The following is a 112,749-nucleotide window of genomic DNA, read 5'->3' on the forward strand; positions in this document are numbered from 1 at the left end:
GACGCTGCTCTTCGGCTGAGCCGGCCCGCCGCTCCCGTCGCGAAAGATCCCGCCATCCGCGGCTGATAGCGGGATCTTCTGCGACCGGAACGCGACCGCGACCGTCGGACCCCCGGCCTAGAGTGTCGGGATGAGCACTGGACCTCGCGTGCGCCTCGAAGAGCTCCACGCCGCGGCCGTGGCCCGCGTCGCGGCGACGGCGGCGACCCTCGGCGAGCTCATGCACGACCGCGAGGGCTCGAACGACGACGACGAGCACGACCCCGAGGGCGTGACGCTGTCATCGGAGTGGTCGCGACTGACAGGGCTGGCGGATGCCGCGGCATCCGAACTCCGCCAGGTCGACGAGGCACTCGCCCGGCTCGACACGGGAGAGTATGGAGTCTGCGCCGGGTGCAGTAAGCGAATCCCTGCGGCACGCCTCGAGGTGCGCCCGTTCGCGACGCACTGCGTGGCCTGCGCAGAGAAGCTCGGACGCTGACGCGCACGCGCTGAGCGCGCCGAGGGGTCGGAGAACGCGGCATCCGACCGTCGCGATCCCGCACATTTCGACCCCTCACGGGGCGGGAAGTCGCTCACATGCGAGTGCGTGCGCACATGGGAGGGCGTGCGCTCAGTTCGCGTCGACGTTGCGGCCGCCCGCTTCCAGCACGTCGCCGGCGGGGCGTTCCTGGTGCCCGCCGAACTGCAGGCGCATCGCCGACAGCACCTGGTTGGCGAAGCGGTCCTCGTCACGGGAGGCGAAGCGCTCGAAGAGGGATGCCGCGAGCACCGGCACCGGCACGCCGACGTCGACCGCGGCCTTCACGGTCCATCGGCCCTCGCCGGAGTCCGACACGCGTCCGGCGAGACCGTCGAGTCGAGGGTTCTCATGCAGGGCGGCGGCGGTGAGGTCGAGCAGCCACGACGACACCACGGATCCGCGTCGCCAGAGTTCGGCGACCTTCGCGGTGTCGATGGGGAACTGGTAGTACTCGGGCTCCTCGAGCGGAGCGACCTCGGCGGAGTGCTCGGCTTCGCGGATGCCGGCATCCGCGTTCTCCAGCAGGTTGAGCCCCTCGGCGATCGCGGCCATGATGCCGTACTCGATGCCGTTGTGCACCATCTTCACGAAGTGACCAGCGCCGGACGGACCGCAGTGCAGGAAGCCCTGCTCCTCGGGGGCGAGGTCTCCGCTGCGCCCCGGGGTGCGCTCGATCTCGCCCACTCCAGGGGCGATCGTGCGCAGGATCGGCTCGATGTGCTGCACGGCGGCATCCGACCCGCCGACCATCAGGCAGTATCCGCGGTCGAGGCCGAAGACGCCGCCGCTGGTGCCGATGTCGACGAACTCGATCCCGCGCTCGCGGAGAGCCGCGGCCCGACGCACGTCGTCGCGGTAGTTGGAGTTGCCGCCGTCGATGATGATGTCGCCGCGGTCGAGCACGGCGGCCACCTCGTCGACGACCTGGCCGGTGAGGGATGCCGGCACCATGAGCCAGACGACGCGCGGCGTGTGCAGCTTCGCGGCGAGGTCCGCATAGCTGTCGGCGCCCGTCGCCCCCTCGGCCACGAGCGTGGCGACCGCCTGCGGGTTCACGTCGTAGACCACGCACTCGTGCCCCGCCCGCATGAGGCGCCGCACGATGTTCGCGCCCATCCGTCCGAGTCCCACCATCGCCAGCTGCATGTTCGCTCCTCACACCACGGACGGCTCTCTGCGGAACCGGATGCGCTCATCCTGACACGCTCGCCTGAATCCCTCAAACGCGAGGGGCGCCGACTCGCGGATGCTCACCTCGAGCTCCGGAGGGCTCGGCGAACGGGCGTCAGGCGACGGGGTCGAGGCGGGACTGTGCGGCGAAGCCGTTCCACACGGCGCGGAGCCGCGCGACCATGTCGATGGATCGGTCGAGCAGCCACTGCTGCTGCAGTCCGTCGGCGGCCGCGACGATGATGTCGGCGATCAGCTCGGGGTCGGCGTTCGGCCCGAACTCCCCGCTCTCCTGCGCCGCGCGCACCGACTGCGCCGACAACTCGCGCACCCACGCGTAGCGCTCGACGAAGTACTCGTGGGCCGGGTGCTTGCCGATGCTCGCCTCCGCCGAGAACTCGACGTAGAGCTGCACGAGACCGGGCACCCGCGTGTTGTGGTCGATCACGTCGAGGAAGCCCTGGAAGTTGCGCTTGTCGACCCAGTGCGCCGCGGTGTCGCGCTCGTCACGGGCCCGGAGCACGGCCAGGTACAGCTCTTCACGCGAGCCGAAGTAGTGCATGAGTCCGGGTTGGGTGAGCCCGACGCGGCTGGCGATCTCGCGGTTCGAGGCGTTGCGGCATCCGAATTCGGCCACCACGTCGAGCGCCACCGCGAGGATCTCCTCCCGCTTGGCAGCGCCCTTCGCGTACTGACCCCGACGATTCATCGCCATAAGTCTAGGAGACGGACGAATCCGGCAGGCGAAGAGCCCTCCTCCGTGCACCGCGCGGTGGTGGGGCGGCCGGAATCCCCCGAGGATCCGGCCGCCCGGTCTGTGTCACGCGGTCATCTCACCGACTTGATCGGGAAGATGACCAGCGCGCCGATGAGGGCCGCGATGGCGCAGATGGTGAACCAGACGGAGTAGTCCGACCCTGCCGCTCCTCCGAACGCCGCCATGACGAGACCGCCGACGAGCGGGGCGGCCGTCTGCGGCAGCGCGTTGGCGAGGTTCAGGACGCCGAGGTCCTTGCCCGCGTCATCCGGGTTCGGCAGCACGTCGACGACGAGCGCGAGGTCGACGCCCACGTAGATGCCGTACGCGGCGCCGAGGAACAGTTCGAGCACGTAGTACGAGGGGACGTCCTGGATGAAGATCAGGGCGAGCGTGCCGACCGCGAACAGCGCCGTCGACGTCCAGACGAAGACCTTGCGCCTGCCGATCCTGTCGGAGACCTTGCCCGCGATCCACGCCGTGACGACGAGCGCTCCGGTGTAGACGAGGGTCGTGTTGGCGATGAGGAGGCCGACCTCCTCGACGGGCACCGACAGGTGGTACTGCATGTAGAAGAAGCGGAAGGTGGTGAATCCGAACGCGGCGAACGTGATCAGGAAGCGCGACCACCAGGCCAGCGCGAAGTCGGGGTGCTTCGCCGGGCTGACCCAGATCGTCCCGAGGATCTCGCGGAACGTGATGCGCGTCGGCTTCACGGGGAGCTGCTTGTCGGGGAGCACGATGACGAAGATCAGCAGCGCGATGATCGACAGGATCGCCGGGATGACGAAGACGATGAACAGGCTGAAGGAGAACCAGCCCGCGACGTACACGCCGCCCACGATGCCGAGGTTCTGGGCGATGCCGAGACCGGCGGTGATCGATCCGCGCTGGAACTTGGGCACCTGGTCGGCGATCGTCGCGACGAAGGGCGCGAGCGTCATGTTCGCACCGAGCTGGGCGATGGCCCACCCGACCGTCGCGATGGCGAGGCTGTCGCCGAGCGCCATGAACACGAAGCCGATCGTCATGATGACGGCGCCGAGCACGATCCAGATCCGGCGACGCCCCCACTTGCTCGTGGTGCGGTCGGAGATGCGCCCGAACGTCACGTTGGCGATGGCGGCGAAGAAGGCGCCGACGCCACCGAGGATGGCCGAGGCCGAGTTCGCCGCGGCGGCCCCCTCGGCGATCGCACCAGCGGCCTGCAGGGAGGTGATCTTCAGGCCGACGCCGACGATCGCGGGGCCGAGCAGCGCGATGAAGAAGACGAACTGCGCGATGATCAGCCACGTCACGTAGCTCTTCTTTGCCGGCTCAGTCGGCTCCGCGAACCAGTGATGTCCGCCCGAGCCGAGCGTGCGACTCGCAGACGTCATCCCGGACGGATTGCCCGCGGCCGCACCGCTGACTGAACTCATAGCTGCCTCCTTTGGCTGGAGGGCGCCCCGTCGCTCATCACCGAGCGCGAGTCGGGTGACGCCCTTGTCGATGAAAACCTAGACGGCTAAGGTTTCTAGCGCAAGTGGCGTCGCGAAGTGTGTCGAACCGGTCGATGCGCTCCCTCTGCCGACCGCCGGGATAGGCGCGACGACCCGCAGAGCGCGCGGGTTCAGCGCCGCGACGGCCGCCCTGTGCGTGCGGGCTGCGCAGCATCGAACAGTTCCGGATGCTGCGTCCGCACCGCATCGAGATCGGCGAAGACGAAGCGGAGGTGCTCGCGCAGCGCATCGGCCGCGGCGTCCGCATCGCCCGCGGCGAGCGCCTCGACGACCCGTTCATGATCGTCGACGTAGTCCTGCACGGTGCGGGTGGCACTCATGCCGACGTACCGCGCGCGGTCGAGGTGCCCCTTGGCGGCGCTGACCGCGGCCCAGGCGTTGGCGTGACCGGCGAGTCCGAGCAGCGCCCGATGGAACTCCTCGTCGAGCGGGTAGAACGCGTCGCGGTCGGATGCCGCCCGCTGCCGCGCGATGATGTCGCGCAGCATCCGCTCCTCGTCGTCCGACGGCGTCGCGCACGCCGCGAGAGAGGCGAGCTCGATGGCCTCGCGGATGAACTGCGCCTCGCGCACGCGGTCGGGGTCGATGCGCGTGACGTAGGTGCCGCTCTGCGGGCGCACCTCGACGAGGCCCTCCTGCGCGATGAGCAGCAGGGCCTCGCGCACGGGCTGGCGGCTGATGCCGAGCGCGGCGGCGAGCTCGTTCTCGGAGAGCAGGGCGCCGGGGGCGCTGCGTCCGGCGATGATGTCGTCGCGGATCCGGCCGTAGGCGAGGGCGCGGGCGGAGGGACGCGCACTCGGCTCGGACTCGGGCATACCGTCACGATAGCTTGACGAAACTTGTATGGCAGTGATTTCATGAGAGTGCCATACAAGATGTGCGCGCGATGCCGCCGCACCGAGCCCGAGGAGCAACGATGTCCATCGACAAGGCCGAGGTGATCGTCACCAGCCCCGACCGCAACTTCGTCACCCTCAAGATCACGACGGCCGACGGGGTCTCCGGACTCGGCGACGCGACGCTGAACGGCCGCGAGCTCGCCGTGGTCGCCTACCTCGCCGAGCACGTCGTGCCGCTGCTGATCGGCGCCGACGAGGACCGCATCGAAGACACCTGGCAGTTCCTCTACCGCAGCGCCTACTGGCGTCGCGGCCCCGTCACGATGGCCGCGATCGCCGCGGTCGACATGGCCTTGTGGGACATCAAGGGCAAGAAGGCGGGGATGCCCGTCTACCAGCTCCTCGGCGGAGCCAGCCGCACCGGACTCCTCGCCTACGGCCACGCCTCCGGCAAGGAGCTCCCCGAGCTGTTCGACTCCGTGCGCTCTCACCTCGAGCAGGGGTACCGCGCCATCCGCATCCAGACCGGCGTCCCCGGGCTCAAGGCGATCTACGGCATCGCCTCCCAGGCGGCGGATGCCGGAGGCGGCGAGGCCCGCTACGACCACGAGCCCGCCCGCCGCGGCGCGAAGCCGGTCGAAGAGGACTGGGACACCCGCGCGTACCTGCACCACCTGCCCGGAGTGTTCGAGGCCGTGCGCAACGAGTTCGGCCCCGACATCCCCCTGCTGCACGACGGCCACCACCGGATGACGCCGATCCAGGCCGCGAAGCTGGGCAAGTCGCTCGAACCCTACGACCTGTTCTGGCTCGAGGACTGCACACCCGCTGAGAACCAGGAGGCGCTGCGGCTCGTGCGCCAGCACACCACCACGCCGCTCGCGATCGGCGAGATCTTCAACACGGTCTGGGACTTCAAGGACATCATCCGCGACCAGCTCATCGACTACGTCCGCGGAGCGGTCACCCACATGGGCGGCATCAGCCCGCTGAAGAAGACGCTCGACTACGCGGCGATGTACCAGATCAAGTCGGGCATGCACGGGCCGACCGACATCTCCCCGGTCGGCATGGCCGCGGCGATGCACCTGGGGCTGTCGATCCACAACTTCGGCATCCAGGAGTACATGCAGCACGGCAGCCGCACCAACGAGGTGTTCCAGCAGTCGTTCACGTGGCGTGACGGCCTGCTGCACCCCGGCGACCGGCCAGGGCTCGGCATCGAGCTCGACGTCGACGAGGCGGGCAAGTACCCGTACGAGCGCGCGTACCTGCCCTACAACCGCCTGGCCGACGGGACCGTCCACGACTGGTGAGAGGCGCCTCCGTAGAATTACCGATTTCCGCGACGATCCGTTGTCCGGCCGGAACGGATCTCCTAGGCTCCTTCCCGAAGCCGCACGGAGCGGCGCCGAAAGGGAGAGCGATGAAGAGGTGGGCGCGGACAACAGCGATCGCCGCGGCGATCACGATGGGGATCACGCTCGGCGGCCCCGTCGCAGCGCAGGCGGTGGAAGACGAGAGCGGGATCAGATACGACACGGTGTTCGCCTGGTCCTATCTGGGCATCAGCGGCAGCGGCGCCTTCATGTACACGAATCAGCTGGGCGGCGTCGTGCATGCATCCGACTACATCGGGGATTCGTTCTACGGAACGGAGCAGGAGCTCGCCGAAGAGATCGGGCGCGCAGGCGGCGGCGGCTGAATCTCGTTCACGCCGCGGCAGGGGCCTCTCGCCGCGACCGGCGCGACGGGCGCCGCACCGCGCGATAGCCCAGGCCTCACAATCCGTGCTCCTCCTCCGTCCGCACGGGAAGTAGGCTGGGCACACTATGGAGTGGTGGGGTTACTGGTGGCTCATCTTCCCGCTGATGGGTGTCGCGGGGGCGGTTGCCAAGCGCTGGGAGTGGGCGGCACGCCGCCGTCATGAGCGCCGCCTCGAGACCATGAAGATGAAGGCCCAGCTCAAGACCGCCGAGATCGAAGCCCGCTCACTCACCCAGCAGGCGAAGCGCAAGGGCCCGACGATCGTCGACACCACGGCATCCGTCGCTCCGAATCACCTTCTCGAGCGGCTGTTCTCCGAGCACGACGAGATCACCGCCCGCTGGCTCGACTACGAGCTCGACGTCGCGAAGCTCATCGCCTTCCCCGCCATGAGCGACGGGCGTCAGCCGCTCGTCGCCGCGTTCCTCCGCGCGAAGAGGACGGCCGACGCCCTGCGCCCCGACTCGGCCGACGCGAACGTGTCGGAGAAGCAGGTGTCGGAGTACCTCGACGCGGTGGGTGCCTACGCCGTCGCCTTCGAGGTGGCGGAGAAGGATGCCAGGCGCCTGCGCGACTCCACCTTCACCGAACCGGAGCGCAAGCGTCTGGAACGCGCGCAGCAGCTGCTCAAGGTCGCCGTCGACGAGTCGGCCACGCAGGCCGAGCGCAACGTCGCCTACAAGCGGGTGCGCGACGAGCTCGACGGCCTCATCCTGCTCTCCGACGACGCGGTCGAAGTGCTGGAGAAGAAGGTGGCTCGGGAGATCTCGGCGCCGGCCCCACCGGCCGCGGTACCGCAGTCGCAGGAACCGCAGTCGCAGGAGCCCGAGCGGATCCCGGTGGCCGACCCGCTGCGTGTCGCCGACCCGCGGCGTTCTTCGCCGCCGCCGCAGCACCGAGAGGACGCATGACCTCCTCTGATCCCACCGCCCCGGATGCCCGCCGCCGCACGATCGTCATCACCGGAGCATCCGACGGGATCGGCGCCGCCGCAGCCCGACAGCTCGCGTCGACGGGAAACCGCATGCTGCTCGTCGGCCGCTCGGTCGAGAAGACCACCGCGGTCGCGCGCGAGACCGGGGCCGAGCACTTCACCGCCGACTTCGCCCGACTCGATGACGTCCGCGCCCTCGCAGCGCAGATCGCGGAGGCGGTCGGCGATGACGGCATCGACGTGCTGGCGAACAACGCCGGCGGGATCTTCGGCGACCGGACGCCGACCGTCGACGGACACGAGAAGACCATCCAGGTGAACCACCTGGCGCCCTTCCTGCTGACGAACTTGCTGCTGCCGCAGTTGCGGAAGGCGGATGCCGCGATCGTCAACACCTCGAGCGTCGGGCACCGCATCTTCGGGAACATCGACGTCGACGACCTCGACAATCGCAAGAAGTACCGTGCGAACAAAGCCTATGGCGACGCGAAGCTCGCGAACGTGCTGTTCACGAAGAGCCTGCACACGAAGTTCCACGCCGAGGGGCTGAGCGCGGTGGCGTTCCACCCGGGGATCGTGCGCACGAACTTCTCGGCCGGATCGTCGAGCGTCATGCGGCTCCTCTATCGCACGCCCGTGAAGCACCTCCTGACCATCAGCACCGACACGGGCGGCGAAACCCTGCGGTGGTTCATCGAGGGCACCCCCGGCGAGACCTGGCAGTCGGGCGCGTACTACGACGAACGCGTGCTGACCCTGCGCGTGAACCCCCAGGTGGAGGACGAGGCCCTCGCCGAGGCGCTGTGGCAGAAGAGCGCGGAGCTCACCGGTCTCGCGACCTGATCGCAGCGCCCGGCGATGCGGGGGCGGACCGAGTGACCCGCCCCCGCATCCGTCGCCTCAGGCCTACAGGCTCGGCGCGCGGCGCGCGCCCGTCGCCTGCTCGTACGCGTAGGCGTAGGAGATGAGCGAGGCATCGCTCAGCCGGGTCCCGATGAAGGAGATCCCGAGCGGCAGAACCGACTTCGTGAACCCGGTCGGGACCGTGATATGCGGATAGCCGGCGACCGATGTGTTGCGCGTGCTGCTCTGGAACGGCGGGTGCTCGCCACCCTCCAGCGGGAGCGCCGGCAGGTCGGAGAGAGTGATGATCGCGTCGAGGTCGTGTTCCCGCAACACGTCGTCCACGCTCTCCTGAGCCCACTCCGTGAGGCGCGCACGGTGTGCGCGGTATTCAGGATCATCGAGGTCTCCATCGGTCTCGTCCGCCATGAGGAGATAGTCCTGCTCGAGCGGGCGAGGAAGCTCGATGTCGGCGTTCTCCTGGTTGTAGGCGATCAGCTCCGTGAGATCGCGGGGATGATCGCCGGGTGTGGAGGCGAGGTACCCGTTGAGATCGTGCTTGAACTCGGTGAGGACGGCCGGAAGCAGGTCGGTCTGCAAAAGCGAGCCGATGTCGGCCAGATCGGCACCTTCGACCACTTCCGCGCCCATACCGCGAATCACCTCGACGGACATGTCGAACGCGTCGTCCGCCTCGTCGTCCATGCCCTCGTGACCCTCCCTCCACACGCCGATGCGGGCACCACGGAGCGCGTTCAGCTCGAGCATCTCGTCGAGATCCTCGGGGAGTCCGCCATCGACCGAATCCCCGTCGGCGTCGTCGACGCCCGCGATCACCTGCAGCGTGATGGCCGCGTCGGTGACGGTGCGAGCAATCGGACCGGGCGAGTCATGCTTGCTCGTGATGGGGATGACGCCCGAGCGGCTCACCGTCCCGAGCGTGGGCTTGATTCCGACCGTCGACGCGGATGCTGCGGGGCAGGTGATCGAGCCGTCGGTGTCGGTGCCGATCGTGACCGTGGCGAGCGCTGTGGCCGCAGCCACGGCCGCGCCGCTCGAGGAGCCGCAGGGGTTGCGCTCGAGGTCGTACGGATTCCGGGTCTGCCCGCCGATGGCGCTCCAGCCGGGAATCTGCCGCGAGGAGTAGAAGTTGGACCACTCGGACAGATTGGTCTTGCCGAGGATGATCGCCCCCGCGTCGCGCAGCTTCTGCACGAGGAACGCATCCTGCGCCGGCGTGGATCCGGAGAGTGCGGTCGACCCCGCCGTGGTCGTCTGCTCGTCGGCCGTGTCCATGTTCTCCTTCAGCAGCACGGGGATGCCGTCCAGCGGCCCGCGCGACTCGTCGGAGCGTCGGCGCTCATCGCTCTCGCGAGCGAGGTCGAGCGCATCAGGGTTGGTCTGCACGATCGCATGGAGGCGCGGGTTCAGCTCCTCGATCCTGTCGAGGTAGGCCTGGGTCAGTCCTACGGCGTCGAGCTTGTCCTCGTCCATGGCGCGCTGGAGCTCGGGGATGGTCATCTCATCCAGGAACTTCGACATGTCCGTGCCGGGCTTCGGCACTTCCACGCTGACCGTGCAAGCCGCCAGCGGCGCGGCCAGACAGGTGACCGCGATCAGGGCCACGGCCCCGCGCAGTCGATTTCGGTTCGACTTGTGCATTGTGCATCTCCTGTCACCGCGTCGGAATGACGACAGCGGGTACGAATCGTGTGGTGTGCTGTCCCGCTTCTCGGTGCGGGATGAGCGCCTGATCGGCGTCTTCTTCGACGGTAGATTCGCGGCGCGGCGGCGACGAGAGAGCCTGACACCACATGAGGGTGTAGCAGGCTGCACTGTTCAGACGGCGGTCGGCACGACCTCGCCGGCGAATCGGTCACGATCGCCGACATCGGTCAGAGACGCACGCACGCATGCGAATGCGAGGCATTCCAGGGAGTCGATCACCTTCGCGAGCCGAGTCGCCGACCCGAGCGCGATCGGCAATTCCGTGCACGCGGCCACCAGCACGTCGGCGCCTGCGGAGCGCAGGCGCGATGCCGCGGATGCCACCAGGTCCTCCGCCAGAGAGAGTCGTCGACCGCTCTTCACGAACCCGATGGCCTCGTCGATCAGTCGGAATTGGTCGCGGTCCGAGGGGTACACGACCTGGAGGCCCCGGCGGGCCGCCGCCGCGTCGTAGAGCCCGGCCGCCCTGGTGCCTCGCGTGCCCAGGATGCCCACCCGTTCGGCATCCGTGCGGGCGATCCGATCCAGAGTCTCGCCGATCATGTCGATGCAGGCCAGCCCCGTGGCAGCGCGCACCTGGGGCAGGAAGGCATGGGCGGTGTTGCACGGGATCGCGAGGATCTCCGCGCCCGACTTCTCGAGTTTCCTGGCGACTGCCACCATCGCCGGGACCGGCGAGGCCCCGCCACCCACGATCGCCGCCGTACGGTCGGGAATCCGTGGATCGCTCCAGATCACCGTGGGGATGTGATTCTGATCATGATCCGCCGGAGTAGCTCGGACCACGGCCTCATAGAAGCGGGCTGTGGCGAGCGGCCCCATCCCGCCGAGCACGCCGAGGACTCGAGGCTCTCGAAAGCGCGCAAGGGCGAGTGGCGTGGACACGCAACGATCGTCGCCCCCGGCGACGGCAGAGTGTCGGTGCAGCGGAACGAAATCCCGTGACCGTTTCGTCCGAGCGCGGCCGGCGCGACGAGGCCTGACGGCCCGCGCTACGGAACGCAGTGTCGGAGACCGTCACCGGGATCCCCGGCATCCGGAGCCTGAATCCAGGTTGGGGGAGTATGCTGTCCCGTTGGGTCACAAGACCCCCGAGTGCTCGAAAGGCGGTGATGGCGATGTCCGGTGATAGTCACGACGCCGCCTTCGCTGCGTCGCACTCGCCCGCGCGTTGAGCATCCGCTCCGCGTCTCGCAGGCCTGATCTTCCGCAGCCGTCGGCGGCGTCATCCGCACCCGATGGATTCTGCGCACCCGCTCCCTGAGCCGGCGTGCGCCTGCAAGAACGGAGCCGCACCATGGCGCTCATCGACAACGGCGTGTACGTCCACGGACGTCGCGTCGAGACCCCGAAGAACCTGGACGAGACCTACCGCATCCTCGACGCCCACGGGGGCATCGCGTGGATCGGCCTGTACCGGCCGAGCGCGCAGGAGGTGCACTCGGTCGCCCGCGAGTTCGACCTGCATCCGCTGGCCGTCGAGGACGCGCTGTCCGGCCACCAGCGCTCCAAGGTCGAGCGCTACGGCGACACGCTGTTCGCGGTGCTGCGGCCCGCCCGCTACCGCGACGAGCAGGAGTCGATCGAGTTCGGCGAGCTGCACCTGTTCATCGGCCCCGACTTCGTCGTGACGATCCGCCACGCCGAGTCGCCGAACCTCGCCGCCGTCCGCCGCCGCATGGAGGCGCACCCCGACCTGCTCTCGATGGGACCGGAGGCGGTGCTCTACGCGATCCTCGACGAGGTCGTCGACGAGTACGAGCCGATCGTCGCCGGGCTGGAGAACGACATCGACGAGATCGAGGACGAGCTGTTCGGCGACAGCGACGACGACGCCCTCTCCCGCCGCATCTACCAGCTCTCCCGCGAGGTCATCGGCTTCCAGCGGGCGGTGCATCCGCTGGCCGGGATGCTGGAGTGGCTGCGCCGCGGGTCCGACAAGTACCGCATCGACGAGGAGCTGCAGCGCTCGCTGCGCGACGTGCTCGACCACGTCATCCGCGTGAACGAGCGGGTGGACTCGTTCCGCGCGATCCTCGACAACGCGCTGACCGTGCACTCGGCGCTGGTGTCGCGGCGGCAGTCCGACGCGAGCCTCGCGCAGAACGACGAGATCAAGAAGATCTCCTCGTGGGCGGCGATCATCTTCGCCCCGACCCTCGTCGGCACCGTGTACGGCATGAACTTCGACGCCATGCCCGAGCTGCACTGGCAGTTCGGCTACCCCCTCGCCATCGGCGCCATGGCCGCGTTCGCGATCGGCCTCTACGGCGTCTTCAAGTACAAGCGCTGGCTCTGACCCGCGCGCGGGCCGGGCCTGCTCTGAGGCTGCGTCTGAGGCTGCGTCCGAGGCTGCGTCTGCGTCGAGATCCCGTGCACTCGCCGAGTGCACGGGATCTCTGCGTGAAAAGCCCGTGCACTCGGCAGGATGCCGTGCACTCGCGTGCTCACGAGGCGCAGGCAGGCGGGGGCGCGTCAGCGGGAGGGCCGCAGGAGAGGGGTGAGGGCGGCGGCCACGGCGGTCAGCACGGCGGCGGCGATCAGGATGCCGTGCACCCCGGCTGCCGTGTACGCCGCCGCGGCGAGCGCAGGACCCGCGACCGCGCCGAGGTTGAGCGCCACCGTCGCATACGCCCCGCCGAGGACGGGAGCCCCCGACGCCTCGCGCACGATCCGTGAGATCAGGGCCGCGCCGACGGCGAACGACGCAAACCCTCCCGCGAAGGCGCCAAGGTGCACCAGTATCGCCGACCCTGAGCCCGGAGCGAACAGCATCCACACCGCGGTCGCCGCGACGGTCCCCGCAACGATCCATGCGCGCTCCCTGCGAGCGGCCGCCCGCGCGGTCGCACTGACCCCGAGGAACGCGCCGACGCCGAACACCGCGAGCAGCAGAGGGATCCACGGCTCGGCGACCCCCGCCTCCGCGCCGACGACGCCCAGGAAGGTGAACACCCCGAAGGTCGCCGCATTGACGAGCACCGCGAGCACGATCGGCGCCACCACGCGTCGACGGCGCAGCTCTCCGAGCTCGGAGCGCACGCCGGGATGCGCGGCCGGCGCGACCGACTCCAGGGTGCGATCCCTGAGAAGGGCGATGACCGCGGGAACGCACAGCAGCACCACGCCCCAGAACGTCGAACGCCAGCCGAATGCGGCGGCCAGCATCGCTCCGGCCGGCACGCCGACGATCGTCGCGAGCGTGGTGCCCGCGAGCAGCGTCGAGACGGCACGGGTGGTCAGCGCGGGCGGCACGATCGCCCGCACGGTCGCCAGGGCGATCGCGAGGAACCCGGCGTTGGCCAGAGCCGCGACCATCCGGGTGAGCAGGAGCAGCCAGAACGTCGAAGCCACCGCGCCGACGACGTGCGCGGCGATGAACACCGCCAGCAGCAGCACGAGAGTGAGACGCGGCCGCCAGCGGGATCCGAACACGGCGACCAGTGGAGCGCCGACGACCATGCCGACCGCGAAGGCCGACGTCAGCAGCCCGGCGGTGGCAGGTTCGACGCCGAGGTCGGCGGAGAGCGGGAGGAGGAGTCCGGCGAGCATGAACTCGCTGGTGCCCTGGGCGAAGATCGCCAGGGCGAGGACAGGGATGAGGAACGGCATGAGGCATCCAGACAGGACGAAGCCATCCGCGCCGCACAGGACGGCGGACGGCGAGCGAGAAAGGGTCGACAGAGGATGCGGGGAGCGCACGACGTGCGCTCTCACCCGCAGGCTACGGTCTGTCTGACTCGGGACTCACGGCTCCACCCTAACGCGCAGACGGTGCTGGCCGCCCGTGCGGCGCTAGGCTCGGAGCCGTGCCGAACGCAGAATCCCCCGCCTCCGCAGCATCCGATCTCCGCCGACTCACCGAGGCTCTCGCCGCAGAGACGCCGCTGAACTGGGTCATCACCGGAGACTCCATCACGCACGGACTCGTGCACACCCAGGGCGAGCGCAATTACGCCGAGCACCTGCACGAGCTGATCCGCGGCGAGCTCTCGCGCACCCGCGACATCGTGATCAACTCGGCCATCAGCGGTCACCGCATCACCGACATCCTCGGCGACTGGGAGCGACGCATCTCCTCGTGGAAGCCCGACGTGCTCACCCTCATGATCGGCACGAACGACCTGGCGATCGGCGACGACGGGGTCGGCGTCGATCCTGCCGCGTTCGCCGCGTCGCTGCACGAGTTCGTCTCCCGCGCGAGGGAGCTGGGCGCGATCGTCGTGCTGCAGACCCCGCCGTCGATCGACGTGCCCAACGCCCCCGGACGGGAGAGGCTCGACGAGTTCGCCGACGCGGTCCGTGCGGTCGCCGCCGCCGACGACGTGATCCTCGTCGACCAGCTCGCCCGCTTCACCGCCCTCGGCAACGGCGGGGTGCCGTGGGGGCTCATGGGCGACCCGTTCCACCCCAACTCGGCCGGGCACGCGGCGCTCGCCCTCGAGCTCGCGAACGCTCTCGGCTTCAGCCCCGAGCCGCTGCGCAACCGCACCCTGCCGCTGCTCGCCGCCCGAGTCGCGATGGCGCGCCTCAACCCGTAGCCCCGGCACCGCTGCCCGGGCCCGCCACTGCTGCATGCCGCCCGGCTCGTCTCGTCGCCGTCCAGAACTCCGGAGAACCGGGGCCGGATCCCCACGGATCAGCCTCGTACCCGGCGTATCCCCACCACTTCTCCGGAGTTCTGGCACCGGCATCCCGGCCGACAGCGTCGCCCGCCCGAACTCCGCCCGACATCCCGCCCGACATCCCGCCCGGCCCCCCGCCCGACATCGCCGCCCGGGCCCGCCGCCGCCGGGCTTGCCGCCGCCCGGCGGTTCACAACTCCTCAAGGATGGGCCGGATCCCCGCGGATCCGGCCCATCCTGCGCTCGCACTCCGGATTCTTGAGGAGTTGTGAACCTCAGAGCGTCGAGAGGAGCTCCTTCATCTCGGCGATCTCGGCGCCCTGGGCGTCGACGATGCTCTGCGCGAGAGCCACCGCGTCGGGGTTCTGCCCGTCGGCGAGCTGCGACTCCGCCATGTCGATCGCGCCCTCGTGGTGCACGATCATCTGCTCCAGGAACAGCCGCGACGCCTCGACGCCGGTCGCGTCCTCCAGCGCGGCGAGGTCGTCGGCGGTCATCATGCCGTCACCGTGATCCATCTGCCCGCCGGACTCTGCGGACACACCCCAGTCGTCGAGCCACCCCCGCAGCTGCTCGATCTCGGGGGACTGCGCCGCCTTGATGCGCTCGGCGAGGTCGATGACGCGCGGGTCGACGCCCTCGTCGCCGAGCACGAGGTCGGACATCTCGACCGCCTGCTCGTGATGGACGATCATCATGGTCGCGAACATCGCATCGGCGGCGTTCGCGTCGGATGCCGACGACTCGGATGCCGGAGCATCGGATGCCGAGTGGTCCATGCCGGGCATGGAACCTCCCGATCCCGTGGGTGCGCAGCCGGCGAGCGCGATGCCGCCGGCGAGGAGGAGGGCGGCCGCAGCCGCAGTGCTGATCTTCATGTCTGTTCTCTCTGTCTGTGGGTTCAGTCGATGCGCGCGACCGCGGCGCGGTGCACGTGATGCGGGAGCGCCCGCGGTTCAGGTTCGACTGATGCAGAGGACGATCAGGGATGGCGGTCGAGGGAACGCCGCATCGGCGAAGAGCTCTCGTGGCAGGAGACGGGACAGCGCGGGATGCAGCCGTCGATGCGCGCGCGGCACGAGAAGCAGGAGCAGGCCGGCGAGGAGCGCGAGCACGCACGCGGCCCACATCCCGCCGCCCGCATCGCAGTCGGCGCATCCCGACGAGCTGAGGAGAGCGCCCCCGGAGGAAGGGGCGGCGGCGAGCGCAGCCGCAGAGACCGAGCCGTGCTCGGCGTGCGCCCCCACCGCCGGGCCGTGCGCCCCCACCGCCGCATGGACCGTGCCGTGCACGTCGAGCGCGTGCATGCCGAGAAGCCCGACGATGACGCCGGTGGCGAGCACGACGGCGAGCAGTGCGCTGCGCACCACTCGCCGTCGTCTCATCCCTCGATGATACCCCTCTGGGGTATGTGGACTACTGCCTCGACCCGATCTCGTCGATCGGCCGGACGCGCATCGTCGTGATGGTCGCGACCCAGAGCGCGAGAAGCGCGAGCACCGACATCGATCCGATGATGATCCCGCTCATCCCCAGCGGCAGTGCGGGGATCGGACTCCCGCTCACCCCGATGCTCATGCCCATCAGCGGCGGGATCGCGACGGCGACGCCGAACACCGCGGCGATCACGGCGATCAGCACGGCCTCCGTGCGCATCATCGCCCGCACCTGCCGCCGCGACGAGCCGATCAGCTGCAGCAGCGCCAGCTCCCTCGACCTCTCGGCCGTGGCCATGACCAGGGTGTTGATGACCGCGATCGCGATGTACCCGAGGATCACGATCAGCGCCACGAGGTTCACCCAGCCCTGCTGCGACTGCGCATCGGCCCCAGCCGCCTTCTGCCCGCCGACCCCCTGGACCAGGAGTCCCGCGCTCTCGAGCGACGCCCGGACATCGGATGCCGCGACGTCGGCCACCGCGACGAGCGCGAAGTCCGTGAGAGCGTCCGTCGTGTGCAGGCGCACGGCATCCGCCTCCATCGTGAGGTCGCCGAACCCGAGCCCCCGCTCGTAGGTCGCGACGACCACCGCCTCCAACGGCGTTCCGTCGCCGAACCGCCCCTTGACGGTGTCACCGAGGTCGACCCCCAGCGTCTGCACCATGTCGGTGCTCACCGCGACGGCGTGCTCTCCGTCCAGCGCCTCCAGGCCCCCCGACTGCACGCGCAGATCGAGGGTGTCGGACACCGCGTCGGGGGCGATCCCCTGCAGCGTGTGCTCGCCGATCATCGGAGAGCCGTCGAGATCGCGGTAGTCGAGCGCCGCCATGCTCACCGTCACCGGGTTCACCTGGGTCACCCCCGGCACCTCAGAGACGACGCCGAGCGCACCCGTCGAGATCCCCGCCTGCGCGCTCACGCGCAGATCCGCGGTGACACCGGCCTCCGCCTGCGCCGCGGCCTCCGCCGCGACGATCGCCGGAGCGCCGACCTGCACGAGGCCGAGGCCGATCCCCAGCGCCAGGGGGAGGATGGCGCTCGCCATCCGCCGGCTGTTCGCGATGCTGTTCTCGGCCGCGAGGAACCCCGCGGCCGTCGTGCGCCGCAGCATCGCACCGAGCAGCCGCATCACGAGACCGACGAGCCACGGCCCGAGAACGGCGAGCGCGATGATGAGCACCATCGCCGCTCCCGCTGCGGCGCCCCTGGCGTACTCGCCGCGTGCGACGAGCGGCACGGTCGACAGCGAGACCCCCGCCGCCGCGAGCACGATGCCCACGATGATCCGCGGCAGGCCGATGCTCCGGGCCCCGGTGGCCGACTCGCGCAGAGCCTCGACCGGGTCGAGCCGCGCCGGTCTCCGCGCGGCGATGGCCGCCGCACCCCAGGCGGAGCCGAGCACGAGCAGGAGCGCGCCGGCGGCGGGGATGGGACTGATCGCCAGCGCGAAGTCGCCGGGGATCACCCCGCCCTGCACGAACGCCGTCTGCAGCGCCGTCGAGAGCAGGTAGCCGGGCAGGATGCCGAGCACCGCCGCGACCCCCGCGACCGAGAGCACCTCTCGTGCGATCAGGGAGTGCACCTGACGCGGGCTCGCTCCGACAGCGCGGAGCAGGGCGAAGTCGCGACGCCGCGCCTGCACCGACAGGGACAGCGTCCCGGCGACGATGAACAGCGCGACGAGGATGCAGGTGCCGACGAACGCGCTGCCGATCGCGATGAGCGTCATGCGCGCGGCGCCGGAGTCGAGGAACTCGATGTCGCCGCGTCCTGCGCCGGTCTGCGCGCTGAGCCCGCGGACGGCGGCCCTGATCGCCTCGGCGACCTCGTCGGGCGCCGCACCCTCGGCCACGAGGACGCCGAGCACCTGCGCGGCGCCGCCGTGGGGATCGAGATCGGCGATGCGATCGTCGGAGAGATACACGTGCTGTGCTCGGGTGGCGGCATCCGTCTCCGCGAGCACGCCGACGACGCGGTACTCCGCGCGCTCTCCGCCGTGGGCGAGGAAGACGGTCACGCCGACCTCGACGCCCGGACCGGCGACCATGACGACCTCGTCCTCGGCCTCAGGCGCCCGCCCGTCGCGCAGCGCGACGGCGGACAGCGCGGTCGCCGACCACGGGTGCGCCTCGACGACGAGGCCCGCAGCGTCGACGAGCGGCACCGTGACGTCGGCCACCACGCTCGCCACGCCGGGCACCGCGGCGACGGCATCCGCCGCCCCGTCGGGGAGCACGGCCCGCTCTGTGAGGGAGATCGGGAGGTCGCCCGACGGCGGCACCGGAACGCCGTCCGGCACCCCGGGCGCCGGTTCGGCGGGGGCGGTCGACTCCGCCTGCTGGGAGGCGCCGACGACCACGTCGACCTGGGTGTAGCGCTCGGGGGCGAGCCCACCGCGGATGCCGGACTCGACGAGCACGCCGAGGCCCGTGACGAGCATCGTCGCGACGAAGATGGCCACCGCCACTCCGACGAAGCCGCCGCGATGGAAGCGGACGTCTGCGCGCACGAGTCGCCCCATGCGCAGGGGTGCGGCGCCCATCACCACTCCCCGAGCGAGCTCATGCGCTCGGTGATCCGGGCGGGCGTGGCTCCGTCGAGGTGGCCGGCGAAGGCCCCATCGGCGAGGAAGATCACGCGGTCGGCGTGCGAGGCGACGACGGGGTCATGGGTGACCATCACCACGGTCTGCCCCAGGGACTTCGTCATGTGCGCGAGGAGGTCGAGCACCTGCGCACCCGCGCGCGAGTCGAGCGCTCCGGTCGGCTCGTCGCCGAAGAGCACGTGCGGACGCGTGATGAGCGCCCTGGCGATCGCCACACGCTGCTGCTGACCGCCGGAGAGCTCGGAGGGCCTCCGCCGCCGCTGCTCGACGAGTCCGACCGACTCCACCAGGAAGTCGAGCCATGCCCGATCGAGCGGGCGGCCGGCGAGGCGCAGCGGAAGCGTGATGTTGTCGTCGACGTCGAGCGCGGGCAGCAGGTTGTACGCCTGGAAGACGAAGCCGATGTGGTCGCGGCGGAACGCCGTCAGCGCGGCGGCGCGCATCCCGGAGATCTCGGTGCCGCCGAGCCGCACCGATCCGCTGGTCGGACGGTCGAGACCGGCGGCGCTGTGCAGCAGCGTGCTCTTGCCGGAGCCCGACGGCCCCATGATCGCGGTGAAAGTGCCCTGCCCGAGGACGAGGTCGATACCCCGCAGCGCGGTGACCTTGCCTGGTCCCGATCCGTAGGACTTGACGACGCCGTCGAGGCGGAGCGCCTCGGTCACGGCTGCGGGGGCGGAGGCGGATGCCTGAAGTGGAGAAGTCATGCTTCGACGTTAGGAAGACCGCGCGCGGCATCCCATCCTGCGGGGCACCGGATGGATGGTGGAGCCAGCTGTACCGCGCCGGTTCGGGTTGTCCGTCAGACTGGCACGGTGAAAGACGGACGGATGCGGCGCTGGCTGCGCGACTGGGCGTTCGTCGCGGTCGACACCGCGGCATCCCTCGGCTCCCTCCTGCTCTTCTGCATCGGACTCGTGCTGCTCCCCCTGATGCTCATCACGGGCGGAGTCCTGCTGCTGCCGCAGTTCGTGCGGATCCTGCACAGGTGGAGCGATGTGAACCGCCGCCGCGTGGGGCGCTACCGGGGTGAGGACATCCCGTCGCCGGGCGGGACCCTGCACCGCGGCGCGACCATCGACGAGCGCCTGCGCTTCTCGTTCTCCCCCGCCGCGGGCCGCGAAGCCCTCTGGCTCACGGTGCACGCGCTGCCGATGATGTTCGTGTCGATCGTGACGATCGCGCTCCCCATCGGCGTGGTCCAGTCGCTCGCCATCCCGTTCTACTGGCAGCTCGCTCCGGCCGACGAGCCGATCGTGTTCGCCTTCCCCGTCACGTCCTGGCAGTCCGCGGCTCTCATGCCGCTGGTCGGCGTCATCTACGGCCTCATCTCGTGGGCGCTGATCCCCGCCATCGCCCGTCTCTTCTCCCTGATCTCGGCGCGGATGCTCACAGCCCCCCGCCGGTCTCTGCTCGCCGAGCGGGTCGACGCGCTGACCCTGAGCCGCGCCGCCGCACTCGACGCGCACGGCGCCGAGCTGCGGAGGATCGAGCGCGACCTGCACGACGGCGCGCAGAACCGGCTGGTGAACGTCGTCATGATGCTCGGCATCGCGGAGCGCGCCCTCGAGACCGGCGCGACGGATGCCGTCGAGCAGGTGCGCCGCGCGCAGGATGCCGCGACCGACGCCCTCGCGGGACTCCGCCGCACGGTGCACGACATCTATCCGCCGATCCTCGACGAGCTCGGACTCGAAGGGGCGCTCGCGTCCCTCGCCGGACGCAGCGCCGTGCCGTGCACGCTGGAGTCGTCAGACGTGGGCCGGGTGCCGGCGGCCGTGGAGTCGGCGAGCTACTTCGTCGTCGCCGAGGCCCTCACCAACGTGAACAAGTACAGCGACGCGGCGAGCGCGTCCGTGCGGGTGCGACGCGACGGCGACCTGTTGGAGATCACCGTCACGGATGACGGCGGCGGTGGGGCGATCGAACGCCCCGGCGGAGGTCTCGCCGGCATCCGACGACGCATCGAGGCGTTCGAGGGCACGATGGACCTGACGAGCCCCGCGGGCGGGCCGACGACGCTGAGAGCGGAGATGCTGTGCGGATCGTGATCGCGGAGGACGACACCCTGCTCCGGGAGGGGCTGGCGCTGCTGCTGCGCAGCGAGGGCTTCGACGTGGTCGCGGCCGTCGACAACGGCGACGACTTCCTGGCGCTGCTCGAGGATGCCGACGCCGCCGTCCTCGACGTGCGGATGCCGCCGACCTTCACCAGCGAGGGCCTGAAGGCGGCGGCGGAGGCACGCCGCCGTCGCCCCGGATTCCCCGTGCTCGTCCTCTCCGCCTACGTGGAGGACCGCTACGCCGGAGAGCTGCTCGCGGCGGGCGCCGACGGGCTGGGCTACCTGCTCAAGGAGCGGGTGGGCAAGGTCGCCTCGTTCGTCGACGCCCTGCGCCGCGTGGCGGCGGGCGGGACGGTCATGGACCCCGAGGTCATCTCCCAGCTCATGAGCCGACGCCGTGCCGATGATCCGGTGCAGACGCTCACTCCGCGCGAGCGGGAGGTGCTCGGGCTCATGGCCGAGGGTCTCGACAACCTCACGATCGCGAGCCGGCTGTTCGTCACCGAGACCGCGGTGAGCAAGCACATCGGCAACATCTTCGCGAAGCTCGGTCTCGCCGCCAGCGACAGCGGACACCGTCGCGTGCTCGCCGTCCTGGCGTACCTGCGCAGCTGACGGCATCCGCCCTCCCCTCCGCCGCCTGCGGAGGTCTCTTCCGCGACCCTTCGAGATCGTCGAAAAAGTTTGGTATTCGGTGTTGCTAAGTACCGGTACTCAGTGTTACTTTGTACTGGTACCCAGCAACACTGAGTACCGAAGACCGAGACAGAAGAGAGAAAGGAGGACCTGATGGGCAAGCAGATGACCGAGATGCTCAAGGGCACTCTGGAGGGCATCGTTCTGGCCCTCCTCGCCGAGCAGCCGGCATACGGGTACGAGATCACCACGCGAATCCGCGACCACGGGTTCACCGACATCGCCGAGGGCACGATCTACGCACTCCTCGTGCGCATCGAGCAGAAGAACCTCGTCGACGTCGAGAAGGTTCCGAGCGAGAAGGGCCCGCCCCGCAAGGTGTACACCCTGAACGCGCAGGGCCGGCAGGAGCTCGAGGAGTTCTGGAAGACCTGGGACTTCCTCAAGACGCACATCGAACAGCTGAACAGCACGAACACACACGACAAGGAGAACTGACATGGCCGCGAAGTGGATCGAGATGATCACCGGATCGCTCGAAGAGAAGAAGCAGTACAAGCAGGCGCAGGCCCGCATCAACGCCCTCCCCGAGCCGTATCGCGAGATGGCCAAGGCCCAGCAGCGCTACAACATGTACTACGGGGGCATCACCGACGGCGACACCATCGTGAAGATGTTCCTCGACATCGCCGACATGTGGGAGCGGGCCGCACTCGACGGCACTCCCGTCAGCGCGATCGTCGGCGACGACCCGGTCGAGTTCGCCGAGAACTACGCCGCGGCCTACGGCGGACGGCAGTGGATCGACAAGGAGCGCGGGCGCCTCATCAAGGCGTTCGACGACGCGAAGAAGAAGGAGAACCGATCATGACCACCCCCGCCATCTCGGTGCGCGGCATCGAGAAGTCCTACAAGGACCTGCACGTGCTCCGCGGCGTCGACTTCGAGGTCGCCTCCGGGTCGATCTTCGCGCTGCTCGGCTCCAACGGCGCCGGCAAGACCACCATGGTCCGCATCCTCTCCACCCTGCTGAAGTCGGATGCCGGCACCGCCACGGTGCAGGGCGTCGACGTCGCCGCAGACCCCCTCAAGGTGCGCGAGTCGATCAGCCTCACCGGCCAGTTCGCCGCGGTCGACGAGATCCTCACCGGACACGAGAACCTCGTGCTCGTCGCGAAGCTGCGGCACCTGAAGAACCCGGGCGCCGTCGCCGACGACCTGCTCGCGAAGTTCCGACTGACGGGTGCCGGATCCCGCAAGGTCGGCACCTACTCCGGCGGCATGCGCCGCCGGCTGGACATCGCGATGAGCCTGGTCGGACACCCCGAGGTCATCTACCTCGACGAGCCCACCACCGGCCTCGACCCCGAGGCGCGCATCGAGGTGTGGGACGTCGTCCGCTCACTCGCCGACAGCGGCACCACGGTGCTGCTCACCACGCAGTACCTCGACGAGGCCGAGCAGCTCGCCGACCGCATCGCGATCCTCCACGAGGGCCGCATCATCGCCAACGGCACCCTCGCCGACCTCAAGAAGCTGCTCCCCGCGGCCACCGTCGAGTACGTCGAGAAGCAGCCGACCCTGGAAGAGATCTTCCTCACCCTGGTCGGCACCACCGGAAAGGAGAACGCAGCATGAGCACGCACTTCGTCGCCGACACCGCGACGCTCACCGGCCGCTCCATGCGGCACATCTTCCGCAGCGCCGACACCATCATCACCACGGCGGTCACCCCGATCGCGCTGATGCTGCTGTTCGTGTACGTCTTCGGCGGAGCCCTCAAGCAGAGCACCGGCACCGAGAACTACGTCAACTACCTGCTCCCCGGCATCCTGCTGATCGCGATCGCGTCGGGCATCGCCTACACGGCGTTCCGGCTGTTCACCGACATGCAGTCGGGCATCTTCGAGCGGTTCCACTCCATGCCGATCGCCCGATCGAGCGTGCTGTGGGCGCATGTGCTCACCTCGCTCGTCGCGAACGGCATCACCCTGGCGATCATCTTCGCGGTCGGCTTCCTCATGGGCTTCCGTACAGGGGCGAGCGTGTTCGCGTGGCTCGGGGTCATCGGCATCCTGCTGCTGTTCACCCTCGCGCTCACCTGGCTCGCGATCATCGCGGGGCTCAGCGCGAAGACGACCGACGGAGCGAGCGCCTTCTCGTACCCGCTCATCTTCCTGCCGTTCATCAGCTCGGCCTTCGTGCCCACCGACACGATGCCGGGGCCGGTGCGCTGGTTCGCCGAGAACCAGCCGGTGACCTCGATCGTCAACACGATCCAGGCGCTGTTCGCCGAGAAGCCCGTCGGGAACGACATCTGGGTGGCACTCGCCTGGTGCGTCGGCATCCTCGTCGTCGGCTACGTGTTCGCGATCATCGCCTACCGCAAGAAGATCAGTTGACCTCGCCCAGCGAGACGGAACGCTCCGCCCGGGGATACTCCCCGGACGGGGCGTTTCGCCGCGCTCGGCGGCGTGCGGTCACGTCCCGCCCGGTCGGGTCGGGTCCCGACACGTCGGGTCACGTCTCCTCGGGTCGGGTCCCGTCGCGTCGTGTCCCGACATGTCGCGTCCCGACGCGTCGGGAGGAGAACTCGCGTTCGGGCTGAGACCTGAGCCGGATTCCTCAGCCCGAAGAAGAGATCTCCTCCCGAACATGCGCTCACCCCGCGGCGGAGAGCGGATGCCGCGGCCTCACACCGTCCGCAGGGCGGTGGTCGGCGACAGCCGCGCCGCGCTCACCGCGGGGTAGAGGCCAGCGACGACGCCGACCGCGAGCGCCACGAGCGGCCCGCCGACCAGCACGACGATCGGTATCGACGCCGCCTGCCCCTGGATCGCGGCGTAGACGAACACCCCGACCCCGCCGAGCAGCATGCCGACCAGTCCGCCGAGCCCGCCCAGCACCAGAGCCTCGCCGACGAACTGCCCCGCGATCTGCCCCGAGCGCGCGCCGAGGGCCCGTCGCAGCCCGATCTCGCCTCGACGCTCCAGCACGGCGACCACCATGGTGTTCGCGATGCCGATCCCCCCGACCAGCAGCGCGATCGCCGCGAGGCCGACCGCGAGGCCCGATAGCGAGTCGTCCGCGGTCTCCCGGGCTCCGGCGAGATCGCCGAGTCCCATGACCTGCACGTAGTCGGATGCCGGGTTGGCTGCGCGCGCGACGGCGTCGCGCACATCCGCTCCCGTCCTGCCGTCCGCCATCCGGACGTAGATCGACGCGATGGTGTTCTTCTCGCCATCCGCCGACACGTGCTCAGCGGCCCAGCGGTCGCCGAGGAACGCCGAGGCGTCGATCGACTCGGCGAGACCCGCAGAGTCCAGGATGCCGATCACCGTGTACCACTGCTCTCCGATCCACACCCGCACACCGGGCTCCGTGATGCCCATGCGCGCCGCGGCCGCGGCCCCGAGCACCGTGACCGGAAGGGAGCGCGTCGACTCGTCGAACCACTCCCCCTCGGCCACCGACCCCTCCACCGACGACAGGAAGTCCGGGCTCGCCGCGTACGCCGTCAGCCCGTTGCCCTGGCTCTTCGCGATCAGGTCGTTGCGATACACGCCGATCCCGTCGGGCACGCTCTGCAGCACGCCGACCTCCTCGACGCCGTCGACCCGGTCGATCATGCCCGCGGCCGACTGGGGCAGGGGCACCGGCTTGTCGTCGGGACCGTATCCCGGCTGGACGACGAGCATGTCGGCGCCGAGCGCGTCGAGCTTGGCGAGCAGCGCCGCCTGATTCGACGCCGCGATACCCGTGATCGCGGTGAGAGCCGCGATCCCGACCGCCACGCCGAGCGCCGAGAGCGCCGTGCGCATCTTGCGGCTGCGCGGACCGATGAGCGCGGTGCGGATGCTGTCGAGCGCGCTGAGCCGCGGCATCCTCTCCCCTGAACGCCGCTTCATCGTGCTGCTCCTTCCAGGACCAGGGCTCCGGTGTCGCTGAGGATGCGCCCGTCGTGGATGCTCACCTGACGCTGCGTGCGGGCGGCGATGTGCGCATCGTGGGTGATGATCACCACTGCGGTTCCGGCCTCGGAGATGGAGGTGAGCAGTTCGAGGATGCGCCCGCCCGTGGTCGAGTCCAGGGCGCCGGTCGGCTCGTCGGCGAACAGCACCGACGGATCGCCGACGACCGCCCTGGCGATCGCGACGCGCTGCTGCTCGCCGCCCGACAGCTGACCGGGCCGGTGCCGCATGCGCGCACCCAACCCCACCCGTTCGAGCGCGACCGCGGCCCTCGACGCCCGCTCCGCCGCAGGCACCCCGGAGTAGAGCAGCCCGAGCGCGACGTTGTCGAGCGCGCTCAGCGCCGGCAGCAGGAAGAACTGCTGGAAGACGAACCCGATCCGCCGTGCGCGCAGGGCGGCGCGCTCGCGCTCCCCCAGCCTCGCGACATCCGTGCCGTCGATCAGCACGGTGCCGCTCGTCGGATCGTCGAGCGTGCCCATGATCGCGAGCATCGTGCTCTTGCCCGACCCCGAAGCCCCCACCACAGACACGAGCTCACCGCTCCCGATGGCCAGGTCGACCCCGTGCAGCACGCGCAGCGGCGGGCTGCCCGGATACTCCTTCACGACGTCGACCAGCTCGACGACCGTTCCGGGCATCACTGGGCCACCACCACGGCGTCGCCCTCGGCGAGGTCTCCCCCGACGATCTGCACCCGGGCGTCGGCGATCAGCCCGACCTCGACCGCCACCCGCTCGACCTTCCCGTTCTTGCGGAGCACGTCCACCGCATAGCCGCCGTCGGCGGTGGCGACCAGCGCGGTCACCGGGACCACGAGCGCGTCCTTGACCTCGTCGGCCGCGAGCACGACCTTCACGGCGCGAAGGCCGATGCCCTGCGCGGCCGCGGGGTCGGCCAGATCGACCAGCGCGGTGGGCGGCGTCGTCTCGCCCTCCTTCTCCGTCGGCTGCCCGCCGGGGTCGATCGACGTGATCGTCGCCGGAACCTCGGTGCCGTCGGGGAGCACGACCTTCACCGCCGTCCCCGGCAGGATCTCCCTCGCCTGCGCATCCGTGAGCTTCGCCACCACGCGCAGGGTCGTGCCCGTGTAGCTGAGCGGGCTGGAGCCGGCGGGGTCGCCCAGGTGGGCCTTCACCGCATCGACCCGCACCGAGGCATCGGCGATCGCGACGACGTCCCCCAGCTTCACGACGCCGTCCTTCGCCATCCCCAGCGACTTCTGCCAGGCCTTGACCGCAGCCTCCGTGACCTGGGTGAACTCGTCGTCGACCGTCAGATTCTTGCCGAAGCCGAGGTCGGCGAGCGCCTGCTCCAGCTGACGCACGTCGGGACCCTTCTCCACACCCATGCCGAGATCCCGCCAGAACGGCCGGTCACCGCGCACCGCGATCACCGGCTTGCCGTCGACCTCGTAGAGCGCTTGACCGACGCCCACCACATCGCCGGCCTTCGGCAGACGGGTGACGGTGCCTCCGCGCCCGGGGAGGTCGATGGATGCGCCGTAACTGAGGCTGCCGTTCAGACGCAGGTCGGAGGTGAGCGTGGTGAGCTCGGCGACGGCCGTGACCGGCTTCTTGCCCTCGTCAGGACTCTCGGCGGCGGACCGCCAGGGCTGCAGCACGGCGAGCGCCACCCCCGCAGCGGCGACGAGCGCGAGGGGCGTCAGCACCCAGGCCACCCGGCGGCTCATTCGCCGCCCTCCGCGGGAACGACGGTCGTCGCCATGAACCCGCCCTCGAAGAACTCGCTCACCACGGCGAACCAGTCGAAGTCGAGCGCCTCGATGCTCTTCTGGGAGATCGCCGGCGGCATCTCGCCCATCGCGTCCTTGCACGACGTGAGCAGCTCCCTGGCCTCGTCTTCGGTGATGCCGGCCGGCAGCTCCAGCATGCCGTCGGCATCCGGATCGGCGAAGTCCGCGTACCCGTTCTCCCTGGCGCACTCGGCGAACTTCAGGCTCGCCTCGATCATGTCCTTCGCGGAGAACGCCTTGGCGCCCTCGGCCATCGACATGTCCGGTTCGGGCTGCGAGAACTCCGGGACCTTCTTCTCGCAGGTCTCCCACGCCTCCCGCTGGCCGCCGTCCTCCGGGTAGCCGTCTGCGGTGGTCGACGCCAGCCACATGCCGTCCTCGTCGGTCGTGACCATGGTCATGCCGAGGTTCTCGCCCTCTCCCGTGCTGAGCGTCGCCGACCCGCTTTCCATGCTCTCCATCGGGGAGTCGCCGGGAGCATCGGGCATGAGCATGCCCACCTGCCCGCCCTCGAGGATCTTCGCCGTCTGCCCCTCCCCGGTGAGGCATGTCACGAAACGCGCCGCTGCGGCGTCGTTCGCGGCATCCCCCTTGCCCTGTCCCTCCGGAGCCGCGCAGGCGGCGAGCACGATGACCGCCGCGATGGCGGGGATCACCGCCAAGGTGCGGCGCTTCTTCACATCGACCATGACATTCCCTTTCTCCCGGCCGCGGCTCGTCCACGACTCCGCAGTCAGTTCTATGGAGGCGGTGGTTTGCTGTCGGTATGACGGCTCCTAACCGGAAACTAACCGCGGCCCCCGCACCCTCGGATGAGGGAGGTGCCATGCGGCTGCTGCTGGTGGAGGACGAGGTCGATCTGGCCGACACGCTGGCCGACGGCCTGCGCCGAGAGGGGTACCTCGTGGACGTCGCGCGTGACGGCGCGAGCGCGCTGACAGCGGCCGCGGCATCCGACGTCGACGTGATCGTGCTCGATCGCGACCTGCCTGTGCTGCACGGGGATGCCGTCTGCCGCACCCTCGTGGCGCAGGGGTATCCGGCGCGCATCCTCATGCTCACCGCCGCGGGCGCCCTCACCGACCGCGTCGAGGGCCTCGACCTCGGCGCGGACGACTACCTCGCCAAGCCCTTCGCCTACGTGGAGCTGCTCGCGCGCATCCGCTCCCTCGCCCGCCGCACGCAGACGACGCGGCAGAGCGCGGTGCGCGAGTTCGCCGGGATCCGGCTCGACGTGGCCCGGCGCATCGCGGAGCGGGAGGGGATGCCGATCCGGCTCACGCTCAAGGAGTTCGGGGTGCTGGAGACGCTGCTCACCGCCGAGGGCGGATACGTGAGCGCGGAGGAGCTGCTCGACGAGGTGTGGGACGAGCCGCTCGAACGGACCCGCGGCGTCGTCAAGATCGTGGTGCACACGCTGCGCCGCAAGCTCGGAGAGCCGGCCGTCATCCACTCGGCGGCCGGCCACGGATACCGGATGGGGACGTCATGAGACGCATGAGCTTCCGCACCAGGCTGGTGCTGATCATCACCGCGGTGTTCATCGCGGCGGGCGCCGCCCTGCTCGCCGTGCAGTACCTGGTCGTGCAGCAGCTGTTCGCATCTGCCATCTCGCTGACGACGCAGAGCTGCGTGCCCGCGAGCATCCTGACCGACAGCACCGACGTCACCGGGACGACCGCGCCCGAGGGCGCCGTCCCCTTCTCCACCTTCGGGTCGACGGACAGCGCGACCATCACCGGCTGCGCCTATTTCGAGGAGGTCGCGCAGGCGATACCCGCATCGACTCCCGCCCAGACCGTGGCGGTCGACTCGGTCGGCGGCGCGGTGCTGCAGCAGTCGACCTTCCTCGCCGACGAGGTGGGCGGCGGCCTGCTGCTGTGGTCGGCGGTGACCCTCCTGGCGTTCACCGGGGTGGCCGCCGCGATCGCGTTCTGGCTCGCCCGGCGCTCGCTCGACCGCATCGGCGAGGTCACCGCCACCGCACGCGACATCTCCGAGCGCGACCTCGGACGACGCCTCGACCTCCCCGGCCCCGACGACGAGATCAAGGAGCTCGGCGACACGATCGACGGCATGCTCGACCGCCTGGAGTCGGCGTTCGCCGCGCAGGACCGCTTCGTCGCGAACGCCTCCCACGAACTGCGGACCCCGCTCACGACCACCCGGACCGCACTGGAGATCCCGCTGACCCAGGGCGACGTCCCGGAGGAGCTGGAGCCGAACATGCGCAGGGCCCTTCGTGCCACCGAGCAGAGCGAACGGCTCATCACCGCGCTCCTCACGCTCGCCCGCTCCCGCACCGACCTCGAGCACGTCGAGCACGTCGAGGTCGACAGCGTCGTCTCGGCGGAGATCGAGGAGCTCGCGGTGAACGACGTGACGCTGCACGCGGACCTCTCGGCGGCGTCGATCGACGGAGACGGGATGCTGATCGCCAGGGCCGTGCGCAACCTGCTGGAGAACGGCATCCGCCACAACGTGACGGACGGCGAGCTGTGGGTGCGCGTGCGCCGCGGCAAGGATCGCGTCGTCGTCGAGGTCGAGAACACCGGCGCCCCCATCGCGCCGGCGACGCTCGCGCTGCTCACCGAGCCCTTCTACCGAGGAGACGCGACGCGCACCTCGACCGGTCCGGACGGCACAGGGCTCGGCCTCGCGATCGTGCAGAGCGTCGTGGAGAAGCACGGCGGAACCCTGCATCTCACCGCGCGCCCCGGCGGCGGCCTGATCGCCGCCCTCTCCCTCCCCGCCTAGCGCCTCAGCGCAGCTGAGGGGTCAAGAAGTGCCGCCTCCCACTCCCCGGAGACGGCACTTCATGACCCCTCACCCGCGTGACAGAGCGTGCGTGCGAGAGAACGAGAGCGCGCGAGGGAGGGGCGTCAGTCGACGACCCAGCCCAGGCGGTCGCCGTTCTGCTCGAGCCAGGCGTCGACGGCATCCGCTTCCTTGCCCTCGCCGTACTGGTTGACGACAAGGTCTTCCAACGAGCCGTACTGCTCGTCGTCCAGACGGATCTTCTCGATGAGCGCTGCGGCCTCGGGGAACTCCTTCGCGAAGCCCTTCGTGCTGAGGAAGTGCAGCCCCTCGGCCTCGCCCATCGCGCCCTTCGGATCCTCGAGATCCTTCACGGGGAACGCGTCGTTGGCCCAGAAGGGGCGCCACAGCGTGACCACGATGTCCTCCTGCTTCTCGGTCGCGGCCTTCAGCTCGGTGAGCATGGCCGCGGTCGAGGAGGTGAGCAGCGAGTACTCGCCGTCCAGCCCGTAGGCCGACAGCATCTTGACCGTCTGCTTCGTGAGGCCCGCACCGGGCTCGATGCCGACGATCTTGCCGCTGAAGTCCGCACCCTTGCCCGCGAGGTCCTCGATCGAGTCGATGTCGGAGTACTCCGGCACGGCGATCGTGAGCTTCGCGTTGTCGTAGTACGCGCCGAGGTCTTCGATCGAGTCGGCGTACTTGGTCATGTACTCGGCGTGCGTCAGCTCGGGCCAGGCCGACGGGTAGAGGTCGACGTCGCCCTGAGCGAGCCCCGCGTAGAGCGGCCCCGCCTCGGTGAGCGTCTTCATCTTCACGTCGTAGCCGAGCTTGCCGAGCTGGTCCTGCAGCAGGTACGCGGTGCTGAGGCCGTCGGTCCAGCTGGGCAGGTACCCGAGCGTGATGGTGCCCTTGTCTCCCGTGCTCTCCCCACCGGTCGACCCGCCGCCGGTGAGGCCGCTGGTGCCTCCGGCGCCGTCGGTCGCGCAGCCGACGAGGGCGAGGGATGCCGCGGCGACGAGGGCCGCGGAGATGAGGATCCTGTTCTTAGGCATTCTGCAGCTCCTTCTCTTCGGCGGGCGTCTCGGGCTCAGCGGCGGTTCCGGCTGCGGATGCCGCGTCTGCGCTCTCGGCGGAGCGGCGGTGGGCCAGCATCCAGAGCAGCGACGAGGGGTTCTGTCCCAGCGAGCCGAGGGAGGCGGTGACGCGGTCGAGGAAGACGGCGATGAGCACGACCCCCAGACCGGCCTCGACGCCCTTGGCGATGTTGACGGTGGAGATCGCCTCGACGACCATCTTCCCGAGGCCGTCGGCCCCGGCCATACCGGCGATCACGGCCATCGAGAGGGCCAGCATGATCACCTGGTTCACTCCGGCGAGGATCGTCGGCATCGCGAGCGGAAGCTGGATGCCGCGCAGGATCTGCGCGGGGGTCGCGCCGAAGGCCTGACCGGCCTCGACGGTCTCGGAGTCGACCCCGCGGATGCCGAGCTCGGTGAGTCGCACGCCAGGGGGCAGGGCGAAGATGACGGTCGCGACGAGACCCGGCACCACGCCGATGCTGAAGAACACGATCGCGGGGATCAGGTACACGAACGCGGGCATGGTCTGCATGAAGTCGAGCACCGGCTTCAGCACCGCACGCACGGTCGGGTTGCGGGCCGACCAGATGCCGAGCGGGATCGCGATCAGCACCGCGACGATCGCGGCGACGAGCACCAGGGCCAGCGTCTGCATGGCGGGCACCCACAGGCCCATCGCGACGATGAGGCCGAAGGAGATCACGGTCCCGATCGCGAGCTGCCAGGAGCGCACGAGCCACGCGATGAGGGCCGCCACGGCGATCACGACGAAGAAGTACGGCAGCAGCAGGAGGTACGTGAGGCCCTCGACGAGCGACGTCACGACGAACGAGACGACTCCGAGGAGACCGTCGAGGTTGTCCTTGATCCAGTCGACGGCGGATTCGACCCACGTGCCGACGGGGAGATGGAAGTTCATCGGGTGGCCTCCTCGGCGCTGTCATCCGTGCGTTCGAGTCCGCGCTCCACGACGGGGAACGTCGCGGGCTCCGCGGTCCAGCCGTCGTCGAGCACGGCGTCGATCTCGGCCTGCGGCATCGGCATGAGCGGCAGGGTGAGCTCTCCCGTCGCGCCGGGGCCGGGGCCCAGGGCGGCGAGGAGGGTGACGCGGGGGATGACCCCGACCAGGCGGCCGGCGGCATCCGTCACCGCGAGCGGCACGGGGGACTCGACCGAGGGGATGAAGAGGTTCATCAGCACCTCGTCCTCGTTCACGGCGAGCGGCACCGGCTTGAGGATCGAGTCCAGCGTGGTGATGCCCTTGCGCACGAGCTTCACGGCGTCACGGTCGGTCACGATGCCGACGAGCTGGCGGTCGCGGCCGACCACGTACGTCGCCGACATGTAGGCGTCGCGCATCTGGCGGAGCGCCGTGCGGGGGCCGGCGGTGTGCGCCACGACGGGACGAGGGCGCTCCATGACGTTCGCGGCGGTGAGCACACGGGCACGGTCGACGTCCTGCACGAACTGCTCGACGTAGTCGTTCGCAGGGTCGGTGAGGATGTCCTCCGGCGTGCCGATCTGCACGATGCGGCCGTCGCGCATGACCGCGATCCGGTCGCCGAGGAACATCGCCTCGTTGAGGTCGTGCGTGATGAACACGATCGTCTTCTGGAGCTTCTGCTGCAGTTCGAGCAGCTGCTCCTGCATCTCGCGGCGGATCAGTGGATCGAGCGCGCTGAACGCCTCGTCCATCAGCAGGATGTCGGTGTCGGCGGCGAGCGCGCGGGCGATGCCGACGCGCTGCTGCATGCCGCCGGAGAGCTCGGAGGGCAGCTTGTCGCCCTGGCCTTCGAGACCCACGAGGGTCAGGATCTCCTCGGCCTTCGCGAGACGCTCGCCCCGGGGCATCCCCTTGAGCTCCAGCGGATAGGCGACGTTCGCGGCGACCGTGCGGTGCGGGAGCAGGGCGAAGTGCTGGAACACCATCGAGATGCGGTCGCGGCGGATCTCCCGCAGCCGCGAGGCCGGGATGCCGGTGATCGGGTCTCCCGCGACGATGACGCTGCCGTCGGTCGCCTCGTGCAGCCCGTTGAGCATGCGGATGATGGTGGACTTGCCGGAGCCGGACAGCCCCATGATGACGAAGATCTCACCGCGGTTCACGGTGAAACCGGCGTCGATGACGGCGGCGGTTCCGGCGTCGACGACGTCGGTGCGGCTCTCTCCGGACTTCAGTCGACGGACGGCCTGGTTCGGGTTCTTCCCGAAGACCTTGTACAGATGGCGCGCTTCAAGTGCGATTTCGGACACGTTTCCCCCGCGGCGCGCCCTGTGGGGCGAGCCCGCTTCGGTTACGCCCGGGTGACGTTCACGGGGCCGTTTCGAGTGCTTCGCTGTGGCGGCGCTGGCGAGGGATTTCGGATCCCTCGCAGAGAACATCGACCGTACGCCCGCGCCTCTTCGCAGCACAGCACATCGAAAGAAGGACGCGGCCGCGGACTGATCTTGGGCCGTCAGGCCCTCAACCCAACCTAACGAAATGGCCGGTCAGGGGCAAATCCGCAATTCTGATCACTGTTCGGTTTCGTCGGCTGACCGGGGGATTGAACGGGTTCTGCTCGCCCCACCAAACGACGGGCATCACCTCACGAGAGGACCGACGGGCACCTCCCGAATGCTGGAGGGAAAGCCGCCCACCGCGGCGCGATCAGTCGGGCAGCAGCCGCTTCGTGAGCGCCTGGACGTCGCCGTCGAGGCCGTCCAGCCGGTGCTCGACCCGATCGAGCCGCTTCTCGATGCCGACGAACCGACGATCCACCTCGTCGAAGCGTCGATCGACTTCCTCGAACCGTCGATCCACCTGATCGAACCGATGATCCACGCTCTCGAACCGGACGATCATCTCCGTCTGCAGGCCCTCGATCTTCGTGTTCACCGTGGCGAACTGCGCGGAGATCGTGCGCATCATCAACTGCGTGGACAGCGCGATCGTTCCGGTGAGGGCTGCGGCGAGGATGCCGAGCGCGGTCCATATCTGAGGTTCTGTCACGGTGAGCACCTTTCCATCCTCCGGGGTGAGGGCTTCAGATTGCCAGCCACCGAAGTGAGGGAAAGCCCCTGTCAGCGGAGAATTCCAGATGCTGTGGAGAACTCGTGGGACGGCTCGATTGTGAAGGAGGAGTGGGGCGTTCTGCAGAGAGCGATCAGCGCCGGACGCTGCGGGTCACCGTGAACTTCGGGGTGCGCAGCACCTGCTCGGTCTCGCCGATCAGCCGCGACAGCTCCGCCCGGTATCCGAGGGAGGAGTTGTACACGGTCCACAGCTCGCCGCCGGGGCGCAGCATCCGCGCCGCGGCCTCGAACAGCCGGGTCGCCGCCCCGGTGTGGATGCTGGCGCCGAGGTGGAACGGCGGGTTCAGCAGCACGACGTCCGCGCTCGCATCGGCCAGAGCCGAGCCCGCGTCGTCGTGGGTGATCGTGATGCGGTCGGCGAGCCCGTTCGCCTCGACGGTCGCTCGCGCCGACGCCACGGCGGACGCCGAGCGGTCCGTCGCGATCACCCGCACCCCCGGATGGGCGAGCGCGTAGGAGACCGCGAGCACGCCGGTGCCGCAGCCCAGGTCGATCGCGGTCGGCGCCCCGTCCAGAACTCCGGAGATCGGCGCCGAAAGTGACGCATCACGGCTCTCCGGGGCCCCTGTCGCCGTGCTTCTCCGGAGTTCTGGAGCCGCACCGGCGAGCGCGTCGAGCAGCACACGGGTGCCGATGTCGATCCGGGAGCCGGCGAACGCCCCGCCGTGCGCGACGACCGTGAGACCGCCGTGCACCGTCGACACCGGGAACGGCGCGGCCGCGGGCGCCGGCAGGGGCGCGGAGGCCACGATCAGCCGGGACTTCCGCTCCGCGCGCTGCGGCTGCACCTCCGCGAAGCCCCGAGCGAGCACGTCGTTCTGCGCGAGAGTCATGTGCTTGACCCGCCCCCCGGCCACCAGAACGGCGTCCGGCGCGGCCCAGCGGGCCACGGCATCCGTGATCTCCTCCAGCTCCGCGAGCGCCTTGGGCAGCTGCAGCAGCACGAGCCGCGCGCCGTCGAGCAGCGAGCGGTCGAGCTCGTGCGACGCGAAGCCGCTCAGCCCCAGCTCCTCGGCGTTGCGCAGCAGGGCGCGCCGCCCCGTCGCGAGGTCCTGGTGCACGCGCACGCCGGTGCGACCGACATCCGTCAGCGCCAGCGTGATCGCGCCGTACTCGTCGCCGATGACCGCGATCTCCTCGCCGGGGATGCCGAGCGCGAGCGCCCTCTCCACGAGTAGCAGGTCGGTGGCGTCGTGGGCCTGGAGGTTCTCGGCCTCGACGTCGGGCCACCGCCGCAGGCGGTCGTAGGGGAAGTCGGGCACGTCCCCACGATACGCGGCCGTCGCCTACCCGACCTCGCGGGCGATGCGCGCGGCCGTGCGCTCCAGCAGCGGGATGCGGTGGGCGAGATCGTCGAGATCCTGCACCATCCGGATCGCGGTGAGCGACAGGGCGCCGACCACGCCCATCGCGGTGCGGATCGGCACGGCGACGCAGTTCACGAAGTCCTCGAACTCGGCGTCGTCGACCGCCCATCCGCGGGCCGAGATGACGTCGAGCTCGGCATCGAGGGCGGAGCGCGAGGTCAGCGTGCGCGCGGTGTGCGCGGTCCAGTCGGTGCCGGCGAGCACGGCATCCCTCCTGTGCTCGTCGAGATCCGCGAGGATCGCCTTGCCCACCCCTGTACAGTGCGGGAGCACGCGCGAGCCGATGCGGGAGTACATCCGCACGCCGCCCTGATCCTCGACCTTGTCGACGTAGACGATGGTGTCGTCGATGAGCGCGGCCACGTGCAGCGTGTTGCCGACGACCTCGTGCAGCTCGCGCAGGTGCACGGACGCCGCCCTGCGCAGGTCGAGGTTCTCGAGCGCGATCTGGGCGAGCGAGACGAGGTGGAACGCCAGCACGTACGCCCCGTCGGCCCGTCGGCGCACGTACCCCACGTCCTCCAGGGTCTGCAGCTCGCGGAACATGGTCGAGCGGTGCAGGTCGAACTCGGTCGCGAGCTCCGCCACGCTCTTCGGCCTCGCCGCGATCGAGTCGATGATGAGGGCGGCCCTGCGCACGCTCTGAGACACGGCGGGGCCTAGAAGAAGGTCCGCACGAGCTCGACCACGCGGTCGTCCTCAGCGGACGCGACGACGGGCAGATAGTGCCACTTGTCGAAGGCGGTGCAGGGGTGGGAGAGGCCGAGACGGACGACGTCGCCGATGCCGACCCCGGCATCCGTCAGCCGCAGGAAGGTGTGCTGGTCGTTCATCGACGACACCGTCGCGCCGGCGAGCGGGGCGAGGGCCGCTCCGGGGTCGGCGGCGACACCCTGCGGCGTCGGCAGCCCCTCGTCGAACGGCAGGTCGCGCTTGCCCCCGTCGAGCAGCGCGAGCCCCGGCTCGGGGTGCGAGACGACGCGGGTCCAGCCGTGCATGGCCGAGCGCAGGATGCCGTGCTCACCGTCGTATGTCTCGTCGAGCGGGGAGATGCCCCGGTAGAAGCCGTCGTCGTGCACGATGTAGGCGCCGGAGCGGAGGGTCCAGCGGGTGCGCTCCCCACGGGCGATGGCGGGCGCGTAGACCTCGGCGACGAGGTCGAAGTACGCGCTGCCTCCGGCCGTCACGAACACGTCGCCCTCGTCGTCGTAGAGGTCGGCGAGGGAGTCGTGCAGCGCGATCTGGTCGCCGAGGTAGCGGCGCACGGCGGCGAGCGCCTCCGGCGAGCGGTCATGCCCGAGGCTGCCCTCGTAACCGGCGACCCCGGCCAGGCGCAGGACGTCGGATGCCGCGATCAGCCGTGCGATCTCGCCGGCCTCGTCGAGGGTGCGGGCGCCGGTGCGACCTCCGGGCGCTCCGAGCTCGACGCACACGTCCACACGGCGGGGCACGCCGATCTCGCGCAGGGCGCTCTGCATCCGCTCCACCGTGTCGACGGAGTCCGCCCAGCTGAGGAAGCGGAACTCCGGGTCCGCCAGCTCCTCGGCGAGCCAGCGCAGCGAACGGGGGTCGACCACGGCGTTCGCGAGCATGATCTCCTCGAGGCCGAAGGTGCGCGCCGCGCGCACCTGATCCATGTTCGCGAGGGTGATGCCGGGGCATCCGGCGTCGAGCTGCCGCTGCCAGAGCGCCGGGGCCATCGTCGTCTTGCCGTGGGGCATGAGCTCGAGCCCCCGCTCGCGCGTCCACGCGGCCATGACGTCGACGTTGCTGCGCATGGCGCTGTCGTCGAGCGCGATGAGAGGGGTCCAGAACTCGGAGAGGCGGGGCGCGGTGGCGAGGAACGCCTCGACGGTCATCCCGAACGCGCGCTCCGGGATGCCCTTGTCTCTGGCCGAGAGGCGTTCGGCGCCGAGTCCGTCGAGCAGCAGTCGCTGTGCCATGGGTTCCTCCTCATACGGGTTCCGCGTCGAACCTACCCCCGGATGCGCCGGTGTGCACATGCTGCAACGCTCGTTGCGGGGACTGCACACGCTCGACATCATGGCACTCATGACCCCTGCCGCCACGCCGGCCCTGATCGCGATCGGGGAGACCATGCTCCTCGTCACCCCTCGCGACGCGACCCCCCTCGCCGACGCCGACGACGTGCGCCTGAGCATCGGGGGCGCCGAGTCGAACGTCGCCGCCCACGTCGCGATCCTCGGCGAGAGCTCCGCCTGGGTGAGCCGCCTCGGCGACGAGGTGCTCGGACACCGCGTGCACCGCGCCGTCGCCTCGCGGGGCGTCGACACCCGCTGGGTCGGGTTCGATGCGGATGCCCCCACCGGGGTCTACTTCAAGGATCCGGGCAACGGCGTGCGCTACTACCGTGCAGGTTCCGCCGCCTCGCGCATGACGCCGGACTCCGTCGCCGACGTGCCCCTCGAAGACGCGCGGATCGTGCACGTCTCCGGCATCACCCCCGCGCTCTCCGCGAGCTGCGCGGCGATGATCGAGGCCGTGATCACACGCGTCTCCGCGAGCCCCGCCCTGCTGAGCTTCGACGTGAACCATCGCGCCGCGCTGTGGTCGGCATCCGATGCCGCCCCCGCGCTGCTCGCCCTCGCGAACCGCGCCGACATCGTGTTCGTCGGCCTGGACGAGGCCGAGACCCTGTGGGGATGCCGCACCGCCGCCGACGTGCACGACCTCCTGCCCTCCCCCGCGCATCTCGTCGTGAAGGACGGCGACGTGGGTGCGACGGAGTTCTCCGCCGACGGCGTCGTGTTCGCACCGGCCATCCCGACCGAGGTCGTGGAGGCCGTCGGCGCGGGCGACGCTTTCGCCGCCGGCTACCTGGCCGGGATGCTGCAGGGTCGGTCTCCGCAGGAGAGCCTGCGGGCAGGGCACGAACGCGCGCACCTGGTGCTGCAGTCGACCGAGGACGTGGTCGGCGCCGCGCAGACGGATGCCGTGGGCTGACCGCCCGCGGTCGATGACGAGAACGGCCGCCCCCGCGGCCCGTGAGAGAAGAGACCGGCTGCCGCGGCTGCCGCGACGAGAGAGGGAAGACGATGGACAACTCCGGTTTCGAGGAGCTCTTCGCCGGCGCGCGACTGATGGCGATCCTGCGCGGCATGGGCGTCGAGCGCAGCCTGGCGGTGTCGACGACCGCATGGGACCTCGGCATCGACATGGTCGAGCTGCCCATCCAGACGCCCGAAGACCTCGAGGCGCTGCGCGCGGTCGCGGCGGCCGCGCGTGACCGGGGCAAGATCGTCGGCGCCGGCACCGTGGTGTCGCTCGAGCACGTCGCCCAGGCGACCGCGGCGGGCGCATCCTTCACCGTGAGCCCCGGACTCGACCTCGAGGTCGTCCGGGCATCGCACGAGGCCGGGATGCCGAGCATGCCCGGCGTCGCCACGGCGAGCGAGGTGCAGCTCGCCCTCAAGGCCGGGCTGACCTGGGTGAAGGCGTTCCCGGCATCCGTGCTCGGGACGCCGTGGCTCACCGCCATGCAGGGCCCCTTCCCGCAGGCGAGGTTCGTGACCACGGGCGGCATGAACGCCGCCAACGCCGGCGACTACCTGAAGGCGGGCGCGAGCGTGGTGGCCGTCGGCACCGCACTGGAGGACCCGGCGCAGCTCCCCCTCCTCGCCGCCCTGCTCGACGGCTCCCGCTCCCCGTCATGACCGATCGTGCCGCCCTGCTCGTCACCGACGCAGGAGTCGCGATGCCGCTTCTCCTCGGGACCGGCATCGGCACGGTGATCGATCGGGTGCTCTTCCCCGCTCCCACTCGAGAGGACGCCCAGCCCGAGCGCTGACGGGGATCCGCCGTCGGGAGCGACCGCTCACGGCTCCCCTAATGGACGCTGTCGGCCGGGTACAGCCTGCGGGTGAGGAACGGACCGCCGATTCCGTGCACGAGCAGACTGCTGAGCATGACGATCGCGGTGGCGGCGAGAATCGGATACCCCTGCTCCCGGGGGAGCATGCTGAACGCGATGAGGGCGAAGACGATGGATGCCGGTCCCTTCGGGCCGATGGCAGCCATGTAGACGCGGTCGGTCCGGCTGGTCTTCGACCCGATGAGGGAGAGCAGCACCGGGGCCGCTCGCCCCACGGTGACCGCGATGAGGGCGAGGACGATGGCCGGCCACCAGTCGTCGTTGTGGGAGAGGAGGATCGCTGCCGCCGCGCCGAACCCCAGCCACAGCAGGAGGTTGAGGAAAGACCCCATGTCCTCCACGAGATGCGCGTCGGACGGGATGCGGTTGCGACCCTGAACGAGACGATAGGCGATCCCACAGACGAACGCTGCGATGAATCCGTTGCCGTGCACCGTGACCGCGATCGTGTAACTGAGGATCGGAAGGGCGAAGACGCCGATGCGCGCGCTCTGCACGTCGGCCCACTGCTTCTCGTAGGCGACCTTCAAGAGGATGCCGCACACGGCCCCCGTCGCGAGCCCGACCAGCACGGCGAGGACGATCGCAGGCACAGCACCGAGGAGGATGCCGAGGACATCGTGCGCGGCGTCCCCCGTCCCCGGAGCCGCGAGCGTGATCGCGACGAGGAGCACGGGGCTCAGCAATCCATCGTTGTAGCCGCCTTCGATGGTGAGCCACCTGCTGACGCGACCGGGCACGCGACCGCCGCGTGTGCGGACGAGGTCCTTCGAGTAGTCAGCCGGAACCGCAATGCATGCGATGACGAGCACGACGCCGAAGGAGAGCCCCATCGGCAGCAGTGCTCCCGCCATCGTGATCAGGACCAACGACAGAGGTAACGCGATCGCGAGCAGTCTGATCGCGGGGCCCGCCAGTTGAGCGCGCAGCGGGCTGCGGAACTGGATCGCGTTGATGAAGAGCAGCAGAGCGAGGATGAGCTCGGACGTCTGCAATGCTCCACTCGAGTTGAAGAACACATCGACGTCACGTCCGGCGACCCATCCCGTGACGAGCCCGACGGCGACCATGAGCATCGGCCCGGTGACGGCGAGGGAGCTCAGCCTCCGATGCGTGACCGCCCATGCCAGCGCTGCGGCTGCGGCGATGAGGAGAGGGAGCATCCGACGATCTCTGACAGGGACAAGGTGGAGGGCCGGATCGGGAGCGGGGCCGGACGCACCATCTGCGACGAGCGCCGTCGGACCGGGAACGCTCTCGAACGCACGCCCGGACGTCGATTCTAGTGTTCGCAATGCGACCGGGCGATCCCCGTGAGGACCCTGACGCGCTTCGGAACCGCGGGGCGCAACGAGCTCCTACCGGTCTTTGCCGCGGTACGGCAGACGATGCGGCGCTCGACGCCGAGCACGCAGCCCGCGTAAGACCTACCCGGCCGTGAAGGAGATGTTCGACGAGTACCAGGTCGTCAGCGCCCGTTCGGCGTCTTCGCGAGCGCGATCGTTCTCGCGCTCGCCGGCCGAGGTCAGGTACGCCGGATCCTCACCGACCGAGTGCGCCGTGTCGTCAGGCTGATTCTCTCGAGACATGCCCACACGATACGTCGACAGGTCGGTCGCTGTCACGAGATCGAAGGAGGATGCAGCCTCACGCGACCTCTTGACACACTCCGGGTTGTATGGTTACCTAGTCGAGTAACTAACCCACCAACCATCGGAGGACTCGTGATCGAAGAAGGCAAGCCCCTCTTCCTCCAGATCGCCGAGCAGATCGAGGACTCGATCCTCGACGGCTCGCTGGCCGAGGAGTCTCAGGCGCCTTCGACGAACGAGCTCGCCGCGTTCTACCGGATCAATCCGGCCACCGCTGCGAAGGGAGTCGCAATGCTCACCGACAAGGGCGTGCTGTACAAGCGCCGCGGCATCGGGATGTTCGTCGCCGCCGGCGCGAAGGACCTGCTCCTCGGGGAGCGCCGTTCCGCGTTCGCCGAGCGCTACATCGACCCGCTCCTCACCGAGGCCCGCACGCTCGGCCTCGACGCCACCGACCTCGCGGCACTGCTCGCCGAGCGCGCCGCCCGCACCGAAGGGAACCCCGCATGACCGCGGTCATCGAGGTGCAGAACCTCACCAAGAGATATCGGGACAAGAGGGCGCTCGACGACGTGTCGCTGTCGCTCGAGCCCGGCGCGATCTACGGCCTCCTCGGCCGCAACGGCGCCGGCAAGACGACGCTCATGTCGATCCTCACCGCGCAGAACTTCGAGACGTCCGGCTCCGTACGGGTGTTCGGCGAGCACCCGTACGAGAACGCACGCGTGCTCGGTCGGATCTGCTTCGTCCGCGAGGGGCAGAAGTACCCCGACGATGCGACGCCCCGGCACGCGTTCTCGGCCGCACGCCTGTTCTTCCCGCACTGGGACCAGACGCTCGCCGACCGGCTGACCGCCGAGTTCCAGCTCCCGCTGAAGCAGCGCATCAAGAAGCTCTCGCGAGGGCAGCTCTCCGCCGTCGGCGTGATCATCGGCCTCGCCTCGCGCGCCGAGCTCACGTTCTTCGACGAGCCCTACCTCGGCCTCGACGCCGTCGCCAGGCAGATCTTCTACGACCGGCTGCTCGAGGACTACGCGGAGCACCCGCGCACCGTCATCCTGTCGTCGCACCTGATCGACGAGGTCTCCAACCTCATCGAGAAGGTCATCGTCATCGACAACGGCCGGATCATCCTCAACGAAGACACGGATGCCGTGCGCGACCGCGCCGTCACCGTGGTCGGCGACGCCGCCAGAGTCGACGCCTGGGCCGCCGGCCGCGAGGTCCTTCATCGCGAGGCGCTCGGGAGGGTCGCCTCCGTCACCACGCTCGGCGAGCTCAGCGCCGCGGAAAGAGCGGAGGTCGCCGCCGCCGGCCTCGACCTCGCCCCGGTCTCGCTGCAGCAGCTCGTCGTGCGGCTCACCCAGCGCGGCGACGTCACCGCCGCCGAGAAAGAGGAGGTGCGCTGATGCGACGCACGCTCAACGTCGTCCGTCTGCAGATGATCAACCGGCAGACCTTCATCTGGACGCCGCTGATCATCCTGGTCGGGGCGACCCTGCTCTCGATCCTCGTCTACGCGATGATCCCGGTCGACACCCCCAAGTACGGTGGTGCAGGGCAGGCGCCGCTCTGGTACTTCATGGCGATCGGCATCGGGGCGATGACCTACACCTTCCCGTTCTCGCAGGCGCTGAGCATCACGCGCCGGGAGTTCTTCCTCGGGACGATGCTCACCGCGGTGCTCGCCAGCGCCCTCATGGGGGTGCTGTTCCTGATCGGCGGCGGCATCGAGGTGCTCACGCACGGCTACGGCGTGAACGGCTACGTCTTCTACCTGGACTGGCTGTGGGAGGCCGGACCCATCGGCGCCTTCGTGGTCTACTTCACGCTCGCCCTCGGCCTCTTCGTGCTCGGCTTCACCGGGGCGACGATCTTCAAGACCTGGGGGCTCACCGTCCTCACGATCTCGTGGGTGGCCGTGGCGCTGCTGCTCGTCGGCCTGGGGTTCCTGGCGACGAAGCTCGACTGGTGGGGCGGCTTCTGGGAGGGCGTGATGACACTCGGGGCCCTCGGCCTCGCGCTCTGGGGCCTCGTGGTCACCGTCGGCCTGATGGGGATCTCGTTCCTCGCCTTCCGGAGGGCGCTCCCTTAGACGATCGGAGGACGGATGCCGCGGCTGCACGGACACGTGCGGTCGCGGCATCCGCGTTTCTGCGCGAGAGGGGTCAGATCGCGTCGTCGGCGGCCAGGAGGTCCATCTGCCAAGCACGGCCGTCCGGATCGTCCTGGTCGTGGGCGTCGACGGCCTCGGTGATGACCTCGTCGATCCGCTCCAGCAGGGTGCTGAACTCGTCGGTCGTTAGGCGCACCACGCGCTGCACGAACGCCGCGTGCACCCCGGTCGCCCGACCGGCGACGTACTCGGGGGTCCACTCGACCACGCGTCGCATCATGTCCTGATGGTCCTCGGCGAGCGAGCGGATCATGACGCTGCCGAGGGCCTCGTCGGGCACCGGGCTCTCCGGGCCGCCGAGGTTCAGCGCCAGCTTGCGCCCGACCCAGACCCGGTCGCGTCGATCGCGCGCGTGCTCGGGGGCCTCCTCGATGAGTCCGGCATCCGCCAGCACCCGCAGGTGGAAGCTCGCGCTGTTCGGGGCGATGCCGAGCTCCGCGGCGACATCAGCAGCCCGCAGGTGGTCGCGGCGCGCGAACAGGGCGATCATCTGCCGTCGCAGCGGGTTCGCGTACGCCTTGAGCATGTCCGACGTCATCCAGACCGGATCGACGCGCTTCTCCTCGCTCATCCCGCCAGTGTATCCGCATCCAAAGTTGCGCAATAGGAGTTGCGCAACTTCTCTTGCGTAACTATCGTGTGAGCATGACCACCGTGACCGCGCCCCACAGGCTGTGGCAGAACACCCGCTACCTCACCTGGCTCCTCAGCGACACGAGCAAGGGGCTCGCGGCATCCCTCTTCGGATTCGCCGTCCCGCTGCTCGCGCTCATCATCACGAACGACCCCGCGCAGGCGGGCATCATCGGCGGCGCGGGCATGGTCGCGCGGCTGCTGACCACCCTCGCGGGCGGGATCCTGGCCGACCGGCACCGCCGCATCCTCCTCATGCTCATCGGCTCCCTGCTCGGCGTGCTGCTGTCGGCGGCCTTCCTGCTCCTCGCCCTCGCCGACGCGCTCACCTTCTCGACGCTGCTCGTCATCGACGTGCTGCTCGCCGCCCGCAGCGGACTCTTCGACGTCGCCGGCGAGAGCGCCATCAAGGAGATCGTCCCCGACGAGGCGATGGGCCGCGCGCAGGCCGCGAATCAGGGACGGGATGCCGCCCTCCAGCTCGTCGGAGGACCGCTCGGCGGCCTCCTGCTCGGCGTCGGCGGATGGCTGGTCGGCGCGGTGATGGCGCTGTGCCACCTGGTCGCGGCCCTCACGGCATGGATGCTCCGCCGGGGCGCGCGTCGCGACGGGATCGCCGACACAGGCGCGGACGGCGTGCGGGAGAGGGGAAACCCGGACGAGGTGCGCGCCGGACGGCGTGTCGAGGTCGGACACGCGGATGCCGACACGGATGCTCTGGGTCTTCCCGCCCCATCCGCAGGTCATCCGGCATCCGCGAGTCATCCGGCATCCGTCGTGAAGACGAGCGCGTGGACGGAGTTCCGCGAGGGCTTCTCGTGGCTGCTCTCGCGCCCCGACCTGCGCGGCGTCCTCTTCATCACCACGATCATCAACCTCGGCTTCAACGCGGCGATCACCACGGTGATCTACTCGCTGCAGCAGTCCGGATACTCCGCGGTGTTCATCGGCACGCTGTCGGCGGCGCTGGGCGGAACGATGCTGCTCGGCGCCATCGTGGCCCCGATGCTCGTCCCCCGGATCAGCGCGGGAACGCTGACGATCGTGAGTCTCGCATGCGCGACCGCGGGCATCGTCGCCATCTCGATGATCACCGAGCCCTGGCTGATCGTCGGTGTGCTCGCCGCATCGGTGTTCCTGCTGCCCGCGCTGAACGCCGCGCTGATGGGCTACTTCATGGTCGCCACCCCGTCGCGGCTGCTCGGCAGGGCCAACAGCGCCGCCGCCGTGTTGGGCATGGGAGCCATGCCGCTCGCCCCGCTCATCGCCGGCTTCGGGCTCGCGTCGGCCGGACGCGAGTGGACCGTCATCGCGTGCGCCGTGCTGTGCCTCGTGGCCGTGGCCCTCGCCGTCGGCAACCGCGCGCTGCGGGCGCTCCCCACCGAGTCCGGCTGGACCGCGCACGCGAAGCAGTTCGAGTAGAGCGCCCCGGCGCACGCACCGCGCCGCACCTGCGGGAGACTGGACCGGACCGAAGGGGACGCTCATGACACGACGATGGCGGGATGCCGTGCTCCCGACGATCGGCCTCGTCGCCGCCGCGGTCGCCGTCAGCTGGACGATCACGTTCTCGGTGCCGGTCGTGGTGCCGACGGCATCCGACACCGCCGATGTCGCCTTCGGCTGGCCGCTCCCCTGGTACCACCAGGATCTGTCGCGCTTCGCCTACGCCGACCACCCGGTCGAGGTCACGGTCGTCGGCGACCGCACAGACCCGGTGCCGACGAGCGTCGACTGGCTCGCCTTCTCGGGGAACGTCGCCCTCACGGCCCTCGTGCTGTGGCCCATCGCCCTCGTGCTCATCCGCGGCCTCGCGCGGCTGGTCCTGCGCGCGCGGGAGAACGACGCGCCGACGGGTGAGACTTGACCCTGACACTGTGGAAGAAGGGATAACGGAAGCATGTTATCCATCGGAGCCTTCGCGCAGATCGGCCAGGTGACCCACCGGATGCTTCGGCACTGGGACACCGCCGGTCTGCTCGTTCCCGCCCACGTGGACGAGTTCAGCGGCTACCGCTCGTACGACCCTTCGCAGCTGGAGAGGCTGCATCGGATCGTCGCGCTGCGCCAGCTCGGCTTCGGCCTCGACGACATCGCGCTGATCCTCGAACAGGGGATCGATGCGGAACGGATCGCGGCCATGCTGCGTCTGCGTCGCGCCGAGGTCGAGGAGGAGCACCGGGTCGCGGCCGCCCGGCTCGTGGACGTGGAGCGGCGGCTCCATCTCATCGAAAGCGAGAACCAGATGTCACAGGTCGAGATCATCGAGAAGCCCCTCCCCGCCGTGCGGCTCGCCGCGCAGACGGCATCCGTGCCAGAACACGAGGTCGGCTCCACGGTCGGCCCCCTGTTCGAGAGCCTCGAGAACGTGCTCGGCGACGAGTGCGGCGCCCTGTCGACGCCGATCGCGCAGTACAGCCTCGGCGAGGACGGCATGGACATCACCGTCGGCTACGCCTACGGCGGCGAGCGCCGCGACGGGTTCGAGCTCGTCGACCTCCCCGCCGTCGAGCTCGCGATCTGCGGGGTGCACCTCGGCGCGATGGACCGCATCAGGGAGACCTGGAGCGCGGTGCACGCCGAGATCATCGCCCGGGGCTACGTGCCCAGCGGACCCTGCCGCGAGCTCTACGTGCGCGCCGTGTCGGAGGATCAGTCCGACTGGGTCACCGAGCTGCAGCAGCCCGTCGAGCGCCCGTGACGTGTCGGGTCAGAGTGCGCCGGTGAGGGCGGCCACTCCCACCAGCACCGACACCAGGGCGAGCACGAGAGCGATGCCGATGAGCACCGCGTGCACCCGAAGGAACGCAGTGGGGCGGCCGTCGGCATCCCTCGCCCTCGGGTCCTTCGCGACCCTCTTGTAGAACTGCGGCCAGACGATCGCATTGAACGCGGCGTTGAGGAAGAGGACGACGGCGAGGGGGATCACCCCTCCACGCTAACCGCATCCGTTCGCCGGATGCGCCGCCCGTCCGCGCGGGCAGCGCATCCGGCGGCGACGCGTCAGGTAAACAACCGCGTCCATGTATCACGAACCTCTTGCCGCGCTCCTTACAGGTGTGATCACAATGGGACTCATGATCGACGGCGCACCCGACGCCGATCTCGATCCGGCAGCGGACGACGGGGCGGCGCGGTGGCAGCGTGCCGCAGCCTTCTTCGACGCATGGCGAGACGGCGACAGCCGCGCGATGGACGACCTCGTGCGACTGATGACACCTGTGCTCTGGCATGTCGTGCGCGCGTACGGTCTGGAGCGGATGCTCGCCGAGGACGTGGTGCAGACCACCTGGCTCCGTCTCGTGCGCGGGCGCGAGACGATCGCCGACTCGCGCGCCGTCGCCGCCTGGCTCACCACCACGGCACGGCGCGAGGCGTGGAAGGTCGGCAAGGCCCACGGCAGGGTCGACACCACAGAACCGGAAGACCTCGACGCCCTCCTCCCCGAGCAGTCGTCCGCCGAGGACCACGCGACGACCGGCGACGAGAACCGCCGCCTGTGGGCCGCGGTGCGCGTGCTCGACGACCGCTGCCAGCGTCTGCTGCGCGTCGTGGCGTTCGACGACCGCCCCGACTACGCCCGCATCGCCGCCGACCTGTCGATGCCGATCGGCAGCATCGGCCCCACGCGCAAGCGCTGCCTCACCAAGCTGCGCGACCTGCTCGACCCTTCGCCGAGGGGAGGCCTCTCGTGAACGAGCACGACGATGCGGAGCTGTTCGCTCGGCTGCGGTCGATGTGGTCGGATGTCGACCCCGTTCCCGCCTTCCTGATCGACCGCATGATCGCGGCGGTCGCCACCGACTCCCTGTCGGAGGAGTACGCGCTGCTCACCATCGTCGAGCGCCCGCTCAGCGAGGTGCGCGGAGAAGCGGATGCTCTCACCCTGCAGTTCAGCGACGGCACCACGAGCATCCTGCTGCACGTCACCTCGACCGCGAACGGCCGGCGCCGGGTCGACGGCTGGGTCGACACGGCCGCGGCGGAGATCGTGCTCACGCAGGGCGACGCCGTCCGCACGACGACCCCCTCCGAGACGGGGCGATTCGTGTTCGACGACGTGCCGCCCGGGCTCACCCGCGTGCGCCTGGCCACCAGGATCGGCGACGACGTGCGCACCCTGTCGACCCCGCAGTTCGAACTGTGATCCGCTCCGCGCGGGCACGAGACGCGGGCACGCCCGCACCGAGAGGATGACCGATGGATCAGCCCAAGGGATGGACCTGGCAGGACCGAGCGGAAGGGTCGATCCGCCGCGGCTCGGCGCTCGACCCGAGCGTCGAGCCGGTCGACGGCATCCGGGCGTTCCCCACCGCATATCTGCCGGAACGCCTGCTGATCACGCACGATGACGACAACGGGGCGTACGACCAGGAGGTCAAGACCCTGCACGAGGCCGCCGGGTCGTTCGGCTGGGAGCTCGTGCTCGAGGAGCCGGAGCTGCGACGGGGGCTGACCGCCGAGATCCCGTGGTTCGTGCGAGCCCATCTCACGACGCCGGATCAGCCGGTGCGCGGGGAATCGCCCGTTCCGCCCGACGCCTGGCGGGTGCTGCAGCGCGCCCGCAGGATCTCCCGATCGCGGATGCCGCGGACCAGCCTCGAGCACGTGCTGTCGATCGACCCGGTCGGGCTCAACCCGTTCACCAGGACGAACCCGTTCACGCGCACCAATCCGTTCACGCGCACGAACCCGGTGGGACCCGGCGGCGCGGCGGGCAGCGAGGACTACCTGCAGCCCGGCCGCGGCGCACGCCAGCCGGTGAGCTGGCTCGGCCCGGCGCCTTCGCGCGCCGCGACCCCGCGGAAGGGCCGGAGACCTGTGGTCGCCGTTCTCGACACGGGATGCGGGGTCCACGACTGGCTCCCTGAGGGAATCGTGACGCGGCACGTCGAGCTCGACGGCGTACCCGTCGGCCTGACGGACGACGCCGATCCGGAGCGCTATCCCGACCTCTATGGCCAGCTGGACGGCGAGATCGATGCCGTGGCCGGGCACGGCACGTTCATCGCCGGCCTGATCCGCCAGGCCGCCCCTGACGCCGACATCCTGTCCGTGCGCATCGCCGGAGCGCTGGGCGTGGTCGATGAGAGCACGTTCCTGAACACCCTCGCGCAGGTCGTCGAGCTGCTGCGCCGGCATCGCGAGAATCCGCGCACCGGGTATCCGATCGATGTGCTCAATCTCTCCCTCGGGTACTACCACGAGACGCCGAGCGACGGCCTGTTCAGCCTCACTCTGAACGCGCTGCTCACCAGGGCGCGAGAGCTCGGCTGCGTCGTCGTGTGCTCTGCGGGCAACGACGCGATCGATCGGCCGTCGTTCCCCGCGTCCCTGTGGGCGTGGCCGGGAGCCGACAACGGCATCCCCCGGGATGACGACGCTCCGCTGGTGTCCGTGGGCGCGCTCAACCCGTCGTCCCGCTCGGTCGCGCTGTTCTCGAATGTCGGGCCCTGGGTGCGCGTGTACGCACCCGGTGCTGCGGTGGTGAGCACGTCGCCCGCCTTCGTCGGCGGAGAGCAGGCGACCTCGCGGGCCGACGTCGACGGGCTGCGTCGCGAGACCCTCGATCCGGACGACTACCGCGGCGGCTTCGCCGTGTGGAGCGGGACGTCGTTCGCCGCTCCCTACGTGGCGGGGCGGATCGCGGCGCAGTTGGGCACCGTCCCCCTGGGCGGAGTGAAGACGGATGCCGCGATCGCAGCCGTCACGTCGGTGCTGAACGCACTGCCCGCGCCGACAGAGGGGGTCTGAACCGGGGCCGTCTTCGAGACCGCCGTCCCGGCGACATCGGCGGTCTCCTCACGGGTCGAAACGACTTCCGGGCGGCCTCGCCCGCCCGGCACTTCCCCAATCGCACGCCGCAGGGCCATCCTGGGAGCATGCCCCTGTCTGCGACCGAGCTGCACCAGCGCGGTGTCGCTGCGGCCAACGCGCGGCGGTTCGGCCAGGCTCGTCGCGCCCTCACCGCGGCATCCGCCCGCACAGACGATGAGGACCTCCGCGCCCGCATCGACGGCACCGTCGCGTATGTGCTCGCACAGACGGGGAGACCCGCCGACGCCGAGCGGCTCTCGACCGCTGCCCTCGCCCGTCCCGGGATGAGCGAAGAGACGGTAGCGGTGCTGAGCGGCCAGCTCGGCACACTGCTCCTGTACTCCGGTCGCCTCGACGAGGCCGAAGCCATGCTGACTCGGGCGATCCGCGTCGTCGCCGCAGAATCCGCCGAGCACGCGAACCTGCTCATGAACCGGGCGGTGGTGCGGATGCAGCGCCACGAACTCGCTCCGTGCGTCGCCGATCTCGAACACGCTGCGGCGATCTTCGAGGCAGCGGGCGAGGAGGAGCCGCTCGCTGAGGCCCGCCACAACCTCGGCTATGCGGCGCTGCTCGGCGGCGACCTGGTCGCGGCGCTCGCGCTGATGACCCGCTCCCGACCGGCGCTCGCGGCAACGAGCGATCTGGCCGCCGCGATCGGCGATCTCGACCGCGCCGAGGTGCTCCGCGACGCGGGGCTCACGACCGAGGCGGAGGCTCTGCTCGCCGAGGTGGCCGTGCAGTTCGGCGCGCAGCGGATGAGGCAGGCCCGCGGCGAGGCCGAGTTCCACCTCGCGCGCTCGCAGCTGCGGCACGATCCCCGGGCGGCGGAGCGGACGGCGCGCACCGCGGTCCGCCGCTTCACGGCGCTCGGCAGTGACGGATGGGCCACCCGCGCCGAGGCCGTGCGTCTCGACGCACGGTTGCGCGCAGGGGGCAGGACCGACCCTGCGGACTTCGCGCGCACGGCATCCGCTCTCCGTCGCCGCGGCTTCCGCACCGAGGCCACGGGGCTCGCGCTGACCGCACGGCTCGGCGGGCGCGGACGGATGCCGCGCCTTCCGCCCGACGCTCCCACACCGCTGCGGATGCATGCGCAGGAGGTCAGGGCGGTGCGCGCGTCTGCGGCGGGCCGGGATCGCGAGGCTCTGCGCGCAGCCTCCGACGGGCTGGAGCTGCTGACGACGTGGCAGCAGTCGTTCGGTGCGCTCGACCTGCAGGCATCCGTCGCGATGCACGGCGCCGACCTGATGTTCGCGGGGCTCGCCGCCGCGGCGCGCACGGGCGACCCGGCCGTGCTGTTCGAGTGGTCCGAGCGCGCGCGGCACCTGAGCCAGCAGGTGGCGCCCGTCCGTCCGCCGCACGACCCTGAGCTCGCCGGCGACCTCGCCGAACTGCGGATGCTGCGCGCCGATCTCGCCGGAACCGACTGGTCGGGTGACGCCAGGGTGCGCGCACTCCGGGCGCGCGTGCGCGAACGGCAGTGGTCGACGACGGGTGTCGGCGGCACCCGCACGCGCATCGAGCTCGCCGAGGCGCAGGGACGGATCGCCGACGACACCGCGATCCTCGCCTACGTGTTCACCGGTGCGGAACTGCAGTGCGTCGTGGTGACGGCATCCGACGCCCGCATCGTGCCGCTCGACTGGCCCGGCGTGCGCGGGGCCCTCGACGGCCTCCGCGCCGACCTCGACGTCGCTGCCCTCACTCGCGGCGGACCGATGGCCGCACTGGTGGAGCGCTCGCTCGACGAGCGCCTGCGCGTCCTCGACGACGCGCTGCTCGCTCCCGTGCGCACGGCGGTGCAGGCACGGCGCTTCGCGCTGACGATCCCCGGCATCCTCGCCGGCATCCCCTGGGCGATGCTGCCTGGGCTCTCCGGGGTCCCGTTCACCCTGGCGACCTCGGTGTCGCGCTGGCTCGCCGACCGCCCGACCGCAGACCGGACGCGAGCGCCGAGGGCCGGGTTCGCCGCCGGGCCGCGCGTCCCCCGCGCGGAGGAGGAGATCAGACGGGCGGCAGCGGCGTGGCCCTCGGCGACCCTGCTCACCGCCGACGACTCCCGCGTCACGAGCGTCACCGACCTCGCGGGGGAGTCCGACGTGCTGCACATCGCCGCGCACGGACGCCACGCGACGGGCAACCCGATGTTCTCGGGACTCGAGCTCGCCGACGGCACCCTGTTCGGCTACGACGTCGACCTCATCCCGCACGTGCCGGCGACGGTGCTGCTGTCGGCGTGCGAGCTGGGTCGTTCCTCGGTGCGCTGGGGCGAGGAGGCGCTCGGCATGACGCGGGTGTGGCTGCACGCGGGCACCGGATGCGTGATCGCGGCGCCCGTGATGGTGGCGGATGCCGTGGCCGGCGAGCTCCTGTCGGCCGTGCACGAGGGGCTGGCCTCGGGCGCCGACGCCGCAGATGCTCTCGCCGCGGCATCCCTCTCCACCGGGCTGCGCGCCCCCTTCCAGTGCCACGGGAACGGATTCTGAAGATTTTCTCCAATCGCTGTATCAGAACCGGGGGGACCCGCTCCTGATCTACAGAAGGTGCCATGCGAAAGGGCTTCGAGAAGGCGGAGCGCGGGAGGCGCAGTCGAACTGGGGAACCTGTGCACTGGGGAGTGCAGGGATACGACAGGCCACCATCTGCCCGGAGGTGCCGCGGTTGCAACCGCGGCACCTCCTTCATGGGCGCCCGCATGCCGCAGCACAGGACTCACCACCCCCGTTTCGTCTCGCTCCGCTCGCTCAACGACCCGCGGGGAGGGGAGACCCGGCAGACGCGACTCAGGATGCCGTGATGACCTCGTACCCGGCGGCGCGCAGCGCCGCGACGGCGTCGACGTCGGCGTCTTCGTCGGTCAGCACCACGGGGAACAGCTCCACCCCGCCGACGCTGGCGAAGGCCGTGACGCCGAGCTTGCTGCCGTCGGTCACGACGACCGCGCGGCGCGCACGCTCGGCCATCATGCGGTTCACCGCGGCCTCGCGCTCGTCCTGCGTGGTGGCGCCGGCCGCGGCATCCATCCCGTTCACGCCGATGAACGCGAGGTCGAGCCGGACGCCGCGGAGCAGCTGCTCCACGAAGGGGCCGACGAGCTCGTAGGTGCGCGAGTGGATCACCCCGCCCGTGACGACCACCTTGATGTCGGGGCGGGTCGCGAGCTGAGCCGCGATGTTGACCGCGTTCGTGACGACCGTGATGCCGCCGCCTGCGGCGAGGTCCTCCCGTGCGGCGATGGCCGCGGCGATCGCCGTCGTCGTCGTCCCGCCCGAGAGCCCGACGACCATGCCCGGCATGACGAGAGCGGCGGCCGCCTGGGCGATGTTCTCCTTCTGCTGCGTGCGGAGGTGGCTCTTGTACCGGATCGGCAGCTCGTAGGCCACCGCCTGCGCCACCGCTCCGCCGTGCGTGCGGGTGAGCAGCCGCTGCTCCGCGAGGCTGTCGAGGTCGCGGCGGGTGGTCGCCGGCGATGCGCCGAAGCGCTCGACGAGCTCCTCGACCGTGACCTCGCCGGCGTCGGCGAGCAGGTCGAGGATCGCGTTGAGACGGGCGGCGCGCTTCATGTCACCATCCTGCCCGACCCGGCGCCGCGGTCGTCCTCACGATTCCAGGGCGAACAGGCGGAGCATCCGCGCGGCCTCGTCGGCCAGGGCCTCGCGCGCGGGCTTCAGGTACTTGCGCGAGTCGACGAGCGTCTCGTCGGCGGCGAGCGTCGACCGGACGGCCCTGGTGAAGAAGCCGTTCAGGTGCGTCGAGACGTTGATCTTCGTCATGCCGGCGCGCACGGCGTCGGCGATGACGGCATCCGCCACACCAGAGGAGCCGTGCAGCACCAGGGGCACGGAGAGCGCGGCGCGCAGACGGGCGATGAGGCCGAGGTCGAGGGATGCCGAGCGGTCGAGCATCGCGTGCGAGGAGCCGACCGCCACGGCCAGCGCGTCGACGCCCGTCGCCTCGACGAAGGCCCTGGCCTCGTCGGGGTCGGTGCGGACGCCGGGCGCGTGCGCGCCGTCCTTTCCGCCGACCTCGCCCAGCTCTCCCTCGACGTAGACGCCCGCGGCGTGCGCGCGTGCGGCCACCGCTGCGGTGAGGGCGACGTTGTCGTCGTAGGGGAGGGCGCCGCCGTCGAACATGACCGAGCCGAAGCCGAGGGCGATCGCCTCGTCGACGAGCTCCGGACGCTCGGCGTGGTCGAGGTGCACGGCGACCGGGGTCGATGCGCGCCGCGCGATCGCGAGCGTCGCGAGCGCGATCGGCTCGAGGGCGCCGTGGTAGTCGGCGCAGTTCTGCGAGATCTGCAGGATCACCGGGAGTCCTGCCAGCTCCGACGCGCGCACCAGCCCCTCGGCGGTCTCGAGGTGGATCACGTTGAACGCGCCGATGCCGGTGCCGCGGGTCGCGGCATCCGTCACCAGTTCACGGGCGGAGACGAGGGTCATTCGCGGTCCTTCTGTTCGTACGGGCGCACGCTCAGTCGTGCGTCTAGGTCAGGCCAGGTGTCGGAGACCTCGCCGGCGAGGGGCATCAGCACCGCCGCGGCCGACCAGGATGTCGCGCGCCGGAGGATCCGCTCGGGGTCGCGCTCGCCCTCCGCGTAGAGCACGGCGCATGCCGCGACACCGGCGTCGCCGGCGCCGGTCGGGTTGCCGGCGAGAGGCGCGTCGAGGCGGGCGTGCACGACGTCGGATGCCGTCACGGCGAGCATCCCGTCGGCCCCCAGCGACAACAGCACGAGCTCCACGCCGCGCGCGATGAGCGACCGGGCGCCCTCGACGGGGTCGGCGATGCCCGTGGCGTCGACGAGCTCCGCGGCGTTGGGCTTGAGGACGGACGCTCCGGCATCCGCCGCCTGCAGCAGCGCGGGGCCGGAGGTGTCGACGATCACCGGCACCCCGGCGTCCCGGCCGACGCCGATCAGGAGCGGGAGGAGCGTGCGGGGAGCGCCGGGCGGGAGACTGCCCGAGATCACCAGGACGTCGGCGGCGGGCAGCCGTTCGACGACCTCGGCGAGCAGGGCGCCCCATTCCTCGTCGGTCGGGTTGACGCCGCGTTCGTTGACGACGGTGGTGTCGCCGAGGTGCTCGTCGACGATCGCCACGCTCTGCCGCGTGGCTCCGGCGACCTGGACGAGCGCGTGGGGCACTCCGGAGAGCACGAGCTCGTCGGCGAAGTCGGCGCCCGCCCTGCCGCCGACCGTGGTCACGGCGACGACGTCAGCGCCCTGCGCGTGCGCGACCCTGGCGACGTTGAGCCCCTTGCCTCCGGCGCGTGCGGCGCCGGCATCCGCCCTGTGCGTCTCGCCGACCGTGAGGCGGTCGACGCGCCAGGTGAGGTCGAGCGCGGGGTTCGGGGTGACCGTGAGGATCATACGAGCTCCCTCGCGCGCAGCGCGGCGCCGATCAGCCCCGCGTTTCCGGAGAGCTCGGCGGGTACGAGCTCGGGCAGACGGTGGAAGCTCAGTCGTGCGGCGAGTCGCGAGCGCAGTTCGTCGAACAGCGCCCCGCCGGCGCGCGACAGCCCTCCGCCGATCACGACGGCCTCGGGCGCGACGACCGCGGTGAGCTGCGCGAGCGACATGGTCAGCGCGTCGAGCGCGGAGTTCCAGATGTCCGCTGCGACCTGGTCGCCGGCGGCCGCGCGGGCGATCACGTCCTTCGCGCCGTCCGGCGTGACGCCGGTGGCTTCGCGGTAACGGCGGGCGATGGCTCCGGCCGAGGCCACGGCCTCCAGGCATCCGCGGGCGCCGCACGCGCAGATCGGACCGTCGGCGATCGGGGAGTGCCCGATCTCTCCGGCGTACCCGCCTGCGGTGTAGGGGACGCCGCCCACGAGGAGGGCGCCCGCGATGCCGGTGCCGATCACGAGAACGACGGAGTTCGCATAGGCGCGGGCGCCGCCCAGGCGGTGCTCCGCCCAGCTCGCGGCGCGCACATCGTGGTCGAAGCCGACGGGGAGACCCAGCTCCGCGGCCGCGAGGTCGCGGATGGGCGCGTCGTGCCACCCCAGGTTGCTGGCGAAGACGCCGAGCCCGGCATCCGCGTCGACGATCCCGGGGACGACCAGCCCGACCGCCTGGGGCACCACGTCGGGGTGGTCGGCCGTGAGCTCGGCGGCGAGCACGCCGAGGCGCTCGATCAGCACGCCGGTGCGGTCACCGTCGGCCACCGGCGTCGGCGTGCGGCGGAGTCCTCGTGCAATGCCGTCGCCATCGAACAGCGCGGACTTGATGTCGGTGCCGCCCACGTCGAACGCGAGCACCGGAGCCCCCTGTCCGAGCGACCGCACCGAGGCGAGTCGCTCGCCGGAGGCGTCCTTCACGACATCGGGTACGGGTGCGGTGTCGCTCGGATCAGGGGAGGCCATCATGCATCCAGGATGACGGAACGCGAGAGGTTGCGGGGCTGGTCGGGGTCGAGCCCGCGCACGACGGCGCGGTCGAGGGCCACGCGGTGCAGGCGCACGAGATCGGCCATCGGATCGATCGGGTTCTGCACGAAACGCGCCCCCGTGGCCTCGACCTGCGCCGCGAGCCCTTCGGGGGCCTCGCCGAACTGCCAGGTGACGCGGCCGGGGGCGGCGATCGCGATCGGGCCGTGGCGGTAGTCCATCGACGGGTACGACTCGGTCCACGACTGCGAGGACTCGCGCATCTTCAGCGCCGCCTCGTGGGCGAGGCCGATCGTCCAGCCGCGTCCGAGGAAGGAGTACTGGTCGGCATCCCGCAGTCCGTCGTCGTCGACGCCGGCGAGCACGCCCCTGGCGTCGTCGATCGCGCTGGTGAGGTCCTCGCCGAGCGAGGCGCGGAACAGCGCGAGCGCGGTCGTGGCGAAGCGGGTCTGCACGACCGACTTCTCGTCGGCGAACGGCAGCAGCACGGCCTCGTCGACGAGCGACACCAGCGGCGAGGTGGGGTCGCCGATCACGCCGACGACGGGGACGCGGCCCTTGATCTTCTCGACGAGCTCGAGCACCTCGGTGGTCGTGCCGGAGCGGGTGAGGGCGACGACCGCGTCGTAGTCGCGGTCGATGAACGCCTCGGATGCCGCGAACGCGTCGGTCTCGCCGAGGCCGGCGTTCTCGCGCAGCGCGGCGTAGGACTGGGCGATGAACCAGGAGGTGCCGCATCCGACGACCGCGATGCGTGCGCCGGCCGCCGGGAGGAGCGCCTGCTCGTCGCGCAGATCGGCCGCTCGCGCCCAGGTGTCGGGCTGCGAGTTGAGCTCTTCGCGCATGTGCGCGCCGGGCAGAAGTTCGGTCATGATCGACCCCTCCAGAGGAAAGTTTGCGTGATTGTGATTGTTTGAAGCTTGATTCGATCATAGTATGTCGTCAAAGAAGTTCATTGCAAGGTTCTTCTTGATTTTGTTTGTTCTCCTGACAAATAATCGAACAAGTTCCACCGCCTCTCCGCTGATCCCGTCGACGAAGAGGTCGCCCAGAGCCCATCCGGCTCACATGATCCCCCTTCCCGCAAGATCGGGGATCACACGCACCGTCGCGTGAAAGTGTTCGCGACTGTGCACTACCCGCCTCTCCACTGGAGGGCAGACCACCGCTCTCCTCCGAGGCGGCGGACACACACAGTGAGGAATGCAATACACATGAAGAAGTCACTGCGATTCGGCGCAGCCGCTGTTGCGGCCGTCGCCACGCTCTCGCTCGCTTCGTGCGGGTTCGGCGGCTCCACAGGCGGCGACGGCGGCGATGCCGGCGGCGCAACCACGCTCGACCTCCTCGTCCCCAGCTACTCCGACGCCACCAAGGGCCTCTGGGAGGACGTCATCAAGGGGTTCGAGAAGGAGAACCCCGACATCAAGGTGAAGCTCGAGGTGCAGTCGTGGGACAACCTCGAGAAGGTCGTCTCCACCAAGATCCAGGCGAACGACGCCCCCGACATCTACAACGGCGGCCCCTTCGCCGGCTTCGTCGGCGATGACCTGCTCTACCCGGCCAAGGACGTCGTCTCGGCGGACACGTACTCCGACTTCCAGGACGCCTTCCTGAAGAACGCCGAGGTCGACGGCACCGCCTACGCCCTCCCGCTCATCGCGTCGGCGCGCGCCCTGTTCGTGAACAACGCGCTGCTCACGCAGGCCGGCGTCTCCGAGGCGCCCAAGAACTGGGACGAGCTGCTGGATGCCGCGACCAAGGTCTCCGCCCTCGGCGGCGGCGTCTCCGGCTACGGCATGCCGCTCGGCTCCGAAGAAGCTCAGGCCGAGGCGGCCGTATGGCTGTGGGGCGGCGGCGGCTCGTTCGGCGACGCGAAGGACATCACGATCGACACCCCCGAGAACCTCGTCGGCGCCGAGCAGATCAAGAAGATGATCGACGCGGGTGCGACGCAGGCCGACCCGGGCTCCACGCAGCGTTCGCCGCTGATGGACATCTTCATCCAGGGCAAGATCGGCATGCAGGTCGGCCTCCCGCCGACGGTCGGCCAGATCGAAGAGGGCAACCCCGACCTCGACTACTCGATCGTCCCGATCCCGACCAAGGACGGCTCGCCGTTCACGCTCGGCGTCATGGACCAGCTGATGGCGTTCCAGAACGACGGTGACAAGAAGGAGGCGATCACCAAGTTCTTCGACTACTACTACTCCGCCGACGTCTACGTGCCGTGGGTGCAGGCCGAGGGCTTCCTCCCCGTCACCAAGTCGGGCGCCGAGAAGCTCAACGGCGACGAGAAGCTGAAGCCGTTCCTCGACGTGCTGCCGGACGCGCAGTTCTACCCGTCGACGAACCCCAAGTGGTCGGCCACCGACGGCGCCTTCAAGTCGCTGTTCGGCCAGCTCCAGTCGCAGTCCGCCGCTGACGTCCTGAAGCAGATCCAGGCCCAGGTCGACGCGGGCTGATCCGCCGGAAAGGGAGAGGTTCGGGTACAACCATGAGCCAGACAACAGAGTCCTCGAACCTCGCGGGGGCGGCTGACAGCCGCCCCCGCACCCCGAAGGCCTCCGGCGCCGCACGCGGCAAGCCGGGTATGAAGGATCTCCTCCAGGCGCTGCCCTGGATCGCACCGGCCCTGGTGCTCATCATCGGCGTCGTGCTCTTCCCCGCCGGCGTGATGTTCTACAACTCGACCCGCGACATCTCGCTCTCGGGTCTCGACAAGGGGTCGGTCGGCCTCGAGAACTTCGCCACGGTGTTCGCCTTCGCGGAGTTCTGGCCGATCTTCTTCCGCACCATCGTGTGGGTGGTGACCGTGGTGCTCTTCACGGTGCTCATCTCGCTCGCCCTCGCGCAGATCCTGAACAAGGCCTTCCCCGGCCGGCAGATCGTGCGGATGGCCGTGATCGTCCCATGGGCGGCATCCGTCGTCATGACCACGATGGTGTTCTACTACAGCCTCGAGCCGTACTTCGGCATCTTCAACAAGTTCCTGTACGACATCGGCCTCTCCGACGACCAGGTCGGCTTCGGCTGGACCAAGAACCCCACCACGGCGTTCATCTGGTCGATCGTGATCGCGATCTTCGTCTCGCTCCCCTTCACGACCTACACGATCCTCGCCGGGCTCCAGACGGTGCCCGCCGACACCCTCGAGGCCGCGAAGATGGATGGAGCCGGAGCCACCCGCACCTACTGGACCATCGTCGTCCCCCAGCTGCGCAGCGCCCTCGCGGTCGCCATCCTCATCAACATCATCAACGTGTTCAACTCGCTGCCGATCCTGAAGGTCATGACCGGGTCGATCCCCGGCTACGGCGCCGACACGATCATGACGATGATCTTCAAGTACATCGAGCTGCAGAAGAAGGTCGACGTCGCCAGCGCCCTGTCGGTCGTCGCCTTCCTCATCGTGATCGTGATCGTCGCGATCTACGTCAAGGCCGTCAAGCCCATGAAGGAGGTCTGATCATGACCGTGACCGAGACCGCCCTCGTCACCACCCGCGGCACCGGGGCCCGTGCTCCGCAGATCGGCCGCAAGCGCCGCTACACCGAGGACCAGGTGTCGCTGCCCCGCGTCATCCTGCGCATGGCCGCCGGCCTGCTGGTGCTCCTGATCTTCGTGCTCCCGTACCTGATCATGTTCTTCGGATCGGTGAAGACCAAGCCGCAGATCCGCTCCGTGAATCCCACCTACTTCCCCACGGAGTGGCACTGGGAGAACTTCGTCACGATGTGGTCGACGCCCGAGACGCCGCTGCCGTACAACCTGATCTCGACCATCATCATCGCCGTCTTCGCGACGCTCCTGGTGCTCGTCGTCTCGCTGCCGGCCGCGTACTACACGGCCCGGTTCAAGTTCCCCGGCCGCATGGTGTTCCTGTTCCTGGTGATCGTGACGCAGATGCTGCAGCCCGCGGTGCTGACCTCGGGTCTGTTCCGTCAGTTCACGACACTGGGGCTCGGCGACACGTGGGCCGCGATGATCTTCATCAACGCCGCGTTCAACCTGTCGTTCGCGGTGTGGATCATGCACTCCTTCTTCGCCGGCATCCCCAAGGAGGTCGACGAGGCCGCGCAGATCGACGGCGCCGGGCGCTTCACGGTGCTGTTCAAGATCAACCTGCCGCTCGTGTGGCCGGGCATCGTGACCGCGATCGTGTTCACCTTCGTGGCCTGCTGGAACGAGTTCGCCGCATCGCTCGTCATCCTCTCCACCGACAAGAACCAGCCGCTCTCCGTGGCGCTGACCAAGTTCGTCGGCCAGTACGAGACGAGCTGGCAGTACGTGTTCGGCGTCTCGATCGTCGCGATCCTGCCGGTGGTCATCCTGTTCATGCTCATCGAGAAGCGCCTCGTCGGCGGCCTCACGGCGGGCTCCGTGAAGTAGGCCCCCGTTCGCCAGACGGGCCCCGGATGCTGCGGCGTCCGGGGCCCTTCTGCTGCTGTCCGGACGCAGCTCACGCGGGAGCGGCTCAGTGAGCGGATGCCGCCCGCAGCTGGTCGGGACTCCAGCGCACGCCGAGCGCCGCCGTGAGCGCGAACTGCGCCACACCCGTGGAGATGACGGCTCCCGCGTCGGCGTACCTCACCGGAACGCGCGCGGTGCCCGTCGCCGCGTAGTCGAGGTCGGCGCGCACGAGCTCCAGGAAGGGCTCGCCGAGCGCCCGCACGGGGCCGCCGATCACGACCTCCGCCGCGTCGAGCACCGCGGCGATGAGCTTGATCGTGCGGGCGAGCGCCCTGGCGCCCTCCGCGAACACGTGCTCGTCGACGCCCGCGGCGAGCGCGGTGATCACGCCGTCGTCCATGGCGTCGGTGAAGTCGTCGCCGAGCATCGCGGTCATCGACGACGCCGACTCCAGGCATCCGTAACGCCCGCACCGGCACTGCCGCGCCTCGTCGCCGAACTCGACCTGCACGTGCCCGATCTCACCCGCACGGTCGCGGGGACCGGGGGCGAGCTCCCCGTCGAGGGTCACGGCCGCGCCGATGCCCACGCCGATGTGGATGAAGAGGCGGTAGCCCGATGCCTCATCCTCCATGGCGGCCTCGGCGATGGCTTCGGCATCCACGTCGTTCACGAGCAGGACGGGCACGTCGAGCAGCGACTCCAACCGCTCGGCGAGGGGCACGTCGCTCCAGCCGAGCTGCACGCTCTCGAGCACCGAACGCCCGTCGGTCGTTCCGGGCAGCTGGGCGCCCGCGATGAGAAGTCGGTCGCCGTGATCGGCCGCGATCTGCGCGACCGCGTCGCGGATCAGATCGTCGCGGCTCTCCGCCGTGTACTCGATCCGGCGCGTGTCCACCTCGGAGCCGTCCAGCGCCACGAGGGCGAGGCGGGCATCCGTCGGGCGGATCACCATGACGAGGATGAGGTGATGCGCGGCATCCACGCTCAGGGTGGTGGCCCTCTTGCCGCCGGTGCTCGCGGCCTGCGCCCCCTCGACGACGAGGCGGCTCTCGATGAGCTCGGCGACCAGGGAGGATGCCGTGGCGGCCGTCAGCCCCGTCGCGCGGGCGATGCCGGCCCTGGTCTGCGCCCCTGACCCGCGGAACACGAGCTGCAGCGCACGGCGGAGGTTCGCCCGGCGCACGGACGCCTGCGTGTCGAGAGCATCATCGCTGTTCAGCATGGGCGGATTCCGTTGTCGAAAATGGTTGACAGGGATCGGGTCACTGCGTACCCTCGATCATAGTTTATTCAATAAACTAAGTTGACTGCCCCGGGCGGATGAGTGCTGCACACACCGTCGTCCGCCCGGGGAATCATCTCAGCGGCCTTCGGCGGCTTCGGTGTGATGACGGATGACCTCCGCCACGACGAAGTTGAACCACTTCTCCGCGAACTCCGGGTCCAGATGGGCCTGCTCCGCGAGAGCGCGCAGTCGAGCGACCTGCTGCTCCTCGCGCCCTGGGTCGGATGCCGGCATCGCATGATCCGCCTTGAGGTGCCCGACCTGCTGCGTCGCGCGGAAGCGCTCAGCGAGCATGAAGATGAGCGCCGCATCGATGTTGTCGATGGTCGCGCGCAGTCGGAGAAGTTCGGACTTCGGGTCCACGGCGTCGGTCATGGTCTTACTCTACGGTCCCGCACCCGCCCGCTATCGTGAGCACATGAGCGAAGAAGAATCGGCGCCGTCCGAGAGCGCCACGGGCGCAGCATCCGTCCCCGTCGAGGAGACGGCGGCACCCGCCGCGCAGGCCCCTGCCCCGCTCACCCCGCGGCCGGTGGTGATCGAGCCGATGACGCCGAGCCGCTCGTTCTGGACCCGCATCGACCGCCCGTTCGTCTTCGGCTTCCTGGTGACGCTCGGCGGTCTCGGGGCGATCGTGCTCGGCCTCGCGGTGACGAGCCTGTCGACCGTGCTCATCTACATCGCCCTCGCCCTCTTCGCCGCCCTGGGCCTCGACCCGGCGGTGCGGTTCCTGGAGCGCAGAGGACTCTCCCGCTCGATCGCGGTGCTCGTCGTCATCCTCGGCCTGATCGTCATCGTGGCGCTCATCCTCTGGATGGTGCTCCCCATCGTCATCGAGCAGGTCGCGAGCTTCGTGCGCTCGGTGCCCTCGATGATCCAGGACTTCACGCGCAGCGACATCTACGCCACGCTCGAGAAGCAGTTCGGCGACCAGTTCGAAGACCTCGTCGCCGACATCCAGAAGTTCCTCACCAACCCGGGCAACATCGCCACGATCGGCGGCGGCGCGCTCAAGATCGGCGCCGGCATCGCGACGGGCATCTCCGGGGCGATCGTCGTGCTCGTGCTCACGCTGTACTTCGTCGCCACGCTCCCCGGCATCAAGACCTCCCTGCTGCGCCTCGCCCCCGCCCGTGACCGCGCCAGGGCCGCGGACATCACCGAGCAGATCACCGACTCGGTCGGCGGCTACGTCATGGGGATGGTCGTGCTCGCGTTCTTCAACGCACTGCTCGCGTTCCTGCTCTACCTGTTCCTCGGGCTGCCGTTCCCGCCGCTGATGGCGACGGTCGCGTTCTGCATCACCCTGATCCCGCTCGTCGGCTCGGTGATGTTCTGGATCATCGGCACGGGCCTCGCGCTGTTCACGAACCCGCTCGCCGCGCTGGTCTTCGGCATCGTGTACCTCGTGTACATGCAGGTCGAGGCGTACGTCATCACCCCGCGCGTGATGAACAGGGCGATCTCGATCCCCGGCTCGCTCGTGGTCATCGGCGCTCTCGCCGGCGGCACGCTGCTCGGACTCCTCGGCGCACTCGTGGCGGTGCCGGTCGCGGCATCCATCCTCATCATCATCAACCAGGTCCTGGTGCCCCGGCAGGACGCCCGGGTGTAGTCGCATCCCCGCTCGCGCATCACGCGAAGGGGCGCATCCCGGGTCGATTCGGGATGCTGCGCGTTACTCGAGCGGGGTCAGAGCCCCTGGTCGAGGATGCCGACGAACCGGCTTCCGACGCCCTCGAAGTAGCCGCGATGCAGCCCGGCGGCCGGTTTCGGGAGTTCGTCGGATGAGTGCTGGCGGCAGATCACGGAGGTGAACTCGGGCCACCACTTCTTCGGTCTCGCTGTCTCGGAATAGCCGCACAGATCGCAGGTCAACGTGACCCAGACGGGGCGCGCGCCCTTCTTGCGGTTCGATCGGGACTGCACGAGCCATGCGGGCGGATCCTGCTCGAGCGCCGCGAGCTCGGACTCGCTCACGCCGTCGCCGAAACCGTGACGGTCGGCCATCTCCAGGGAGATGTCGAGCCGCTGGGCGAGATCGCGCTTCGAGATCATGCCGAAGTTTCCGTTGCCATACGCTCCATCCTCTCAGGCCGCTCCCTTCGGTCACACCGCACGTACACGAAAGGGGCCTTCGGACTGTCATCCGAAGGCCCCTTCCACACTCGATCAGACCAGACCCTGCTCCTTCAGCCAGGCCTTCGCGATGTCGGCCGACGACTTCTGGTCGACCGTGCTCTGCACGTTGAGGGCCACGAGCTCATCGGCGGTGAGCTTGGCGCTGATCGCGTTGAGCACCTTCGACACCTTGTCGGAGATGTCGCTCGACACGATCGGCACGACGTTGGAGGCGAGGATCATGTTCTTCGGATCCTCCAGCGCCACGATGTCCTTCGTCTGGAAGGCCGGGTCGGCGGTGTAGATGTCGGCGACCTGGATCTCGCCCGCGAGCAGCGACTCGAGCGTCGTCGGACCGGTGGCCGAGAAGTCGAGGCTCACGCCGTAGATCTCCTTGGCCGCGGCGGGGCCGTAGGGGCGCTGCTCGAACTCGGGCGCGGCGCCGACCGTGACCGGCGTCGTGACCTTCGAGAGGTCGGCGATCGTCTTCAGACCGTGCTCCTCGGCGAAGCTCTTGAGCACGGTGTAGGTGTCCTGATCGGACGCCTCCGCGTAGTCGAGAGCGGTGAGACCCTTGGGCAGCGCCTCCTTCAGAGCCGCGTACACGTCATCAGGGTTGGTGACGTCGGCGCCCTTGTCGAGGTACTCCAGCAGGCTGCCGGTGTACTCGGGGAAGACGTTGATCGCCCCCGACTCGACCTCGGGCATGTACGCGTCGCGCTGACCGATGTTGAGCTTCTTCTCGACCGTGAAGCCTGCATCCTCGAGCGCCTGGGCGTAGATCTCGGCGATGATCTCGTTGGAGTAGTACGCCTGCGAGCCGACGACGATCGTGTCGCCGCTCCCGCCGGAGCTGGACTCGGACGGGGTGTCGAGCGGGTTGCTCGATCCGCACGCCGAGAGGGCGAGTGCGGCGGCGGCGACCAGGCCGACCGCGAAGGCTGTGCGCGTGCGTCGTGCTGTGAACATGACTTCCTCTTCTCTGGGACTTCTGGGGTGTCGAGTGCTGTGGACGGATTCAGGCGGTGGCGGATGCCGCGACCGGCGCGGCGGCACGGCGGCGACCCGGTCGACCGGTGCGCAGGCCGCGCGGAACGGCCGCGTGCTGTGCGGACGCGAGGAGCAGATCGACCAGGAGCGCCAGAACGGCGACGATGATCGCCCCGCCGAGCACCTGGTCGAAGCGGCGCAGCGGGATGCCCTGGATGATCGGCCAGCCGAGGCCGCCGAGATTGACGTACGCCGCGATGGTGACGGTCGCGATGACCTGCAGCAGCGCCGAGCGGATGCCGCCGACCAGGAGGGGAAGGCCGAGCGGAACCTCGACCTTGAAGAAGATCTGCCACTCCGTCATGCCCATCGCCCGTGCCGCGTCGATCACGCGACGGTCGATCGCCTCGAGCCCGGTGTACGCACCGGCGAGGAGCGAGGGGATCGCCAGCAGCACGAAGGTGATGACGGCCGCCTCCGGCACGTGGAGCACGCCGAGGAGCAGGACGAGCAGCACCATGAGGCCGAAGGCCGGGATGGCGCGCGCTGCCCCCGAGACGGCGACCGCGATCTCGCGGCCCTTTCCGGTGTGGCCGATGAGCCAACCCGCGGGCAGCGCGATCGCGGCGGCGATCAGCACGGAGACGAGCGTGAGGGCGAGGTGCTGGCCGAGGAGCACGGGCAGCGCGTACCGCCCCTGCCACTGCTCGGGGGCGAACATCCAGGCGATGGCCTCGGCGAAGAGGTTCATGCGGCGGCCCTCGTGGTGACGGCGCGGGCGGTCGTCGCCCGCGAAGAGGCGGAGCTCGCGCGGGTCCACGGCATGAGAGCCCTGCCGATGAGCAGCAGGATCAGGTCGATCACCAGGGCGATCACCACGACCGCGATGACGCCGGCGAACACCTCGGCGATGATGCGCCGTTCGAGACCGTTCGTGAAGAGATAGCCGAGGTTCGTCACGCCGATCAGGATGCCGACGGTCGCGAGCGAGATCGTGCTGACCGCGGTGACCCGGAGCCCCGCGAGGATCACCGGCCCCGCGAGCGGGAACTCCACGGCCCAGAACCTGCGGAACGGACCGTATCCGATGGCCGTGGCCGCCTGTCGCACGTCGTCGTCGACGGAGTCGAGGCCGTCGGACACCGCACGGACGAGGATCGCGACCGCGTAGATCGTGAGCGCGATCACGAGGTTGGTCGGGCTGGTGGCGAGGTACCCGAACGCCGCGGGCATGAGGATCAGCAGTGCGAGAGAGGGGATCGTGTAGAGCAGGCCCGTGAGCACGATGATCGGCCCGCGCACCAGCCGATACCGCCACGCCACCCATCCCAGCGGGAGCGACAGCGCGAAGCCGAGCAGGATCGGGATGATGCTCTGGCGCAGGTGATCGACCGTGAGCTCGAGGATCAGGCCGAGGTTGTCGACGATCCAGTTCACGGGGCCCCCGCCCCCTCGGCGGGCTCGGGCGCGGGGAGGCCCGCGGCATCCGATCCGACGATCGCACCCTGCGTTCGCCCCTCGGAGTCGACGACGACCGTGCCGCGCGGAGTCTGCTTGAGGTGCAGCGCACGATGCCCGCGGTCGGCGCCGATGAAGGCGGAGACGAAGTCGTCTGCGGGGTTCTCGATGATCTCGCTCGGGCTGCCCACCTGCACGATGCGCGCGCCCTTGTCGAGGATGACGACCTGATCGCCGAGCAGGAACGCCTCGTCGATGTCGTGAGTGACGAAGACGACCGTCTTGTCGAGCTCGCGCTGCAGCCGGATCGTCTCCTGCTGGAGGTCGGCGCGGACGATCGGGTCGACGGCGCCGAAGGGCTCGTCCATCAGGAGGATGTTCGGGTCGGCCGCGAGCCCGCGGGCGACGCCGACGCGCTGCTGCTGGCCGCCGGAGAGCTGGCTCGGGTACCGGTCGGCGAGAGCGCGGTCGAGCCCGACCGTGTCGAGCAGCTCCCTCGCGCGCTCGTGTGCAGCCTTGCGGGCGACGCCGTTGAGCCGCAGCACCGTCGCCACGTTGTCGATCACGCTGAAGTGCGGCATGAGGCCCGAGTTCTGCATCACGTAGCCGATGCTCCGCCGCAGGGCCACGGGGTCGCCGCCGAGCACGCTGACGCCGTCGATCTCGACCTCGCCCGACGTGGGCTCGACCATGCGGTTGATCATGCGCAGCAGCGTCGTCTTGCCGCATCCGGACGATCCGACGAACACCGTGGTCTTGCGCGACGGCAGCACGAGGCTGAAGTCGTTCACGGCGAGAGTGCCGTCGGGGAATCTCTTGGTGACGTTGCGGAACTCGATCACGACGTTCTCCAGTCGGGGGTGCGCGCGACGTGCGCGATCAGGGTGCGACCTCGACGCCCGGCGCGAAGGCGACGTAGCCGGAGAAGTCCTTGCCGACTCGGTCGAAGGCGGTCGGATACGGATGCGGGTAGGACCATGCGAGGTCGGCGTGCAGCTCGCCGCCGGCCTGCACCGAGTAGTACTGGCACACGCCCTTCCACGGGCAGGTGTACGGGGTGGGGCTCTCCACGAGCGCCCCCTCGACGACGGATGCCGGCGGGAAGTACCAGTTGCCCTCGATGCGGATGAGATCGCTCTCGTCGGCCTCGGCGATGACGGTTCCTGCGAGTACAGCCTTCATGGTCCTGCCTCCTCGGATGTGGTTTCGAGCGTATAAGAGGTCACGGACATCAGGGCCGGGATCGCCCGGAGTCCGTCAATGTGCGACACATTCCCGCACCTGTTCGGAGCCGCGGCTCGATCGGATTGCCTGCGCGGAACCCGGATGCCGGTCGCATCCGCGCGGTTTCCGCCGACGAAACGCACCGCCGGCCGACATTCCGCAGCCGATGCGCGCACCCCGCTCACGCCGACTCCCCGTTCACGCCGTCACCTCGTTCACGCCGACTCCCTGCCGTAGCCCTCCAGCAGCCGCAGCCAGACTTCGCTGATCGTCGGATAGGCCGGCACCGCGTGCCACAGCCGCGCGATCGGCACCTCGCCGACCACCGCGAGCGTGGCGGTCTGTACGAGCTCCGCCACCTCGGGCCCGACGAACGTCGCGCCGACCACGACATCCCGCTCCGTATCGATCACGAGCCGGGCCTGCCCCGCGAAGCCGTCTTCGTACAGGCCGGCACCGGCGACCCAGCCGAGGTCGTAGTCCACGACGCGGATCGGGAGACCGGCATCCTGCGCCGCCTTCTCCGTCAGTCCGACCGAGGCGACCTCGGGGATCGAGAACGTCACCTGCGGCGCGGCCGCGTGGTCCGCCGTGGCGACATGGCGACCCCAGGGGGCGTCGTCGACCTCGCCGCCGAGCGCGCGCGCCGCGATCACGTCTCCGGCGGCGCGCGCCTGGTACTTGCCCTGGTGCGTGAGCAGCACGCGCCCGTTCACGTCGCCGACCGCGTACAGCCAGTCGACCCCCGGCACGCGCAGGGTGTCGTCGACAGCGATCCACTTCCCCGGTTCGAGCCCGACCGTCTCCAGTCCGATGTCGTCGCTGCGCGGGGACCGCCCCGTCGCCACCAGGACCTCGGATACCGTCACGGTCGAGCCGTCGGACAGCTCGACCCGCACCCCCTCCTCGTCGCGCCGCACCGACGACGTGCCCGTCGACAGGCGCACGTCGACGCCGAGCTCCTTCAGGCCGGCGGCGACCCGCTCTCCGGCGAAGGGCTCCATCCCGCCCAGCAGCCCGCCGCGGGCGATGAGGGTGACCGTCGAGCCGAGGGCCGCGTAGGCGGTCGCCATCTCCACCGCGACGACCCCGCCGCCGATGACCGCGAGCGACTCCGGCAGCTCCTTCGCGCTGGTGGCCTCGCGGCTCGTCCACGGCGCCGACTCGGCGAGTCCGTCGATGGGAGGGACGACGGCATCCGATCCGGTGCTGATCGCGACGGCGTGCCGGGCGTGGAGCACGCGCTCGGTTCCATCGGCATCCGTCACCGTCACCTCGCGCTCACCCGTCAGGCGGCCGTGACCGCGCGCCAGGTCGATGTGCGCCGACTCGAGCCAGCGCACCTGGCCGTCGTCAGACCAGTTGCTGGTGAAGGAGTCGCGGCGGGCGAACACGGCGGCGACGTCGAGCTCTCCGGTGACGGCCTCGGCGGCGCCTCCGACGTGCCGGGCGGCCCGCAGCGCCTGCGCCGAGCGCAGCAGCGCCTTCGAGGGCATGCACGCCCAGTAGGAGCACTCGCCTCCCACGAGCTCGCTCTCCACGATGATCGCGGTGAGACCGCCCTGCACGGCGCGGTCGGCGACGTTCTCGCCGACCGGACCTCCGCCCAGGACGATCAGGTCGTACTCGTCGGTCTTCTCAGCAGTCATGCGTCGCACCTCTCCGTCGCCCAGTCTTGCTCAAGAGCAACGCGGAGTCACGGGGGTCTTGTTCCGCCCGCCCGCCAGAACTCCGGAGATCCGTCAGGTTCGGTGGTCCGTACGTGCGCCCCGCCCCTGAACCGCGGTGCTTCTCCGGAGTTCTGGCGGATGCCGCCGCGAACAGAGCCCGAACGAACAGGTGACCGCCGCGAAAAGGCGTCCACGGCGAACACGCATCTGGGCGGCCGAGGCGACCGCGGTAAACAGGGCCCCGCGCCGATCAGCCCGCCGACACCTCCCGCGGCGCGAGCCGGGGAGCCAGCACCGCCGCAGCGAGGCCGATCACCGCGGCCAGCGCGAACACCGCGGTGAACGGGTCGGCGACCGCCGCCGCTCCGGCGAACAGCACCCCCGTGAGCGCGAGCGCGAGCGCGCTGCCGAACGAGTCGGAGACGGTCATGGCCGCGCTGTTGAACCCCTGGTCCTCGGTCGAGGACATCCCGAGGGTCAGCGCGCTGCTCCGCGGACTCATGAGACCCATGCCGGCGCCCGCCACGATCCAGGCGACGACGATCACGATCGCCTCCGCCCTGAGCGCCGTCGCGACGAGCGACACCCCCACCCCGGCGAAGACCAGGGCGGTGCCGATCCGCACCGCCACGACGCTGTCCAGGCGCGCGCCCATGCGTCCCTGGACCGTCGCCGCGATCGACCACGCGAGGGCGCCGCCGGTCAGGGAGAGGCCGGCGATCGTCGGCGAGAGCCCGTAGCGATCCATGAGCAGGTAGGGGATGTAGATCTGCGCGCCGAAGTACGCCGCCGCGGTGAGTCCTCGCACCAGGATCACCGACGGGAGTCCTCGGCGAGCCCGCAGCGCCCCTGCCGGCAGCAGCGGGCGGACGGCGATCAGCGCCACGACGACGGCCGCCGCGGCGAGCGCCGGTCCCGCGCCGGGGACGTCTCCGAGCAGGTTGAGGCCGAGCACGGCGAGAGCGGCCAGCAGCGACCATCCGAGCCGACCGAACGCCCAGGGAGTCGCCGCGTCGCCGCTCCGGGCGAGACCGCGGAGCGCCGGCACGACCATGAGGAGAGCGACGAGCACCAGCACCACGACGCCGAGGAACACCCAGTGCCAGCTCCACAGCTCGGTGACCGCGCCCGCGACGGACGGCCCGATCAGCGAGGGGATGACCCAGGCGGCGGCGAAGCCGGCGAAGATCGCGGGATGCAGGTCACGGGGGTAGACCTTCGCGACGACGACGTACAGCGCCACCATGAGTCCGCCGCTGCCGAGGCCCTGCGCGAAGCGGCCGACCACCAGGACCGCCATGCTGGGGGCGAGCCCGGCGACGAGGAGTCCGGCGACGAAGACCGCCACCGAGGTGTACAGGGGCTCGACCGGTCCTCGGCGATCCGCCCAGTTGCCCGCGACGACCATTCCGATCACGCCCGTGGCGAGGGGGCCGGCGAAGGCGAGGGCGTAGAGCCGCTCGCCGTCGAGCTCGGCGCTCACGGTGGGCATCACCGTCGTGACGGCCAGGGACTCGAACGCCCCGAGGAAGACGAGCGCGCACGCGCCGATGGTGATCCAGAGGTACGCGCCGCTCATGATGCCGGGGGCGACGGCCTTGGCGGTCGACACCCCTCCCGTGTCGAAGGTCATGGGTTCGACGCTAGAACCTCAACAATGGTTGAGGTCAAGCACGGGATGCTCGGCACGTCGGCACGCCCGCGCAACCGATACATTGGAGTCTTTGCCGATGAGGAGTTTCCCGATGGATTGCGTACTGGCGGAGACGGGCACCGAGCCCAGTCTCCTTCTTCTGATCGTGGGCGTCGTGGCCGCCGTGACCGGAGCCGTCCTGCTTCTCCGAGGGAGGGGCCCGCGTCTCGTTCGGAGCACCTTCGCCCTCGGCGCGATCCTGCTGGGAGCAGCGGCCTTCACGGGGCTCGCCGCCGAGCCCGCGTCCGCGGCCGCGGACTGCCCTCCCGCACAGTCGCAGGCGCAGACGCCGGCACCGGCGGAGACGCCGTCACCCTCGCCGTCGCCGTCCGAGACGCCGATCACGCCCCTCGTGATCGACGGCGAGGTCACCGCCGCGGTCGTCCAGACGTTCGACCAGGCCAGCGGAGTGTCGACGCTCGACTACACGGGATCCTTCGGACCGAGCGCCGCATCCACCGCCGCCATCCCCGCGGGGTCGACCGTGGAGTTCACGATCGTCAACCATGAGATCAACGGGGACCTCGGTACGGGCAGCGGGGCGATCGACCCTCGCCTCACCTGCACCCCTTCGTCTCTCCCCACGTCGCTGAACGCGGGAGGGGTCTTCGAGGAGACCATCGTCGTGTCCTGCCAGACCACCGCGGCCCTGAACCCCGGGGACGCCCCCGCGGGCATCTCCCTGAGGGTGAGCCCCAGCCACAGCGGCTCGATCACGTCCGCCGTGATGACCCTGCCCGGCGACGCCGACGCCACGAACAACACCCGCAGCCAGACGGTCGTCGGCCCCTGATCCGCCCGTCCCGGTGAGCGCAGAGCGCGGGGTCGCGGCGATCGCCTCGGCCCCGCGCTGACCTGCCGAGGACGCTGCCGGAGCACGCTCCACAGCCGCACGCACGTCACCCCTGACGACGCGGTGCTCACTCCGCACGCGGCATCAGCGCACAGGGCGACACCCCTCGACGAGACAGCGCTCACCGCGCGCGACCTCAGCGCACGGGCAGGAAGTGCGTCGGCGTGGGTACCGGAGCCCGATGGCGGATGCCGAGGGGCGCGCCCGTGCGCTCGTCGAGGTCGATCAGGCTGATCGTGTCGGAGCGCTGACCGGCGACGAGCAGCTTGCCCTGGTGCACGAGGTGGTGCCTCGGCCAGTCGACCCCGGAGTCGGCGAGCGCGATCGGCTCGAGGGCCTCACCGGCGCCGCGCACGCGCAGCGCCGCGATCGTGTTGCTGCCGCGCAGCGCCGTGTAGAGGAACTGCCCGTCGCGCGTGCGGGCGAGCTCCGCGGGGAAGTCGACGCCGATCTCGGCGATCGGGCTCGACAGCACGGACGACACGACCGCCCAGGTGCCGTCAGGGCCTGCCGCGAGCGTGAAGACCTCGCAGGAGTACTCGGTGACCACGTGCAGATGCCCGCTGGGGTGCACGACCATGTGCCGCGGCCCCGTGCCCTTCGGCAGAACGACCTCGTGATCGAGCGCGAGGCCGCCGGCGGTCTGCCGCCAGATGCGCACGAGGTCGAAGCCGAGGTCGGTGGTCGCGATGCGGCCGTCGGGCAGGAAGGCGGCGGCGTGCGCGTGCGACTCACGGCCCTCGGCGCCGTAGGGGTCGGATGCCGCGGCCGCGGTTCCGGCCGGGGCTCCGGTTTCCGCCGCGGGTTCGCCCAGGAGCGCCGCGCGCAGTTCTGCGGCCTTGTTCGCGGCATCCGGGATCAGTCGTCCGGCGGCGTCGAGGCCGATGCGCACGACCCTGCCGTCTCCGTAGCAGCTGGCGATGAGCGAGGAGCCGTTCGGGGCGACGGCGACGTGGCACACGTACTGTCCGGCCTCGACGGGCTCGCCGAGCGGGGTGAGCGCGGACTCCCCGCTGCGGGCGAACGCCTGCACGGCGGCATCCCCCTCCAGCGCCGCGTAGACGACGTCGAGCGTGGGGTGCTGCGCCAGCCACGACGGCGACGGGGTCGACGTGACGGCGCCGCGGTAGCTCAGCGACGTCTCCGCGCCCTCATCCCCCGCGAGCAGGCCGATGCCGTCTGCGATGCCCTCCATCGCGGGGCCGTATCCGCCGAGCCAGAACCGCGTCATCCGTGTCTCCCTCTGTCACCGTCGATCCGGAAACCGCTTGCCGGATCGGGGACCAGCGTACGCCGGTCCCCGATCGCGCGCGCTCAGTCGAGCAGATCGTGACGGACGATGACCTGATCGCGCTCGGGGCCGACGCCGATCACCGAGATGCGCGTGTTGCTCATCGCCTCGAGTGCGAGCACGTAGTCCTGCGCGTTCTGCGGCAGATCCTCGAAGGTGCGCGCGACCGAGATGTCCTCGCTCCAGCCTGGGAAGTACTCGAGGATCGGGGTGGCGTGGTGGAAGTCGGTCTGGTTGACCGGGACCTCGTCGAACCGCACGCCGTCGACGTCGTAGGCGACGCACACGGGGATCTGCTCGAGTCCGGTGAGGATGTCGAGCTTGGTCAGCACGAGGTCGGTGATGCCGTTGATGCGGGTCGCGTAGCGCGTGATGGGGGCGTCGTACCAGCCGACGCGACGCGGGCGGCCCGTGGTGGTGCCGAACTCGAAGCCCTGCTTGCGCAGCCACTCGCCCTGCTCGTCGAACAGCTCGGTCGGGAAGGGACCGGAGCCGACTCGCGTCGTGTACGCCTTGACGATGCCGACGATGCGGTCGAGGGCTCCGGGGCCGACGCCGGATCCGGTGGACGCCCCGCCCGCCGTCGCCGACGAGGAGGTCACGAACGGGTAGGTGCCGTGGTCGATGTCGAGCATCGTCGCCTGGCCGCCCTCGAACACGACGACCTCGCCGCGCTCAAGGGCCTGCGCGATGAGGTAGCCGGTGTCGGCGACCATCGGACGAAGGCGCTCGGCGTAGGACAGCAGGTCCTCCACGATCTCGTCGGCGGTGATCGCACGGCGGTTGAAGATCTTCACCAGCAGGTGGTTCTTCTGGTCGAGGGCGCCCTCGACCTTCTGACGCAGGATGTTCTCGTCGAAGATGTCCTGCACGCGGATGCCGACGCGGTTGATCTTGTCGGCGTAGGCCGGGCCGATGCCGCGGCCGGTAGTGCCGATCATGCGCTTGCCGAGGAAGCGTTCGGTGACCTTGTCGAGCGTGCGGTGGTACTGCGTGATGATGTGCGCGTTCGCGCTGACGCGCAGGCGCGACACGTCGATGCCGCGGGCCGCGAGGGCCTCCAGCTCGAAGAACAGCACCTCGAGGTCGATCACGACGCCGTTGCCGATCACGGGGTTCACCCCGGGCGACAGGATGCCGGACGGCAGCAGGTGCAGGGCGTACTTCTCGTCGCCGACGACCACGGTGTGCCCGGCGTTGTTGCCGCCGTTGAACTTGACGACCCAGTCGGTGCGCTCGCCGAGCAGGTCTGTGGCCTTGCCCTTGCCCTCATCGCCCCACTGGACGCCGACGATAACGATTCCTGGCATGGGAGACCCCCTTGCTTTCGCCGGGTTTGCACCGGCTGATGAGCTGGCCCTCTTCGGGCGACTCCATCCTATCGAAGGCTGGTTTCGGTCTTTCCGGGAGGGGCAGCCGCATCAGGAGAAGCGCGAGAGGAACCCTTCCGCCGCGACGATTGCCTCGGCATGCTGACCGCTCTCTTCGACCGCGTACAGGATGTGCTCGAACTCGGCGTCGAGGGCGGCAGCCGCCCCGCGGATGCCCGATCCATCGTTCTCGAACAGTCCAGTCCTCGCCGCGATGAACGCCTGGTAATGGGCCAGAGGAAGGGAACCTGCGCGGAAAGCCCTATTCTGACCACCGATCTCGGCGAGCAGCGAGGAGTTGTGAGGAGACAGCGTCCGTCCGCCGTTACCCGCGGACCCATCTCTAGTCCTGTCCACCGGCATCATCGCCCTCCTTCATCAGTCCCTCTGCAGACTCGCGCCCTGTGACAGAGTACGACGACGGCTCCGCGGCCGGCCCTCGACGAGAGCTGATCGGCAAGGCGGGAATCGGTCGAGGGTTGACGCTCGGGCGGATCCGCCCCACGGTGGCTGGAAAAGTGCGGACCGTGGCGCTCCGGCGGCTCGCCCGGTGTCGGAGGCCCCTGTCAGAATCGAGGGATGTCAGCAGCATCCGGCAGCCCCGGGATTCGTGCGAGCGCCGGAACACCCGCACAGGGACCGCTCGTGCTCGTCGCGGCCCTGGTGACGGTGGTGCTGTGGGCCTCGGCGTTCATCGGCATCCGCGGGGCCGGTCCGCACTTCGACCCCGGAGCGCTCGCGCTGCTGCGCATGGCGGTCGGCGCCGTCGCCCTCGGGCTCATCGCGCTGCGCCGCGGCATCCGCCCTCCGTCTCGGCGGCAGATCCCTCTCGTGGTGCTGTGGGGCGTCGGGTGGTTCTGCGTCTACAACCTCGCGCTCAACGCCGCCGAGCGCACGCTCGACGCGGGCACGGCCGCGATGGTCGTGAACCTCGCCCCGCTCATGGTGGTCGTGTTCAGCGGGCTGTTCCTGCGCGAGGGCTTTCCGCGGCCCCTCGTCATCGGCGCGCCGATCGCCTTCCTCGGCGTGGTCCTGATCGGCATGAACACGTCGTCCGGAGACGGCTTCGACCTCACCGGCCTGCTGCTCGCCCTGCTCGCCGCCGTCATGTACGCAGGGTGCACGCTGCTGCAGAAGCACCTGCTCAGCGCCGGAGCCGACGCGACCACGCTGACGTGGTTCGGCGCCGTCGCGGGCACCGTGGCGCTCCTCCCCTGGACGGGCAGCCTCATCGGCGCCCTGCAGACCGCGCCGCTCGACGCGACGCTGTGGGTCGTCTACCTCGGCATCTTCCCCACCGCGATCGCGTTCACGACCTGGGCCTACGTGCTGCAGCGGAGCACGGCGGGCCAGACGTCCGCCACCACCTACGTCGTCCCGGCGATCGCGATCCTGATGTCGTGGATGATCCTCGGCGAAGTGCCGACCCCGCTGATGTTCCTCGGTGGGGCGCTCTGCCTGCTCGGCGTGCTCGTGACGCGGATGACCTGGGGGCGGCGGGCGACCACAGCGCCCTGATCAGGATCGGCCGCTCATGGCCGCGGCGCCGGCGGAGCCCCCGCGGGCTCAGCGGGAGCCGAGCGATCCGCGGGCGACCCCGAGCTCGTCGAGCCGCGCCTGGGCCTGCGCACGCTTGAGCTCCAGCGATTCGCCGATCTCCGAGGCCAGACGCGGACGGGTGCGGACCAGTTCGTCGACGACGTCCAGCGGCAGCACGACGACGGTGAGGATCTCCCCGGCGACGGTGACCGCCTGCGTGCGCTCCCGGGTGAGGGCCGTCTGCCCGATCAGCTCGCCCTTCTCCGCGGTTCCGACGTCGATCCGTCCGCCCTCCGCCTCGACGGCGATGGCGGCGCGCCCCGACACGACGACGCGCACCTCGTCGGGCACGACCCCGCTGGGCAGCACGACCTCTCCCACTCCGTAGCGCTCGAGCCGGGCCGACGACATCAGCGGCTCCGTGTCCTCCTCCCGCAGGTGCAGGGTCGGGGCGATCACGGTCAGCGCGTGCGCGAGCATGTGCGGCTCAGCGAGCGGATCCGTCGAGTCGCCGTCGAGAGCGAAGCCCCTTCTCCGCGCCGCGTACCAGAGCCAGGAGAGGTACATCGACAGCGCCACGGAGGCGTCGGCGGGGCCGGCGACCGGGATCGTCACCGCGTAGGCGCCTGAGCCCGAGTACAGCACGGACGCGCGTTCCCCCGGCGAGCGCATCGGGAGCCCGTCGGCGACGTCGAGCAGCAGCGCCATCACCTCGTGCGGAGGGTCGTCGGTCGAGAATGTCACCGACGCGTCCGCCGAGTACGGGCCCGCCGGCATGCTCATGTTCGTGAACGACGCCCCCGAGAGCGTCGCGTTCGTCACGATCTGGATGCCGGATCCGGTGTCGATGTGCACGGCACGCCAGTTGACCTCGACGACCCGCCCCTGCACGCCTTCGGCGTTCAGCCAGTCGCCGATCTTGAAGGGCTGCTCGAACAGGAGGAGCAGTCCGGAGATGACCCCTCCGACGGCGTTCTGCAGCGCGAGGCCGATCACGATCGATCCCACACCGAGCGCGGTGAACAGACCGCCGACATCGGCCTCCCACACCCAGGAGAAGAGCAGAGCGAGGCCGATCACCACGAGGGTCAGCCGCGCGATCTCCACGAAGATCGAGGGGATGCGCTCGCGCCAGGAGCCCGGCTTCGCGTTGGCGAACAGCGCGACGTTGAACGCCGACAGCACGAGCAGGATGAGGAGGAAGCCGAAGACCGTCGCGACCACGCGGACCCACACCTGATCGGCGGGCGACTGGATCGCGAACGCGAGGAGGGCGAACAGCGCTCCCGACGGGATCACCCAGTTGCGCAGCATCCGCAGCGGGCGCGCGATCGGGTTGCCTCGTCGGCTGAGCGCTCCGATCGCCTCGGTGAGCGCCACGAACGCCACCGGAACGCCGATCGCGAGGGCGATCACCCACCAGCCCCAGCCGTCCTGGAACGCCTCGGTCATGTCAGGCGACCTTCCAGACCGTCTCGGTCCTGCCGTCGGACTCCACCGTGCCCGCCTGGACGTACGTGATGATCTCGCTCGTGCGGTCGCGCACGGCCTGGCTCACGTAGATGCCGGGCTCTCCTGTGACGGAGCGCACGCGGTATGCGAGGTTCACGGCATCCCCCCACAGGTCGTAGGCGAGGCTCGTGCGCGCGACGAGGCCGCTGGTCACCGTTCCGCTGTCGACGCCGGCGCGCAGCGCGAGCTGTGCGCCGTTCTGCGCGTTGAAGCGCTCGATCACGCCGACCAGGCCGCGCGCGAACTCGACCGATCGGCGGATGTTGTCGACCCGCGGCACCACCAGCCCCGATGACGCGAGGTAGCCGCCGCGCAGGGTGCGCACCTTCTCGACCCCGGCCTTCTCCGCGGCCTCGTCGAAGCCGCGCATGAGCGAGTTCAGCAGTCCGATCTCCTCCTCGCCGCTGAGGTCGCGGGCCAGCTCGTCGAAGCCGACGAGCTCGGCGAACACCACCGAGACGTTCTCGTGCGCCTCCGTGATCGCCTCGTCTCCCTGCTTGTATCGAGTCGCGACGCTCTCGGGCATCAGCGTGTGCAGCAGCTTCTCGTTCTCCTTCTGCTGCTCGTCGATGAGGTCCTGTTTGATGCGCAGGCTCGACGCCATGTCGTTGAACGCGCTGCCGAGGTCGCCGAACTCGTCTCGCGACCCGTGCGGGACCTGCACGTCGAGATCGCCCTCGGCGACCCTGTGCACCGCACCGACGAGCCGGTGGATCGGCCGGGTGAAGACCTGCGCCAGCACCAGGGACAGCACGGACACGGCCAGGAGGATGCCGAGCAGCGACAGCAGCACCGTGCGGGTGAAGTCCGCGACGGGCGCGAACGCCTCCGACGTGTCGATCCGCGCGATGATCACCCAGTCGAGCCCCTCGATGTCGAGCGGCGCATAGGCGGTGACGCTCTCACCGCCGATGTAGTCGCGCCCCTCGATCGTGCCGCTCCTGCCCGCCTGCGCTTCGGCGACGGCCTTCGTGTTGACCGGCTGCAGCAGGACGGTGCCGCCGACGTCGACGATCCGCTCGGCGGTGTCCTTGGCGATGCCCACGCTCACGAGGCGGTCGGCATAGGTGTCCGGATGCTCGACGAGGATGCGCGAGGTGCTGCGCATGAGGTCGTCCCGGCCGACGAGGTACACCTCGCCGGTGTCGCCGAGCCCCTGGCCCTTCCACCCCTCGCCGCCGGTCATGACGTCGTTGATGCGGCTCAGCGGCACCTGGAAGGCGATCGCTCCCGTGATGCGGCTGTCGTTGCCGACCGGGGACACCACCCAGATCGCAGGAACGTCCATCGAGGGAATCCATCGCTCGAAGTCGGTCATGCCGACCGAGTCGACCGAGTTCGTCGCGATGACCTCCCGATAGGTCTCGGCGAACGACGTGTCGCGGTACGGCCCCGTGTTCACGTTCGTCCCCAGATCGACGCCCTTGTACGCCGAGAAGACGACGTCACCGTCGAGGTTCAGGAGCAGCGCGTCCTCATAGCCCGCCTGCTGGATGAGGCGGGTGAAGTAGTCGCCGTACCGATCAGCGGCGGCGGCGTAGGTCGAGCCGTCACCGCTGTCGTTGTCGGTGAGGAGGGCGTCGTAGTCGGCGTCGAAGTCCTGGTTCTTCACGGTGTACTGCAGCTGCAGGTACCGACCGGCGTTGGACTGCGGGATGAACGCCTCCGAGCCGAACTCGTCGTCGGATCGCGCCTCCAGCTCGGGGATGAAGGTGTCGGCGTAGTACGTCTCGAGCTGCTCCTGCTGCTCCTCGGTGATCTCCCGCTGCTGCAGATCGTCGAACGCGGCGTTCAGCTGGGTCGACAGCGTCTGCGCGCTGAGGTTGCGCGAGTGCAGCGAGGCGTCGAGTCGCATCGTGTGGACCGCGTCGGTGAGCTCGGCCGCGCGCATCGAGCGGATGGTGATGAGCTGGTCGACGGATGCCGCGTGCAGCGACTGCCTTCCGTTGATGAAGCCGATGGCGCCCACGACGACCGAGGCGACGAGGCTCACGCCGAGCAGCATGATGAGGAGCTTCGACTGGATGCTGAGACCCGGCCTGCGGAGTCTGCGCCTCCCTCGTGCCGGCTCGTCGACTCCGTGTCCACTCTCGGTCATGTGTCCTCCGCCACGCGCATCAGGTCCGGCATCCCCTCATGAACCTAGCGATATGCCGATATCGCGTCCAGGGGGAGCCTGACTCCGGGCGTCACGGAGGGGTCGCCGAACACCGCTGCGGGGCAGGAACACCCCGACCGGGTCTCAGAGCGCCGTGTCGACCCCGACGCCGTGCTGCGTGCGGAACCAGCGCTCAGCGGCATCCGCGTCGCCCAGGAGCATCGCGTTGCGCATCTCCTCGAAGCACTCGGCACGCATGGCGGCGGAACCCTCCTGCTGGCGGACGTGGCGGAGGTTGCGCGCCACGAGCAGGTTGGTCTCCGACATCATCCTGATGAAGACGGGGTTCCCCGACTTCGCCACCAGGAAGCCGATGAACGCCTGCGACTCGGCCATCAGCGCGTCGGAGTCGTCGGCCCTGGATGCCGCGATCATGCGGTCGAGGAAAGACACGGCCTCGACCAGCTCGTCGGCGCTCATCCGCCGCATCGCGAACTGGAGCGCGGTGCTCGCCTGCATCCCGATGTGCTCGAGAGTGCTGAGCACGTCGTCGTCGGTGACCTGGGTCACCCTGGTGTACCGGCTCGGCGACACCTCGACGAGCCCGACCCACGTGAGACGCTGCAGCGCCTCCCGCACGGGCGTGCGGGAGATGCCCAGAGCTGCGGCCACTTCCTTGTCGTTGACCTTCTCGCCCGGCTCGAGCACTCCGTCGACGATCGCGGACCCCACGAGGTCGAAGATCTGATCCGCCAGTGCCATGCCCTCGACGGTGAACGGCCCCAACCGCGCGTCGAGTGACAGATTCGTATCCGTCATCTTGCTTTCCCAGCTCCTTCATCGGCGCCCACGGTCCCCTCGCGGCGCGCCGTCGATGATACGCCGCCCAGCTTGGGGCCACCTGGCAGCCGCGCGCTACAGTGTCGATCGGAGGACCGATGACAACCTGGTGGCCCTACGCACGACTCGCAGCGGCAGCGCTCGCCCTCGCCGCGATCATCGGGCAGCTCGCGCTGAGTCTGAGCAACGCGATGAACGCGACGACCGAGTGGGGCGGGCATCTGCCGACCGTCGCCGCGAACTTCCTCAGCTTCTTCACGATCGAGTCGAACCTGTTGGCCGCGATCGTGCTCGCGATTGGCGGAGTGTGGGCGCTCCGGCAGCGGGATGCCTCTGCCGCCGAACCGCACTGGTTCGCGGTGCTGCTCGTCTGCGTGAGCACCTACATGATCGTCACCGGCATCGTCTACAACCTGCTGCTGCGCAACGTCCAGCTGCCGCAGGGCGTGACCCTGCCGTGGTCGAACGAGGTGCTGCACGTCGTGATCCCCCTCTTCCTGCTCGCGGATGTGCTCTTCGCCCCGCGGCGCAGGGCCCTGGGCTGGGGCGCCGTGCTGATCACCGCGATCTTCCCGATCGTGTGGGCGGTGTACACGCTGCTCCGCGCGAACCTCATCGTCGCGCCGGCCACCGGCGACCCGTGGTGGTACCCGTACCCGTTCCTCGATCCGCACCTGCACGACGGCGGGTACGGCACCGTGGCGCTCTACATCGTCGGCATCGCGGTCGCCATCATCGGCGTCGCGGTGTTCGTGGTGTGGGTCGGCCGGCGCCGCGGCATCCGCCCGAACTGAATCGGCGCTCGCACCGAAGCTGAATCCCGGTATATTTGCTGGAGCATGCGCCGGCAGGGAGTGGCCGGCGCAGCGCACAGGGCCACAGGCTCGCGATGAAGGGATCGGTCGGAGATGCACCAGGGGCAGGAGGGGCCCGATCCCGACGTCGCCGCGCCCGCAGGCGCCAGCAGGAAGGACAGCCGCCACGCGGCCGAGTCGACCGCTGCTCTGCCCGCGGCAGGCGCGGTCGCGCGCGCACACGCCACCGTCGCCGGCTGGTCGCGGGGCAGGCGAACCCTTGCGATCGTCTCCGCCGTCGGCGGCGTCGGCCTGATCTCGGTCGGCCTGCTCACCTCGGGTGGCGGCGACCTGTCGGCCCTCGCGAACATCCCGGTGACCACCTACGCCGATCGCGCCGAGACCGCGCAGGACACGAAGGTCCCGGTCGGCGAGTTCGGCTCGATCGACAGACCGGATGCCGGTGAGAAGACCGTCGACGACGACCACGCCGGCGACGACAAGGACAGCGGGAAGAAGACGGATGCACCGACGTCCGACGCCCCCGGCGCCGAGGCCGGACCCGGGACTCCCGGCGGAACGACCCCGGGCGGGACGAACCCCGGGACAGATCCGGGGACCACGCCGACAGACCCCGGCACCACTCCGACGAACCCGGGGACGAACCCGGGCACGCCGACCAACCCGGGCACGCCGACCAACCCGGGCACCCCGACCACACCGACCACACCGACCAACCCGGGCACGCCGACCACGCCCCCGGCTCCCAAGGCGCTCGCCTTCGCGGGACTGGAGAAGCGCTACCTCGACGTGCTCGGCCTCCCGCTTCTCGGCAGCTATGTGCTGACCGTCACGGGCCAGCCTGGCGCCTCAGTCTCCGTCAAGTACGGATCGTCCAACGCTGGCACAGTGAAGTTGGATGCCAATGGCCGGGGCTCCCTCGTGCTCGGCCGGACGCTCATCGACCTCGGCCTCTCCAACCCCACGATCCGCGTCTCGTACTCCGACGGCACGGCGGGCGCGGCCATCGAAGCACCCCGCGACTCGATCTGATCAGGAGCCGGATGCCGCGGCATCCGTCATGGGGACTTCTCTCCGGGACCATCCGGAGGAGACCCGGTTACGCTGGTGCGGGGGATCGTCGTCGTGTCCCCGTGCGATCGAGGAGACACTGATGAACGAGCCGTACGCGCCCGGCCCCGCCACGGGTTCCACCCCGCCCCCGCCGCCCGCTCCACCGGCTCCGCCCGCACCGGCGATGCACACCGCACCGCCGGCTCCTCCCGCCCCTCCTGCCCCCGCGACGCGGGCCGAGGCCGCATCGAACGCCCCTGCCGCGCCTCCGGCTCAGGGCCCCTCCGCCGACGACCTCGCCCGTGCCGGGCGCGTGCTCGAGGTCGTCTCCGACGCGTACTCGGCCAAGATGGTCGGCCAGGAGCGTCTGCGCATGAGCCTGCTGATCTCGCTCATCGCCGGCGGCCACATCCTGCTCGAGAGCGTCCCGGGCCTCGCCAAGACCACCGCCGCGAGCACCCTCGCCGACACCGTCAAGGCGCGGTTCAAGCGCATCCAGTGCACCCCCGACCTGCTGCCCAGCGACATCACGGGCAACCAGATCTACGACGCGGCCACCGGGTCCTTCCGCACGGTGCTCGGTCCCGTGCACGCGAACTTCGTGCTGCTCGACGAGATCAACCGCTCCAGCGCGAAGACCCAGAGCGCCATGCTCGAGGCCATGCAGGAGCACCAGACCACCATCGGCGGGGAGGTGCACCACCTGCCGAAGCCGTTCCTCGTGATCGCCACGCAGAACCCCATCGAGCAGGAGGGCACGTACGAGCTCCCAGAGGCGCAGATGGACCGCTTCCTGCTGAAGGAGATCGTCGAGTACCCGAGCCCCGCCGAGGAGTTCGAGATCCTCGGCCGCATCGACTCGGGCGTGCTCGACCCCGACCGGCACGTCGAGAGCGCCGTGAGCCTCGACGATGTGCGGCTGCTGCAGGACGTCGCCTCGCGCATCTACGTCGACCCCGCCATCCGCAACTACATCGTGTCGCTGTCGTACGTGACGCGGAACCCCGCGCCGTACATCGGCGAGGAGCGCGCGCGGTACATCAAGTACGGCGCGAGCCCGCGCGCGAGCATCGCCTTCCTGCAGGCGTCGCGAGCGCTCGCCCTCCTCAACGGCCGCGCGCACGTGCTGCCGGAGGACATCAGGGCGCTGCGCCACCTCGTGCTGCGCCACCGCGTGCTGCTGACGTTCGAGGCCGACGCCGAGGGCATCCGCAGCGAGGAGATCATCGACCAGATCTTCGCCGCCGTGCCCACCCCCTGAGAGCCCGCATGCCCAGCCTGATCACCCAGGTGAAGAGCAAGCTCTTCATCCACTCGTCGCGCAAGTCGCTGCACGCGCTCGACGGCGCCTACGCGTCGCTGCTGCACGGCCGCAGCCTCGACTTCGAGGACCTGCGCAAGTACGAGTACGGCGATCAGGTGCGCGACATCGACTGGCGCGCCACGGCCCGGCAGGGGACTCCGCTGGTCAAGCGGCACAGGGCGCAGCGCATGCACACCATCCTGTTCGCCGTCGACACCGGCCGCTCGATGGGCGCCCTCGCGCACGACGAGCGGTCGAAGAAGGAGCTCGCGATCCTCGCCGCCGGTGTCCTCGGCGTGCTGGCGCTGCGCCACGGCGACGACTTCACGACCGTGTACGGCGACGCCGCCGGCATCCGCCGCCTCGCTCCCGGTCGCAGCGAGGGCGCCCTGGAGCACGCGCTGCGCACGATCGACTCGGCGATCGACTCCAGCAGCGCCCCCAGCGACCGCGACGCCCTGCTGTCGTTCATCACGCGCACGATCTCGCGCCGCATGATCGTCGTGATCGTCACCGATGAGGCGCCCGTCACCGAGGACACGGAGCGGATGCTGCGCCGCCTCCGCGTGCAGCACGACGTGCTGTGGCTGACGGTGCGCGACGCCGAGGTCGTGCTCGACCACGCGACGCGCACCGTGCGCAGCGACGTCGACACGATGTGGGACGTGCCCGACTTCGTGCAGGGAGACGCCGAGATCGTGCGCGAGCTCACGGCGCAGACCGAGGCGGATGCCGCGCGCCTCGCCGAGACCCTGAAGGGTCTGGAGATCAGCCACTCCGTTCTCGACGGCCAGGACGACGCCGTGACGCAGCTCCTGCAGCTGCTCAACCGGAGGTCCCATGCCCGGCTCTGACGAGCTCTACCCTCCGTTCCAGTACTCCGGCTGGTGGCTTCTGCTCGCCTTCGGCATCCTGGCGGTGCTCATCCTGGCCGCGTGGCTGCTCATCGTGCTGACCCGAACGCGCCGCGGGGTCGCCCAGCCGGATGCCGCGCACCCCGGTCCGCTCACCGTCGACGTGCTCTCGCAGCTGCGCATCGAGTACCTCGACCGGATCCAGCTCGTCGAGGCCGACTACCGCGCAGGGAAGCTCTCCGCCCGCAATGCGAACCTCGAGCTGAGCCGGGTCGTGCGCACCTTCGTGAACGAGTACAGCGGACTGGAGGCCCCCGTGCTCGCTCTGGACGACCTCGTCGCCCGCGGCGTGCACCCGGCGCTGATCGACGCCATGGGGCGCCACTACTACCCCAGCATCTTCCGCCCCGGTCCCGCGATCGATCCGGTCGCCGGCGCCGAAGCCGCCAGAACGGTGGTGCGCTCATGGCACTAGCGAACGGGTGGATGATCCTCATCGCCGCCGGGGTCGTGCTCGCCGCCGTCACGATCGGGCTGCTGCTCGGCCTGCGGGCGCGCGCCCGCACCGCGGCAGGAGAGCGGGCGCGCATCGCCCGCGCAGAGCGGCTGAGGTCGCTGCCCACGTTCCGTTCCGCCCTCCGTCGGCGGGTGCTCGGGCTCTCCGGCATCCTGATCCTCGGCGCGGTCGCGACGCTCGCCGCCGGCGCCGTCGCGGCGAGGCCGATGTCGTCGCAGACGATCCAGCCCGTGAACACGAGCCGCGACATCATGCTGTGCCTCGACGTGTCCGGGTCCATGAGCGAGGTCGACGTCGAGGTCCTCTCCGTCTTCGAGGAGCTGCTCGACGGCTTCAAGGGCGAGCGCATCGGACTCACGATCTTCAACAGCTCCCCGGTGCAGGTCTTCCCGCTCACCGACGACTACGCGTTCATCCGGGAGCACCTGCGGAGCATCCGCGAGAGCTTCGACTACGCCGACGAGATCCCCGAGCACTGGGTCGGCACCCTCAACGGCGACGGCGCCTCGCTCATCGGAGACGGCCTCGCCGCGTGCGCCATGGGCTTCGACCACCCCGACGACGAGCGCTCGCGCTCCGTCATCCTCGCCACGGACAACGAGATCAACGGCGCCTCGATCGTGACCCTCGACGAGGCGGCCGCATACGCCGGCTCGAACGGCGTGCGGGTGTTCGCCCTCAATCCGGTCGAGGGCAAGGACGCCGACGTGAGCGCCCAGCTCGCGCGGGCCGCCGAGAGCACCGGCGGCCAGGCATACGGCCTGCGCGACACCACCACGGTCGGCGACATCATCACCCAGGTGCAGAAGCAGGAGGCGACCGCGCTCAAGGGGCAGGCCAGGGTCGTCTGGACCGACACCCCGAACCTGTGGATCGTCGTGCTCATGATCCTGACGCTCGCCTTCGTCGTCGTGGTCTGGAGGGTGCGACTGTGATCTTCCAGCCCGTCCTCAACGTCTTCCTGCTGCTGCTCTTCTTCGCGCCTGCGGTCGCGCTCGTCATCTGGGTGCTGACCCGGCGGAGCGAGGAGACCCGCGCCCCGCGCTGGCTGTGGGTCATGCGGCTGGTGATGCTGCTCGCGTGCTTCGCGATGCTGCTGCGCCCCGGCATCCCCGGGGGCTCGACGCAGACCCTCGCGACCGACACCGACATCGTGCTCGTCGTCGACACCACCGCGAGCATCGTCGCGGAGGACTGGGACGGCGGTGAGCCGCGCCTCGACGGCGTGCGCGCCGACATCCAGGCGATCGTCGCGGAGTACCCCGGCGCGCGCTTCGCGCTCATCACCTTCGACGCGGCCGCCGATCTGAGGATGCCGCTCACCACCGACACCACGGCGCTGATCTCCTCGCTCGACGTGCTGCGCCCCGAGGTCACCAGCCAGTCGCGCGGCAGCTCGGTCGGGATCGCGAACCGGATGCTCGACGACACGCTCTCGCAGGCAGCGAAGTCGTCTCCCGACCGCTCTCGCATGGTGTTCTACTTCGGCGACGGCGAGCAGACCGACGGCGGGACCCCCGAGTCGTTCGCCAGCAGCGCGAAGCGGACGGATGCCGGCGCGGTCTTCGGCTACGGCACCGAGGAGGGCGGGCCCATGCGCCTCACCACCGGCGGGGTCGACCCCTCGGCCGACGGCGGGTACATCCAGTACCAGGGCGAGGACGCGACGTCGGTGATCGACGAGAAGAACCTCACGACGATCGCGGAGCAGCTGGGCGTGCCGTACGAGCACAGGACGGCGGACTCCGCACCGACGCTGCCCGCGGCTCCGTCGACGACCACGAGCTACGCGGCCTCGGGCGAGACGGGGAACGTCACCGAGCTCTACTGGATCGCCGCGCTCGTCATGATGGCGCTGCTCGCCGTCGAGCTCGCGCGCGCCACCATGCTCGTCGCCCGACTCCGGCTGCTGAGAGCGCCGGGGGCTCCCCGGTCGCCGAGCGAGCGCAGCGGGACGACGCGCCCCGACCAGAGCACGGGCGGTGAGTCATGACCGATGCACAGGCGGCGGCATCCGCTCTCCTCGCGGCCAACCGGCGGCGCCGACTCGTCCGCCGGTGGGTCGCTGTCGGCGCCCTTCCCCTGGTTCTCGTCGCGCTGCTCTTCGTGGGAAAGCTGCTGAGCATGTACGCCTTCGCCCACCAGGCGATCAGCTCGTACGTCGTCGACGACTACGCCGGCTCCGAGGCATCGGCCCGCAACCAGGAGTTCCTGAACTGGTTCGAGCCGTACAAGGCGCCCTTCAACGTCGGCACGGCGCTCGCGGGGGCAGAGAAGCTCCCCGAGGCCCGCGCGAAGCTGGAGGAGTCGCTGGCCCTCGCGCACGGCCTCGAGGTGTGCACCGTGAGGATCAACCTGGCTCTCGTCATCGAGCGCCAGGGAGACGCGGCACGCGAGGGCGGCGACGGCGCGGCCGCTGCCGAGTTCTACGGCGAGGCGCTGACCGTGACCGCGGAGACGCCGGCGGAGTGCGACAGCGAGGATGCGCAGAAGCAGTCGTCCGACCCTGACCGCGACATGAAGAAGACGACGGACGACCTCGAGGACCGCCTGAAGCAGAAGCAGCAGGAGCAGCAACAGCAACAAGAGCAGGAGCAGCAGCCGAAGCCGGAGGAGCAGCCCCAGAAGCCGCAGCCCTCGGAGGACAAGCTCGACGACCTCAAGGAGAAGCTGGAGCAGGGCACGCAGGAGCGCGACCAGCAGCAGAACGGCGATGAGCCCGGCGGCTCCGGGACGGACAGGCCATGGTGATGGACCGGGAGAAGCAGCGCCAGCGCTACATCGCCGGCACGGAGGGCGCCCCTCCCGTACCGCCGCCCGGCGGGTACCGCGGGGCACGGCGTCAGCAGGGCCCCGCGGTCGCCCCTGGCGCGCCGTATCCGGCCGTCCCTCCGGCATCCCCCGCGGGGGCGACCGCTCCTGGTGAGGAGAAGAGACCGGCCTCGGCGTTCGGCTGGGTCACGCTCGGCGTCGCCGCCCTGTTCGCGGTGATCCTGCTCGGCACCTTCCTCGCCGGGGCGACGGACGCCCTCTACGGCATCACCATGATCGCGCTGCAGCTCGCCGTCCTCGGCGTCGTGATCGCCTCCCTGTTCTCGGCACGCGCGCGGATGCTGGGCGGCATCGCCCTGATCATCACCCTCTTCTTCAACGTCGCCACCGTCGGGGGGATCAGCGCCCTGCGGACCTCGGCTGCCGGCACCTACGACGGCGTGAAGAGCGACGCGCAGAAGCACGAGGAGGCGTACCCGGGCATCAAGGGCACCGACCCGCAGGATTCTCTGAACCAGCAGTCCCTCGAAGAGGTGCGCGCCTCGGCGGACAGCCTGTTCACCGACATCCGCACGGCTCTGACGGAGGAGTTCGGCTACGAGTGGGTGCAGGTCGGAGACGAGGACATCCGCCCGGAGCGCAACGGCTACGGCGGCGAGTCGATGCTCAGCGAGTACACGACCGCGAGCTGGGCGACCACCGAGCCGATCCAGGACTACGACCGCAAGACGGCCGTGATGGGCGTGATCCAGAACGTCGTGATCCAGCACGGGATGTACGGCCTCTACGCGTTCAACGACCCCTCGACATCGAGCATCGACCCGTCGATGATGGCGAAGCTGTACGGCAGCGACGACCCGCGCACCCAGCACACCTGGGAGTCGTACTCCGAGAACTACCCGGAGCCCCTGCGCTTCTACGCCGACATCTACGACCTGTCGAACGATCAGGACGGCAGCTTCCTCACCACGCGGCAGGCGCAGAACGCCCGCACCGGCGAACCGCTCGAAGGGCTGCAGCTGACGGTCATCGCGAGCGGCGTGCTGAGCGACGCCGACCGCGACGCGTTCGTGAAGAAGCTCGAGGAGTACCCGGGGTTCCCCTGAGTCGGCCTCAGCCGGTTCAGCGGGAGAGGGTGAGGAGCATCCGAGCGAGGGCGTACCGGGTGCGGCCCCGCGGTGTCCTCGGGTCGTACCCCAGGACGTCGATCAGCGCCGTGAGCCGCTCCTGAACGCTCGAGTGATGCCGGCCGAGCCGGACCGATGCCGCACGGACGCTGCGCTCATCGGCGACGGCGTCCAGCAGTTCCAGGCTGCGAGCATCGAGGCAGGCGAGCGCTTCCGCATCCGGATGCGGCGGGGTGGAGTCCGCCGCCTCAGCCAGGAGCAGCGCCGCGCCCAGATCGGCGGCGTCGACCACCGGGTCTGCCTCGCTGGTCAGGCGCACGGCGATGAGCGCCGCCGACCACGACGTCGGCAGAGTCGACGCAGCGCCCGTGGTCAGCCCGATCCCGAGGCGCGGGGCCATACGATCGCGCCACGCCTCCATCGGCTCGATGCCGGAGTGCAGAATCGTCGCCCTGGTCAGGCCATGCCTGGTGGCCACGACGGCTGACGGATGCTGTGGCAGTGGCGCCGGATCCGGCGGAGAGGCGACCACCCGCAGCGGGGCCTCTCCCAGGCGGAGACGCGACACGGCTCCCGCGCGCTCCTCGTCGCCCGCGTAAGAGCTGATCGCCAGCTCGACAGCGCTCTCCTGTCCGATCGTCCGCCGCGCTCGGATGATTCCGAGTGCGAGGACGAGCCGTTCGAGGATCATCGCGTCGTTCGAGTGCGGCTCTCCCTCGCGCTCGATCCACGCCACGGCATCCGGTCCGCTCTTCCGCGTCGGCCACGGCTCGCCGAGCCCGTCAGGGTCGATGCGCACCCCGTCCGCACGCACACGCACGGTCTGATGGCCGTCGCGGTGGCCGACGGTCGCGCCGCTGAGCACCGCCGCGCCGCGCAGCATGCTCTCGACACCCACCGAACGCGCGACGAGTGCATCGAAGTAGGAGACGACCTTGAGGGTCTCGCTCGCATCCGGATCGAGGGCGGTGAGCCGCCCCAGCAGGTCTTGCATGTCGGGCTCCATCGCGCGGGGATTCCACCCTACGCCGGTCACGACGACCGACGCAGGGTGATGATCACGCTCCCAGCAGGCGGTTCATCCAGTTGTCGCGAGCCGCGAGCATGGCCTGAGCCACGGCGCTCTGGGGGGCGAAGGCCTCGAAGGCGTGGAATCCGCCGGCCCAGACGTGGAGCTCGGCCTGCACACCCGCCTCCCACAGTCGGGTGGCGTAGGCGACGTCCTCGTCACGGAACACCTCGGCGCTGCCGCAGTCGATGAAGGCGGGCGGGAGCCCTGCGAGATCGGCCGCCCGCGCCGGAGCGGCGTAGATCGACACCTCGGCCGTGCCCTTGCGATCACCGAGCAGCGCCGTCCATCCCAGGACGTTCGATCCGCGATCCCAGAGGCCCACGCCGTCGATCTGCCGCGTCGAGACGGTCTCATCGCGGTCGTCGAGCATGGGATAGAGGAGCATCTGGCCGAGCAGCGCAGGGCCGCGGCGGTCCCGCGCCAGAAGCGCCGCACCCGCCGCGAGTCCACCGCCCGCGCTGCCCCCGGCGATGACGATCCGGCGCGGATCGATGCCGAGCTCGTCGGCATGCTCCGCGGTCCAGCGGAGGCCCGCGTAGCAGTCCTCGACGGGGTACGGATCGGGGAACTCCGGTGCGAGCCGGTACTCGACGGTGACGATGACACCGTTGAAGCGCTCTGCCCAGTCGAGGAACCCGTCGACTCCGAGCCAGCGGTTGCCGATGATCATCCCGCCGCCGTGCGTGTGGAAGATGCCGGGGCCGACACCGGTGCGCCCCTGCTTCTGCACGACGCTCACGACGATCTCATCGCCGCCGTGCCCCGCTATGGTGACGTCGCGCGAGACGAAACCTCGCGAAGCGAGAAGGTCGGCCATCAGGTCCTCGCCGCTGACGATGGACTCGCGCATGAACGGGATCATCTCGAGGGTGAGCGTCGTCGGGATCTCTCCCCCCGCGAGCAGCAGCGCCGCCTCGAGCTCGGGGTCGAACGGCGGTCGCGCGATCGTGTCGGTCATGTGAACTCCTTCGTCCTCACTCGCCACCTCGGCGGTGTTCAGCCAGAATCCTGCCCATCCTCGCCACGCGGAACCCGCCAACCGGGGCGGATCCGCAGGGCTCTCACCGCCGTCTGGCGGATGCACGCCCCTCCAGGAGCCGAGCGGCTCAGACCGGGTCGGCGTCCGACAGGTCCTCGACCGCGGTCGCGGTCGTCCCCTCGAAGCGCACCCCGATGCCGAACGGGTCGGCCATCTCCAGGCTCGACTCGGCGAAACGCAGCATCCAGGATCCATCGCCCCAGATCACCGCCTCAGGCGCGTCGAACGGCGGCTCCGCGGCGTCCAGCTTCACGAGCTCGGAGGGTTCGAGGGCGAACTGCGGCTCACGAAGCCGTTCGAGCAGGTAGTCGGCGGCGATCTCGACGTACCCCTCCCAGCCCGAGCACACGGTCGCCGCACGCTCGCGCACCGCGGCATCCGGCGCGGCCGCGGGCTCGATGACGATGCTCACCGACCAGGACCTGCTCCCGTCGACATCGCTCGTCGACGTCCAGCACGCGATCGAATCGTCGGAGTCGACACGCGAGAACTCTGCGCCGCCGATGACGACGCTCTGGGGAAGATCATCCATGAGCCCAGTCAAACATGCACGTCGCCTGGCGCGCAGACGCCCGATCCGACGGCATCCACCCGCCCGCCGAAACAGCCGACACGCCGCCGATAGACTGGGAAGCATGTCCAAGGTTCTCCAGTCCCTGCCCGTCGGCGAGCGCGTCGGCATCGCCTTCTCCGGAGGACTCGACACCTCCGTCGCCGTCGCATGGATGCGCGACAAGGGCGCCGTCCCGTGCACCTACACCGGAGACCTCGGACAGCCCGACGAAGACGACATCGAGTCGATCCCCGGGCGCGCGCTCGAGTACGGGGCAGAGGTCGCCCGCCTCGTCGACGCCAAGACCGCGCTGGTCGAGGAGGGCTTCGTCGCCCTCGCCTGCGGCGCGTTCCACATCCGCTCCGGCGGCAAGACCTACTTCAACACCACGCCCCTCGGCCGCGCCGTCACCGGCACGATGCTCGTGCGCGCCATGAAGGAGGACGGCGTCGACATCTGGGGCGACGGCTCCACCTACAAGGGCAACGACATCGAGCGGTTCTACCGCTACGGCCTGCTCGCGAACCCGCGCCTGCGCATCTACAAGCCGTGGCTGGACGCCGACTTCGTCACCGAGCTCGGCGGCCGCAAGGAGATGAGCGACTGGCTCGTCGAGCACGGCTTCCCCTACCGCGACTCCGCCGAGAAGGCGTACTCGACCGACGCGAACATCTGGGGCGCGACGCACGAGGCCAAGACGCTCGAGCACCTGAACGTCTCGCTCGAGACCGTCGACCCGATCATGGGCGTCAAGTTCTGGGACCCTTCAGTCGCCATCGAGACCGAAGACGTCACCGTCACCTTCGAGGCCGGCCGCCCCGTCGCCATCAACGGCGTCGAGTACACCGACCCGGTCGAGCTCGTCCACGAGGCCAACCGCATCGGCGGACGCCACGGCCTCGGCATGAGCGACCAGATCGAGAACCGCATCATCGAGGCGAAGTCGCGCGGCATCTACGAGGCCCCGGCCATGGCGCTGCTGTTCATCGCCTACGAGCGCCTGGTCAACGGCATCCTCAACGAGGACACCCTCGCGACGTACCACGAGCAGGGTCGCCGCCTCGGCCGCCTCATGTACGAGGGCCGCTGGCTCGAGCCGCAGTCGCTCATGCTGCGCGAGTCGATCCAGCGCTGGGTCGGCCTCACGATCTCCGGTTCCGTCACGATCCGCCTGCGCCGCGGCGACGACTGGACCATCCTCGACACGGTCTCCCCGAACCTCTCCTACGGCCCCGAGAAGCTGTCGATGGAGCGCGTCGGCGACGCCGCCTTCGGCCCCGTCGACCGGATCGGCCAGCTCACGATGCGCAACCTCGACATCGCCGACTCGCGTGCACGCCTGGAGCAGTACGCGGGCCTCGGCCTCGTCGGCGGTGCGACCGGTGAGCTGGTCGGACGCGTGACCGCGGGCGAGTCCACCGAGATCACCGGCGCCGTCGAGGGCTCGGTCTCCGAGGCCGACGAGACGCTGGCTGACGCCGTGGACACGGCGTCCGAGGGCGCCGCCTTCGACTCCGGCACCGACTGACACCTCAGTCGCTGAAGAGGGGGCGGATGCTGCGGCATCCGCCCCCTCTTTCTGCGCCGGCCCTGCGATCGGTCCGCCAGAACTCCGGAGATCTGCGTGACCTTCCGCCACGGGCGGCGGGTGCCTCCGCGGAGAACGCGCCGAACGGCCCCGCCGAGTCCACGATTCTCCGGAGTCCTGGACGGCTCAGGGTCAGCGCGCGGGGTCGGCGTCGTCGACGACGTATCTGTGGTGCGTCCCCTCCACGTCGAGCACGACGGTGACCGCGTCCTGCTGCTCTCCGCCGACGGTGATCACCGCCGTCGCACCCGACGGCGCCTCCGTCACCAGCTGCGCCACCCTGGTGGCCGCGGCATCGCCGAGAACGCGCTCGTCCTCCGCATCGGAGAGCATCGTGATCGACACGGCACGAGCCCTGGCCTGCGCCGCCGCCGCGTTCAGTGCGGGATGCTGCAGGCGCGGAGAGCGGATGCGGTCGCGGATCGCGCCCTCCAGGATGCGGATGCCGGTGAGCGCCTCCTCCGTGAGCTCGCCGCCGTCGCGCAGCATCCGCAGCGTGGGCGAGACCTGCGCGCGGATCGCGTCGAGCTCGCGCTGCAGGTCGCCAGACGCCGCATCCAGCGCCCGGGTCATGCGCTCCGACTCGGCAGCCGCCGAACGATGCCTCCTCTCGCGGCCGACCATCCCGCGCAGGATGCCCCGCCACAGGAGCCCGAGCACGGCGACCGACACCGGGATCGCGAGCATGTTGGCCACTCCGCCGGGTTCCTGCCCTCCGATCTCCGCCCAGATCAGCACCGCGGCGACCTGCAGCGCCGTCCCGCTCAGACCCGTCACGAGGTTTCCGCGGGCGACCTGGAGCGCGACGAGGTACGCCGCGTAGTCGATGAGCCAGACGTCCTTCGCCGCTGTGCCCTCGATCAGCACGAGGAGCGTGATCGACAGCGTGGCGGCGGGGATGCTCAGCGCCCTGAGCCCCGTGAGCGGACGGTCCCGCGGATCCGTCAGCAGGACGGCGCCGGCGAGGGCGACGAGATAGGCGAGCATCAGCAGCGGGCGCGGCGGCGAGAAGTGACCGGCGAGGACTCCGCTGGCCACACCGCTCGCCCACACCGCGACCATCACCCAGCGGGCGGCGCGCGATGCGAGCCCCGACGCCCCGGTGCCCGTCGTGTTCACGGCATCCACGTCAGGATCACCTCCGTCCCGTCACCCGGCGCCGACCTGACCTCGGCGCTCCCGCCGGCGACGTCGCTCATCCGCCCCACGATGCTCCCGGAGAGGCCGAGACGACCCGCGGCGGCGCTGGCCGCGTCGAACCCGACGCCGTCGTCGCGCACCACCGCCCTGATCGCGCCGCCCTCGACGCGGACGTCCACGTCGATGTTCTGCGCCTGCGCGTGCCTCACGGCGTTGCGCAGCGCCTCGGCCGCGGCGCCCATCACCGCGGCGAGCGCACGCACCGAGACGATCTGATCGTCACCGGACGCGACCATCCTCGCCGTCGGCGCCACCCGCTCCAGGCGGACGCGCAGCTGATCGGATGCCGCTCGCCCGTCGACCTGGGCGGTGTCGGCATCCGATGACGCCGCATCAAGCACGGTCAGAGCGTGCAGGGCCTCCTGCCGGAGGATGTCGGGCGCCGGACCGCGGAACAGGAGCGCGGCGGTGAACACCGACAGCACATCGTCGTGGACGAAGCGGCTCAGCTCGGCCCTGCGGTGGGCTCTGGCGTCACTGCGCGCCTGCAGCTCGGCGGCCTCGCGCGCGGCGGTCTCGGACTCGTGCAGGTTCGCCAGGGCGTTGCGGATGCCGTAGAGGATCACCGTGAATCCGATGTTGCTCATGTGCACCGGGGTGGCGACCGCGACGGCCTCGGAGACGCCGCCGGTGAAGATCCACGAGGAGAGGGCGACGGTCGCGCCGGAGCCGACCGACAGCGAGAACGCGAGCGGGGCGCGGAAGGAGACGGCGAGCAGGCTGACCGCCGTCGGCTCCAGCAGCCACACCCACGGGATCACCGCAGGGTCGGTGCCGCGGTAGGCCGCGAAGGAGAGCAGCTGCAGTCCGATCACGAGCAGCGAGGCGCTCGGCCAGGCGACCCGCAGCACGCTCATCGGGAGCACCCGGCCCAGCGCGGCGAGCAGGAGGAAGGCGACGATCGCCAGCAGGCCGAGGACCGTCCACCACTCGGCGAAGTCATCGAACTGCGCGACGAGCGGAGGCGCGGGGCTGCCGACGAACAGGATCGAGATCACGGCGAGCGCGGAGCACAGGGTGATGAGCCACCCCACCTGACGATTGGCCCGCACCGTCGCCGCGGAGGCGCTGCGCATCAGCCGTCCCGCTCGACCAGGCCGTCTTCGACGGCGCGGCGGAAGAGGTCGACCTTGGTCGGCGCCGCGCGATCGACGGATGCGTACTTCGTGCGGATGCGGCGGATGTGATCGAGCACCGTGTCGCGGGAGATGAAGAGCGCCGCGCTGACGCGATCCGCGGTCTCACCCGAGGCGTAGAGCGCGAGGACCTCCGCCTCCCTGGCGCTCAGATGGGCGCTGACGAACGCACGGTCCTCGACGAGAGCGGCCGCCCAGTCGGGGGTCGCCACCTGACCCCCGCTCAGCACCGTGAGCACCGAGCGCACCAGCGCGACCGGCACCTCCGACTTGCGGATCATCCCCGCGACGCCCGCCTTCGCCGCCTCGCGCACGAGCCGCGGCTGCTCGCCGCTGGTGTAGGCGAGGACAGGAGCCCCGGTGCGGGAGAGCAGGCGCATGTTCTCGGCCGGCGTGGAGCCGTCGGCGAGCTGGAGGTCGAGCAGGATCAGGTCGAGTCTCCCGCCCCGCGCGAGCACGGCGGCCGCGGTGGATGCGCTGGCGACGACGTGGAGGTCGGGATGGGAGTTGATGATCGCCGTGACCCCCAGGGCCACCGCCGGGTGGTCGTCGATGATGGCGATGCGCGCTTTCATGCTCTCGAACTCCCCAGGTGGATGCGTGCGGCACTACGCCCCCCACGGGGAAACTACCGCATTCGGATGCCGCTCCGCCACGGCGATATATCAAAGCGGGATCGTCGCCCCTCGGCTCGAGGATCCTTCGCCCGACGTGCCCTCTCACTGTGGCACGGCGCCACGCTCGGCACCCCTCGAACTGACTGCCCCGATACCGTTGACCCGTCAGAACTGACTGCCTGTGAGTCCGCCCCATTAACTTGCACAACACTGTGCACTATAAGTTACGATAGTGACATGACCACCCGTGCACCCCGCCGCGATGCCGTGGAGAACCGCGCCGGCATCCTGGACGCCGCCCGCTCGACGCTGGCGGGCGATCCGCACGCATCCGTCGACGTGATCGCCCGGAGCGCCGGTCTCTCGCGTCGCACCCTCTACGGGCACTTCGACGACCGCGACGCCCTGATCCGCGAGATCATCTCCAGCGGCGCCCAGCGGTTCAACGCGATCGCCGAATCGGTGTCGGACCCCGACTGCCGCATCGCCCTCGCCCGTCTCGCCGCCCGCCTCTGGCGCGAGGCCGCGCACGTGCAGGTCGCCGCGGCGCTCGCCCTCGACGAGGCCCACGTCGAGCACACCGCCGACGCCCTCGTCCCGCTGCGCCGCACGGTCGCGAACCTCGTGACACGGGGCCAGGAAGACGGGAGCTTCCGCACCGACCTCGCCGCCCCCACCCTCGCGCGGCTGATCGAGGAGACCGCCCGCACGGCGATCGCCCGCACGGACGCCGCGAGCGAGGGCGCATCGAACCTCGCCGTCCGCGCCGTCCTCAGCATCGCCGGGCTCTCCTGGCGAGAGGTCGACGCCCTGCTCGCCGCTCATCCCGACATCATCACGACAGAGGCCCCATCATGAGAGATGTCACGTGGAGAACTGCGCTCGACACGACGATGAGCGCACCGGAGGGGGCACGATGCACAACTCGCTGAGCGTCTTCCGGCGCGACGTCCGCCGCATCGCACGCGTGAGCAAGGCGTGGATCATCATCGTCGGCGTGATCGTCACGCCGTCCCTCTACGCGTGGTTCAACATCATCGCCTTCTGGGACCCGTACTCGAACACGCAGAACGTCTCCGTCGCGATCGTCAATCAGGACGAGGGCGCGACCTCCGACCTCACCGGACACATCGACGTCGGTGGCGAGCTCGTCGGCCAGCTCAAGGAGAACGACCAGCTGGGGTGGGAGTTCGTCGACGAGGACGAGGCCATGGATGCCGTCCGGAGCGGGAAGAGCTACGCGGCGATCATCATCCCCGCGGACTTCAGCCGCGACTTCGTCAGCATCACCACCGGCGACTTCCACCGCCCCGCTCTGCAGTACTTCGTCAACGAGAAGGCGAACGCGATCGCCCCGAAGATCACCGATGTCGGCGCCTCGACGCTCGACACCCAGATCAACAGCACCTTCGTGTCCGTCGTCGCCGAGGCCGTCACCGAGCAGCTGAGGAACGCGGGAGGAGACGCCGAGGCCAGGCTCGGGGATGCACGCGACGGGACGGTCGCGGCCCTCGACGACGCCGTCGGCAAGGTCGACACCGCCCGCCAGCGCATCACGGAGCTGCAGACCGGCCTGACCGGCGCCCAGTCCGGAATCGACAGCGCCGCGGTCGCGCTGCGCGATGTCGACAAGACCCTCGGAGAGGTGCAGAGCGCCGTCGCCCAGGCGCAGAAGATCGCCGCAGAGGCGCAGCAGGAGCTCCTCGCCTTCACCGATGAGGTGACCTCCGCCTACGTCTCCGGCGCCACCCTGCTCGCCGACGCGTCATCGAAGATGAACACCTCGATCGCCACGCTGTCGACGGGCCTGCACAAGGCGAACGTCGCGGTGGGCGGGGCGATCAGCGACCTCTCCGCGGTCATCGACTCCAACGCCAAGGCCCTCGACGAACTCCAGGCGGCGCTCGACGCGACCACGCCGGGATCCGACGCCGCCCAGCGGCTGAGCGAGGCGATCTCCGCCCTGCAAGAGCGCAACACCGCAGACGCGCAGGTGCTCGCACAGCTGAAGCAGCTGAACACCGACGTCTCCTCCACGATCGACTCCGTCACGGCCTCGGCGGATGCCGTCGACGCCGCCGTCGGCACGGCGGCGACCTCGGCCGGCGCCATCAGGGATGCGCTCACGCAGAGCATCCCTCAGCTCAACCACGCGATGTCGGTGCTGTCGTCCAGCGCGGATTCCTTCTCGGCCGCTCTGGGCGCCCAGCGCACCCAGCTGACGCAGGCGCAGGGCCTGCTCGCAGGCCTCAAGACCCAGCTCACGTCGACCACCGCGGCGCTCACCGCTCTCGACGACAACCTCGCCGCCGCGCAGTCCGGCCTCGGCGGGGTGCGCACCGACATCCTGGCGCTCAGTGCCGCCGACATCTGGAACCGGCTCAGCACGATCAGCGGACTGGACGCCGACCAGATCGCCCGGTTCATGGCCTCACCCGTCGAGGTCGAGGAGAACGTGCTGTTCCCGACGAAGTCATACGGATCGGCCATGGCCGCACTGTTCACCAACCTGTCGCTGTGGATCGGCGCGTTCGTGCTGATGGTCATCATGCGGCTCGAGGTCGACACCGAAGGGGTCGAGGGGGTCTCGGTGCGGCAGGCGTACCTCGGGCGCTGGATGCTGCTGGCCTCGATCGCCGTGTTCCAGGCCGTGCTCGTGTGCGTGGGCAACCTCGTCATCGGCGTGCAGACCGCGAACCCGTTCGCCTTCGTCGGGACCGGCGTGCTGATCGGCCTGGCCTACCTCAGCATCATCTACGCGCTGTCGGTGTGCTTCGGCATCGTCGGCAAGGGCCTGTGCATCCTGCTGGTGATCTTCCAGATCCCTGGCGCATCGGGGCTGTACCCGATCGAGATGATGCCGGACTTCTTCCGCGGGCTGTATCCGTTCCTGCCGTTCACGTACGGCATCGACGCACTGCGCGAGACCATCAGCGGCTTCTACGGCGGCCACTACTGGCGGTTCATGGGAGCGCTGGCCGTCTTCGTCGCACTGGCCTTCGTGCTCGGGCTGTTCCTGCGCCGCCGGCTGGGCAACTTCGCGCTGCTGTTCAACACCCGCCTCGCCGAGAGCCAGCTGTTCGTGAGCGAAGACGTGCAGATCACCGGCCGCCGGCGCACGCCGGAGATCATCCGCGCCCTGACCGACGGCGACGGCTACCGCGCGGAGGTCGCGCAGCGCACCAGGCGGTTCACCGATCGGTACCCGACGGTGCTGCGCCTCACGCTGATCGTCGGCGTCGGAGGGATGGCCCTTCTCGGCCTCGCCGCGTGGCTCACCCCCGGCGCGAAGGCGACGATGCTCGGCCTGGGCGCGCTGTGGTGCCTGATCCTCATCGCCTTCCTGGTGACGCTGGAGTACGTCAAGCAGAGCATCCATCAGGCCGCCGAGGTGGCCGACCTGCCCGAGACCGACCTGCGCGAGGCTCTGGTCGTCGAGAACGGCCGCGGGGCGCTCCTGCTGGCCGACGCCGTCCCCCACGCGGGCGCAGAGGCCTCACCCGCTCGCACCGCCGTGCTGGAGCGGCCGGATGCCGTCGTCGATGACGCGGCCGACGACACGGCCGTCCTGGAGGAGCTGTTCATCGCCGACGACGTCGATCGCGACCCCGACACCGAGGCCCCCCACACCGAGGTGCTCGACGCACAGGCAGAGACAGAAGCCGACGCGGACGCGGAGCCAGACCCAGACTCCCCGCAGACCGACACGGATGCCGGACCGATCGACGCCGAGAAGACGGACCCGCCGGAGACCGGCCACGACGCGCAAGAAGGGGAGGACGACAAGTGAAGAACATCCTGAGCGTCTTCCTGTTCGACCTGCGACGGGCGACGAGCAACGTCATGACGGTCATCGTGCTGTTCGGCCTCGTCGTCATCCCCTCGCTGTTCACCTGGTTCAACGTGATCGCGAGCTGGAACCCGTTCGACAACACCAAGAACCTCACCGTCGCCGTCGCGAACACCGATGACGGGTATCAGAGCGATCTCATCCCGCTCCGCATCAACGTCGGCGAGCAGGTGCTGTCGGCGCTGCGGGCGAACGACGATCTGAACTGGGTGATCACCTCGGAGGACAAGGCGATCGACGGCGCGAAGTCGGGCGAGTACTACGCCGCGATCGTGCTCCCGCCGAGCTTCAGCGCCGACATGATGACGTTCTACTCGAACGGCTCCGAGCGCACCTCGATCGAGTACTACACGAACGAGAAGAAGAACGCCCTCGCCCCGAAGATCACCGAGCAGGGCGCGGGGGAGGTCACGACGAGCATCAACGAGGTGTTCACGGAGACCCTCAGCGAGGCCGCGCTGAACATCATCACGTCGCTCTCCGGCTACCTCGACGACGCCGACACCCAGGCGATGCTGTCCCGGCTGCAGGCCCACGTCAGCCAGGTCGCCGCGCAGATGCGTTCCGGGTCGGCGACGGCCGACATGTTCACCTCCCTGATCGCCTCGAGCCGGCCGCTGGTCGACAGCGCATCGGCGCTGGCGACGGCATCCGGTGACGCGCTCCACGACGCGACCGGCGCACTGGGCGGCGGAACGGATGCCGCCCGAACGCTGAAAGACGTCCTCACATCCACCACGTCATCGCTCGGCGCCGCCCTGTCCGGCACGGCCGACAGCTACCAGGCCGTCGCAGACAGCATCGACGACGTGTTCGCGTCGATGAGCACCCAGTCGGGCGACGCCGCCGGGGCCGTCGGCGCCGTCGCGACGCGGGTCCAGACGCAGATCGACCAGTACCAGGCCCTGCACGACACCCTCGTGAACGACGTCCGTCCGCAGCTGCCCCCGGCGACGCTGGACGAGTTCGACCGCGCCGTATCGCGGATCGAGGCCGCCATCGTCCGGCAGCAGGACCTGCACGACAGCCTCGTGCAGACCGCGACGGACATCACCGACACGAACGCCGACGTCCAGGGCCGGCACCAGGAGATCACGGCGCTGATCGCGAGCGCGAAAGCGGCCGTGGAGGATGCGCGGAACGCGTACACGGGCAGCCTGCGGCCGAAGCTCGACGCCCTCGCCGACACCCTCTCGACCATCGGCGGCAGCATCGACTCGATCGAGTCCGATCTCTCCTCCGTGGCCGACTCGCTCTCCGGCTCGGACTCGCTGCGCACGGCGCTGACGAACGCCGAGTCGTTGACGACCGAGATCTCGGGCTCGCTCACCGAGACCGCCGATCGGTTCGACGCTCTCGCCGCCGCGCTGACGAAGGCCATCGACACCGGCGACCTCAGTGAGCTCACCGCGCTGATCGGCGCGGACCCGCATGCGCTCGCCACCCATCTCGCCGAGCCCGTCGAGCTCAAGCGGGTGCCCGTCTACTCGGTCGTGAGCTTCGGCGCCGCCATGACTCCGCTCTACACGACCCTCGCACTGTGGGTCGGAGCGCTGTTGATCTCGGTGTCGATCCGCGTCGACCCTCCCCGTGGCGAGGGCTCCGGCCTGCCGGCGCTCTCCCCCACCCAGACGTATCTCGGCCGGTTCGGCATCTTCGCGGTCGTCGGGTTCCTGCAGAGCTCCCTGGTGTGCCTCGGCAGCGTGCTGTTCACTCAGGTGGAGCCGAAGCATCCGTTCCTGCTCATCCTGACCGGATGGGTGATGTCGCTGGTGTTCACCCTGATCGTCTACACGTTCGTGGTGACGTTCGGGAACGCGGGGAAGGCGCTGGCCGTGCTGATGCTCGTCGTGCAGATCTCCAGTTCCGGTGGCGCCTACCCGCTGCAGGTGCTCCCGCAGTGGTTCCAGAACATCAGCCCGTTCCTTCCCGCGACGCACGCCGTCAACGCGATGCGCTCCGCGATCGCCGGCATCTACCACAACGACTTCTGGGTGTCGCTGGGCTGGCTGTCCGCCTTCATGCTGCCCGCCCTGCTGCTCGGTCTGGTGCTGCGTCTGCCGCTCATCGGCTTCAACCAGAAGCTGCTGCGCGCGCTGGCGTCCACGAAGCTCATGTGAGTCCCTGAGGGCCCCGGCCCTGGGTATGATGCGAGAACGCGTACTGACACGCGTCCTGGGGCTCGTGGGACTGAGTCTCACGACGCCACCCGAAAGAGTTCTCGACGATGACAACCGATTCGCCGGCTGCGGCCGCACCCTCGCGCCCCTCGCTGCCCGTCCGCATCGGGCGCATCGCGTTCCTCATACTCGCCGGCGTCGTCGTCGTCGCGGTCGCCGCCGCCTTCTTCCTCACGTGGACGATCCAGCGCTCCTTCCCGCAGACCGACGGCTCGGTCGAGCTCACCGGGCTGACGTCCGAGGTCACCGTGCAGCGCGACGAGCGCGGCATCCCCACCATCACGGCGGACACGACGCATGATCTGTTCTACGCCGAGGGATTCGTGCACGCGCAGGACCGGTTCTTCGAGATGGACTTCCGCCGCCATGTGACGTCCGGCCGCGTGGCCGAGATGTTCGGGGAGTCCCAGGTGGGCACCGACTCCTTCCTCCGCACCCTCGGCTGGCGCGAGGTCGCCGAAGCCGAGGTCGAGGCGATGGACGACACCACCCGCGGCTACTACGAGTCCTACGCCGATGGGGTCAACGCGTACCTCGCCTCGCGCTCCGGCGCCGAGCTCTCCCTCGAGTACGCGGTCCTCGGTCTGCAGAACGCCGACTACTCGCCCGAGCCGTGGACCCCCGCCGACTCGGTCGCCTGGCTCAAGGCGATGGCGTGGGACCTCCGCACCAACGTCGAGGACGAGACGGAGCGGGCGCTGCTCGCCTCCCAGCTCGCCGACGGATCCGCGACCGACGCCGAGGTGTCGTCGGCTCTCGATCAGCTCTACCCGCCGTATCCCTTCGACGAGAACCCGGTGATCGTGCCCAAGATCTCGACGGTTCCCGCGGTGGGGACGGACGCGGATGCCGTCGCCTACACCTCCGACGGCCCCGACGACGAGGTGCAGCGGGCGAGCACGACGATCGAGTGGCAGCAGGCGTCCGACGTGATCGAGGCCGCCAGCCTCCTCGTCGGCGACGTGGGCGAGGGCATCGGCTCGAACTCGTGGGTGGTGTCGGGTTCCCTCACCGAGAGCGGCCTCCCGCTGCTCTCGAACGACCCCCACCTCGGCTCGGCGCTCCCCTCGGTCTGGTACCAGGTGCAGCTCAAGTGCACCGAGGTCACCGACAGCTGCCCCTTCGACGTCGGCGGCTTCTCGTTCTCCGGACTCCCCGGCATCGTGATCGGGCACAACCAGCAGGTCGCGTGGGGCTTCACCAACCTGACCACGGATGTCACCGACCTGTACATCGAGAAGATCGACGGCGATCAGTACTGGCGCGACGGCGCCCTCGTGCCCCTCGAGGAGCGCACCGAGACGATCAAGGTCGCGGGCGGAGACGACGTCACCCTGAAGATCCGCTCCACCGTGCACGGACCGATCATCTCCGGGCTGGTCGACGACTTCACCGCCCTCGCCGACGACCCCGACCCCGCTCTGAGCGCGGGCGGCGCCGCGGCATCCGCCCCGTCGAGCGAGACCGAGTACGCCGTCAGCCTGCGCTGGACCGCCCTCGACCCCGGCACGGCCTCGACCGCGATCTTCGCCCTCTCGACCGCGAAGGACTTCGACGACTTCCGTCGTGCGGCATCGCTGTTCGACGTGCCGGCGCAGAACCTCATCTACGCCGACACCGAGGGCAACATCGGCTACCAGGCCCCCGGCCGCCTGCCGATCCGCGGGGCCGGAGACGGATGGATGCCGCAGCCCGGCTGGGACAGCGCCTACGACTGGACCGGATTCATCCCGTTCGAGGAGCTGCCGGTGTCGTACAACCCGAGCTCGGGGTACATCGTCACGGCCAACAACGCGATCGTCACCGACGACTACGCGCACTTCCTCACCAAGGACTGGGACTACGGCTACCGGGCGGGCCGCATCGCGCATCTGATCGAGCGACGAGCGGCTGAGGGCCCGCTGTCGGCCGCCGACATGCGCGACATCCAGATGGACAACGAGATGTGGATCGCGAAGAGCCTGACGGCCGCGATCGCCGACGTCGACGTGAAGGGAGCGGGTCCGAAGAAGGCGGTGGCGCTGCTGGACGACTGGGACGCCCAGAACGACGCCACCTCCGCCGCCGCCGCGTACGCGAACGTGCTGTGGTCGAACCTCGTGCAGAACATCTTCGGCGAGCGCGAGCAGCCGCTGCCGATCGACGGCCAGGGGCGCCTGTTCACCGTCGTCGCCGCCCTGCTCGACGACCCCGCGGACCCGCTGTGGACGAACCCTCAGCTGAAGGTCGACGGCATGGACGAGATGCTGGCCCTCTCCGCCGAGGAGGCCTACGACGAGCTCGCCGGGCTGCAGGGCGACGACGTCTCCCGGTGGAACTGGGGCGACCTGCACGCGCTCAGCCTCGCCGCCTCCACGTTCGGCTCCTCCGGCATCGCCCCGATCGAGTGGCTCTTCAACCGCGGGCCCTACCCCGTCGGCGGCGGAGGGTCCGTCGTGAACGCGACCGGCTGGAAGCTCGGCACCTCCTACGCCACGACCACCGTGCCGTCGATGCGCATGGTGATCGACCTCTCCGACTTCGACTCCTCGACGTGGATCCACCTGACCGGAGCATCCGGCCATGCCTTCGACGCGCACTACACCGACCAGACCGCCGACTGGGCCGCAGGTGTGCAGAAGCCCTGGGCCTTCTCCCCGAAGGCGGTGGATGCCGCGACCGTGAACACCCTCGTGCTCACCCCGGCCGGCTGACCTGCACCGTAAGGGCGGGGCGTTCTTCGGGGCGCGGCCCTCTGCACGCGGGTGCGGCTCAGACGGACGCCGCAGCGGAGTCGGATGCGGCAGCAGCACGACGGGCGATGACCCAGGTTCCCGTCGCCGCAGCGAGGAAGATCACGGCCAGCATCGCCCACCCCGCGAAGCCGAAGGTGATCGCCGTGGCGTTCACCACGAGCGGAGCCGCGAGCGATCCGAGCGAGAACCCCATCCCGAACACGCCCTGGTACGCCCCCGCGCGCTTCGGGTCGGCGAGCTCGAAGCTGAGCCCCCAGCCGCCCGCCTGGGAGAGGATCTCCGCGAACGTGTAGGCCACGGTCGCGGCGACCAGCAGCAGGATCGCCACCCACGCCGGCACGCCCGCCGCCAGCGCGTAGACGAGGCAGGCGGCGACGATCAGGCCGCCCGCGATCAGGGTGACACGGCCGGCCGTGCGCAGGTCGTGGGTTCCACGCGACGCCCGCACCTGGAACATCACCACCAGGACGGTGTTCACGATCAGCAGCACGGCGAACGTCACCTCCGGGGCGGCGGTCTCGCGAGTGATCCACAGGGGCACGCCGACCTCGAAGACGCCGAACTGCATCGCGAAGACACCCGTCAAGACGGTCAGCGCCAGGTACCGCGGGTTGCGCCAGGGAGAGCGTCGGCTCCAGTCCGTGCGCTCGGCGAGGGCGGCGGCCGCGGCATCCGTGTCGATCGAACCGGTGGCGGTGACCGAGGGCGGCGGGGTCGCGCGCGCCGGCGCATCGACCTCGGCCGTCAGCCGCAGCAGCGGCAGGGAGCCGACCGCGCACAGCAGTCCCGCCCCCACGATCACGATCCGGTAGGCCTCGGCCGTTCCCAGCGCGAGCGCGAACGCGCCGATCGCCGACCCCACGGCGATCGACACGTTGGTGACGGTGCGCAGCACGGCACGGGCATGCACCCGCCGTTCGGCCTGGAATCCCCTGGCGATGATCGCCGACCGCGCCGAGTACCCCATCGAGTCGAAGAAGCCGGAGAGCGACGCCAGCAGCAGGGCCGAGGTGAAGTCGCCCGCGAACGCGTAGGCGGCGAGAAGCAGACCGCCGAGAGCCTCGAACACGAAGGTGAGCCGACGGGCGCTCCAGCGGTCGGCCGACCATCCGCCGAGGAAGGACGCCACGACGCCGCATCCGCTCGACACCGCGAGGACGATCGCCGCCTCGCCCGCGCTCAGACCGACGATCTGCGTGAAGAAGAGGACGGTGACCGCGAGGAAGACGCCGCGGCCGATGCGAGACACGGCCACCGCCGTGACGAGGGCGCGGAGCACGGGATCGCTGAGGCTGTGGGCGATGCGGGCGGCGAGGCCCTTGGCCCCCTCCTCCGTCTGCGCCTCGTCGGCGTCTGGGCTGGAGGAGGGCACGATTCATCCTCGCACGGAGGGCGGCCGACCCCGCCGTTCCGGCCTGCGTCTTGTACATCTCCCCGTGCGCGGGGAGGGGCCTTCGGGTGCGGGAGCGGCGGCCGGGTCGTCGAGGGCGATCCGCGTCGACTAGCGTGGATGGGTGCCGAATCGCCTTCTCGCTCCTCAGGACGTTCCGGCACTGCTCGCCGAGTTCGAGCACGGAGGCGCGACCCTGATCACCGAGACCTTCGGGACCGGAGAGCGCACTTTCATCCTGCTGCACGGCATCGGCATGGGGCGCAGCGTCTACCTCGACGTGGTGCAGCGGCTGCGCGGGCGGGTCATCGCGGTCGACCTCCCCGGTTTCGGCGAGGCGCCCGAGCCCACGCGCACCCTCACCATGGAACGGCACGCCGATCTCGTCGCCGCCTACCTCCGCCACTCCGACGAGGCTCCGGTCGTCGTCATCGGACACTCGATGGGCAGCCAGATCGCCGCTGAGCTCACGGCCCGACATCCGTCCCTCGTGTCCGGCGTGGTGCTGGCGGGTCCGACGGTCGACAGCGCCTCACGCAGCATCCGCGCCCAGGCCTCGTACCTGCTGCGCGACCTGCTCGGCGAACGGCCCGTCGTGCTCTGGCGCGGTGCCCGCGAGTACCTTCGCGGGGGACCGAACCTGCTGCGGAAGATCCGGGCCACCATCGTGCACGAGCCCGAGAAGGCCTACGCGCGCATCGACCGCCCGACCCTCGTGCTGCGCGGCGAGCACGACCCGCTCGCGCCGATGAGCTGGTGCCAGCAGATCCTCACGCACATCCCGGGCGCAGAGCTCGAGGTGATCCCCGACCACGGCCACGGCACGCTCATCAGCGACGCCGGCCCCGCGGCATCCTTCATCCAGCGCTTCGCCGACCGGCTCTGATCCGGTGCGGTCCGGTGCAGTCCGGTGCGGGCGGGGGCTGATCCCGGTCTGAGACCGGCCTGGTCCCGGTCCGAGATCGGTCCGGTGCGAGCGTGATGTGGTTCGGTGCGCCAGAACTCCGGAGAACTATCGGCATTCTCGGTCGTGGCAGCCGTCAACGGGCGGCGGGACTGCGAATCTCCGGAGTTCTGGAGAACCGACGTGGGGGCACAACCCGAGCTTGGATGAGCGGCGGGTGGCAGGGCATGGGTCGAGCAGAATGGACGCGTCGCTGCCAGCCGCAGGCCGAGGCGCCAGAACTCCGGAGAAGGGGGAGGTTCGCCGCCCCTCAGCCGGAGCGAGGTTTGCCCCGCCCAGATCTCCGGAGTTTCGGCACCGACGCGGTTCCTCGCCACCGAGGCCCGAACGCGACGATCACCGCCCGGATCGCCTCGCGAACCTCGCCCTGTCTGGTGAAGATGTCCATCGCCGGTACTCGGATGCAGACGTATCCCAGACGGGCCGCCCCCAGATCCCGCGCACGATCTCGCATCTGCTGATCCCAGCCCTGATGGAATTCGCGGCTGTCGCACTCGATGATGAGCCAGCCCTCCACGACGAAGTCCGCTCGGCCGACCTCCTGTATCTCGACCTGCATCTCGAATCGGACACCCAACGTTCGCAGGATCAGTTTCATGAAGGATTCGGGACCGGACTCGGCGATGCCGTCTACGAGTGCGAGCAGGGGCCGGTATCTCTCCGGGAGCCCCTGGAAGATGGATACGAGATGCTCTCGCGTCAACAGCCGATGATGAAGCACGCTGTCAAGCGTCGCGATCGCCGCCCGCGGCGCCTGGCACCGAATGGACTGCCGCACTGCATCGTCGATCGATACGGCATGCGGGAGACCGACGTCATCGCAGGCTACCCAATGAAGGACTGCGTCTGGGGGTCGCCGATCGCGGCTCCGCGAAAGGTGAGGGCGCACCTGGATGTGCACCCCTGTGGCTTCGAGTACGAAGATCCCGAGCAGGCGGAGGAGGGATACGCAGGAGATCCGGCCACCGACGTGGAGCGCGGTCTGCACGTCTTCGGGCACATCTCCTACCGCGTAGACCCCGTTCCTGATCCGGGTGAGTCGACCACCGCGTACCGCCCGGGTGATCGCGTGCGTGGACAGCCCGGCCTCGCGCAGGTCATTGCGGCTGAGGATCTGGATCCGGTGAAGCTCGCGCAGGCGGTCGAGCATTCTCTTCTTCTCAGGCATTCGGCAAGACTGCCGAATGCCTGAGGCGCGGTGATCCGTTTCGTGGTCCTGTGGAGAGACCTGGGGCGAACCCAGGATTGTGGACGAAAGGTTCATCCGCCAGAAGTCCGGACATCTGCACGCGAAGACCGCTGCACAAGGACACGCGCGCCGGTCAGCGTAGATTCTCCGGAGTTCTGGCACGCACCCGAGCCCGAAGACAACGTCCGAAGTCCTCCGGCGGATCGGCTGGCCCGCCGAATCGGCCCGCCGGATCCACACGCACGGATGGACCGCCGTCGGATCGGCCGGTGCCAGATCGGCCGGCCTGCCTGGCCGGCCCGGGAACGGCTACCCGGCGCCGGGCGGAGTCTGTTTCGAGTCGGCGAGCTCGTCGACGACGAGGTGACGCTGGTCGATCGATCCGTTGCGGTACGCCTGGCGACCGACCATGTGCGCCGACAGGGGTGCGGTCGCGAACTGCATCAGCACGATGGGCGCCACGAGCACGAGGCCGAGGAGGATGCCGCCCACGGAGCGCTGCGACAGCGCGATCGCGATGCAGATCAGCAGCAGGCCGAGCACCTGCGGCTTGGTCGCCGCGTGCAACCGCGACGGCACATCGCGGAAGCGGAGGAGGCCGACCGCCGCCGACAGGCACAGCAGCGCCCCGAGCAGGATCAGCACGAGGACCGCCACGTCGATGACGGCATCCGGGATCATGAGACCGAACACGTTCATGGTGTCGTGTTGTCCCTTCTCGCGACGAAGCGGGCGACGGCGATGGAGCCGAACACCCCGATCGCGGCGATGATCAGCAGCACGGGGATGCTGCGGGTGTGTCCGTTGATGGCCATCTCGGCGCCGAGCACGCACATCACCTCGGTGAGGAGCACATCGGACGCGACGGCGCGGTCGAGGATCGAGGGGCCTCTGACGATGCGGATGACGGTGAGCACGGCCGCGACGCCGAACACGACCATGATGACTGCGAGCAGGATGCTCATCGCGAGGCCTCCGCCCTTTCGTCCTCTTTCAGCGCACGATACTGCGCCGGGTCGCCGAGCGCACGGACGATCCGCTTCTCCCACAGGAGCACGCCGGCCCTCTGCTTCTCGACGTCGGCCATGCTGCGCACGCCGATCACGTGCAGGTAGAGGATGCGGCGGTCGCGATCGGCCTCGACCACGAGAGACCCGGGGACCAGCGATGACGCGACGGCGACGTGCGTCATCATGAGGTCGTCGGAGTAGCGCAGCTGCACGGCGATGATCGCGGTGCCCGGCTGCCGGCGGAAGTCGAACACCTGCACGGCCACGGAGAGCGCGCCCCGCAGCACGGCGAACAGGAACTGCACGCCGAGGGTCACGGCGTACCAGACGTTGATGCGGCCGGAGAGCTCCACCGTCGGCAGGCGGAAGACACGGGTCACGAAGATCGCGACGACGAGACCGGTGACGAACGACAGCAGCGTGAACTGCGCCCACAGCAGCATCCAGAGCACGACGAGCCAGGCGAGGAACGGCAGCTGCACGCCGAGGTCTCGCCAGAAGTGCCGGCCGCTGTCGGGGCTCATCCGTCGACCTCGTCTTCCAGCTGCACGAGGCTCACCGGCTGCAGCAGCGCTTCGCCGATGCGGTCGCAGAGGGCGTAGAGGGGGCCGGCGAACACGGTCAGGGACACCGTGACGGCGACCATCCCCGCCGTCGCCACGGTCATGATCGCGGGGATGCGGCGGCGCTCCTGCTGCTCATCGGCGGCGGGGGCGTTGCCCAGGTGCGAGATGCGGCCCTCGGTCTCGGTGGAGTCCTCCTCCTCGCGCCAGAAGGCGAGGTTCCACGCGCGCATCAGGGCGTAGAGCGTGAGCAGCGAGGTCACGATGCCGCCGACGATCAGCACGATCATGAGCGGGGTCCCCACGGATGCCGCAGCCTCGAACAGCGCGAACTTGCCGATGAATCCGGAGAACGGCGGCAGACCGCCGAGGTTGATCGCGGGGATGAAGTAGAGCACGGCGATCACCGGCGCGATCTTGAGCAGCCCCTTCACCCGCAGGATCGACGTGCTGCCCGCTCGACGCTCGACGAGGCCGACCGCGAGGAACAGGGTCGTCTGCACGATGATGTGGTGGACGATGTAGTACACCGTCGCCCCGATCGCCGCGGGGGTCGCTATCGCGAGTCCGAAGATCATGTACCCGACGTGGCTGACCAGCGTGAAGGACAGGATCCTCTTGAGCTCGGCCTGCGCCACCGCACCGAGCACGCCGACGATCATGGTCGCGATGGCGATGATCAGCAGCAGCGTGTTGATGCTGTTGTCGGCGAACAGCTGCGTCTCGGTGCGGATCAGCGCGTACACGCCGACCTTCGTCAGCAGGCCCGCGAAGACGGCGGTGACCGGGGCGGGCGCCGTCGGGTAGGAGTCGGGGAGCCAGAACGACACGGGGAAGATCGCGGCCTTGATGCCGAAGGCGATCACGAGCATGAGGTGCAGGACGAGCTGCGTCTCCTGCGGGAGCTCCGTCATCCGCTCGGCGATCTGCGCCATGTTCACGGTGCCGAGGGCTCCGTAGATCATCGCGATCGACGCGAGGAAGAGGATCGACGACACGAGCGACACGACGATGTAGACGGCGCCGGTGCGGATGCGCGATTCGGTGCTCCCGAGCGTGATGAGCACGTACGATGCGACGAGCAGGATCTCGAATCCCACGTAGAGGTTGAAGAGGTCGCCGGCGATGAAGGCGTTGAAGATGCCCGCCGCGAGGATCAGATACGAGGGGTTGAAGATCGAGATCGGGGTCTCTTCGGCGCCGTCGGCGACACCCTGGCCGATCGAGAACAGGAGCACGGCGAGCAGCACGATGCTCGACACCAGCACGAGCAGGGCGGCGAGCCGATCGACGTACAGCACGATGCCGAACGGCACCGGCCAGCCGCCCACCGAGACCGCGAGCGGACTGCCCGCATCGACCGCGACGAGCAGGACGGCGGCGATCACCGAGACGACGACGAGGGTCACGACCGTGACGATCGACTGCACGCGGGCGTTGCGTCCGAAGATCAGGGTCACCGCCGCGCCGAGCAGCGGAAGGGCGACGAGGAGGGGGATGAGGGCGGTCACGTGCGGTCTCCCCCATCGTCGGATGCCGTCGGCCGGTCGACCGGGGCCTCATCGTCGATCGCGGGGTGATCGCGCATGTGCAGCACCGTGATCGGGGCGGTCTGCACGCCGACGAAGTCGGTGGTGACGTCGTCGTCGGTGTAGTCGCCCTCGTCGTCGCCCATGAGGTCTTCCTCGGCATCCGTGCGTCCGCGGATGGCGATGTCGTCTTCGTCGTCCTCGACCGTGTCGGCCTGCCCCAGCTGCCAGGAGCGGTAGATCAGAGCGAGCAGGAACGCGGAGACGGCGAAGGTGATGACGATGGCGGTGAGGGTCAGCGCCTGCGGCAGCGGGTCGCTCATCTCCCCCTCCGTGCCGAAGAACGGCGCGTTGCCCGGCACTCCCATGACGATCAGCAGCAGCAGGTTCGTCGCGTTGCCGAGCAGCAGGAAGCCGATGAGCACGCGGGTCAGGCTGCGCTCGAGCATGGCGTAGACACCGCATGCGAACAGCACGGCCATGATGACGATGAGGGTCAGCGAGACATCCATCAGATGTTCACCCCTCTCTCGCGCATCTCCTGCGTCTGCCTGTCGACCTCGGCGCCGAGGCTGCGCAGCACATCGAGCACCAGGCCGATCACCACGAGGTACACGCCGATGTCGAAGATCGTCGAGGTGACGAACTCCATGTGTCCGAGACCGGGGATCTCCCACTCCCAGAACGTGCTGGTGAGCGGGGAGAGGCCGAAGAACAGCGGCACGACGGCGGTGCCGACGGCCAGCACGAGTCCCGCCCCGAGGAGGCGTCCGGCATCCGTCGGCGCAGCCGCACCCAGTTCCCAGCGCCCGCCGGCGATGTACCGCATCACGAGCGCCATGCCGGCGACGAGGCCTCCGGCGAACCCGCCGCCCGGGAGGTTGTGGCCGGAGAACAGCAGGAAGATCGACACGACGATGATGGTGTGGAACAGCACGCGGACGATGACCTCGAGCAGGATCGACCGGTTCTCCGGTTTCATCTTCGACCCGCTCACGAGCCAGGCGCGCGGACTGCTGCGGTTCTCGGAGGTCTGGAAGCGCACACCCTCCGTGGTCTCCACGAGCGGCCGACCCCGCGTCGCCCGCCGCGCGGACCTCGGGAGGGTCTTGGTCGCCGCGAGCAGATCGGCGCGATGCGTGACGAAGACGAGGGATGCGACGCCCGTCGCGGCGAGCACGAGCACGGACAGCTCGCCCATCGTGTCCCATCCGCGGAGGTCGACCAGCGCGACGTTGACCACGTTCTTGCCGTGCCCCAGCTCGTAGGCGAGCTTCGGGAACATCGCGGAGATCGGCTCGGCGACCCTGGACTGTGTGGCCACGACGGCGACCAGCGCCATCGTCACGCCCACGCCGATCCCGAGCAGCGCCCTCGGGATGCGGCCGACGGAGG

Annotated in this window: 111 protein-coding genes (2 of these 111 running past the window's edge); 50 read left to right on the top strand and 61 right to left on the bottom strand. The window is 69.9% G+C overall.

What is annotated here, in order from left to right; genetic code table 11:
- Both LC438_RS18610 and LC438_RS17550 read left to right on the top strand, forming a co-directional pair.
- On the top strand, positions 1–19 hold the 3' end of the coding sequence (locus LC438_RS18610) for a hypothetical protein (protein WP_258132733.1). It extends 116 nt beyond the left edge of the window; only the last 19 of its 135 coding nucleotides appear in the window; the start codon falls outside the window, past its left edge; it ends in the stop codon at positions 17–19.
- Positions 20–130: 111 nt separating this feature from the next.
- Positions 131–481 (top strand): TraR/DksA C4-type zinc finger protein, encoded by a 351-nt coding sequence (locus LC438_RS17550; RefSeq protein ID WP_223587356.1) that lies wholly within the window; start codon positions 131–133, stop codon positions 479–481.
- A 132-nt stretch (positions 482–613) separates the two neighbouring features.
- On the opposite strand, the gene gnd is transcribed toward LC438_RS17550, so the two are convergent.
- The 4 genes from gnd to LC438_RS17570 form a co-directional block, all read right to left on the bottom strand.
- A complete protein-coding gene (gnd, locus tag LC438_RS17555) occupies positions 614–1,669 on the bottom strand; it encodes a phosphogluconate dehydrogenase (NAD(+)-dependent, decarboxylating) (protein ID WP_105677220.1) in 1,056 nt (351 codons plus the stop codon).
- Positions 1,670–1,808: 139 nt separating this feature from the next.
- A complete protein-coding gene (locus LC438_RS17560; protein WP_105677237.1) occupies positions 1,809–2,402 on the bottom strand; it encodes a TetR/AcrR family transcriptional regulator in 594 nt (197 codons plus the stop codon).
- A 119-nt stretch (positions 2,403–2,521) separates the two neighbouring features.
- Positions 2,522–3,871, bottom strand: a complete 1,350-nt coding sequence (locus LC438_RS17565) for an MFS transporter (RefSeq protein WP_219844650.1) — start codon at positions 3,869–3,871, stop codon at positions 2,522–2,524.
- Between the two features lie 191 nt (positions 3,872–4,062).
- Positions 4,063–4,767: a GntR family transcriptional regulator gene (locus LC438_RS17570; RefSeq protein ID WP_105677221.1), complete on the bottom strand. Its 705-nt coding sequence runs from the start codon at positions 4,765–4,767 to the stop codon at positions 4,063–4,065.
- 101 nt (positions 4,768–4,868) lie between these two features.
- Here LC438_RS17570 and manD point away from each other — a divergent pair, with 101 nt between their 5' ends.
- From manD to LC438_RS17590, 4 genes are all read left to right on the top strand, one after another.
- Positions 4,869–6,107, top strand: coding sequence for a D-mannonate dehydratase ManD (gene manD / locus LC438_RS17575; protein WP_223587357.1), 1,239 nt, complete (start codon positions 4,869–4,871; stop codon positions 6,105–6,107).
- A 110-nt stretch (positions 6,108–6,217) separates the two neighbouring features.
- Positions 6,218–6,496, top strand: coding sequence for a hypothetical protein (locus LC438_RS17580; protein WP_223587358.1), 279 nt, complete (start codon positions 6,218–6,220; stop codon positions 6,494–6,496).
- A 127-nt stretch (positions 6,497–6,623) separates the two neighbouring features.
- Positions 6,624–7,469, top strand: a complete 846-nt coding sequence (locus LC438_RS17585) for a hypothetical protein (protein WP_223587359.1) — start codon at positions 6,624–6,626, stop codon at positions 7,467–7,469.
- Complete coding sequence (locus LC438_RS17590) at positions 7,466–8,335, top strand: SDR family NAD(P)-dependent oxidoreductase (RefSeq protein ID WP_223587360.1); 870 nt, start codon at positions 7,466–7,468, stop codon at positions 8,333–8,335. The genes LC438_RS17585 and LC438_RS17590 overlap by 4 nt, the downstream gene beginning before the upstream one ends.
- A gap of 63 nt (positions 8,336–8,398) precedes the next feature.
- On the opposite strand, the gene LC438_RS17595 is transcribed toward LC438_RS17590, so the two are convergent.
- Positions 8,399–9,997, bottom strand: a complete 1,599-nt coding sequence (locus tag LC438_RS17595; RefSeq protein WP_223587361.1) for an amidase family protein — start codon at positions 9,995–9,997, stop codon at positions 8,399–8,401.
- A 177-nt stretch (positions 9,998–10,174) separates the two neighbouring features.
- Complete coding sequence (locus tag LC438_RS17600) at positions 10,175–10,948, bottom strand: aspartate/glutamate racemase family protein (RefSeq protein ID WP_223587362.1); 774 nt, start codon at positions 10,946–10,948, stop codon at positions 10,175–10,177.
- A gap of 412 nt (positions 10,949–11,360) precedes the next feature.
- Between LC438_RS17600 and corA the strand changes: the two genes are divergently transcribed.
- The gene (gene corA, locus LC438_RS17605; protein WP_105677228.1) at positions 11,361–12,362 is read left to right on the top strand and encodes a magnesium/cobalt transporter CorA; all 1,002 of its coding nucleotides are present in this window, start codon (positions 11,361–11,363) and stop codon (positions 12,360–12,362) included.
- Between the two features lie 176 nt (positions 12,363–12,538).
- Here the strand turns inward: corA and LC438_RS17610 are convergent, their stop codons facing one another.
- Positions 12,539–13,675: an MFS transporter gene (locus LC438_RS17610; RefSeq protein WP_223587363.1), complete on the bottom strand. Its 1,137-nt coding sequence runs from the start codon at positions 13,673–13,675 to the stop codon at positions 12,539–12,541.
- A gap of 197 nt (positions 13,676–13,872) precedes the next feature.
- On the opposite strand from LC438_RS17610, the gene LC438_RS17615 reads away from it, so the two are divergent.
- Positions 13,873–14,604: an SGNH/GDSL hydrolase family protein gene (locus LC438_RS17615; protein WP_105677232.1), complete on the top strand. Its 732-nt coding sequence runs from the start codon at positions 13,873–13,875 to the stop codon at positions 14,602–14,604.
- Positions 14,605–14,963: 359 nt separating this feature from the next.
- On the opposite strand, the gene LC438_RS17620 is transcribed toward LC438_RS17615, so the two are convergent.
- The 4 genes from LC438_RS17620 to LC438_RS17635 form a co-directional block, all read right to left on the bottom strand.
- On the bottom strand, positions 14,964–15,566 hold the full coding sequence (locus LC438_RS17620; RefSeq protein ID WP_105675709.1) for a DUF305 domain-containing protein: 603 nt from the start codon (positions 15,564–15,566) through the stop codon (positions 14,964–14,966).
- 78 nt (positions 15,567–15,644) lie between these two features.
- A complete protein-coding gene (locus LC438_RS17625; protein ID WP_223587364.1) occupies positions 15,645–16,073 on the bottom strand; it encodes a DUF6153 family protein in 429 nt (142 codons plus the stop codon).
- A 31-nt stretch (positions 16,074–16,104) separates the two neighbouring features.
- A complete protein-coding gene (locus tag LC438_RS17630) occupies positions 16,105–18,669 on the bottom strand; it encodes an ABC transporter permease (RefSeq protein ID WP_223587365.1) in 2,565 nt (854 codons plus the stop codon).
- Positions 18,669–19,439, bottom strand: coding sequence for an ABC transporter ATP-binding protein (locus LC438_RS17635; RefSeq protein WP_105675715.1), 771 nt, complete (start codon positions 19,437–19,439; stop codon positions 18,669–18,671). The genes LC438_RS17630 and LC438_RS17635 overlap by 1 nt, the downstream gene beginning before the upstream one ends.
- 108 nt (positions 19,440–19,547) lie before the next feature.
- Here LC438_RS17635 and LC438_RS17640 point away from each other — a divergent pair, with 108 nt between their 5' ends.
- The 6 genes from LC438_RS17640 to LC438_RS17665 all read left to right on the top strand — a co-directional run bounded on the left by LC438_RS17640 (position 19,548) and on the right by LC438_RS17665 (position 23,832).
- Positions 19,548–20,783 carry a sensor domain-containing protein gene (locus tag LC438_RS17640; RefSeq protein WP_223587366.1) on the top strand — a complete coding sequence of 412 codons (1,236 nt, stop codon included), beginning with the start codon at positions 19,548–19,550 and terminating at the stop codon, positions 20,781–20,783.
- On the top strand, positions 20,771–21,409 hold the full coding sequence (locus LC438_RS17645) for a response regulator transcription factor (protein ID WP_105675719.1): 639 nt from the start codon (positions 20,771–20,773) through the stop codon (positions 21,407–21,409). The genes LC438_RS17640 and LC438_RS17645 overlap by 13 nt, the downstream gene beginning before the upstream one ends.
- Before the next feature lie 174 nt (positions 21,410–21,583).
- Positions 21,584–21,928 carry a PadR family transcriptional regulator gene (locus tag LC438_RS17650; RefSeq protein ID WP_223587367.1) on the top strand — a complete coding sequence of 115 codons (345 nt, stop codon included), beginning with the start codon at positions 21,584–21,586 and terminating at the stop codon, positions 21,926–21,928.
- A gap of 1 nt (position 21,929) precedes the next feature.
- Entirely contained in the window at positions 21,930–22,301 is a 372-nt protein-coding gene (locus LC438_RS17655) for a DUF1048 domain-containing protein (RefSeq protein ID WP_105675723.1), read from the top strand.
- Entirely contained in the window at positions 22,298–23,068 is a 771-nt protein-coding gene (locus LC438_RS17660) for an ABC transporter ATP-binding protein (RefSeq protein ID WP_223587368.1), read from the top strand. The genes LC438_RS17655 and LC438_RS17660 overlap by 4 nt, the downstream gene beginning before the upstream one ends.
- Positions 23,065–23,832 (top strand): ABC transporter permease, encoded by a 768-nt coding sequence (locus LC438_RS17665; RefSeq protein WP_105675727.1) that lies wholly within the window; start codon positions 23,065–23,067, stop codon positions 23,830–23,832. Before LC438_RS17660 ends, LC438_RS17665 begins: the two co-directional genes overlap by 4 nt.
- Positions 23,833–24,123: 291 nt before the next feature.
- On the opposite strand, the gene LC438_RS17670 is transcribed toward LC438_RS17665, so the two are convergent.
- From LC438_RS17670 to LC438_RS17685, 4 genes are read right to left on the bottom strand one after another with little or no spacing between them, the layout of a single operon-like run.
- Positions 24,124–25,338: an ABC transporter permease gene (locus LC438_RS17670; RefSeq protein ID WP_223587369.1), complete on the bottom strand. Its 1,215-nt coding sequence runs from the start codon at positions 25,336–25,338 to the stop codon at positions 24,124–24,126.
- Positions 25,335–26,042 carry an ABC transporter ATP-binding protein gene (locus tag LC438_RS17675; protein ID WP_105675731.1) on the bottom strand — a complete coding sequence of 236 codons (708 nt, stop codon included), beginning with the start codon at positions 26,040–26,042 and terminating at the stop codon, positions 25,335–25,337. The genes LC438_RS17670 and LC438_RS17675 overlap by 4 nt, the downstream gene beginning before the upstream one ends.
- On the bottom strand, positions 26,042–27,094 hold the full coding sequence (locus LC438_RS17680; protein ID WP_223587370.1) for an efflux RND transporter periplasmic adaptor subunit: 1,053 nt from the start codon (positions 27,092–27,094) through the stop codon (positions 26,042–26,044). Before LC438_RS17680 ends, LC438_RS17675 begins: the two co-directional genes overlap by 1 nt.
- Positions 27,091–27,846, bottom strand: a complete 756-nt coding sequence (locus LC438_RS17685; protein WP_181155929.1) for a hypothetical protein — start codon at positions 27,844–27,846, stop codon at positions 27,091–27,093. The genes LC438_RS17680 and LC438_RS17685 overlap by 4 nt, the downstream gene beginning before the upstream one ends.
- Positions 27,847–27,983: 137 nt before the next feature.
- Between LC438_RS17685 and LC438_RS17690 the strand changes: the two genes are divergently transcribed.
- A complete protein-coding gene (locus LC438_RS17690) occupies positions 27,984–28,649 on the top strand; it encodes a response regulator transcription factor (RefSeq protein ID WP_223587371.1) in 666 nt (221 codons plus the stop codon).
- Positions 28,650–28,654: 5 nt separating this feature from the next.
- Entirely contained in the window at positions 28,655–29,914 is a 1,260-nt protein-coding gene (locus tag LC438_RS17695) for a cell wall metabolism sensor histidine kinase WalK (protein ID WP_223587372.1), read from the top strand.
- A gap of 125 nt (positions 29,915–30,039) precedes the next feature.
- On the opposite strand, the gene LC438_RS17700 is transcribed toward LC438_RS17695, so the two are convergent.
- The 7 genes from LC438_RS17700 to LC438_RS17730 form a co-directional block, all read right to left on the bottom strand.
- Positions 30,040–30,969: a glycine betaine ABC transporter substrate-binding protein gene (locus tag LC438_RS17700; protein ID WP_223587373.1), complete on the bottom strand. Its 930-nt coding sequence runs from the start codon at positions 30,967–30,969 to the stop codon at positions 30,040–30,042.
- Positions 30,962–31,915, bottom strand: coding sequence for a proline/glycine betaine ABC transporter permease (locus LC438_RS17705; RefSeq protein WP_105675739.1), 954 nt, complete (start codon positions 31,913–31,915; stop codon positions 30,962–30,964). Before LC438_RS17705 ends, LC438_RS17700 begins: the two co-directional genes overlap by 8 nt.
- On the bottom strand, positions 31,912–33,249 hold the full coding sequence (locus LC438_RS17710; RefSeq protein WP_223587374.1) for a glycine betaine/L-proline ABC transporter ATP-binding protein: 1,338 nt from the start codon (positions 33,247–33,249) through the stop codon (positions 31,912–31,914). Before LC438_RS17710 ends, LC438_RS17705 begins: the two co-directional genes overlap by 4 nt.
- A gap of 397 nt (positions 33,250–33,646) precedes the next feature.
- Positions 33,647–33,988, bottom strand: a complete 342-nt coding sequence (locus LC438_RS17715) for a hypothetical protein (RefSeq protein ID WP_219844621.1) — start codon at positions 33,986–33,988, stop codon at positions 33,647–33,649.
- Positions 33,989–34,142: 154 nt separating this feature from the next.
- The gene (locus tag LC438_RS17720; protein WP_223587375.1) at positions 34,143–35,333 is read right to left on the bottom strand and encodes a class I SAM-dependent methyltransferase; all 1,191 of its coding nucleotides are present in this window, start codon (positions 35,331–35,333) and stop codon (positions 34,143–34,145) included.
- A 24-nt stretch (positions 35,334–35,357) separates the two neighbouring features.
- Entirely contained in the window at positions 35,358–36,089 is a 732-nt protein-coding gene (locus LC438_RS18830) for an IclR family transcriptional regulator (protein ID WP_105675745.1), read from the bottom strand.
- 8 nt (positions 36,090–36,097) lie between these two features.
- Entirely contained in the window at positions 36,098–37,381 is a 1,284-nt protein-coding gene (locus LC438_RS17730; RefSeq protein ID WP_223587376.1) for an alanine racemase, read from the bottom strand.
- A gap of 100 nt (positions 37,382–37,481) precedes the next feature.
- On the opposite strand from LC438_RS17730, the gene LC438_RS17735 reads away from it, so the two are divergent.
- The 3 genes from LC438_RS17735 to LC438_RS17745 all read left to right on the top strand — a co-directional run bounded on the left by LC438_RS17735 (position 37,482) and on the right by LC438_RS17745 (position 39,246).
- Positions 37,482–38,402, top strand: a complete 921-nt coding sequence (locus LC438_RS17735) for a sugar kinase (protein WP_223587377.1) — start codon at positions 37,482–37,484, stop codon at positions 38,400–38,402.
- Between the two features lie 92 nt (positions 38,403–38,494).
- On the top strand, positions 38,495–39,112 hold the full coding sequence (locus tag LC438_RS17740) for a bifunctional 4-hydroxy-2-oxoglutarate aldolase/2-dehydro-3-deoxy-phosphogluconate aldolase (protein WP_223587378.1): 618 nt from the start codon (positions 38,495–38,497) through the stop codon (positions 39,110–39,112).
- Positions 39,109–39,246, top strand: a complete 138-nt coding sequence (locus LC438_RS17745) for a hypothetical protein (protein ID WP_223587379.1) — start codon at positions 39,109–39,111, stop codon at positions 39,244–39,246. Before LC438_RS17740 ends, LC438_RS17745 begins: the two co-directional genes overlap by 4 nt.
- A gap of 38 nt (positions 39,247–39,284) precedes the next feature.
- Here the strand turns inward: LC438_RS17745 and LC438_RS17750 are convergent, their stop codons facing one another.
- On the bottom strand, positions 39,285–40,493 hold the full coding sequence (locus LC438_RS17750) for a cation:proton antiporter (RefSeq protein WP_223587380.1): 1,209 nt from the start codon (positions 40,491–40,493) through the stop codon (positions 39,285–39,287).
- A gap of 264 nt (positions 40,494–40,757) precedes the next feature.
- Positions 40,758–40,919 (bottom strand): hypothetical protein, encoded by a 162-nt coding sequence (locus LC438_RS17755; protein WP_223587381.1) that lies wholly within the window; start codon positions 40,917–40,919, stop codon positions 40,758–40,760.
- A 135-nt stretch (positions 40,920–41,054) separates the two neighbouring features.
- On the opposite strand from LC438_RS17755, the gene LC438_RS17760 reads away from it, so the two are divergent.
- The 3 genes from LC438_RS17760 to LC438_RS17770 are packed head-to-tail and all read left to right on the top strand — an operon-like array spanning position 41,055 to position 43,017.
- Positions 41,055–41,432, top strand: coding sequence for a GntR family transcriptional regulator (locus tag LC438_RS17760; protein ID WP_105675753.1), 378 nt, complete (start codon positions 41,055–41,057; stop codon positions 41,430–41,432).
- Entirely contained in the window at positions 41,429–42,331 is a 903-nt protein-coding gene (locus LC438_RS17765; RefSeq protein WP_105675755.1) for an ABC transporter ATP-binding protein, read from the top strand. The genes LC438_RS17760 and LC438_RS17765 overlap by 4 nt, the downstream gene beginning before the upstream one ends.
- Entirely contained in the window at positions 42,331–43,017 is a 687-nt protein-coding gene (locus tag LC438_RS17770) for a hypothetical protein (RefSeq protein ID WP_223587382.1), read from the top strand. The genes LC438_RS17765 and LC438_RS17770 overlap by 1 nt, the downstream gene beginning before the upstream one ends.
- Before the next feature lie 73 nt (positions 43,018–43,090).
- Here LC438_RS17770 and LC438_RS17775 read toward each other — a convergent pair whose 3' ends face one another.
- Positions 43,091–43,669: a helix-turn-helix domain-containing protein gene (locus tag LC438_RS17775; protein WP_223587383.1), complete on the bottom strand. Its 579-nt coding sequence runs from the start codon at positions 43,667–43,669 to the stop codon at positions 43,091–43,093.
- Positions 43,670–43,743: 74 nt separating this feature from the next.
- Between LC438_RS17775 and LC438_RS17780 the strand changes: the two genes are divergently transcribed.
- The 3 genes from LC438_RS17780 to LC438_RS17790 all read left to right on the top strand — a co-directional run bounded on the left by LC438_RS17780 (position 43,744) and on the right by LC438_RS17790 (position 46,432).
- Positions 43,744–45,153 (top strand): MFS transporter, encoded by a 1,410-nt coding sequence (locus LC438_RS17780; protein ID WP_223587384.1) that lies wholly within the window; start codon positions 43,744–43,746, stop codon positions 45,151–45,153.
- A 64-nt stretch (positions 45,154–45,217) separates the two neighbouring features.
- Complete coding sequence (locus LC438_RS17785) at positions 45,218–45,598, top strand: hypothetical protein (RefSeq protein ID WP_223587385.1); 381 nt, start codon at positions 45,218–45,220, stop codon at positions 45,596–45,598.
- A 33-nt stretch (positions 45,599–45,631) separates the two neighbouring features.
- Positions 45,632–46,432 (top strand): MerR family transcriptional regulator, encoded by an 801-nt coding sequence (locus LC438_RS17790; RefSeq protein WP_105675763.1) that lies wholly within the window; start codon positions 45,632–45,634, stop codon positions 46,430–46,432.
- 9 nt (positions 46,433–46,441) lie between these two features.
- Here the strand turns inward: LC438_RS17790 and LC438_RS17795 are convergent, their stop codons facing one another.
- Positions 46,442–46,660 (bottom strand): SCO4848 family membrane protein, encoded by a 219-nt coding sequence (locus LC438_RS17795; protein WP_105675765.1) that lies wholly within the window; start codon positions 46,658–46,660, stop codon positions 46,442–46,444.
- Positions 46,661–46,808: 148 nt separating this feature from the next.
- Here LC438_RS17795 and LC438_RS17800 point away from each other — a divergent pair, with 148 nt between their 5' ends.
- The 4 genes from LC438_RS17800 to LC438_RS17815 all read left to right on the top strand — a co-directional run bounded on the left by LC438_RS17800 (position 46,809) and on the right by LC438_RS17815 (position 52,037).
- Positions 46,809–47,426, top strand: a complete 618-nt coding sequence (locus tag LC438_RS17800; protein WP_223587386.1) for an RNA polymerase sigma factor — start codon at positions 46,809–46,811, stop codon at positions 47,424–47,426.
- Positions 47,423–47,878 (top strand): hypothetical protein, encoded by a 456-nt coding sequence (locus LC438_RS17805; RefSeq protein ID WP_105675769.1) that lies wholly within the window; start codon positions 47,423–47,425, stop codon positions 47,876–47,878. Before LC438_RS17800 ends, LC438_RS17805 begins: the two co-directional genes overlap by 4 nt.
- Positions 47,879–47,931: 53 nt before the next feature.
- Complete coding sequence (locus LC438_RS17810; RefSeq protein ID WP_223587387.1) at positions 47,932–49,485, top strand: S8/S53 family peptidase; 1,554 nt, start codon at positions 47,932–47,934, stop codon at positions 49,483–49,485.
- A 128-nt stretch (positions 49,486–49,613) separates the two neighbouring features.
- Entirely contained in the window at positions 49,614–52,037 is a 2,424-nt protein-coding gene (locus LC438_RS17815; protein WP_223587388.1) for a CHAT domain-containing protein, read from the top strand.
- A 297-nt stretch (positions 52,038–52,334) separates the two neighbouring features.
- On the opposite strand, the gene LC438_RS17820 is transcribed toward LC438_RS17815, so the two are convergent.
- From LC438_RS17820 to LC438_RS17840, 5 genes are read right to left on the bottom strand one after another with little or no spacing between them, the layout of a single operon-like run.
- Positions 52,335–53,114, bottom strand: a complete 780-nt coding sequence (locus tag LC438_RS17820) for a DeoR/GlpR family DNA-binding transcription regulator (protein ID WP_223587389.1) — start codon at positions 53,112–53,114, stop codon at positions 52,335–52,337.
- Between the two features lie 36 nt (positions 53,115–53,150).
- Entirely contained in the window at positions 53,151–53,990 is an 840-nt protein-coding gene (locus LC438_RS17825) for a class II fructose-bisphosphate aldolase (protein ID WP_105675777.1), read from the bottom strand.
- Positions 53,987–54,919: a 1-phosphofructokinase family hexose kinase gene (locus tag LC438_RS17830; protein ID WP_223587390.1), complete on the bottom strand. Its 933-nt coding sequence runs from the start codon at positions 54,917–54,919 to the stop codon at positions 53,987–53,989. Before LC438_RS17830 ends, LC438_RS17825 begins: the two co-directional genes overlap by 4 nt.
- Positions 54,916–55,917, bottom strand: a complete 1,002-nt coding sequence (locus LC438_RS17835; protein WP_223587391.1) for an ROK family protein — start codon at positions 55,915–55,917, stop codon at positions 54,916–54,918. The genes LC438_RS17830 and LC438_RS17835 overlap by 4 nt, the downstream gene beginning before the upstream one ends.
- Complete coding sequence (locus tag LC438_RS17840; protein ID WP_105675782.1) at positions 55,914–56,810, bottom strand: SIS domain-containing protein; 897 nt, start codon at positions 56,808–56,810, stop codon at positions 55,914–55,916. Before LC438_RS17840 ends, LC438_RS17835 begins: the two co-directional genes overlap by 4 nt.
- A 342-nt stretch (positions 56,811–57,152) precedes the next feature.
- Between LC438_RS17840 and LC438_RS17845 the strand changes: the two genes are divergently transcribed.
- The 3 genes from LC438_RS17845 to LC438_RS17855 are packed head-to-tail and all read left to right on the top strand — an operon-like array spanning position 57,153 to position 60,330.
- Positions 57,153–58,403 (top strand): extracellular solute-binding protein, encoded by a 1,251-nt coding sequence (locus LC438_RS17845; protein WP_105675784.1) that lies wholly within the window; start codon positions 57,153–57,155, stop codon positions 58,401–58,403.
- Between the two features lie 32 nt (positions 58,404–58,435).
- Positions 58,436–59,407 (top strand): carbohydrate ABC transporter permease, encoded by a 972-nt coding sequence (locus LC438_RS17850; protein WP_105675786.1) that lies wholly within the window; start codon positions 58,436–58,438, stop codon positions 59,405–59,407.
- Between the two features lie 2 nt (positions 59,408–59,409).
- The gene (locus LC438_RS17855) at positions 59,410–60,330 is read left to right on the top strand and encodes a carbohydrate ABC transporter permease (protein ID WP_181155931.1); all 921 of its coding nucleotides are present in this window, start codon (positions 59,410–59,412) and stop codon (positions 60,328–60,330) included.
- A gap of 85 nt (positions 60,331–60,415) precedes the next feature.
- Here the strand turns inward: LC438_RS17855 and LC438_RS17860 are convergent, their stop codons facing one another.
- Both LC438_RS17860 and LC438_RS17865 read right to left on the bottom strand, forming a co-directional pair.
- Positions 60,416–61,576, bottom strand: a complete 1,161-nt coding sequence (locus LC438_RS17860; protein WP_223587392.1) for an ROK family protein — start codon at positions 61,574–61,576, stop codon at positions 60,416–60,418.
- A gap of 138 nt (positions 61,577–61,714) precedes the next feature.
- On the bottom strand, positions 61,715–62,014 hold the full coding sequence (locus LC438_RS17865) for a chorismate mutase (protein ID WP_105675790.1): 300 nt from the start codon (positions 62,012–62,014) through the stop codon (positions 61,715–61,717).
- A gap of 43 nt (positions 62,015–62,057) precedes the next feature.
- On the opposite strand from LC438_RS17865, the gene LC438_RS17870 reads away from it, so the two are divergent.
- Positions 62,058–63,254 carry an AI-2E family transporter gene (locus LC438_RS17870; protein ID WP_105675792.1) on the top strand — a complete coding sequence of 399 codons (1,197 nt, stop codon included), beginning with the start codon at positions 62,058–62,060 and terminating at the stop codon, positions 63,252–63,254.
- A 77-nt stretch (positions 63,255–63,331) separates the two neighbouring features.
- Here the strand turns inward: LC438_RS17870 and LC438_RS17875 are convergent, their stop codons facing one another.
- The 8 genes from LC438_RS17875 to LC438_RS17910 form a co-directional block, all read right to left on the bottom strand.
- Positions 63,332–63,697, bottom strand: coding sequence for a hypothetical protein (locus tag LC438_RS17875; RefSeq protein ID WP_223587393.1), 366 nt, complete (start codon positions 63,695–63,697; stop codon positions 63,332–63,334).
- A 114-nt stretch (positions 63,698–63,811) separates the two neighbouring features.
- On the bottom strand, positions 63,812–64,729 hold the full coding sequence (locus tag LC438_RS17880) for an ABC transporter substrate-binding protein (protein WP_105675796.1): 918 nt from the start codon (positions 64,727–64,729) through the stop codon (positions 63,812–63,814).
- A 49-nt stretch (positions 64,730–64,778) separates the two neighbouring features.
- Positions 64,779–65,501: an ABC transporter permease gene (locus LC438_RS17885; RefSeq protein WP_223587394.1), complete on the bottom strand. Its 723-nt coding sequence runs from the start codon at positions 65,499–65,501 to the stop codon at positions 64,779–64,781.
- Complete coding sequence (locus LC438_RS17890) at positions 65,498–66,187, bottom strand: ABC transporter permease (protein ID WP_105675798.1); 690 nt, start codon at positions 66,185–66,187, stop codon at positions 65,498–65,500. The genes LC438_RS17885 and LC438_RS17890 overlap by 4 nt, the downstream gene beginning before the upstream one ends.
- Complete coding sequence (locus LC438_RS17895) at positions 66,184–67,050, bottom strand: ABC transporter ATP-binding protein (protein WP_105675800.1); 867 nt, start codon at positions 67,048–67,050, stop codon at positions 66,184–66,186. The genes LC438_RS17890 and LC438_RS17895 overlap by 4 nt, the downstream gene beginning before the upstream one ends.
- Positions 67,051–67,087: 37 nt before the next feature.
- Positions 67,088–67,390 (bottom strand): DUF427 domain-containing protein, encoded by a 303-nt coding sequence (locus LC438_RS17900; protein WP_105675802.1) that lies wholly within the window; start codon positions 67,388–67,390, stop codon positions 67,088–67,090.
- 257 nt (positions 67,391–67,647) lie between these two features.
- Positions 67,648–69,081, bottom strand: coding sequence for an NAD(P)/FAD-dependent oxidoreductase (locus LC438_RS17905; protein WP_223587395.1), 1,434 nt, complete (start codon positions 69,079–69,081; stop codon positions 67,648–67,650).
- Between the two features lie 271 nt (positions 69,082–69,352).
- A complete protein-coding gene (locus LC438_RS17910) occupies positions 69,353–70,735 on the bottom strand; it encodes an MFS transporter (protein ID WP_223587396.1) in 1,383 nt (460 codons plus the stop codon).
- Between the two features lie 112 nt (positions 70,736–70,847).
- Between LC438_RS17910 and LC438_RS17915 the strand changes: the two genes are divergently transcribed.
- Positions 70,848–71,588, top strand: coding sequence for a hypothetical protein (locus LC438_RS17915; RefSeq protein ID WP_223587397.1), 741 nt, complete (start codon positions 70,848–70,850; stop codon positions 71,586–71,588).
- A gap of 196 nt (positions 71,589–71,784) precedes the next feature.
- On the opposite strand, the gene LC438_RS17920 is transcribed toward LC438_RS17915, so the two are convergent.
- From LC438_RS17920 to LC438_RS17930, 3 genes are all read right to left on the bottom strand, one after another.
- The gene (locus LC438_RS17920; protein WP_223587398.1) at positions 71,785–72,879 is read right to left on the bottom strand and encodes a beta-propeller fold lactonase family protein; all 1,095 of its coding nucleotides are present in this window, start codon (positions 72,877–72,879) and stop codon (positions 71,785–71,787) included.
- 83 nt (positions 72,880–72,962) lie between these two features.
- Positions 72,963–74,249: an adenylosuccinate synthase gene (locus tag LC438_RS17925; RefSeq protein ID WP_105675810.1), complete on the bottom strand. Its 1,287-nt coding sequence runs from the start codon at positions 74,247–74,249 to the stop codon at positions 72,963–72,965.
- 111 nt (positions 74,250–74,360) lie between these two features.
- The gene (locus LC438_RS17930) at positions 74,361–74,675 is read right to left on the bottom strand and encodes a hypothetical protein (RefSeq protein WP_105675812.1); all 315 of its coding nucleotides are present in this window, start codon (positions 74,673–74,675) and stop codon (positions 74,361–74,363) included.
- A 213-nt stretch (positions 74,676–74,888) separates the two neighbouring features.
- Between LC438_RS17930 and LC438_RS17935 the strand changes: the two genes are divergently transcribed.
- The gene (locus LC438_RS17935; RefSeq protein WP_223587399.1) at positions 74,889–75,827 is read left to right on the top strand and encodes a DMT family transporter; all 939 of its coding nucleotides are present in this window, start codon (positions 74,889–74,891) and stop codon (positions 75,825–75,827) included.
- Positions 75,828–75,875: 48 nt separating this feature from the next.
- On the opposite strand, the gene LC438_RS17940 is transcribed toward LC438_RS17935, so the two are convergent.
- From LC438_RS17940 to LC438_RS17950, 3 genes are all read right to left on the bottom strand, one after another.
- Positions 75,876–77,300, bottom strand: a complete 1,425-nt coding sequence (locus tag LC438_RS17940) for a mechanosensitive ion channel domain-containing protein (RefSeq protein ID WP_223587400.1) — start codon at positions 77,298–77,300, stop codon at positions 75,876–75,878.
- Position 77,301: 1 nt separating this feature from the next.
- Positions 77,302–79,458 (bottom strand): adenylate/guanylate cyclase domain-containing protein, encoded by a 2,157-nt coding sequence (locus tag LC438_RS17945; protein ID WP_223587401.1) that lies wholly within the window; start codon positions 79,456–79,458, stop codon positions 77,302–77,304.
- A gap of 144 nt (positions 79,459–79,602) precedes the next feature.
- Positions 79,603–80,277: a GntR family transcriptional regulator gene (locus LC438_RS17950; RefSeq protein ID WP_105675820.1), complete on the bottom strand. Its 675-nt coding sequence runs from the start codon at positions 80,275–80,277 to the stop codon at positions 79,603–79,605.
- A 119-nt stretch (positions 80,278–80,396) separates the two neighbouring features.
- Between LC438_RS17950 and LC438_RS17955 the strand changes: the two genes are divergently transcribed.
- The 9 genes from LC438_RS17955 (at position 80,397) to LC438_RS17995 (ending at position 88,718) form a co-directional block, all read left to right on the top strand.
- Entirely contained in the window at positions 80,397–81,092 is a 696-nt protein-coding gene (locus tag LC438_RS17955) for a Pr6Pr family membrane protein (protein ID WP_223587402.1), read from the top strand.
- A gap of 114 nt (positions 81,093–81,206) precedes the next feature.
- A complete protein-coding gene (locus LC438_RS17960) occupies positions 81,207–82,145 on the top strand; it encodes a hypothetical protein (RefSeq protein ID WP_223587403.1) in 939 nt (312 codons plus the stop codon).
- Between the two features lie 121 nt (positions 82,146–82,266).
- Positions 82,267–83,427, top strand: coding sequence for a MoxR family ATPase (locus LC438_RS17965; protein ID WP_223587404.1), 1,161 nt, complete (start codon positions 82,267–82,269; stop codon positions 83,425–83,427).
- Positions 83,428–83,435: 8 nt separating this feature from the next.
- A complete protein-coding gene (locus LC438_RS17970) occupies positions 83,436–84,323 on the top strand; it encodes a DUF58 domain-containing protein (RefSeq protein ID WP_223587405.1) in 888 nt (295 codons plus the stop codon).
- Entirely contained in the window at positions 84,310–84,798 is a 489-nt protein-coding gene (locus LC438_RS17975; protein WP_223587406.1) for a hypothetical protein, read from the top strand. The genes LC438_RS17970 and LC438_RS17975 overlap by 14 nt, the downstream gene beginning before the upstream one ends.
- Positions 84,789–85,775, top strand: a complete 987-nt coding sequence (locus LC438_RS17980; RefSeq protein WP_223587407.1) for a VWA domain-containing protein — start codon at positions 84,789–84,791, stop codon at positions 85,773–85,775. Before LC438_RS17975 ends, LC438_RS17980 begins: the two co-directional genes overlap by 10 nt.
- Positions 85,772–86,833: a VWA domain-containing protein gene (locus LC438_RS17985; RefSeq protein ID WP_223587408.1), complete on the top strand. Its 1,062-nt coding sequence runs from the start codon at positions 85,772–85,774 to the stop codon at positions 86,831–86,833. The genes LC438_RS17980 and LC438_RS17985 overlap by 4 nt, the downstream gene beginning before the upstream one ends.
- Positions 86,830–87,591 carry a hypothetical protein gene (locus LC438_RS17990; protein WP_223587409.1) on the top strand — a complete coding sequence of 254 codons (762 nt, stop codon included), beginning with the start codon at positions 86,830–86,832 and terminating at the stop codon, positions 87,589–87,591. Before LC438_RS17985 ends, LC438_RS17990 begins: the two co-directional genes overlap by 4 nt.
- Positions 87,585–88,718 (top strand): CbtA family protein, encoded by a 1,134-nt coding sequence (locus LC438_RS17995; protein ID WP_223587410.1) that lies wholly within the window; start codon positions 87,585–87,587, stop codon positions 88,716–88,718. The genes LC438_RS17990 and LC438_RS17995 overlap by 7 nt, the downstream gene beginning before the upstream one ends.
- A gap of 16 nt (positions 88,719–88,734) precedes the next feature.
- On the opposite strand, the gene LC438_RS18000 is transcribed toward LC438_RS17995, so the two are convergent.
- From LC438_RS18000 to LC438_RS18010, 3 genes are all read right to left on the bottom strand, one after another.
- A complete protein-coding gene (locus LC438_RS18000; protein ID WP_223587411.1) occupies positions 88,735–89,733 on the bottom strand; it encodes a helix-turn-helix domain-containing protein in 999 nt (332 codons plus the stop codon).
- Positions 89,734–89,797: 64 nt separating this feature from the next.
- The gene (locus LC438_RS18005) at positions 89,798–90,769 is read right to left on the bottom strand and encodes an alpha/beta hydrolase (protein WP_223587412.1); all 972 of its coding nucleotides are present in this window, start codon (positions 90,767–90,769) and stop codon (positions 89,798–89,800) included.
- Positions 90,770–90,917: 148 nt separating this feature from the next.
- Positions 90,918–91,382 carry a hypothetical protein gene (locus tag LC438_RS18010; RefSeq protein ID WP_223587413.1) on the bottom strand — a complete coding sequence of 155 codons (465 nt, stop codon included), beginning with the start codon at positions 91,380–91,382 and terminating at the stop codon, positions 90,918–90,920.
- A gap of 103 nt (positions 91,383–91,485) precedes the next feature.
- Here LC438_RS18010 and argG point away from each other — a divergent pair, with 103 nt between their 5' ends.
- Complete coding sequence (gene argG / locus LC438_RS18015; RefSeq protein ID WP_105673498.1) at positions 91,486–92,931, top strand: argininosuccinate synthase; 1,446 nt, start codon at positions 91,486–91,488, stop codon at positions 92,929–92,931.
- 192 nt (positions 92,932–93,123) lie between these two features.
- On the opposite strand, the gene LC438_RS18020 is transcribed toward argG, so the two are convergent.
- The 3 genes from LC438_RS18020 to LC438_RS18030 are packed head-to-tail and all read right to left on the bottom strand — an operon-like array spanning position 93,124 to position 95,902.
- A complete protein-coding gene (locus LC438_RS18020; RefSeq protein WP_223587414.1) occupies positions 93,124–94,119 on the bottom strand; it encodes a hypothetical protein in 996 nt (331 codons plus the stop codon).
- Positions 94,107–95,267 (bottom strand): sensor histidine kinase, encoded by a 1,161-nt coding sequence (locus tag LC438_RS18025; RefSeq protein ID WP_223587415.1) that lies wholly within the window; start codon positions 95,265–95,267, stop codon positions 94,107–94,109. Before LC438_RS18025 ends, LC438_RS18020 begins: the two co-directional genes overlap by 13 nt.
- Positions 95,267–95,902 carry a response regulator gene (locus LC438_RS18030; protein ID WP_105673492.1) on the bottom strand — a complete coding sequence of 212 codons (636 nt, stop codon included), beginning with the start codon at positions 95,900–95,902 and terminating at the stop codon, positions 95,267–95,269. Before LC438_RS18030 ends, LC438_RS18025 begins: the two co-directional genes overlap by 1 nt.
- Positions 95,903–96,181: 279 nt before the next feature.
- Between LC438_RS18030 and LC438_RS18035 the strand changes: the two genes are divergently transcribed.
- From LC438_RS18035 to LC438_RS18050, 4 genes are all read left to right on the top strand, one after another.
- Positions 96,182–96,802, top strand: coding sequence for a TetR/AcrR family transcriptional regulator (locus tag LC438_RS18035; protein ID WP_105673490.1), 621 nt, complete (start codon positions 96,182–96,184; stop codon positions 96,800–96,802).
- 58 nt (positions 96,803–96,860) lie between these two features.
- Complete coding sequence (locus tag LC438_RS18040) at positions 96,861–99,734, top strand: YhgE/Pip domain-containing protein (RefSeq protein ID WP_223587416.1); 2,874 nt, start codon at positions 96,861–96,863, stop codon at positions 99,732–99,734.
- Positions 99,731–101,914: a YhgE/Pip domain-containing protein gene (locus LC438_RS18045; RefSeq protein WP_105673488.1), complete on the top strand. Its 2,184-nt coding sequence runs from the start codon at positions 99,731–99,733 to the stop codon at positions 101,912–101,914. Before LC438_RS18040 ends, LC438_RS18045 begins: the two co-directional genes overlap by 4 nt.
- A gap of 107 nt (positions 101,915–102,021) precedes the next feature.
- On the top strand, positions 102,022–104,667 hold the full coding sequence (locus LC438_RS18050; protein ID WP_223587417.1) for a penicillin acylase family protein: 2,646 nt from the start codon (positions 102,022–102,024) through the stop codon (positions 104,665–104,667).
- Between the two features lie 58 nt (positions 104,668–104,725).
- Here the strand turns inward: LC438_RS18050 and LC438_RS18055 are convergent, their stop codons facing one another.
- Positions 104,726–106,081: an MFS transporter gene (locus LC438_RS18055; protein WP_223587418.1), complete on the bottom strand. Its 1,356-nt coding sequence runs from the start codon at positions 106,079–106,081 to the stop codon at positions 104,726–104,728.
- 142 nt (positions 106,082–106,223) lie between these two features.
- Between LC438_RS18055 and LC438_RS18060 the strand changes: the two genes are divergently transcribed.
- A complete protein-coding gene (locus LC438_RS18060; protein WP_223587419.1) occupies positions 106,224–106,985 on the top strand; it encodes an alpha/beta fold hydrolase in 762 nt (253 codons plus the stop codon).
- 328 nt (positions 106,986–107,313) lie between these two features.
- On the opposite strand, the gene LC438_RS18935 is transcribed toward LC438_RS18060, so the two are convergent.
- From LC438_RS18935 to LC438_RS18095, 7 genes are all read right to left on the bottom strand, one after another.
- Positions 107,314–108,327, bottom strand: a complete 1,014-nt coding sequence (locus LC438_RS18935; RefSeq protein WP_374197884.1) for a type IV toxin-antitoxin system AbiEi family antitoxin domain-containing protein — start codon at positions 108,325–108,327, stop codon at positions 107,314–107,316.
- A gap of 234 nt (positions 108,328–108,561) precedes the next feature.
- Complete coding sequence (gene mnhG, locus LC438_RS18070) at positions 108,562–108,951, bottom strand: monovalent cation/H(+) antiporter subunit G (RefSeq protein ID WP_105673481.1); 390 nt, start codon at positions 108,949–108,951, stop codon at positions 108,562–108,564.
- Positions 108,948–109,217 (bottom strand): monovalent cation/H+ antiporter complex subunit F, encoded by a 270-nt coding sequence (locus LC438_RS18075; RefSeq protein ID WP_105673480.1) that lies wholly within the window; start codon positions 109,215–109,217, stop codon positions 108,948–108,950. Before LC438_RS18075 ends, mnhG begins: the two co-directional genes overlap by 4 nt.
- The gene (locus LC438_RS18080) at positions 109,214–109,786 is read right to left on the bottom strand and encodes a Na+/H+ antiporter subunit E (RefSeq protein ID WP_105673479.1); all 573 of its coding nucleotides are present in this window, start codon (positions 109,784–109,786) and stop codon (positions 109,214–109,216) included. Before LC438_RS18080 ends, LC438_RS18075 begins: the two co-directional genes overlap by 4 nt.
- Positions 109,783–111,336 carry a Na+/H+ antiporter subunit D gene (locus LC438_RS18085; RefSeq protein WP_223587420.1) on the bottom strand — a complete coding sequence of 518 codons (1,554 nt, stop codon included), beginning with the start codon at positions 111,334–111,336 and terminating at the stop codon, positions 109,783–109,785. The genes LC438_RS18080 and LC438_RS18085 overlap by 4 nt, the downstream gene beginning before the upstream one ends.
- Entirely contained in the window at positions 111,333–111,866 is a 534-nt protein-coding gene (locus LC438_RS18090; protein WP_105673477.1) for a Na(+)/H(+) antiporter subunit C, read from the bottom strand. The genes LC438_RS18085 and LC438_RS18090 overlap by 4 nt, the downstream gene beginning before the upstream one ends.
- On the bottom strand, positions 111,866–112,749 hold the final stretch of the coding sequence (locus tag LC438_RS18095; RefSeq protein WP_105673476.1) for a Na+/H+ antiporter subunit A. Its footprint extends 2,062 nt past the window's final position; only the last 884 of its 2,946 coding nucleotides appear in the window; its start codon lies beyond the right edge, outside the window; its stop codon occupies positions 111,866–111,868. Before LC438_RS18095 ends, LC438_RS18090 begins: the two co-directional genes overlap by 1 nt.

The sequence above is a fragment of the Microbacterium sp. OVT16B genome, from assembly GCF_019969705.1.
Lineage (GTDB): Bacteria > Actinomycetota > Actinomycetes > Actinomycetales > Microbacteriaceae > Microbacterium > Microbacterium natoriense.

Excerpts from the sequence above, each read along its gene's own strand:
- LC438_RS17550 (WP_223587356.1), top strand. The coding sequence starts at position 131 with ATGAGCACTGGACCTCGCGTGCGCCTCGAAGAGCTCCACGCCGCGGCC.
- gnd (WP_105677220.1), bottom strand. The coding sequence starts at position 1,669 with ATGCAGCTGGCGATGGTGGGACTCGGACGGATGGGCGCGAACATCGTG.
- LC438_RS17560 (WP_105677237.1), bottom strand. The coding sequence starts at position 2,402 with ATGAATCGTCGGGGTCAGTACGCGAAGGGCGCTGCCAAGCGGGAGGAG.
- LC438_RS17565 (WP_219844650.1), bottom strand. The coding sequence starts at position 3,871 with ATGAGTTCAGTCAGCGGTGCGGCCGCGGGCAATCCGTCCGGGATGACG.
- LC438_RS17570 (WP_105677221.1), bottom strand. The coding sequence starts at position 4,767 with ATGCCCGAGTCCGAGCCGAGTGCGCGTCCCTCCGCCCGCGCCCTCGCC.
- manD (WP_223587357.1), top strand. The coding sequence starts at position 4,869 with ATGTCCATCGACAAGGCCGAGGTGATCGTCACCAGCCCCGACCGCAAC.
- LC438_RS17580 (WP_223587358.1), top strand. The coding sequence starts at position 6,218 with ATGAAGAGGTGGGCGCGGACAACAGCGATCGCCGCGGCGATCACGATG.
- LC438_RS17585 (WP_223587359.1), top strand. The coding sequence starts at position 6,624 with ATGGAGTGGTGGGGTTACTGGTGGCTCATCTTCCCGCTGATGGGTGTC.
- LC438_RS17590 (WP_223587360.1), top strand. The coding sequence starts at position 7,466 with ATGACCTCCTCTGATCCCACCGCCCCGGATGCCCGCCGCCGCACGATC.
- LC438_RS17595 (WP_223587361.1), bottom strand. The coding sequence starts at position 9,997 with ATGCACAAGTCGAACCGAAATCGACTGCGCGGGGCCGTGGCCCTGATC.
- corA (WP_105677228.1), top strand. The coding sequence starts at position 11,361 with ATGGCGCTCATCGACAACGGCGTGTACGTCCACGGACGTCGCGTCGAG.
- LC438_RS17610 (WP_223587363.1), bottom strand. The coding sequence starts at position 13,675 with ATGCCGTTCCTCATCCCTGTCCTCGCCCTGGCGATCTTCGCCCAGGGC.
- LC438_RS17620 (WP_105675709.1), bottom strand. The coding sequence starts at position 15,566 with ATGAAGATCAGCACTGCGGCTGCGGCCGCCCTCCTCCTCGCCGGCGGC.
- LC438_RS17625 (WP_223587364.1), bottom strand. The coding sequence starts at position 16,073 with ATGAGACGACGGCGAGTGGTGCGCAGCGCACTGCTCGCCGTCGTGCTC.
- LC438_RS17630 (WP_223587365.1), bottom strand. The coding sequence starts at position 18,669 with ATGGGCGCCGCACCCCTGCGCATGGGGCGACTCGTGCGCGCAGACGTC.
- LC438_RS17635 (WP_105675715.1), bottom strand. The coding sequence starts at position 19,439 with ATGACTTCTCCACTTCAGGCATCCGCCTCCGCCCCCGCAGCCGTGACC.
- LC438_RS17650 (WP_223587367.1), top strand. The coding sequence starts at position 21,584 with ATGGGCAAGCAGATGACCGAGATGCTCAAGGGCACTCTGGAGGGCATC.
- LC438_RS17655 (WP_105675723.1), top strand. The coding sequence starts at position 21,930 with ATGGCCGCGAAGTGGATCGAGATGATCACCGGATCGCTCGAAGAGAAG.
- LC438_RS17660 (WP_223587368.1), top strand. The coding sequence starts at position 22,298 with ATGACCACCCCCGCCATCTCGGTGCGCGGCATCGAGAAGTCCTACAAG.
- LC438_RS17665 (WP_105675727.1), top strand. The coding sequence starts at position 23,065 with ATGAGCACGCACTTCGTCGCCGACACCGCGACGCTCACCGGCCGCTCC.
- LC438_RS17670 (WP_223587369.1), bottom strand. The coding sequence starts at position 25,338 with ATGAAGCGGCGTTCAGGGGAGAGGATGCCGCGGCTCAGCGCGCTCGAC.
- LC438_RS17675 (WP_105675731.1), bottom strand. The coding sequence starts at position 26,042 with ATGCCCGGAACGGTCGTCGAGCTGGTCGACGTCGTGAAGGAGTATCCG.
- LC438_RS17680 (WP_223587370.1), bottom strand. The coding sequence starts at position 27,094 with ATGAGCCGCCGGGTGGCCTGGGTGCTGACGCCCCTCGCGCTCGTCGCC.
- LC438_RS17685 (WP_181155929.1), bottom strand. The coding sequence starts at position 27,846 with ATGGTCGATGTGAAGAAGCGCCGCACCTTGGCGGTGATCCCCGCCATC.
- LC438_RS17690 (WP_223587371.1), top strand. The coding sequence starts at position 27,984 with ATGCGGCTGCTGCTGGTGGAGGACGAGGTCGATCTGGCCGACACGCTG.
- LC438_RS17695 (WP_223587372.1), top strand. The coding sequence starts at position 28,655 with ATGAGCTTCCGCACCAGGCTGGTGCTGATCATCACCGCGGTGTTCATC.
- LC438_RS17700 (WP_223587373.1), bottom strand. The coding sequence starts at position 30,969 with ATGCCTAAGAACAGGATCCTCATCTCCGCGGCCCTCGTCGCCGCGGCA.
- LC438_RS17705 (WP_105675739.1), bottom strand. The coding sequence starts at position 31,915 with ATGAACTTCCATCTCCCCGTCGGCACGTGGGTCGAATCCGCCGTCGAC.
- LC438_RS17730 (WP_223587376.1), bottom strand. The coding sequence starts at position 37,381 with ATGGCACAGCGACTGCTGCTCGACGGACTCGGCGCCGAACGCCTCTCG.
- LC438_RS17735 (WP_223587377.1), top strand. The coding sequence starts at position 37,482 with ATGGCACTCATGACCCCTGCCGCCACGCCGGCCCTGATCGCGATCGGG.
- LC438_RS17740 (WP_223587378.1), top strand. The coding sequence starts at position 38,495 with ATGGACAACTCCGGTTTCGAGGAGCTCTTCGCCGGCGCGCGACTGATG.
- LC438_RS17745 (WP_223587379.1), top strand. The coding sequence starts at position 39,109 with ATGACCGATCGTGCCGCCCTGCTCGTCACCGACGCAGGAGTCGCGATG.
- LC438_RS17750 (WP_223587380.1), bottom strand. The coding sequence starts at position 40,493 with ATGCTCCCTCTCCTCATCGCCGCAGCCGCAGCGCTGGCATGGGCGGTC.
- LC438_RS17755 (WP_223587381.1), bottom strand. The coding sequence starts at position 40,919 with ATGTCTCGAGAGAATCAGCCTGACGACACGGCGCACTCGGTCGGTGAG.
- LC438_RS17765 (WP_105675755.1), top strand. The coding sequence starts at position 41,429 with ATGACCGCGGTCATCGAGGTGCAGAACCTCACCAAGAGATATCGGGAC.
- LC438_RS17770 (WP_223587382.1), top strand. The coding sequence starts at position 42,331 with ATGCGACGCACGCTCAACGTCGTCCGTCTGCAGATGATCAACCGGCAG.
- LC438_RS17775 (WP_223587383.1), bottom strand. The coding sequence starts at position 43,669 with ATGAGCGAGGAGAAGCGCGTCGATCCGGTCTGGATGACGTCGGACATG.
- LC438_RS17780 (WP_223587384.1), top strand. The coding sequence starts at position 43,744 with ATGACCACCGTGACCGCGCCCCACAGGCTGTGGCAGAACACCCGCTAC.
- LC438_RS17785 (WP_223587385.1), top strand. The coding sequence starts at position 45,218 with ATGACACGACGATGGCGGGATGCCGTGCTCCCGACGATCGGCCTCGTC.
- LC438_RS17790 (WP_105675763.1), top strand. The coding sequence starts at position 45,632 with ATGTTATCCATCGGAGCCTTCGCGCAGATCGGCCAGGTGACCCACCGG.
- LC438_RS17800 (WP_223587386.1), top strand. The coding sequence starts at position 46,809 with ATGATCGACGGCGCACCCGACGCCGATCTCGATCCGGCAGCGGACGAC.
- LC438_RS17810 (WP_223587387.1), top strand. The coding sequence starts at position 47,932 with ATGGATCAGCCCAAGGGATGGACCTGGCAGGACCGAGCGGAAGGGTCG.
- LC438_RS17815 (WP_223587388.1), top strand. The coding sequence starts at position 49,614 with ATGCCCCTGTCTGCGACCGAGCTGCACCAGCGCGGTGTCGCTGCGGCC.
- LC438_RS17820 (WP_223587389.1), bottom strand. The coding sequence starts at position 53,114 with ATGAAGCGCGCCGCCCGTCTCAACGCGATCCTCGACCTGCTCGCCGAC.
- LC438_RS17825 (WP_105675777.1), bottom strand. The coding sequence starts at position 53,990 with ATGACCCTCGTCTCCGCCCGTGAACTGGTGACGGATGCCGCGACCCGC.
- LC438_RS17830 (WP_223587390.1), bottom strand. The coding sequence starts at position 54,919 with ATGATCCTCACGGTCACCCCGAACCCCGCGCTCGACCTCACCTGGCGC.
- LC438_RS17835 (WP_223587391.1), bottom strand. The coding sequence starts at position 55,917 with ATGATGGCCTCCCCTGATCCGAGCGACACCGCACCCGTACCCGATGTC.
- LC438_RS17840 (WP_105675782.1), bottom strand. The coding sequence starts at position 56,810 with ATGACCGAACTTCTGCCCGGCGCGCACATGCGCGAAGAGCTCAACTCG.
- LC438_RS17845 (WP_105675784.1), top strand. The coding sequence starts at position 57,153 with ATGAAGAAGTCACTGCGATTCGGCGCAGCCGCTGTTGCGGCCGTCGCC.
- LC438_RS17850 (WP_105675786.1), top strand. The coding sequence starts at position 58,436 with ATGAGCCAGACAACAGAGTCCTCGAACCTCGCGGGGGCGGCTGACAGC.
- LC438_RS17855 (WP_181155931.1), top strand. The coding sequence starts at position 59,410 with ATGACCGTGACCGAGACCGCCCTCGTCACCACCCGCGGCACCGGGGCC.
- LC438_RS17860 (WP_223587392.1), bottom strand. The coding sequence starts at position 61,576 with ATGCTGAACAGCGATGATGCTCTCGACACGCAGGCGTCCGTGCGCCGG.
- LC438_RS17865 (WP_105675790.1), bottom strand. The coding sequence starts at position 62,014 with ATGACCGACGCCGTGGACCCGAAGTCCGAACTTCTCCGACTGCGCGCG.
- LC438_RS17870 (WP_105675792.1), top strand. The coding sequence starts at position 62,058 with ATGAGCGAAGAAGAATCGGCGCCGTCCGAGAGCGCCACGGGCGCAGCA.
- LC438_RS17875 (WP_223587393.1), bottom strand. The coding sequence starts at position 63,697 with ATGATCTCGAAGCGCGATCTCGCCCAGCGGCTCGACATCTCCCTGGAG.
- LC438_RS17880 (WP_105675796.1), bottom strand. The coding sequence starts at position 64,729 with ATGTTCACAGCACGACGCACGCGCACAGCCTTCGCGGTCGGCCTGGTC.
- LC438_RS17885 (WP_223587394.1), bottom strand. The coding sequence starts at position 65,501 with ATGAACCTCTTCGCCGAGGCCATCGCCTGGATGTTCGCCCCCGAGCAG.
- LC438_RS17900 (WP_105675802.1), bottom strand. The coding sequence starts at position 67,390 with ATGAAGGCTGTACTCGCAGGAACCGTCATCGCCGAGGCCGACGAGAGC.
- LC438_RS17905 (WP_223587395.1), bottom strand. The coding sequence starts at position 69,081 with ATGACTGCTGAGAAGACCGACGAGTACGACCTGATCGTCCTGGGCGGA.
- LC438_RS17910 (WP_223587396.1), bottom strand. The coding sequence starts at position 70,735 with ATGACCTTCGACACGGGAGGGGTGTCGACCGCCAAGGCCGTCGCCCCC.
- LC438_RS17915 (WP_223587397.1), top strand. The coding sequence starts at position 70,848 with ATGGATTGCGTACTGGCGGAGACGGGCACCGAGCCCAGTCTCCTTCTT.
- LC438_RS17920 (WP_223587398.1), bottom strand. The coding sequence starts at position 72,879 with ATGACGCGGTTCTGGCTCGGCGGATACGGCCCCGCGATGGAGGGCATC.
- LC438_RS17925 (WP_105675810.1), bottom strand. The coding sequence starts at position 74,249 with ATGCCAGGAATCGTTATCGTCGGCGTCCAGTGGGGCGATGAGGGCAAG.
- LC438_RS17930 (WP_105675812.1), bottom strand. The coding sequence starts at position 74,675 with ATGATGCCGGTGGACAGGACTAGAGATGGGTCCGCGGGTAACGGCGGA.
- LC438_RS17935 (WP_223587399.1), top strand. The coding sequence starts at position 74,889 with ATGTCAGCAGCATCCGGCAGCCCCGGGATTCGTGCGAGCGCCGGAACA.
- LC438_RS17940 (WP_223587400.1), bottom strand. The coding sequence starts at position 77,300 with ATGACCGAGGCGTTCCAGGACGGCTGGGGCTGGTGGGTGATCGCCCTC.
- LC438_RS17945 (WP_223587401.1), bottom strand. The coding sequence starts at position 79,458 with ATGACCGAGAGTGGACACGGAGTCGACGAGCCGGCACGAGGGAGGCGC.
- LC438_RS17950 (WP_105675820.1), bottom strand. The coding sequence starts at position 80,277 with ATGACGGATACGAATCTGTCACTCGACGCGCGGTTGGGGCCGTTCACC.
- LC438_RS17955 (WP_223587402.1), top strand. The coding sequence starts at position 80,397 with ATGACAACCTGGTGGCCCTACGCACGACTCGCAGCGGCAGCGCTCGCC.
- LC438_RS17960 (WP_223587403.1), top strand. The coding sequence starts at position 81,207 with ATGCACCAGGGGCAGGAGGGGCCCGATCCCGACGTCGCCGCGCCCGCA.
- LC438_RS17965 (WP_223587404.1), top strand. The coding sequence starts at position 82,267 with ATGAACGAGCCGTACGCGCCCGGCCCCGCCACGGGTTCCACCCCGCCC.
- LC438_RS17970 (WP_223587405.1), top strand. The coding sequence starts at position 83,436 with ATGCCCAGCCTGATCACCCAGGTGAAGAGCAAGCTCTTCATCCACTCG.
- LC438_RS17975 (WP_223587406.1), top strand. The coding sequence starts at position 84,310 with ATGCCCGGCTCTGACGAGCTCTACCCTCCGTTCCAGTACTCCGGCTGG.
- LC438_RS17980 (WP_223587407.1), top strand. The coding sequence starts at position 84,789 with ATGGCACTAGCGAACGGGTGGATGATCCTCATCGCCGCCGGGGTCGTG.
- LC438_RS17990 (WP_223587409.1), top strand. The coding sequence starts at position 86,830 with ATGACCGATGCACAGGCGGCGGCATCCGCTCTCCTCGCGGCCAACCGG.
- LC438_RS17995 (WP_223587410.1), top strand. The coding sequence starts at position 87,585 with ATGGTGATGGACCGGGAGAAGCAGCGCCAGCGCTACATCGCCGGCACG.
- LC438_RS18000 (WP_223587411.1), bottom strand. The coding sequence starts at position 89,733 with ATGCAAGACCTGCTGGGGCGGCTCACCGCCCTCGATCCGGATGCGAGC.
- LC438_RS18005 (WP_223587412.1), bottom strand. The coding sequence starts at position 90,769 with ATGACCGACACGATCGCGCGACCGCCGTTCGACCCCGAGCTCGAGGCG.
- LC438_RS18010 (WP_223587413.1), bottom strand. The coding sequence starts at position 91,382 with ATGGATGATCTTCCCCAGAGCGTCGTCATCGGCGGCGCAGAGTTCTCG.
- argG (WP_105673498.1), top strand. The coding sequence starts at position 91,486 with ATGTCCAAGGTTCTCCAGTCCCTGCCCGTCGGCGAGCGCGTCGGCATC.
- LC438_RS18025 (WP_223587415.1), bottom strand. The coding sequence starts at position 95,267 with ATGCGCAGCGCCTCCGCGGCGACGGTGCGGGCCAATCGTCAGGTGGGG.
- LC438_RS18030 (WP_105673492.1), bottom strand. The coding sequence starts at position 95,902 with ATGAAAGCGCGCATCGCCATCATCGACGACCACCCGGCGGTGGCCCTG.
- LC438_RS18035 (WP_105673490.1), top strand. The coding sequence starts at position 96,182 with ATGACCACCCGTGCACCCCGCCGCGATGCCGTGGAGAACCGCGCCGGC.
- LC438_RS18040 (WP_223587416.1), top strand. The coding sequence starts at position 96,861 with ATGCACAACTCGCTGAGCGTCTTCCGGCGCGACGTCCGCCGCATCGCA.
- LC438_RS18050 (WP_223587417.1), top strand. The coding sequence starts at position 102,022 with ATGACAACCGATTCGCCGGCTGCGGCCGCACCCTCGCGCCCCTCGCTG.
- LC438_RS18935 (WP_374197884.1), bottom strand. The coding sequence starts at position 108,327 with ATGAACCTTTCGTCCACAATCCTGGGTTCGCCCCAGGTCTCTCCACAG.
- mnhG (WP_105673481.1), bottom strand. The coding sequence starts at position 108,951 with ATGAACGTGTTCGGTCTCATGATCCCGGATGCCGTCATCGACGTGGCG.
- LC438_RS18075 (WP_105673480.1), bottom strand. The coding sequence starts at position 109,217 with ATGAGCATCCTGCTCGCAGTCATCATGGTCGTGTTCGGCGTCGCGGCC.
- LC438_RS18080 (WP_105673479.1), bottom strand. The coding sequence starts at position 109,786 with ATGAGCCCCGACAGCGGCCGGCACTTCTGGCGAGACCTCGGCGTGCAG.
- LC438_RS18090 (WP_105673477.1), bottom strand. The coding sequence starts at position 111,866 with ATGGATGTCTCGCTGACCCTCATCGTCATCATGGCCGTGCTGTTCGCA.